The sequence below is a fragment of the Nocardia sp. NPDC052112 genome, assembly GCF_040680135.1.
Lineage (GTDB): Bacteria > Actinomycetota > Actinomycetes > Mycobacteriales > Mycobacteriaceae > Nocardia.
In genome coordinates this window covers 1-115343 of sequence record NZ_JBFAWD010000008.1, presented here as the reverse complement: position 1 = coordinate 115343, position 115343 = coordinate 1, and the positions used below count along the sequence as shown (strand labels likewise).

Annotated in this window: 109 protein-coding genes, 1 tRNA gene, 1 rRNA gene and 4 pseudogenes (1 of these 115 running past the window's edge); 32 read left to right on the top strand and 83 right to left on the bottom strand. The window is 65.0% G+C overall.

From position 1 onward, the window contains the following. Window positions 1-1766: the 5' portion of an acetate--CoA ligase family protein gene (locus AB0L58_RS17815; protein WP_364387825.1), read on the bottom strand. Its footprint begins 379 nt before the window's first position; the window shows 1766 of its 2145 coding nt (coding positions 1-1766); its start codon is at window positions 1764-1766; the stop codon falls past the left edge of the window. Beyond that, on the bottom strand, window positions 1763-2962 hold the full coding sequence (locus AB0L58_RS17810) for an acyl-CoA dehydrogenase family protein (protein ID WP_364387823.1): 1200 nt from the start codon (window positions 2960-2962) through the stop codon (window positions 1763-1765). Before AB0L58_RS17810 ends, AB0L58_RS17815 begins: the two co-directional genes overlap by 4 nt. Before the next feature lie 138 nt (window positions 2963-3100). Between AB0L58_RS17810 and AB0L58_RS17805 the strand changes: the two genes are divergently transcribed. Together AB0L58_RS17805 and AB0L58_RS17800 are read left to right on the top strand one after the other, a co-directional pair. Beyond that, complete coding sequence (locus tag AB0L58_RS17805; protein WP_364387821.1) at window positions 3101-4309, top strand: FAD-dependent oxidoreductase; 1209 nt, start codon at window positions 3101-3103, stop codon at window positions 4307-4309. Window positions 4310-4494: 185 nt separating this feature from the next. Next, the gene (locus tag AB0L58_RS17800) at window positions 4495-5283 is read left to right on the top strand and encodes an IclR family transcriptional regulator (protein ID WP_364387819.1); all 789 of its coding nucleotides are present in this window, start codon (window positions 4495-4497) and stop codon (window positions 5281-5283) included. A gap of 110 nt (window positions 5284-5393) precedes the next feature. Here the strand turns inward: AB0L58_RS17800 and AB0L58_RS17795 are convergent, their stop codons facing one another. After that, window positions 5394-6494, bottom strand: coding sequence for a Gfo/Idh/MocA family oxidoreductase (locus AB0L58_RS17795; protein ID WP_364387817.1), 1101 nt, complete (start codon window positions 6492-6494; stop codon window positions 5394-5396). An 82-nt stretch (window positions 6495-6576) separates the two neighbouring features. Between AB0L58_RS17795 and AB0L58_RS17790 the strand changes: the two genes are divergently transcribed. Continuing rightward, window positions 6577-7179: a TetR/AcrR family transcriptional regulator gene (locus tag AB0L58_RS17790; protein ID WP_364387815.1), complete on the top strand. Its 603-nt coding sequence runs from the start codon at window positions 6577-6579 to the stop codon at window positions 7177-7179. A gap of 43 nt (window positions 7180-7222) precedes the next feature. After that, window positions 7223-7744: pseudogene (locus AB0L58_RS17785) on the top strand (IS5 family transposase); the annotation flags it as partial. 33 nt (window positions 7745-7777) lie between these two features. On the opposite strand, the gene AB0L58_RS17780 reads toward AB0L58_RS17785, so the two are convergent. After that, window positions 7778-8659 carry a TIGR03619 family F420-dependent LLM class oxidoreductase gene (locus AB0L58_RS17780; protein ID WP_364387813.1) on the bottom strand — a complete coding sequence of 294 codons (882 nt, stop codon included), beginning with the start codon at window positions 8657-8659 and terminating at the stop codon, window positions 7778-7780. 256 nt (window positions 8660-8915) lie between these two features. After that, window positions 8916-10544: an MFS transporter gene (locus tag AB0L58_RS17775; RefSeq protein WP_364387811.1), complete on the bottom strand. Its 1629-nt coding sequence runs from the start codon at window positions 10542-10544 to the stop codon at window positions 8916-8918. A gap of 457 nt (window positions 10545-11001) precedes the next feature. On the opposite strand from AB0L58_RS17775, the gene AB0L58_RS17770 reads away from it, so the two are divergent. Beyond that, window positions 11002-11808, top strand: a complete 807-nt coding sequence (locus tag AB0L58_RS17770) for an SDR family oxidoreductase (RefSeq protein ID WP_364387809.1) — start codon at window positions 11002-11004, stop codon at window positions 11806-11808. 68 nt (window positions 11809-11876) lie between these two features. Here the strand turns inward: AB0L58_RS17770 and AB0L58_RS17765 are convergent, their stop codons facing one another. Beyond that, window positions 11877-13445 carry an FAD-binding protein gene (locus tag AB0L58_RS17765; RefSeq protein ID WP_364387807.1) on the bottom strand — a complete coding sequence of 523 codons (1569 nt, stop codon included), beginning with the start codon at window positions 13443-13445 and terminating at the stop codon, window positions 11877-11879. 259 nt (window positions 13446-13704) lie between these two features. On the opposite strand from AB0L58_RS17765, the gene AB0L58_RS17760 reads away from it, so the two are divergent. From AB0L58_RS17760 to AB0L58_RS17745, 4 genes are all read left to right on the top strand, one after another. Further along, the gene (locus AB0L58_RS17760) at window positions 13705-14889 is read left to right on the top strand and encodes an acyl-CoA dehydrogenase family protein (RefSeq protein WP_364387805.1); all 1185 of its coding nucleotides are present in this window, start codon (window positions 13705-13707) and stop codon (window positions 14887-14889) included. A gap of 77 nt (window positions 14890-14966) precedes the next feature. Continuing rightward, window positions 14967-16433 carry an FAD-dependent oxidoreductase gene (locus AB0L58_RS17755; protein WP_364387803.1) on the top strand — a complete coding sequence of 489 codons (1467 nt, stop codon included), beginning with the start codon at window positions 14967-14969 and terminating at the stop codon, window positions 16431-16433. A 99-nt stretch (window positions 16434-16532) separates the two neighbouring features. Then, window positions 16533-17036 (top strand): thioesterase family protein, encoded by a 504-nt coding sequence (locus AB0L58_RS17750; protein WP_364387800.1) that lies wholly within the window; start codon window positions 16533-16535, stop codon window positions 17034-17036. A 57-nt stretch (window positions 17037-17093) separates the two neighbouring features. After that, window positions 17094-17876: a hypothetical protein gene (locus AB0L58_RS17745; RefSeq protein WP_364387798.1), complete on the top strand. Its 783-nt coding sequence runs from the start codon at window positions 17094-17096 to the stop codon at window positions 17874-17876. Window positions 17877-18016: 140 nt separating this feature from the next. On the opposite strand, the gene AB0L58_RS17740 is transcribed toward AB0L58_RS17745, so the two are convergent. Beyond that, entirely contained in the window at window positions 18017-19699 is a 1683-nt protein-coding gene (locus AB0L58_RS17740) for an FAD-binding protein (protein ID WP_364387796.1), read from the bottom strand. Between the two features lie 217 nt (window positions 19700-19916). Here AB0L58_RS17740 and AB0L58_RS17735 point away from each other — a divergent pair, with 217 nt between their 5' ends. The 10 genes from AB0L58_RS17735 (at window position 19917) to AB0L58_RS17690 (ending at window position 29433) form a co-directional block, all read left to right on the top strand. Then, on the top strand, window positions 19917-20696 hold the full coding sequence (locus AB0L58_RS17735; RefSeq protein WP_364387794.1) for a tyrosine-protein phosphatase: 780 nt from the start codon (window positions 19917-19919) through the stop codon (window positions 20694-20696). Window positions 20697-20796: 100 nt separating this feature from the next. Further along, window positions 20797-21918 carry a phosphotransferase family protein gene (locus AB0L58_RS17730; protein ID WP_364387792.1) on the top strand — a complete coding sequence of 374 codons (1122 nt, stop codon included), beginning with the start codon at window positions 20797-20799 and terminating at the stop codon, window positions 21916-21918. A gap of 105 nt (window positions 21919-22023) precedes the next feature. Next, entirely contained in the window at window positions 22024-22881 is an 858-nt protein-coding gene (locus AB0L58_RS17725) for an alpha/beta fold hydrolase (RefSeq protein WP_364387790.1), read from the top strand. A gap of 103 nt (window positions 22882-22984) precedes the next feature. Continuing rightward, the gene (locus tag AB0L58_RS17720) at window positions 22985-24007 is read left to right on the top strand and encodes a ferredoxin--NADP reductase (RefSeq protein WP_364387788.1); all 1023 of its coding nucleotides are present in this window, start codon (window positions 22985-22987) and stop codon (window positions 24005-24007) included. A 13-nt stretch (window positions 24008-24020) separates the two neighbouring features. Beyond that, on the top strand, window positions 24021-24914 hold the full coding sequence (locus AB0L58_RS17715; RefSeq protein ID WP_364387786.1) for a VOC family protein: 894 nt from the start codon (window positions 24021-24023) through the stop codon (window positions 24912-24914). Window positions 24915-24981: 67 nt separating this feature from the next. Continuing rightward, on the top strand, window positions 24982-26199 hold the full coding sequence (locus tag AB0L58_RS17710; RefSeq protein WP_364387784.1) for a DegT/DnrJ/EryC1/StrS family aminotransferase: 1218 nt from the start codon (window positions 24982-24984) through the stop codon (window positions 26197-26199). A gap of 10 nt (window positions 26200-26209) precedes the next feature. Continuing rightward, window positions 26210-26878 carry a hypothetical protein gene (locus tag AB0L58_RS17705; RefSeq protein WP_364387782.1) on the top strand — a complete coding sequence of 223 codons (669 nt, stop codon included), beginning with the start codon at window positions 26210-26212 and terminating at the stop codon, window positions 26876-26878. Window positions 26879-26906: 28 nt separating this feature from the next. Next, window positions 26907-27827 carry an aldo/keto reductase gene (locus AB0L58_RS17700; protein WP_364387779.1) on the top strand — a complete coding sequence of 307 codons (921 nt, stop codon included), beginning with the start codon at window positions 26907-26909 and terminating at the stop codon, window positions 27825-27827. A 368-nt stretch (window positions 27828-28195) separates the two neighbouring features. Next, on the top strand, window positions 28196-28942 hold the full coding sequence (locus AB0L58_RS17695; RefSeq protein ID WP_364388253.1) for a glucose 1-dehydrogenase: 747 nt from the start codon (window positions 28196-28198) through the stop codon (window positions 28940-28942). Window positions 28943-28980: 38 nt separating this feature from the next. After that, window positions 28981-29433 carry a nuclear transport factor 2 family protein gene (locus AB0L58_RS17690; RefSeq protein ID WP_364387777.1) on the top strand — a complete coding sequence of 151 codons (453 nt, stop codon included), beginning with the start codon at window positions 28981-28983 and terminating at the stop codon, window positions 29431-29433. Between the two features lie 100 nt (window positions 29434-29533). Here AB0L58_RS17690 and AB0L58_RS17685 read toward each other — a convergent pair. The 3 genes and pseudogenes from AB0L58_RS17685 to AB0L58_RS17675 form a co-directional block, all read right to left on the bottom strand. Beyond that, window positions 29534-29656 (bottom strand): annotated as a pseudogene (locus AB0L58_RS17685) (nitronate monooxygenase); the annotation flags it as partial. A gap of 210 nt (window positions 29657-29866) precedes the next feature. Beyond that, window positions 29867-31033, bottom strand: coding sequence for a 3-hydroxy-9,10-secoandrosta-1,3,5(10)-triene-9,17-dione monooxygenase oxygenase subunit (gene hsaA, locus AB0L58_RS17680; RefSeq protein ID WP_364388251.1), 1167 nt, complete (start codon window positions 31031-31033; stop codon window positions 29867-29869). 36 nt (window positions 31034-31069) lie between these two features. Beyond that, on the bottom strand, window positions 31070-31585 hold the full coding sequence (locus AB0L58_RS17675) for a flavin reductase family protein (RefSeq protein WP_364387775.1): 516 nt from the start codon (window positions 31583-31585) through the stop codon (window positions 31070-31072). A gap of 200 nt (window positions 31586-31785) precedes the next feature. On the opposite strand from AB0L58_RS17675, the gene AB0L58_RS17670 reads away from it, so the two are divergent. Then, window positions 31786-32931: a Rieske 2Fe-2S domain-containing protein gene (locus AB0L58_RS17670; RefSeq protein ID WP_364387772.1), complete on the top strand. Its 1146-nt coding sequence runs from the start codon at window positions 31786-31788 to the stop codon at window positions 32929-32931. Continuing rightward, complete coding sequence (locus tag AB0L58_RS17665) at window positions 32928-33209, top strand: ferredoxin (RefSeq protein ID WP_364387770.1); 282 nt, start codon at window positions 32928-32930, stop codon at window positions 33207-33209. The genes AB0L58_RS17670 and AB0L58_RS17665 overlap by 4 nt, the downstream gene beginning before the upstream one ends. Before the next feature lie 106 nt (window positions 33210-33315). On the opposite strand, the gene AB0L58_RS17660 is transcribed toward AB0L58_RS17665, so the two are convergent. From AB0L58_RS17660 to AB0L58_RS17615, 10 genes are all read right to left on the bottom strand, one after another. Beyond that, the gene (locus AB0L58_RS17660; protein WP_364387768.1) at window positions 33316-34392 is read right to left on the bottom strand and encodes a hypothetical protein; all 1077 of its coding nucleotides are present in this window, start codon (window positions 34390-34392) and stop codon (window positions 33316-33318) included. A gap of 151 nt (window positions 34393-34543) precedes the next feature. Next, window positions 34544-35566: a phosphotransferase family protein gene (locus AB0L58_RS17655; protein ID WP_364387766.1), complete on the bottom strand. Its 1023-nt coding sequence runs from the start codon at window positions 35564-35566 to the stop codon at window positions 34544-34546. Window positions 35567-35583: 17 nt separating this feature from the next. Beyond that, the gene (locus AB0L58_RS17650; RefSeq protein WP_364387764.1) at window positions 35584-36525 is read right to left on the bottom strand and encodes an alpha/beta hydrolase; all 942 of its coding nucleotides are present in this window, start codon (window positions 36523-36525) and stop codon (window positions 35584-35586) included. Window positions 36526-36566: 41 nt separating this feature from the next. Next, entirely contained in the window at window positions 36567-37436 is an 870-nt protein-coding gene (locus AB0L58_RS17645; RefSeq protein ID WP_364387762.1) for an SDR family NAD(P)-dependent oxidoreductase, read from the bottom strand. 79 nt (window positions 37437-37515) lie between these two features. Beyond that, a complete protein-coding gene (locus AB0L58_RS17640; RefSeq protein ID WP_364387760.1) occupies window positions 37516-37992 on the bottom strand; it encodes a nuclear transport factor 2 family protein in 477 nt (158 codons plus the stop codon). Window positions 37993-38156: 164 nt separating this feature from the next. Continuing rightward, a complete protein-coding gene (locus tag AB0L58_RS17635) occupies window positions 38157-39749 on the bottom strand; it encodes an acyl-CoA synthetase (protein WP_364387758.1) in 1593 nt (530 codons plus the stop codon). A 7-nt stretch (window positions 39750-39756) separates the two neighbouring features. Further along, window positions 39757-40557, bottom strand: coding sequence for an enoyl-CoA hydratase-related protein (locus tag AB0L58_RS17630; RefSeq protein ID WP_364387756.1), 801 nt, complete (start codon window positions 40555-40557; stop codon window positions 39757-39759). Window position 40558: 1 nt separating this feature from the next. Continuing rightward, on the bottom strand, window positions 40559-41728 hold the full coding sequence (locus AB0L58_RS17625) for an acyl-CoA dehydrogenase family protein (protein ID WP_364387754.1): 1170 nt from the start codon (window positions 41726-41728) through the stop codon (window positions 40559-40561). Window positions 41729-41734: 6 nt separating this feature from the next. Continuing rightward, window positions 41735-43702, bottom strand: a complete 1968-nt coding sequence (locus AB0L58_RS17620) for an NAD(P)-binding domain-containing protein (protein ID WP_364387752.1) — start codon at window positions 43700-43702, stop codon at window positions 41735-41737. 49 nt (window positions 43703-43751) lie between these two features. Beyond that, window positions 43752-44597 (bottom strand): IclR family transcriptional regulator, encoded by an 846-nt coding sequence (locus AB0L58_RS17615; protein WP_364388249.1) that lies wholly within the window; start codon window positions 44595-44597, stop codon window positions 43752-43754. 209 nt (window positions 44598-44806) lie between these two features. On the opposite strand from AB0L58_RS17615, the gene AB0L58_RS17610 reads away from it, so the two are divergent. The 5 genes from AB0L58_RS17610 (at window position 44807) to AB0L58_RS17590 (ending at window position 49860) form a co-directional block, all read left to right on the top strand. Next, the gene (locus tag AB0L58_RS17610) at window positions 44807-45448 is read left to right on the top strand and encodes a TetR/AcrR family transcriptional regulator (protein WP_364387750.1); all 642 of its coding nucleotides are present in this window, start codon (window positions 44807-44809) and stop codon (window positions 45446-45448) included. 669 nt (window positions 45449-46117) lie between these two features. Then, on the top strand, window positions 46118-46366 hold the full coding sequence (locus AB0L58_RS17605; RefSeq protein WP_364387748.1) for a hypothetical protein: 249 nt from the start codon (window positions 46118-46120) through the stop codon (window positions 46364-46366). A 225-nt stretch (window positions 46367-46591) separates the two neighbouring features. Beyond that, entirely contained in the window at window positions 46592-47749 is a 1158-nt protein-coding gene (locus AB0L58_RS17600) for a hypothetical protein (protein ID WP_364387746.1), read from the top strand. Next, window positions 47746-48930, top strand: coding sequence for a DUF4041 domain-containing protein (locus tag AB0L58_RS17595; protein WP_364387744.1), 1185 nt, complete (start codon window positions 47746-47748; stop codon window positions 48928-48930). The genes AB0L58_RS17600 and AB0L58_RS17595 overlap by 4 nt, the downstream gene beginning before the upstream one ends. 537 nt (window positions 48931-49467) lie before the next feature. Continuing rightward, window positions 49468-49860: a helix-turn-helix domain-containing protein gene (locus tag AB0L58_RS17590; protein ID WP_364387742.1), complete on the top strand. Its 393-nt coding sequence runs from the start codon at window positions 49468-49470 to the stop codon at window positions 49858-49860. 134 nt (window positions 49861-49994) lie between these two features. Here AB0L58_RS17590 and AB0L58_RS17585 read toward each other — a convergent pair whose 3' ends face one another. From AB0L58_RS17585 to AB0L58_RS17400, 38 genes are all read right to left on the bottom strand, one after another. Next, window positions 49995-50549 (bottom strand): AAA family ATPase, encoded by a 555-nt coding sequence (locus AB0L58_RS17585; RefSeq protein ID WP_364387740.1) that lies wholly within the window; start codon window positions 50547-50549, stop codon window positions 49995-49997. A gap of 733 nt (window positions 50550-51282) precedes the next feature. Beyond that, a complete protein-coding gene (locus AB0L58_RS17580) occupies window positions 51283-51657 on the bottom strand; it encodes a hypothetical protein (RefSeq protein WP_364387738.1) in 375 nt (124 codons plus the stop codon). Between the two features lie 239 nt (window positions 51658-51896). Continuing rightward, the gene (locus tag AB0L58_RS17575) at window positions 51897-52019 is read right to left on the bottom strand and encodes a hypothetical protein (protein WP_364387736.1); all 123 of its coding nucleotides are present in this window, start codon (window positions 52017-52019) and stop codon (window positions 51897-51899) included. A 222-nt stretch (window positions 52020-52241) separates the two neighbouring features. Beyond that, complete coding sequence (locus AB0L58_RS17570) at window positions 52242-52955, bottom strand: GNAT family N-acetyltransferase (RefSeq protein WP_364387734.1); 714 nt, start codon at window positions 52953-52955, stop codon at window positions 52242-52244. 109 nt (window positions 52956-53064) lie between these two features. Further along, entirely contained in the window at window positions 53065-53916 is an 852-nt protein-coding gene (locus tag AB0L58_RS17565; protein ID WP_364387732.1) for an MBL fold metallo-hydrolase, read from the bottom strand. A 229-nt stretch (window positions 53917-54145) separates the two neighbouring features. Then, window positions 54146-54346, bottom strand: a complete 201-nt coding sequence (locus AB0L58_RS17560; RefSeq protein ID WP_364387730.1) for a hypothetical protein — start codon at window positions 54344-54346, stop codon at window positions 54146-54148. Continuing rightward, complete coding sequence (locus AB0L58_RS17555; RefSeq protein ID WP_364387728.1) at window positions 54343-55227, bottom strand: DUF4913 domain-containing protein; 885 nt, start codon at window positions 55225-55227, stop codon at window positions 54343-54345. The genes AB0L58_RS17560 and AB0L58_RS17555 overlap by 4 nt, the downstream gene beginning before the upstream one ends. Then, a complete protein-coding gene (locus tag AB0L58_RS17550; protein ID WP_364387726.1) occupies window positions 55224-57074 on the bottom strand; it encodes a TraM recognition domain-containing protein in 1851 nt (616 codons plus the stop codon). Before AB0L58_RS17550 ends, AB0L58_RS17555 begins: the two co-directional genes overlap by 4 nt. A 64-nt stretch (window positions 57075-57138) precedes the next feature. Further along, on the bottom strand, window positions 57139-58392 hold the full coding sequence (locus AB0L58_RS17545) for a hypothetical protein (RefSeq protein ID WP_364387724.1): 1254 nt from the start codon (window positions 58390-58392) through the stop codon (window positions 57139-57141). Next, the gene (locus AB0L58_RS17540) at window positions 58389-59258 is read right to left on the bottom strand and encodes a hypothetical protein (protein ID WP_364387722.1); all 870 of its coding nucleotides are present in this window, start codon (window positions 59256-59258) and stop codon (window positions 58389-58391) included. The genes AB0L58_RS17545 and AB0L58_RS17540 overlap by 4 nt, the downstream gene beginning before the upstream one ends. 207 nt (window positions 59259-59465) lie before the next feature. Continuing rightward, window positions 59466-60386: a hypothetical protein gene (locus AB0L58_RS17535; RefSeq protein WP_364387720.1), complete on the bottom strand. Its 921-nt coding sequence runs from the start codon at window positions 60384-60386 to the stop codon at window positions 59466-59468. Between the two features lie 48 nt (window positions 60387-60434). Continuing rightward, complete coding sequence (locus AB0L58_RS17530; RefSeq protein ID WP_364387718.1) at window positions 60435-61382, bottom strand: hypothetical protein; 948 nt, start codon at window positions 61380-61382, stop codon at window positions 60435-60437. Window positions 61383-61454: 72 nt separating this feature from the next. Beyond that, complete coding sequence (locus AB0L58_RS17525; protein ID WP_364387716.1) at window positions 61455-62450, bottom strand: hypothetical protein; 996 nt, start codon at window positions 62448-62450, stop codon at window positions 61455-61457. Window positions 62451-62529: 79 nt separating this feature from the next. Continuing rightward, window positions 62530-63546, bottom strand: coding sequence for a hypothetical protein (locus AB0L58_RS17520; protein WP_364387714.1), 1017 nt, complete (start codon window positions 63544-63546; stop codon window positions 62530-62532). After that, window positions 63521-64657 (bottom strand): hypothetical protein, encoded by a 1137-nt coding sequence (locus AB0L58_RS17515; protein WP_364387712.1) that lies wholly within the window; start codon window positions 64655-64657, stop codon window positions 63521-63523. Before AB0L58_RS17515 ends, AB0L58_RS17520 begins: the two co-directional genes overlap by 26 nt. Then, window positions 64654-65196, bottom strand: coding sequence for a hypothetical protein (locus tag AB0L58_RS17510; RefSeq protein ID WP_364387710.1), 543 nt, complete (start codon window positions 65194-65196; stop codon window positions 64654-64656). Before AB0L58_RS17510 ends, AB0L58_RS17515 begins: the two co-directional genes overlap by 4 nt. Next, window positions 65193-65855, bottom strand: a complete 663-nt coding sequence (locus AB0L58_RS17505; RefSeq protein ID WP_364387708.1) for a hypothetical protein — start codon at window positions 65853-65855, stop codon at window positions 65193-65195. The genes AB0L58_RS17510 and AB0L58_RS17505 overlap by 4 nt, the downstream gene beginning before the upstream one ends. A gap of 90 nt (window positions 65856-65945) precedes the next feature. Further along, on the bottom strand, window positions 65946-66866 hold the full coding sequence (locus AB0L58_RS17500; protein WP_364387706.1) for a hypothetical protein: 921 nt from the start codon (window positions 66864-66866) through the stop codon (window positions 65946-65948). Between the two features lie 205 nt (window positions 66867-67071). Then, entirely contained in the window at window positions 67072-67572 is a 501-nt protein-coding gene (locus AB0L58_RS17495; protein ID WP_364387704.1) for a hypothetical protein, read from the bottom strand. A gap of 180 nt (window positions 67573-67752) precedes the next feature. Next, the gene (locus AB0L58_RS17490) at window positions 67753-68898 is read right to left on the bottom strand and encodes a C40 family peptidase (protein ID WP_364387702.1); all 1146 of its coding nucleotides are present in this window, start codon (window positions 68896-68898) and stop codon (window positions 67753-67755) included. Window positions 68899-68904: 6 nt separating this feature from the next. Continuing rightward, window positions 68905-70467 carry a hypothetical protein gene (locus AB0L58_RS17485; RefSeq protein WP_364387700.1) on the bottom strand — a complete coding sequence of 521 codons (1563 nt, stop codon included), beginning with the start codon at window positions 70465-70467 and terminating at the stop codon, window positions 68905-68907. Window positions 70468-70625: 158 nt separating this feature from the next. Next, the gene (locus AB0L58_RS17480) at window positions 70626-72098 is read right to left on the bottom strand and encodes an SCO6880 family protein (RefSeq protein ID WP_364387698.1); all 1473 of its coding nucleotides are present in this window, start codon (window positions 72096-72098) and stop codon (window positions 70626-70628) included. Next, on the bottom strand, window positions 72095-73543 hold the full coding sequence (locus AB0L58_RS17475) for a hypothetical protein (protein ID WP_364387696.1): 1449 nt from the start codon (window positions 73541-73543) through the stop codon (window positions 72095-72097). Before AB0L58_RS17475 ends, AB0L58_RS17480 begins: the two co-directional genes overlap by 4 nt. Continuing rightward, the gene (locus AB0L58_RS17470; RefSeq protein WP_364387694.1) at window positions 73540-74346 is read right to left on the bottom strand and encodes a hypothetical protein; all 807 of its coding nucleotides are present in this window, start codon (window positions 74344-74346) and stop codon (window positions 73540-73542) included. Before AB0L58_RS17470 ends, AB0L58_RS17475 begins: the two co-directional genes overlap by 4 nt. A 15-nt stretch (window positions 74347-74361) precedes the next feature. Next, window positions 74362-75000 (bottom strand): hypothetical protein, encoded by a 639-nt coding sequence (locus tag AB0L58_RS17465; RefSeq protein ID WP_364387692.1) that lies wholly within the window; start codon window positions 74998-75000, stop codon window positions 74362-74364. Between the two features lie 18 nt (window positions 75001-75018). After that, window positions 75019-75252 carry a hypothetical protein gene (locus tag AB0L58_RS17460; RefSeq protein ID WP_364387690.1) on the bottom strand — a complete coding sequence of 78 codons (234 nt, stop codon included), beginning with the start codon at window positions 75250-75252 and terminating at the stop codon, window positions 75019-75021. Next, on the bottom strand, window positions 75249-76157 hold the full coding sequence (locus AB0L58_RS17455; protein ID WP_364387688.1) for an alpha/beta hydrolase: 909 nt from the start codon (window positions 76155-76157) through the stop codon (window positions 75249-75251). The genes AB0L58_RS17460 and AB0L58_RS17455 overlap by 4 nt, the downstream gene beginning before the upstream one ends. 137 nt (window positions 76158-76294) lie before the next feature. Then, on the bottom strand, window positions 76295-76591 hold the full coding sequence (locus tag AB0L58_RS17450; protein WP_364387686.1) for a hypothetical protein: 297 nt from the start codon (window positions 76589-76591) through the stop codon (window positions 76295-76297). After that, on the bottom strand, window positions 76588-77253 hold the full coding sequence (locus tag AB0L58_RS17445) for a hypothetical protein (RefSeq protein ID WP_364387684.1): 666 nt from the start codon (window positions 77251-77253) through the stop codon (window positions 76588-76590). Before AB0L58_RS17445 ends, AB0L58_RS17450 begins: the two co-directional genes overlap by 4 nt. Then, window positions 77253-77984, bottom strand: coding sequence for a hypothetical protein (locus tag AB0L58_RS17440; protein ID WP_364387682.1), 732 nt, complete (start codon window positions 77982-77984; stop codon window positions 77253-77255). Before AB0L58_RS17440 ends, AB0L58_RS17445 begins: the two co-directional genes overlap by 1 nt. A gap of 125 nt (window positions 77985-78109) precedes the next feature. Then, complete coding sequence (locus AB0L58_RS17435; protein ID WP_364387680.1) at window positions 78110-79681, bottom strand: cutinase family protein; 1572 nt, start codon at window positions 79679-79681, stop codon at window positions 78110-78112. 299 nt (window positions 79682-79980) lie between these two features. Continuing rightward, window positions 79981-81132, bottom strand: a complete 1152-nt coding sequence (locus AB0L58_RS17430; RefSeq protein WP_364387678.1) for a lipase family protein — start codon at window positions 81130-81132, stop codon at window positions 79981-79983. Then, complete coding sequence (locus AB0L58_RS17425) at window positions 81132-82370, bottom strand: cutinase family protein (protein ID WP_364387676.1); 1239 nt, start codon at window positions 82368-82370, stop codon at window positions 81132-81134. The genes AB0L58_RS17430 and AB0L58_RS17425 overlap by 1 nt, the downstream gene beginning before the upstream one ends. Beyond that, window positions 82367-82942, bottom strand: coding sequence for a hypothetical protein (locus AB0L58_RS17420; protein WP_364387674.1), 576 nt, complete (start codon window positions 82940-82942; stop codon window positions 82367-82369). The genes AB0L58_RS17425 and AB0L58_RS17420 overlap by 4 nt, the downstream gene beginning before the upstream one ends. Window positions 82943-83395: 453 nt before the next feature. Next, window positions 83396-83668, bottom strand: coding sequence for a hypothetical protein (locus AB0L58_RS17415; protein ID WP_364387672.1), 273 nt, complete (start codon window positions 83666-83668; stop codon window positions 83396-83398). 346 nt (window positions 83669-84014) lie between these two features. Next, entirely contained in the window at window positions 84015-84176 is a 162-nt protein-coding gene (locus tag AB0L58_RS17410) for a hypothetical protein (RefSeq protein ID WP_364387670.1), read from the bottom strand. Between the two features lie 297 nt (window positions 84177-84473). Beyond that, window positions 84474-85838 carry a cytochrome P450 gene (locus AB0L58_RS17405; RefSeq protein ID WP_364387668.1) on the bottom strand — a complete coding sequence of 455 codons (1365 nt, stop codon included), beginning with the start codon at window positions 85836-85838 and terminating at the stop codon, window positions 84474-84476. Between the two features lie 193 nt (window positions 85839-86031). Beyond that, the gene (locus AB0L58_RS17400) at window positions 86032-86796 is read right to left on the bottom strand and encodes a helix-turn-helix domain-containing protein (protein ID WP_364387666.1); all 765 of its coding nucleotides are present in this window, start codon (window positions 86794-86796) and stop codon (window positions 86032-86034) included. A gap of 714 nt (window positions 86797-87510) precedes the next feature. Between AB0L58_RS17400 and AB0L58_RS17395 the strand changes: the two genes are divergently transcribed. Continuing rightward, window positions 87511-88338 (top strand): helix-turn-helix domain-containing protein, encoded by an 828-nt coding sequence (locus AB0L58_RS17395; protein ID WP_364387664.1) that lies wholly within the window; start codon window positions 87511-87513, stop codon window positions 88336-88338. Between the two features lie 357 nt (window positions 88339-88695). On the opposite strand, the pseudogene AB0L58_RS17390 reads toward AB0L58_RS17395, so the two are convergent. Further along, window positions 88696-88950: pseudogene (locus tag AB0L58_RS17390) on the bottom strand (IS3 family transposase); the annotation flags it as partial. A gap of 315 nt (window positions 88951-89265) precedes the next feature. Between AB0L58_RS17390 and AB0L58_RS17385 the strand changes: the two are divergent. Then, the gene (locus AB0L58_RS17385; protein ID WP_357483477.1) at window positions 89266-89520 is read left to right on the top strand and encodes a helix-turn-helix domain-containing protein; all 255 of its coding nucleotides are present in this window, start codon (window positions 89266-89268) and stop codon (window positions 89518-89520) included. 223 nt (window positions 89521-89743) lie between these two features. Continuing rightward, entirely contained in the window at window positions 89744-91102 is a 1359-nt protein-coding gene (locus tag AB0L58_RS17380) for a site-specific integrase (RefSeq protein ID WP_364387661.1), read from the top strand. A 90-nt stretch (window positions 91103-91192) separates the two neighbouring features. Here AB0L58_RS17380 and AB0L58_RS17375 read toward each other — a convergent pair. Continuing rightward, window positions 91193-91269, bottom strand: a tRNA-Pro gene (locus tag AB0L58_RS17375). 92 nt (window positions 91270-91361) lie between these two features. Further along, the gene (locus AB0L58_RS17370; protein ID WP_364387659.1) at window positions 91362-92117 is read right to left on the bottom strand and encodes an acyl-ACP thioesterase domain-containing protein; all 756 of its coding nucleotides are present in this window, start codon (window positions 92115-92117) and stop codon (window positions 91362-91364) included. 112 nt (window positions 92118-92229) lie between these two features. Between AB0L58_RS17370 and AB0L58_RS17365 the strand changes: the two genes are divergently transcribed. Then, complete coding sequence (locus AB0L58_RS17365) at window positions 92230-92733, top strand: hypothetical protein (protein ID WP_364387657.1); 504 nt, start codon at window positions 92230-92232, stop codon at window positions 92731-92733. On the opposite strand, the gene AB0L58_RS17360 is transcribed toward AB0L58_RS17365, so the two are convergent. From AB0L58_RS17360 to AB0L58_RS17330, 7 genes are all read right to left on the bottom strand, one after another. Further along, window positions 92730-93731, bottom strand: a complete 1002-nt coding sequence (locus AB0L58_RS17360) for an LLM class flavin-dependent oxidoreductase (protein WP_364387655.1) — start codon at window positions 93729-93731, stop codon at window positions 92730-92732. The two genes, AB0L58_RS17365 and AB0L58_RS17360, sit on opposite strands and share 4 nt — an antisense overlap. Window positions 93732-93748: 17 nt before the next feature. Next, on the bottom strand, window positions 93749-94048 hold the full coding sequence (locus AB0L58_RS17355; protein WP_364387653.1) for a metalloregulator ArsR/SmtB family transcription factor: 300 nt from the start codon (window positions 94046-94048) through the stop codon (window positions 93749-93751). A gap of 82 nt (window positions 94049-94130) precedes the next feature. Continuing rightward, entirely contained in the window at window positions 94131-94451 is a 321-nt protein-coding gene (locus AB0L58_RS17350; RefSeq protein ID WP_364387651.1) for an Lrp/AsnC ligand binding domain-containing protein, read from the bottom strand. 22 nt (window positions 94452-94473) lie between these two features. Continuing rightward, window positions 94474-94659, bottom strand: a complete 186-nt coding sequence (locus AB0L58_RS17345; protein ID WP_364387649.1) for a hypothetical protein — start codon at window positions 94657-94659, stop codon at window positions 94474-94476. A gap of 54 nt (window positions 94660-94713) precedes the next feature. Then, the gene (gene der / locus AB0L58_RS17340; RefSeq protein WP_364387647.1) at window positions 94714-96129 is read right to left on the bottom strand and encodes a ribosome biogenesis GTPase Der; all 1416 of its coding nucleotides are present in this window, start codon (window positions 96127-96129) and stop codon (window positions 94714-94716) included. Continuing rightward, window positions 96126-96836 carry a (d)CMP kinase gene (gene cmk, locus AB0L58_RS17335; RefSeq protein WP_364387645.1) on the bottom strand — a complete coding sequence of 237 codons (711 nt, stop codon included), beginning with the start codon at window positions 96834-96836 and terminating at the stop codon, window positions 96126-96128. The genes der and cmk overlap by 4 nt, the downstream gene beginning before the upstream one ends. Before the next feature lie 32 nt (window positions 96837-96868). Further along, window positions 96869-97747 carry a pseudouridine synthase gene (locus tag AB0L58_RS17330; protein WP_364387643.1) on the bottom strand — a complete coding sequence of 293 codons (879 nt, stop codon included), beginning with the start codon at window positions 97745-97747 and terminating at the stop codon, window positions 96869-96871. Between the two features lie 120 nt (window positions 97748-97867). Between AB0L58_RS17330 and AB0L58_RS17325 the strand changes: the two genes are divergently transcribed. Next, entirely contained in the window at window positions 97868-98128 is a 261-nt protein-coding gene (locus tag AB0L58_RS17325; protein ID WP_364387641.1) for a hypothetical protein, read from the top strand. A 192-nt stretch (window positions 98129-98320) separates the two neighbouring features. Here the strand turns inward: AB0L58_RS17325 and scpB are convergent, their stop codons facing one another. From scpB to steA, 8 genes are all read right to left on the bottom strand, one after another. Continuing rightward, window positions 98321-98968 (bottom strand): SMC-Scp complex subunit ScpB, encoded by a 648-nt coding sequence (gene scpB, locus AB0L58_RS17320; RefSeq protein WP_364388247.1) that lies wholly within the window; start codon window positions 98966-98968, stop codon window positions 98321-98323. Between the two features lie 686 nt (window positions 98969-99654). After that, window positions 99655-100461 carry a segregation/condensation protein A gene (locus AB0L58_RS17315; protein WP_364388245.1) on the bottom strand — a complete coding sequence of 269 codons (807 nt, stop codon included), beginning with the start codon at window positions 100459-100461 and terminating at the stop codon, window positions 99655-99657. Between the two features lie 188 nt (window positions 100462-100649). Next, entirely contained in the window at window positions 100650-101558 is a 909-nt protein-coding gene (locus AB0L58_RS17310) for a ParA family protein (RefSeq protein WP_364388243.1), read from the bottom strand. Between the two features lie 604 nt (window positions 101559-102162). Continuing rightward, the gene (xerD, locus tag AB0L58_RS17305; RefSeq protein WP_364388241.1) at window positions 102163-103113 is read right to left on the bottom strand and encodes a site-specific tyrosine recombinase XerD; all 951 of its coding nucleotides are present in this window, start codon (window positions 103111-103113) and stop codon (window positions 102163-102165) included. 11 nt (window positions 103114-103124) lie between these two features. Further along, complete coding sequence (locus AB0L58_RS17300; protein ID WP_364387639.1) at window positions 103125-103784, bottom strand: NUDIX hydrolase; 660 nt, start codon at window positions 103782-103784, stop codon at window positions 103125-103127. Beyond that, window positions 103785-105506, bottom strand: coding sequence for a CTP synthase (locus AB0L58_RS17295; protein WP_364387637.1), 1722 nt, complete (start codon window positions 105504-105506; stop codon window positions 103785-103787). It lies immediately after the preceding gene. A 129-nt stretch (window positions 105507-105635) separates the two neighbouring features. Further along, entirely contained in the window at window positions 105636-106583 is a 948-nt protein-coding gene (locus AB0L58_RS17290) for a copper transporter (RefSeq protein WP_364387635.1), read from the bottom strand. Continuing rightward, the gene (steA, locus tag AB0L58_RS17285; protein WP_364387633.1) at window positions 106580-107791 is read right to left on the bottom strand and encodes a putative cytokinetic ring protein SteA; all 1212 of its coding nucleotides are present in this window, start codon (window positions 107789-107791) and stop codon (window positions 106580-106582) included. The genes AB0L58_RS17290 and steA overlap by 4 nt, the downstream gene beginning before the upstream one ends. Before the next feature lie 159 nt (window positions 107792-107950). Here steA and AB0L58_RS17280 point away from each other — a divergent pair, with 159 nt between their 5' ends. Then, window positions 107951-108370: an SRPBCC family protein gene (locus AB0L58_RS17280; protein WP_364387630.1), complete on the top strand. Its 420-nt coding sequence runs from the start codon at window positions 107951-107953 to the stop codon at window positions 108368-108370. Between the two features lie 4 nt (window positions 108371-108374). Here the strand turns inward: AB0L58_RS17280 and recN are convergent, their stop codons facing one another. The 7 genes and pseudogenes from recN to rrf form a co-directional block, all read right to left on the bottom strand. After that, window positions 108375-110144 (bottom strand): DNA repair protein RecN, encoded by a 1770-nt coding sequence (gene recN, locus AB0L58_RS17275; RefSeq protein ID WP_364387628.1) that lies wholly within the window; start codon window positions 110142-110144, stop codon window positions 108375-108377. Beyond that, entirely contained in the window at window positions 110122-111114 is a 993-nt protein-coding gene (locus tag AB0L58_RS17270; RefSeq protein WP_364387626.1) for an NAD kinase, read from the bottom strand. Before AB0L58_RS17270 ends, recN begins: the two co-directional genes overlap by 23 nt. After that, a complete protein-coding gene (locus AB0L58_RS17265; protein ID WP_364387624.1) occupies window positions 111111-111932 on the bottom strand; it encodes a TlyA family RNA methyltransferase in 822 nt (273 codons plus the stop codon). Before AB0L58_RS17265 ends, AB0L58_RS17270 begins: the two co-directional genes overlap by 4 nt. 1 nt (window position 111933) lies before the next feature. Beyond that, window positions 111934-112242, bottom strand: coding sequence for a hypothetical protein (locus AB0L58_RS17260; RefSeq protein WP_364387621.1), 309 nt, complete (start codon window positions 112240-112242; stop codon window positions 111934-111936). 13 nt (window positions 112243-112255) lie between these two features. Continuing rightward, window positions 112256-113152, bottom strand: a complete 897-nt coding sequence (locus tag AB0L58_RS17255; protein ID WP_364387619.1) for an HAD-IIA family hydrolase — start codon at window positions 113150-113152, stop codon at window positions 112256-112258. Between the two features lie 248 nt (window positions 113153-113400). Continuing rightward, window positions 113401-114093: pseudogene (locus tag AB0L58_RS17250) on the bottom strand (hypothetical protein); the annotation flags it as partial. Between the two features lie 1162 nt (window positions 114094-115255). Further along, window positions 115256-115343: ribosomal RNA gene (gene rrf / locus AB0L58_RS17245) — 5S ribosomal RNA — on the bottom strand; the annotation flags it as partial.

The window sequence follows — 115343 nt, the reverse complement described above, 5'->3', positions numbered from 1 at the left end:
CGCGCCATCTGCTGGACAAGCACGCGCGCATCGGATGCCCCGGCCGCCGCGGCGAGAACCTCGTGGGCGGCCGATGCCACGGATTCGGAATTCGGCAACCCTAGCTTCACCGCATCGAGATCGCTCTTGTGCCCGATATCGGCGGAAAGCACCTTCACCGCCACCGGGAACATCAGGCGCTGGGCGATGAGCGCGGCTTCGTCGGGCGTCGCGGCGGCATAGGCGGGCGCCATCGGAATGCCATATGCCGCAAGCACCTTCGTCGCCTCGAGCTCATCGAGCCTGATCCGTCCCGAAGCACGGGCCTTGGCGATCACATCGAGCGCCGCCGCAGTATCCACGTCATCGAATTCCGGTGCCCCTGGGAGGGGTGGGCGTGCACCATATTCGGCCAGCGCCGACAGCGCGGCGACGGCTCGGTGCGGGTCCCGGTAGGTCGGGACGCCAGCATCGGCCAGCGCCCGCGCCGGTCGGCCGCTGCCACCGATCCAGACGACCACCAGCGGCTTGTCCGTCCGGCTCGCAGCGTCGCGGAGTGCGGAAACCACAGCGTCGGAACCACGTTCGACGTTCGTGAGCACCACGACGAGAGCATCGGTTCCGGGATGTTCGACCGCGACGTCCAGTGCCCGGGCAAGCATGTCCGGCTTGCTGATCAGAGAGGCGGTGAGATCGATCGGATTCACCGGTGACCCGAACGGGGGAATCACCTGGGCCATCCGCGCCTGCCAGTGCGCGTCCCATGCCGCGACTGCCAGCCCCGCTGATTCGGCCGCGTCAGTAGTGAGCACGCCCGCGCCGCCGGAAATACTGAGTACCGTCAGATTCGGCCCGGCCATCCGCCGACCGGTGGCCAGCAATTGGGCGGTATCGAGCATCGCCTCCACACCGGGTACCCGCAGAATGCCGAATTGGCGTGCCACCGCGTCGAATACAGCGTCCTCACCCGCCATCGACCCGGTGTGCGAACTCACCGCTCGCGCACCGGCCGCGGAGCTGCCGACCTTGACCGCGACCACCGGTTTGTCTGCCGCGAAAGCCGCTCGGGCCATATCGACGAACCGCCGACCGTCGCGCACTCCTTCCAGATAGCACAGCAGCACGGACACGTCATCGGCGGCGGTGAGCACCGAAAGCAGTTCGGCAGCATCGAGATCGGCTTCGTTGCCGGTGTTCACGTAGTAGCCGACACCGACTCCGCCATCTCGCAGTCGGCTGGTGATCGAAGTGCCGAACGCGCCGCTCTGACTGACAAAACCGATCGGACCAGAGGGCAATGTGTCGCCCTCGTCCAGAGATGAGGAGAACGTGACCGTGACCGCATCGCGGGCAGCGACCAGACCCAAGCAGTTCGGGCCGAGCAGGCGAATTCCGGATTCACGGCAGATCTCGGCGAGCTCGGCTTGCAATGCCGCGCCACGCTCGCCGGTCTCGGCGAAGCCGGACGCGTACGCGATGGCTACCGGCACGCCCTTTGCCACGCATTCGCGCAGGGCATCGGCCGTCCGCTCGGCCGACACACCGAGCAGGGCCAGATCGACCGGCCCTTCAATGGCACCAATGCTCGAATAGGCTGGAATCCCTTGGACCGTTTCACGATTCGGATTGATCGGAAGAATCCGGCCCTGATACCCGAACCGCTTCAGGTATTCGATGGGACGGCCCGTCAGCTTCACCGGATCGTCCGAGGCACCGATCAGCGCGATGCTACGCGGCCGCAGCAGGTGCTCGAGCAGGACCCGTGCATCGGAGGATGACTCGTTCATCCATTCGTCCTGTTCGCCTCGAAGCGTCCCACTGCGCGCCGGGCTATCGCCCACCGGTGCACCTCGGACGGTCCGTCATAGATGCGGAACGGACGCAGTTCCCGGTAGAACCGGGACAGCGGGGTGTCATAGGAGATGCCTAATGCACCGCAGATCTGTATCGAGCGGTCCACCACGCGGCCCAGTGCCTCGGAGACGAAGGTCTTGGTAATGGAAGTCGACCGGGTCGCGGTCGCTCCGCTATCGAGTTCGGCGCAGGTTCGGTAGAGCAGGGCGCGGCTGGCCTCCAGATCGATTTCATTGTCGGCGATCAGCTGTTGGACCATGCCGAGCTCGGAGAGCTTGGCACCGAACACTTCCCGTTCGATCGCCCGCTCGATCGCGATCTCCTGCGATCGCTGCGCGATTCCGAGCCATCGCATACAGTGCGTCATCCGGGCAGGACCGAGCCGCACCTGCGCGTATTTCAACCCGAGGTCGACCTCGCCGAGCACCGCGTCGTCGCTCACCTCCACATCGGTGAACAGCAGCTCACTGTGTCCGCCGAAGTATCCTTCGTCGAGGCTGTCGATCACCCGTACCTCCTCGAGGCCCGGTGTGTTCATGTCGACGAGAAACATCGTGGCCCCGCCACGATCGCCCCACTCGCCGCTGGAGCGGGCCAGCACGATCCCGAATGCGGCACCGTGCGCGCCGCTGATGAACCACTTGCGCCCGTTGATAACCCAGCCACGATCGCTTCGGCGCGCTGTAGTAGTCAGCGCGTTCGGGTCCGAACCCGCACCGTTCGGTTCGGTCATGACAATGCAGGAGCGCACGTCCCCAGCCGCCAGCGGTGCCAGAAAACGCTGTCGCTGTTCGGAATTCGCCACCTTATCCAGCAGATTGATATTGCCCTCGTCCGGCGCCTGAGCCTGGATGGCCAACGGTCCCAACAGCGATCGTCCCGCCTGTTCGAACACCACAGCCAACTGCAGCAGCGACAGCCCGTGCCCGCCGAACTCCTCGGGCACGTGCGGTCCGTACACACCGAACTCCTTGGCGGAGCTCACCAACCGCTGCCGCAACTGCTCATCGCCGTGATGTAGCGATATTCCGCTGCGGGCCTCTTCTGGGATGACCACTTCACCCACGAACTTCGACATCCGCGCGGCCAGTTCCGCCGTCGCCGGATCGAGGTCGAAAGTCATTGACATATTGGAAGCCTCCTTGCTGGTAGCTCCAACCATGTCGGTCTTCGGAGGCCGGGAGGATGGCGCTCAGCCACAAACCCAAGCCTGTTCTTGTCGCATCGCGACAGCAGATCGGGCCCGCCCCGCTGCTTTGCTGCTGGCGTGGACAACGCAGCCCTCATCCCGGACCGAGGTCATCTCGTGGTGGCCGGTGGCGGCCTGGCCGCCGCCCGCACCTGCGAGGAGATGCGCAAGCGCGGATTCACCGGCGCAATCACGATGCTCTCCGATGAGCCGCATCCGCCCTACGATCGCCCGCCACTGTCCAAGGGCGTCCTCACCGGCGATACCGACCCCGCGCTCGCATTCGATGCGGCCGCTCTCGATGTCGATCTGCGGCTCGGAGAACCCGCTCTCGGGCTGGACACCAACCGGCGCACCGTGACGACCACACGCTCGGAGGTCGGCTACGACGCCTTGGTGATCGCAACCGGCGCCACACCGATCCGGCTGCCGGGCAACGGATCTCAGTCGGTGCTTCGAACCCTGACGGATGCCCGGCGCGTACGACAGCATCTCACTCCCGGCAGCAGGGTGGTCCTGATCGGTGCCGGATGGATCGGCGCCGAGGTCGCGACCGCCGCCCTGGCACGCGGCGCACAGGTCACCTGCATCGAGGCCGCGGCGGCGCCCAGCGCACAGGCACTCGGCACCGATGCCGGGACGCGTCTGCTACTGCCGTGGTGGTCCGGAGTCGACCTACGGTTACAGACCACGGTCGAGAAAGTGACCGACCGTGAGGTCCTGCTGTCCGACGGCTCCGCCATACCGGCCGATCTCGTCGTCACCGGCATCGGGGCCCACCCGGAGACGGCGTGGCTGCGCGGCAGCGGCATTCCCGTGGAGGGCGGGATCGTCGTCGACGAACATCTGCGCACCGCGGTGCCGGGTGTTCTGGGCCTCGGTGATGTGGCCGCGCGTTGGTCACCGCGCTGGGGTGCACGCATACGTACGGGTCATTGGGACGAGGCGGCGAACGCGGCAACCGTTGTCGCGCAAGTCCTCTCGAGTACGCCAGATGACCGGCTACCGGTGCATGATCCGGTGCCCTACTTCTGGAGCGATCAGTTCGGGCATCGCTGCCAGTACGTCGGTCACCACGGGCGCGAGGACACACTCATGTGGCGCGAGCAGCGCACCGGTTCGCCGACGGCGGCCTGGCTGGCGCCAGATGGACGGTTGGTAGCGGCCCTCACGATCGACCGGCCCAAGGAACTCGCGACTGTCCGCCGCATGATCACCAACCGCATCGCTGTGGATCCTCGACTACTGGCCGATCCTGACACTGCGGTGTCGGCAGCCCAGCTATGAAAGTAGATGCCAGACGATGAATGGCACTCGACCTGGTAGCAACTCCCGGCTACCAGACTGTGCGTCACTTTTAATTAACAAGTCGTCATTGTTGACGAACGGCTCGCCGGTTTGCATGATTGTCAAGTAGAAGTGCCGAACTGGTGCACTGAAGTTGACACCGCAGCGTGAGCAGAGGAACCAGCATGACCACGTCAATTCCCGAATCGGCCCGCGACGACCGCGCCGCCGTCGACAAGGCCATCAGTCTGCTCGTCGCTTTCGGCGACCAGGCGAGCACCGGCGTAGGCGTCAGTGAACTCGCACGACGCACGCAACTCAGCAAGTCGACTGCTTTTCGCGTGCTAGCGATGCTCGAGCGCAATGGTGTCGTCGAACGCGTCGGCACCGGCTACCGCCTCGGCGCCCGGTTGCACCAGTTGGGTCACACGGTGTACTCACCCGAGCGCGAACGCGTCCGGGATCTCCTGCTGCCCTTCCTCACCGATCTTTACGACACAACGCGGCACACAGTGCATTTGGCCGCACTGCACGGCACCGACGTGGTCTATCTCGCCAAGCTGTACGGCCACCGCACCGTTCCGGCGCCCTCCCGTATCGGTGGTCGGCTCCCGGCCCACTGCACTGCGGTAGGCAAAGTCCTGCTCGCCTATCACTCGCACACCGCCACTCAGGTCCTTACCGCCCCACAGCGCGCGATCACCCCGCACACCATCATCGCCCCGTCCCGGTTGACTGGCGAACTGACCACTATTCGGCACAGCGGCGTGGCCCACGACAACCAGGAAAGCCGACTCGGGTTGTCCTGCATCGCGGCGCCGATCTTCAACGGCCGCGGTCGCGCTGTCGCCGCGCTCTCGGTCGCCGGTCCCCATGGCCACCTCGATGCCCGCCGTCTCGAAACCCCGCTCCGCCAGATCTGCGCCTCCGCATCGAACGCGCTCGGCCGCGCCCAGCTGCCGCGGACCGCGTAATCGCCAGTCGCGCATACCTTTGCCGAATCCCACGATTCTCCGTTACTAAGCCATGTCTCCCAAATCGCGGGTCTCGAGTCATACCGGCCACGGATGAGGCGGTGGTTTCCTCAGGAAGTCGCCACCCGTGTCGCGGTGTCTGCTGAACTGCGGACGTCGTCGAGCAGGCGGTGCAGGTGGACTCCGTCGTCGAAGGTCGGAACCGTCGTGGTGCCGGTTCGAATGTCTTGCGCCAGTGCCGCGTACAGTCTCGCGACGTTGCCGACTTCGGTGCCGAAGGTCATGTCGGTCAGCGGATCCTCGCCCGGCAGCGGCTGCCATTCGCCCCCACCGCGGGAACCCAGTAGGCGCAGTTCACTCAGCGAAATGCCACCCGGCCCGTTGGCGCCGGAGACGATCGCCAGATCGCCTGCGGTGCCGGAGATCTCGATTCGGGTGCGGCCGTTGGTCACCTTGGAGTCGTGGATGTGAGCCGACACCACGACTCCCTCCGCCGTGACGGCGTCGAGTAGTAGATGATTCGGAGTGGTGACATCGATTGCCACGCCGGTTTCCTCGATTACCGCGTGTGGGTGGCGGATGGCGAGCCGGGCCGAAAGATCGGTGAAGTCGCCGATCAGGTGCGCGACCGCGTCGAGCGTATGCCCGCCGACAACCTCCACGATGCCCGCGCCATTGGTCTGGTCGAGGGTGTAGGCCGCCCAGTCCGGGATCTGCGTGCCGGCGCCCAGGTGACGTGCGGAGTACACAGTCGCTGAAACAACGTTGCCCACAAAGCCTTCCGCGAGCAACCGGCGGGCGCGGGCGATCGCCGGTGCGTATCGGGTCTGCAGGCCGACCACGTGGCGCACGCCCGCGTCCTCGGCGAGCTCGGTCAACGATTCGGCCTCGGCGGTAGTCAGTGCGAGCGGCCACTCACAGTAGACATGTTTGCCCGCTGCCAGCGCGAGGCGGATCAGCTCCGCGTGCGCTGGCACCTTCACCGTGATCACAACCAGGTCGACCTCGGGATCCTCCGCGAGTCGGCGCGGATCGGTGAACGCGTGCGTCGCGCCGAACAGTCGCGCCGCACGCTGCGCGCTCTCGGTACGGCTCGTGCCGACGGCGGTGATCCGGAAGTCTTCGAGCGCTCGCAGCGCGGGAACATGTGCGCGCGCAGCCCAGCCGCGGTCGGGACTGGCGCCGATGATGCCCACCCGAATGGAATCCATGATTGCCCCTCTCAGATAAACGGACTTGCTGAGTCCGTTTTACCTAAGCGGACCCGGTGAGTCCACTTGGTACGCTGACGGTGTGATCACCGCCGTGGATCGACTGCTCGCCGACGAGGGCGGTCAAACGCCCCGTGCCGACGCCCGGCGCAACCTCGAGCGCCTGATCACGGCGGCACGGTCGGCACTGGCCGAGGTCGGGGTCGAGGTCACCGCGCAGGAAATCGCCCAGCGCGCCGGAGTCGGCAAGGGCACCTTCTATCGGCGGATCCCCTCGCGGGAGACGCTGCTGCAGGTTGTGCTGGAGGAGGTGCTGGGCGAGGTGATCGCCAGCGCCGATCGCGCGCTCGCCGACCCCGATCCATGGCACGGGTTCACCGACTTCGCCTCGGTGTATGTCCGACTGCGCGCCGAGAGCTGCGGTGCCAACGAGGCGCTGGGCGGTACCGGTATCCCGGGCCTGGATCGATTGCTCGCCGAAATACGCACGCGGATCAGGCATTTGGTCGAAGCCGCGCAGAGCGCGGGCGAAATGCGCCGCGATATCGCCTGGCAGGACGTGGCTTTCCTGCTCGCGGGAGTCTCGACCGACTCACACACCATCGGACTACACAGTGACAGCGGCCAGTGGAACCGCAACCTGCGGATCGTCCTCGACGGACTGCGCGGCCGCAGCTGTTCCTAGCGAGATTCCCGAATATTCGGTCTTGCCCGGCGATGATCCGCTGGTGACGCGGATGGGTGTGATTTCTGATGAGTTCTGGGCGACTGTCGAACCGGTGATGCCCTCATACGAGGGCATCAGGGGCAATAGATTCGGTGATCACCGGTTGATGCTGGAGGGTATCGCCTGGAGGTTCCGCACAGGCAGTCCGTAGCGAGACCTGCCCGCCGATTTCGGGCCGTGGCAGACGGTGTGGAAGCGGCATCATCGTCGGCTCCGGATGGCGCCTACAACGAGAGGTTCATCCGGTTCGCGACGGGTGTTCGGGTTCCATGCCGATATTGCCTGCGATATCGAGAAACTGCTGCCGGTGGACTCGACCAGCGAGCGGGCGCATCAACATGCCGCGGGCGCCCGCTCGGACACGCTCACCACGGCGCTCTGTCGAATTACAAGAAAGGCGCCTATGAGCCCGCCGACCACGCGCTGGGCCGCTCGCGGGGCGGGCTGACCACCAAGATTCATGCCCGTACCGATCAGCGACAGGCACCGGACGCTCCGGCTGACCACCGGCCACGGCGATCATCAGCGAGACCGCCGCACGGGTCAGCCGCCGGCCTTACCGCGGCTGGATTGCCTCGAAACAGCGCAACCGTGACAGTGCGTCCAGTTGTTCTAGATAGTGGGTGAGCGAGCGGTGTCGCAGCCGCGGCTGCACGATGGTGGCTCCCGCTGCGCCGAGTTCGCCGATCACATGTTCTGCCCGCTCCGGTGTGGCGCCCGGATCCAGCTCTTCAACTGTACCCACAACCACATCGAAACCCTTTGCGGCAGGCTTACATTCCATCAAACTGGCCCGCAGCTGCGTAGGGGTGACCGCAGCGGGGATCCATCCGTCTCCGAGTTTCGCGGCGCGCCGCAGCGCGGCATCGCTGACACCGCCCACCCAGATCAGCATCCTTTCCTGAACTGCGCAGGGATCCACCACGAGATCGGTGAATCGGAAGTATTCCCCGGCGAATTCGGGCACCCGACGACCCAGCGCCGCACGCAGAGCAGCGATCGCCTCGTCAGCCCGCCGCCCCCGATCGGCGAACGAAGCACCCAGCAGGTCGAACTCCTCGCGCGCTGTCCCCACACCGACGCCGAGGACCACGCGTCCGCCACTGATGCGGTCGAGCGTTCCGTACCGCTTGGCGATGGCCAGTGGGTGGTGGTAGCCGAGCACGAGCACGCTGGTGCACAGCCGAATCCGCGTCGTCCGGGCGGCCAGATACGACAGCGTGGCCAGCGGGTCCCAATAGCGAGTGCCCCGTGCTCCCTTCAACATCGCAGATTCGGAGTGCTCCGCCACGGCGACGTGCTCACTACAGGTGACATGATCGAATCCCAGGCGGTCGCCCGTCTCGGCAATGCGGGCGATCTCCTCGATCCCCGCATCCTGTTCCCACTCGGCAGAGCGCCCCGGAATGTCCAGCACCACCGGGGTACTGATCCCCATCCTCACCTTCACACGTTCTCCCATCAGACGATCCCAGCGCCCGGCGTACATACGCTAGAGCGGCTTACATGGGCGGACGCCGGATACCCGCTGAAACTCCTCCGAGACGGACGCAATCAACCCACCATCCAACCAGTAGTTCGATCACGATTGTTTCAATCAACGGAACAAAAGGCCCCGCCCGCTCCCGAGTGACGCGATGAAACTCGAAAACGGCACGGGGCCTTCTCATTTCACGGAAAGCGCCGCGAAACGATCAGTGCGCGGCGCCACCTGTGGCCGGGGTCCGGCCGTGCCGCATCGCGAGCGTGAGGATAAGCGCGGCGATGACGGTGACCGTACCGAACCAGAACCCGAGCTCGTACCCGCGGTCACCGAATACCTGCGGGATGGGTCTGGTCTGGGGCGGCTGGCCCGCGACGGTCACTGTGGCGTGCAGGGGGTGGGCGTTGACGAGGGCGGTCACGACGGCAACGCCGATGGCCACTCCCATGCTCTGCGTCACGCCGAGCATGCCGACGCTGATGCCCTGCTGTTCCTGTGGAACCGCTTCGACGATGAGGTTCGGCGCGGCCGCGTAATAGAAGCCGAGGGCCACACCGAAGGCCGCGTTGGTGAGCAGGAAGATATGCCAGGTATGCGGTGCCAGGGCCTGTGCGAGGCCGACGACCGCGAAGACCGCCACAGCAAGCAGCAACGGAAGCCTGGCTCCGACCTTGCGCGCCACGATGCCGCCCACGATGCCGAAGACCATGGTGAGCAAGCCCTGTAAAAGTGCGATGCGGACAGCGAATTCGAGCAGGCTGAAGCCGTTTCCGTAGGAGTAACCGGGATCGAGACTCACCTGCACCGCCTCCGGCGGCAACTGCATTCCCGTCAGCTGCGCCACCTTCGCGAGAGTGCCTGCCAGCACGCCGTTCTCGATGACGTCCTGGCCCGGCGTCTGCACCATATACGCGATGGCGTAGCCCTGCACGCCGATGATGCAGGAGGCCAGCAGCGCGATCAGTATCACCAAGCTCACACGCGGATGCATCAACAGCCGCATATCCATGATCGGCGTGGACGCCCGCCGTTCCACCGCCACGAAGGCAAGGAGCAACAGCAGTCCGCCAATAAGCCAGACCAGGGTGGCGGGCCTCCCCCATCCCCAGTCCTGGCCCTTGTCGACATAGATCAGTACGAGCGCCGCGCCGAGGGAAATCAGTGTCGCGCCGATGAAATCGATCCGTTCGCGAACGCGCAGTTTCGATTCCGGCACGAACACCAGGACCAGCGGCAGCATAACGATGGTGAAGGCGAACAAGAACCAGAACATCGCCCGCCAGCTGTAGCTATCGACGAGCCAGCCCGCCAGCAACGGGGCGAGCGCCGCCGAGAAGCCGAAGCCCGTCGAGGTGACACCGAGCCCGATCGTTACATACTTGCGGGGCATCAGATCCCGAATCAGCCCGTAGGCAACGATCACACTCGCGATCGCGAACGACTGCAGGCAGCGGCCGACAAGAAAGATCGGCCAACTGCTCGTGATCGCCGAGATCAGGCAACCGATCGCGAACAGGACGCCACATGCGACGAACATCCGCTTCTTGCCCCAGACGTCGCTCATTTTGCCGATGAGCGGCGACGCGGACGCGCCGATCAGACCGAACACGATCATCGCCCAGGTAATGTTGGCTCCCGCGGAGGGGAAAGACGGCGCGATCTTCTGCAGCGCCGCCGCGACCATCGTGTACTGAATCGGCGCGATCTCGCTGAATAGCACGATGATTGCCAGCACCGAGAACAGTCGTGCCCGGGAGGCGCCGTCAAGCCTGCCGGTTACATCCGGTAAGTCCGGGATGCCGGACGCCTCGGACGGGTCGACGGTGGGAGTTGTGGACATACCAACCCCTTTCGGGATCTGCGACAAACTAGAAACGCGTGAACCATGTCACAGTGAAAATGAGGGGCTATCGCACGATTTCACTCAGCGAAACACTGCCTACGCGAAATACTTTCGCCGCTGCCGACGGAAAGCGGGCCACGACGCGAAATAGACCGCTCATCGGACCAATACCGCGATCAGCATGACCAACTCGTACTAATACAAATGATTCGCCGAGAAATTGCAGCCTCAGGCGGCTGTGTACAAGTCCGCCCTGGGCCGGGAGCGCACACCATCACCTCAATCGACATCCCGGATCCAAGCGGGCCATCGTGCCCCATCGCCGATTGGGTGACCATGGCGCTCGATTTCCAGGAGGGTTCCGCTCACCGAAACCCCGGTACCGCCACATCGACGACCTCGCCATCCTGACACCACCGACAACAAACCCGCGACCAAGGGAGATAGATCCGACATGATCGCTCTGCAGCGCTACATCGACCGCCGAGTTCTCGTCACCGGGGCCGGATCCGGGATCGGGCAGGCCACCGTGCTGCGCATCCTCGACGAGGGCGGCCGTGTCGTCGCCGCCGACATCAGCGAGACCGGACTGAAGGACACCGTGGACAAGGCCGGGGACAACGCACAGCGACTCACCACGGTCGTCATCGACGTCTCGAACGAGGAGTCGGTGAAAACCGGTGTGGCCGCGGCAGTCAGCACGCTCGGCGGGCTCGATGCGCTGATCAACGCGGCCGGTGTGCTGCGGTCGTCGCATTTCGAAGAGACCACCCTCGCCGATTTCGAACAAGTGATCCGAATCAATTTGGTCGGTACCTTCCTGGTTGTCCGCGAGGCGATCCCGGCGCTTCGGGTGGGCAACGGACCAGCCGTAGTGAACTTCAGCTCCACCTCGGCACAGTTCGCCCATCCGTACATGGCCGCCTACGCGGCCTCCAAGGGCGGTATCCAGGCGATGACACACGCACTCGCCATGGAGTTCAGCAAGGAAAGCATCCGGTTCAACTCGGTCCAACCAGGATCGATCTCCTCCGGAATGACCGACGGCACCGGCGAATCCAAGCAGAGCGTCGGGCCGGGGCTGCCCGAAGACACCGACTTCACGCTGTTCGGCAAGACCGCGCCCATGCTGCCGATCGATGGCGGGGCGATCTTCGCCAAGCCGGACGCGGTCGCCGCGGTGGTCGCCATGCTCGCCTCCGCCGACGCCTATTTCGTGACCGGAACCGAGATCCGCATCGACGGCGGATCCCACATGTGATGCCGAGGCACCTCGAAACGGAAGAGCCCGGGACGACCTCATCGAGGCACCCCGGGCTCTCCCGGTGCTCAGGCTCGATCTGAGGCCATGTCCAGCGCGGCGAGATGAGCGAAAACCATTGCCGCGCCGATCGGATTCCCGCCTCCGGGGTACACAGTTCCACTCACCGCGGCCATGGAGTTGCCCGCGGCGTACAAACCGGGAATGACCGCGCCGTCCTTGCCGAGGACCCGGGCGCTGGCATCGGTCTTCAACCCGCCCTTGGTACCGAGATCGGAAACTCCGAACGCCGCGGCATAGAACGGGGGCTCGACTATCGGCACCAGGGGATTCGGGCTGCCCGGGACCGACGTATCGAACGCCTCACCGCCACGATCGAATTCATCGTCCTTGCCGGTCGCCACGAAACCGTTGAAGCGATCGACGGTCTCGACCAGCGCGTCGGTTGGCACCCCGATGCGGTCCGCGAGCTGCGCGAGCGTGTCCGCGGAGTGCCATAAGCCCGCATCGACGTACTCCTGATGGTCCGCGAGCGGGACACCGGTAAACAGCAGCGGCGGCTGTCCACCCATCCGATTGTCGTACACCAGCCAATACGGCAATGTGATCCGGCCGGACTCCATTTCACGCAGCACAGCTCGGCCAGCGCGGTCATACGGCGCCGATTCGTTGGTGAACCGCCCGCCCTCGTCATTGACGAAAATGCCACCGGTGAACCACAGCGAGAACGTCGAGGTCCCGTCCGGATGCGTCAGACCCGGCGTCCACCACGCCTCCGACATCAGGTCCGTATCGGCACCGACCAAGACCGCGGCTTCCATTGCCAGACCGCAATTTCCGGGCGGCGACATAGAATCGCGCGCCGATCCGGGCACTCCGTGCGCCTTGCGCATCGCGTCGTTGCGTTCGAACCCACCCGCTGCCACCAGGACCCCTCGGCGGGCGCGCACACGCCGCTGACCTTCGCGAGTGGCAACCACGGCACCGACGACACGACCACCCAGCCGGATCAGTTCCAAGCAGGTTGCGTTCACCCGCACCTGGGCGTGCGGAAACTGCGTCAGCGCCAGCAGCAACCGTCCGATCAGCGCCTGCCCGCCGCCGAGCTCATCGGGTGCCTCAGCCCCGGCACGATCGGTGGCCAGCGGTGGACGCAGCAGTCCACTCTGCTCGCCCAACCGTGCCGCGGGCAACGCCGCAGGAATGATGTGCCGCCCGGTGGGCCGGGCATGCGGCGCATTGCCGAAATAGTCCGGCCAGGGCAGGATCTGGAACTCGATCGCGGAGTCGGCCTCGAGGTACTCGACCAGCGGCGCGCCGCCGGTGACGAACGCCTCCTGCAGTTCCGCGGGGGTGCGATCGCCGACCACCGCATGAAAATAGGCCAGAGCATCATCGATCGTGTCGTCATCACCGGCTCGTCGCAACACCGGATTACACGGAAACCACATCCCGCCACCGGAATACGCGGTGGTACCCCCGAGGTATTCGGTGGCCTCCACCACGATAACCCGCAACCCTTCTCGCGCCGCGGTGTAGGCACCGGTCAGCGCCCCTCCTCCGGAACCGACCACGAGGACATCACAATCGAGGTCCCAATCAACGGCGGCATAGAGCGAATCTCTTGCTTCGGACACCGAGCGTGCTCCTTTCTCACCGGCACCGAATCGCCGGAGCGGCCCGATGGTAGACAGGCCGAAAGCTAGCCCGGCTGAAAGGATTCCGGTCAGCGAAACAGCGGAAGGTCATCCTTCGCCTGGCGGTTGAATCTGGCCGCCGCAGCACCGTTCCGATCAGCGGACACCACAAATCGCGCGAACCACGATTCCCGATAGCGTCGGCCACGAGCCCCGCCAGTGGGCGGAATTCTTTCTCACAGCAGTTGGAGGTGCGTTGATGTCGCACGATGTGGTTCGCCGGATCGAGGAGGTCGCCGACCAGCTGGCCGCGACAGCCGAGGAGACCGAGCGGATCGGCAAGCTCTCGGACGAAAGTGCCGAACTCATCCGGCAAGCCGGTGTGATGCGGCTGCTGCAGCCCACCGACTTCGGCGGCTACGCGGCGCATCCGCAGGACTTCGCCGAAGCGGTCATGGCGGTCGCACGGCGCTGCGGCTCGACCGGCTGGGTATGTGGTGTCGGCGGGGTCCACCCCTGGGAAATGGCCCTCATGGACCGCAAGGTGCAGAACGAGGTGTGGGGCGAGAACCCGGACACCTGGATCGCGTCACCTTATGCGCCCCAGGGCATCGCGACGCCCACCGACGGTGGATACATCCTGAAGGGCCACTGGAATTTCTCCTCCGGAACCGACCACTGTGACTGGATCTTCCTGGGCGCGCTGCTCGGCGACACCGACGGCCAACCCACCCAGCCGTCGAAGGTGCTGCACGTTGTGTTGCCACGCGATGACTACACCATCGTCGACGACTCCTGGGACGTGATCGGCCTGTCCGGCACCGGCAGCAAAGACGTCATCGTCGACGGCGCCTTCATCCCGTCCTACCGCACCATCGAGGCGGACGTGGTCGCCACCGGCGAGGTCGCCGCCGAACGTGCCGGTCGCACCGACACGGTCTACCGCCTTCCGTTCTGGACCATGTTCCCGCTCGGCATTACCTCCGCGGTCATCGGCATCGCCGAGGGAGCACTCGATGCCCACCTGCACTACCAGCGGGATCGGGTCAGCGCCATGGGTACGAAGATCAAGGACGACCCCTACGTCCTTTACGCGATCTCCGAGGCAGCGGCCGAGATCGCCGCTTCCCGTACCCAACTGCTCGACGGCGTCGGCCGCCTCTACGATCTCGCCGACGCAGGCAAGTCGATCACCTTCGAAGACCGTTCCCTGGTGCGGCGCAATCAAGTTCGCTGCGCGTGGCGCGCGGTGGCAGCAGTGGACGCGATCTTCGCCCGCTCCGGCGGCAATGCCGTTCGCCGCCAGAATGTCATGCAACGCTTTTGGCGCGACGCCCACGTCGGCCTCCAGCACGCCATCCATACGCCCGGAACCCAATACCACTCAACCGCTCTCAGCATGATGGGTATCGAACCCCAAGGCCCGTTCCGAGCCATGATCTGAGACCACGCCTCGCGCCGCACACCGTGGTTCAGCACTGACCACTGCCGGGCCGAACCACTTTCACGGAGTAGGAAGCCATGTCGAATTCTGCCAGTCCGCGCCCGATGCGGGCTCATACAGTTACCGCGTGGGACCTGGTGGCCGACGTTGTGGTCGTGGGCTACGGAGTGGCCGGGGTTTGTGCCGCCATCGAAGCCGCACAGGGTGGGGCCGATGTTCTCGTCCTCGAACGCGCTGGTGGCTGGGGTGGGGCAGCCGCTCAGTCCGGGGGCTTCATCTATCTCGGCGGTGGCACCGCGTTACAGAAGGCACTTGGCTTCGACGACGATCCGCAGAACATGGAACGGTTCATGCTCGCCGCCCTAGGACCGGGCGCCGACCAGGCCAAGATTCACGAGTACTGTCAGGGCAGCGTCGCGCACTTCGATTGGCTTGTGGCCCAGGGGGTGCCGTTCAAGGAGGAGTTCTGCGGTGAGCCCGGCTGGGAACCTCCGCACGACGAGGGGCTGATGTATTCGGGCGGCGAGAATGCCGCACCCTTCAATACAATCGCCACTCCGGCCCCGCGCGGACATCGTCCCCGCATCCAGCGCACCGCCGACAAAGCCGGTGGGTACATGCTGATGAAGCCGTTGGCCGACAGCACTGAAAAGCTGGGAGTGCGTGCCGAATACGACATTCGGCTCCAGCGCCTGATCGTCGACGATACAGATCGGGTGGTGGGTGTGGTCGCGAAGCGATACGGCCGGAGGGTGACCATCCGCGCCGATCGTGGAGTAGTGCTGGCAACCGGCAGCTTCGCCTACAACCGAACCATGGTTGTCAACGCCGCGCCGCGGTTGCTGGGTCGGCCCGCCGCGGCGATCGAAGAACACGATGGCATCGGTATCCGGGTCGCTCAGTCCATCGGCGCCGATACCGCGCACATGGACGCCGCCGAGGTCGCGTTTCTCGGCGACCCGCAGATATTCGTCCGCGGGATCGTGGTCAATGAGCTGGGCCAGCGTTTCATCGCCGAGGACACCTACCCGGGCCGGATCGGACAGGCCGTGTTGAATCAGCAGGACAACCGGGCATTCGTGATCATCGACGGCGAACAACTGGAGGCGGCTGAAGCGACCGAGACCAGCAGTCCGTTGCTGCGCCGAAGCCCGGATTGGGTCGCGGAGTCCATCGTCGAGCTCGAAAAAGACATGGGGCTGCCGACGCAGTCGTTGCAGTCGACCATCGCTACCTACAACATGCACGCTATGACGGGATCAGACCTGTTGCTGGGCAAGAAGTCCGAGTGGGTCCGACCGATCTCCGCTCCGCTGGCTGCTTTCGACATGTGTGGCCGAACAGCCGGATTCACGCTGGGCGGACTGCGCACAGACTTGGACTCGCGCGTGCTCCATGTAGACGGCAACCCCATTCCGGGCCTATACGCCGCAGGCCGCGTCACCTCCGGAATCTGCGCCGGCGGCTACGCCAGTGGCTGTTCGCTCGGCGATGGCAGTTTCTTCGGTCGCCGCGCCGGCCACGCCGCTGCGATTCAACCATGAGCGACCGTACGGGCAGATCACCCTCGGCGGCTCTATAGCAGTCCACTGAGTGGTCACTACGCCTGATGATCTTCCAATCATCGGTGATCATGAGAAACCATGGCGTCCCTCCTCCCCACATTCGAACAAGTTCTGCTGCTACCTGATTCGATCGAAGGGACCGTTACATCGGATTTCATCGATCTGAACGGACACATGAACGTCGTGCACTACCTCGACCGGAACTCGGACGGCGCGGATGTCCTCGTGCGCCAGATCGGGATCGATGAGGCATATCGATCCGAACGACGACTGGGACTCTTCACCGCCGAACACCACCTCATGTATTACAGCGAGCTCCGTGAAGGCGACAAGTTCACGGTTCACACGCGTGTTCTCGGCCGAACCGACAAAGCCGTTCACATGATGACCTTTCTGCTGGACCGATCCGGGGAGCGCCTGTCGAACACCCTCGAGATAATGCTCGTCCACGTCGATCTCGAGGCACGGCGCGCCGCCGCGATGCCCGAGGACATCACGGCGGGATTCGATCACCACATCGCACGATCAGCCGCATTGAACTGGGCTGCACCTACTTGCGGGGCGATCGGGTTGCGCCGATGACACAGTCGCGCATATCTGCGCCGTCGTGCCGCGCCGACACATGACTGGAGGTTTGCGTTGTTTTCCGAACGCGTGTTCTTTTCATTCATCGAACTCGCCGATTCGGGTCGGCATCGCGAGTACAACGAGTGGCATCAGTTGGACCATCGCCCGGAAAACCTCGCGCTGCCTGGCGTCGCGTGGGGTGATCGCTGGGCCAGGCCGGCGGACTACGCCGCCCTCGGCCAAGCCCCGGCCGCCGATCTGGCAGGCACGGATTACGTCGCCATGTACTGGTTCCGGCCGCCCTATGAGGAGAGCATCGCAGCGTGGACGAAACTCGGCGAGGACTCCTTCCAGTGGGGACGAGGCCCGATACTGCCCGGCGTCCACAGGCCGTTGCTGGCGTTCTGCACGCCTGTCAAGGGCTATGTGGCCCCGCGTATTCGCGTATCGGCGGATGCGATCCCGTTCCGCCCCAATCGCGGACTGCACATCACCGTCAGCCACTACCCACGGTCGCATGACGCCGCAACCCATGAACAGTTCCGCTGGCAGGACGAGGTTCGCATACCCAACCTGCTCACCTGCCCCGGAGTCGCAGGTGCCTGGACGTTCTCGCTACACAGGTTGCAGAACCATCCGACGCTGCCTCTCGGCGGCGGTACTCGCGACTATCCACCGGGCTCACTCCGCATCCGCCTGCTGTACCTCGACGCCGACCCCATCGAGGTCACCGAGCACATCACCGCGACCGAAACGCAGTGGGACGCTGCCGGTTCCGGGGCGCCGTGCCCAGCAGCCGAGGAGTTGCTGCTCAGCGGACCTCTGCGGACCATAATCCCATGGCAGGACTGGTGAGGCTTGACCAACGACAGCGCGCCTGGTTCCGAATTCCGTGCCGGATGGTGGCCGAATCGAAACCAGGTGCGCTGCGCTGTCCGCACTCCGCGGCCTTTTGAAGCCCGCGTCGCAGGGTGTTCCCGTCGGTCGGCGCACTGCTATGCGCGCCCGGCTCGTGCGGGTTCTACCGCAGTGGCGTGCTGCGCGGCGAGATAGGCGAATACGATGGCCGGTCCGATGGTGGCACCGGCACCGGCGTACTCGTTGCCCATGACCGACGCGGACACATTGCCCGCCGCGTAGAGACCGTCGACGACAGTCCCGTCGGCGCGCAGGACGCGCGCGTGCTCGTCAGTCACCAGGCCGCCCTTCGTTCCGAGATCGCCTGCCTCCAAACGGATTGCGTAATAGGGTCCGGCTTCGATCTCGTCCAGGACCGGGTTCGGCAGCGTGGGGTCCCCGTAATAGTGGTCGTAGGCGCTGTCGCCACGGCCGAAGTCCTCATCGCGGCCGTTGCGGGCGAAACGATTGAATCGGTCGATGGTTTCACGCAGGTTGTTGGCAGGCACCGCGATCTTCTCGGCGAGTTCTTCCAGCGTGGCAGCTTTCGTCACGAGCCCGGTGTCGTACCACGACTGCGGAAAGTCCTGTCCGGGAAGCACGCCGGCGAACTGGTAGCGGCTGCGTGCCTTGGTGTCGAAGATCTCGTGGATCGGCACATAGTTGCCGTCCAGTTGCGCGTGTACGAAATTGACGTACGGGGAGGACTCGTTGACAAACCGTTTGCCTTCCTGGTTCACGATCACCATGGGCGGGATGCAACGTTCGGAGACGAGCGGGAAGACGCTCCCGTCAGGCAGGGCCACGCCGGGCATCCACCAGGCGTCATCCATCAGATCCATTGCCGCACCGGCTGTTTCGCCGAGTCGGTGCCCATCTCCGGTGTTGTCCGGAGAGCCCATGCTGTAGTCGGGGCGGCCGGGCGCGGGCAGATAAGCATCGCGCAGGACCTGGTCATGGTCGAATCCTCCGGTCGCGAGGAGCACGCCGCGCCGGGCTCGCACGCGGATCGCGCTGCCGTTGCGCTGGACCACCGCGCCCGCGACTCGGTCGTCCTCGACTACGAGTTCGGTGACGGGCGAACGCAGCCACATCGGGATGTCGAGATCGCGCATGGTCAACCGCAGTCGGGCGATCAATGCCGCGCCGAGAGTCTTCATATGCCTGCGCCGGAAGACGTTTGACACCACTCGCCAACCAGCGACCGGGAACATCCGCCAAGCGCGCCAGGTGCGGCGGAACATCATCAGGGTTCGGGCCTCGTATCCGGTCATCCAGAGACCCATCGGAGCGGGCACATTCATCGCCCGCAGCAATGACTCCTCGTCGCCGAGCAGTCGAGCATCGATCGGCTTCGGCTCGATCGTGCGGCCAAGTGGCCTGCCACCGGGCTCCTCCGGGTGGTAGTCGGAATAGCCGGGGCACCAGGTGAATGCCATGTACCGGCTGATCCGCTCGAGCATCTCGAGCACCTCGGGACCGCGATAGGCGTACGCGTCGAGGTTCGCGGCGGGTACGCGATCACCGATAATGGCCTGCAAATACTTCCGCACCTCGGTGCGGTCGTCGCCGCGGCCGAGCCGGCGCAGGACCGGGTTGTCGGGAATCCAGATGCCGCCGCCCGACAAACCGGTGGAGCCACCGAATTCCGCCGACTTCTCCACCACCAATGCCGACAGGCCCGCATCGTGTGCGGCTATGGCACCGACCATCCCGCCCGCACCGCTTCCAGCGACGAGGATGTCGACTTCGTGGTCCCAGGTCGACGCGGTGGATGTCATGAGAATGCCTCCAGGGGAATGCGTTTCGAATGCCATTTCGTAGATCAGCAGCCGTCGGTGCCTCTCACGACACCGACGGGCACATCCCCCCTGCGTCGGCCACGCTATGCGCTTCCCGGCTACTCCGGTTCGGGTGATTCCACCCAACGGACGGTTGTTTGTTTCGCGGAGTGGTCATCATCCCCGACGCGCGGAAGACCCCCGATACGGTGGGGCTATGGGCCATATCGACCTTCAGGGTGCAATCAATGTTCGCGACCTGGGCGGCTTCGTCACCGCCGACGGCCGGAGCCTCGTGCGGGGAAGGCTGCTGCGGGGCGATGCACTGCACAAACTCACCGACGGAGATCTCGCCGTTCTCGAGGAACTCGGATTGCGCACCGTCATCGACTTCCGCAGCGCGCAGGAAAGCGCCGCCGGACCGGATCGGCTGCCCGAAGGCATCGAGCGCGTCGAACTTCCTGTCGCAGGTGGCAATCTGGAGCAGACGCTGAAGGCGATCCGGGGCGAATTCGCCGAAGGGGAACAAGATCTCGGCGATGGCCGGGCAGCAGAACTAATGCGCGAGATCAATCGGCAGTTCGTCCGCGAGTCGGAGTACCGGGCCGTGTTCGCCCAGGCGCTACATCTCATCGCCGACCGGTCTGGCGGTCCATTGCTGTTCCATTGCAGCGCGGGCAAGGATCGCACCGGCTGGATGACCGCCATCGTGCTCACCGCATTGGGCGTGCCGCGAGCTGCCGTGGTGGACGACTACCTGGCGACCAACGACTATGTCTGGCCGACGTATCAGGCGTGGCTCGACCGCTCGGTCGAATCCGGCGCCATCGCCGACCCCCGGCCGATTCGCGAACTACTGCGCCAGGACGTGACCTACCTCGAAGCCGCATTCGCTGAGACGCGAAGCCGTTACGGCAGTTTCGACGACTTCCTCACCGACGGCCTCGAATTCGGCGCCCGTGACCTCGAACGTCTGCGACGCAGCCTGCTCGAATAGACGGACGCCAGGCACGTTCCACTGGGCGGACATCTCGACTGTGAAGCAGCTCACCGCGGTGCAGCATTGCTGCTCACCTCGACGCCACAGGAGGATGACGATGGCTGTCAACGATCCGCAGCGGACCCAGTGGAAGATCACGGTCAGCGAGTTGGGACTGAATGATCTTTCCACGCGACTGACCGAGTGGATAACACCGCGACTCGGTGCGGACGAGCCGGTGCGGATCACCAAAATCGAGCGCCCGGATGCCGGGATGTCGGGTGCCACCGTGCTTTTCGATGCCGAGTGGACGAAATCCAACGTGGCGTTTTCGGGTTCGTATGTGCTGCGAATGCCGCCCACCAGCATTCCACTGATGCGTACCTACGACCTCGCGAAGCAGTACGCGGTGATGGCGGCAGTCGCGGCCACCGGTGCCGTGCCGGTGCCGGAACTGTGTTGGGAGGAGAAGGACGAAACGGCGCTCGGCGCACCATTCTTCATCATGCGCAAGGTAGAGGGCCGCATTCCCTCGGATAATCCGCCATACGTGTTCCTAGGTTGGATACCGGAGTCCAGCCCGGAGGCACGCACCCAGCTCATGCGCAACACCGTCGGCGTGCTCGCGAGCTTGCATACGATCCCCGATGCACGGCAGCGGTTCCCGATGCTCTGTAGCGAGGGCTCGTCGCTGCGGTGTCATGTGGACGAGACACGCGCCTGGTATCGCTGGGCGTTGGCAGATGACGGCCATGTGGTGCCGTTGATCGAGCAGGGTCTGGATTGGCTGGAAGCGCATTGGCCCGCCGACTCGGCGCCAGACGTCCTCAGCTGGGGCGATGCCCGCCCGGCCAATATCATCTACGACGGTATCGACCCCGCTGCGGTAATCGACTGGGAGATGGCGGCGCTCGGTCCGCGCGAACTCGACGTGGCGTGGATCATCTACATGCACGCCTTCTTCCAGTTCCTCGCAAATATGCACGGCGCTGCCGGCCTCCCCGACTTCCTGCGTCGTGACGACGTGGTTGCCTGCTACCAGGAAATCAGCGGCCACGAACTCCGCGATCTCGATTTCTTCCTGGTCTACTCAGCGGTCCGGCACGCGATCGCCATGGCCCGCGGCAAGGTCCGGATGATCAAGTTCGGCGAGGACGTGGTCCCGCAGGATCCCGATGACTACATCATGCAGCGTCCGCTGCTCGCCGCACTGCTGAACGGAACCAGCAAGTGGGAGTGATCTTTTCGTAGTGTTCGCTGTGCGGAACGACGGCCCCACGCGGCTCGGTCGGTGCCCTAGCGTCTGCGCGGACCCGTTGGTGAACAGAAAGGGCGGACGCACCCGATGTCCGAGCTGACCCACGACAACACTCTGCGCGAGTTGCGTACGGACGACGGCGTACTGCGCTATCACGAGGCCGGTGACGGGCCGCCCCTGCTCCTGCTGCACGGCTCAGGGCCCGGCGTGACCGGCTGGCGCAACTATCGCGGCAATCTTGCCAAGCTTTCGGAACAGTTCCACTGTTTCGTCTTGGAATTCCCCGGTTTCGGGGTCAGCGATCCGACCGATGAGCATCCGATGGCTGCCGCACCGGTGGCGGTGCGGCGATTCCTCCGGGGCCTCGGGCTCGATCGTGTCGACGTCATCGGCAATTCGATGGGCGGCATTGTGGCGGCGAATCTGGCCATCGCACAGCCGGATCTGTTCCGTCGCACCGTCACCATCGGTGGCATCGGCCGCAACCTGCTGACTCCGGGCCCCGGTGAGGGCATCAACTTGCTGATGGATTTCACCGACAATCCGACACGGGAACGACTGGCGGATTGGTTGCATTCGATGGTCTATGACCGATCACTCATCACCGAGGAGCTCATCGAGGAACGCTGGGCGCAGGCCACCGAACCGAAAACCTTAGAGGCTGCTCGTCGCATGTATGGCCGGGCGGCCATGAGCGCGACCATGGCCGCCGCCGCGTCGTCCGATAAGCCGCCGTATTGGGCAATGCTGCACAAGATCACGGCCCCGACCCTGGTCACATGGGGACGCGACGACCGGGTGAGCCCGGTGGACATGGCCCTGATTCCCATGCGGACCCTCCCGCACGGCGAACTGCACGTATTCCCCAACTGTGGCCACTGGGTCATGATCGAACAGCGGTCCGCCTGGGAGAACGCGGTCCTCGCCTTCCTCACTCGTGTCTGAACCGCGCTGATAGATCACCGTCCAGTCAGTGGACACAGCAGCCCCGTTGCCCCTGTCGGCCAACCAAACTGGGCAGCATTCCCCCTCCCGTCAGGAAGCAGGTATGCCGGATCCCGTTGTGCATCGTCTTCGCGTGGCCGCGGTCATCACCGAGACCGCCGAGAGTTGCTCGCTGGTGTTCGAAGCGCCGGACGAATTCCGCTACGCCCCAGGGCAATTCCTTACCCTCAAGGTGGAGCCCCCAACGGGCGGGTTGGCCCGTTGCTACTCGCTGGCATCTTCACCGCATCTGGGCGAGGCACCCACAGTGACCGTCAAGCGGGTTGCGGGCGGCGTGGGATCGAACTGGATCTGCGATCACGTCGCCGCCGGGTCGATCATCGAAACGCTGGCTCCGTCAGGTGTTTTCACACCACGATCGCTCGACTCCGATCTGCTGCTGCTCGCGGGCGGCAGCGGCATCACCCCGGTGATGTCGATCCTGAAGTCCGCACTACACGCCGGAAGCGGACGGATCGCCCTGCTATACGCGAATCAGGATGAACGTTCGGTCATCTTCGCCGAGCAACTCACCGATCTCACACGTGCGCACCCCGAACGGCTTGTCGTCATCCACTGGCTCACCAGCGTTCAGGGACTGCCCGATGTAGCGATGCTGCAGGCACTGGCACAGCCATATTCCGGTTACGACGCCTTCGTGTGCGGACCGGAACCTTTCATGGATGCGGTCACCGAAGCATTGGGCCGGTCGGGATTTCCGCGAGATCACGTACACGTCGAACGATTCACCTCGCTCACCGGCGATCCGTTCGCGGCAAACGCACAGGAACCAGTCATCGAGGACGCCGGCGACGCGGCAACCCTCGAGGTCGACCTGGACGGTGCACAATCCAGCCACATCTGGCCGCGGTCGCGCCGATTGCTCGATGTGCTGCTCGACGCCGGTCTCGAAGCGCCCTATTCCTGCCGGGAGGGCGCATGTAGCGCCTGCGCCTGCCGCGTGCTGGACGGCGAGGTGAAGATGCTGCGCAATGAGGTTCTCGAAGAGCAGGACCTGGCCGAAGGTTATCTGCTCGCCTGCCAGGCAGTTCCGGTCACCGACACCGTGAAAGTCACCTACTCGTGAGAAGGGAAGTCCCTTGAGCGATATCCATTCGCTGGGCTATGTCAGGGTGGAGATCACCGACGCTGACGCCTGGCGGCAATTCGCCTTCGACACAATCGGTTTCGTCACCGGCACCGGAGCTGAGCGCGACGGGATATATCTACGCATGGATGAGCACGAGCACCGGCTCGCGCTGATTCCGGGCACGACCGACCAGGTGCTGGCCGTGGGCTGGCAGGCGCGGGACGCGGCGGCATTAGCGCGGGTGGCCACGGCGGTGGCCGCGAGCGGCATCGCCGTCAAGAACCTGTCCCGGGAGGAAGCCGCTGACCGGGGCGTCGAGGACGCCATCACCTTCGACGATCCGTGTGGGACGCCGATCGAGGTGTTCCACGGCCCGCGACTGGATCACAGCCCGGCAGCCTCGCCGCACGGTAACCGATTCCTCACCGGCGCACTGGGTCTGGGTCACATCGTGATCCCGGTCGGCGACCTCGATGCGGCCAACCGCTTTTACACCGAGGTGCTCGGTTTCAATCCGCGCGGGGCCTTCCGCATGCCGACATCGCCGGGGGCGGACCCCCAGCGCATCCGGTTCCTCAGTACCAATCCCCGCCATCACACGCTGGCGCTGATGCCACTGCCCGCGCCGGGGGCACCGCGGCTGATCCACATCATGGTCGAGGTCGACCGACTCGACGAAGTGGGCCGCGCGGTCGACCGAGTCGTCAAGAGCGGCTACCACCTGTCCTCGACATTGGGCCGCCACACCAACGACAAGATGGTCTCCTTCTACGTCCGCACGCCGGGTGGCTGGGATCTCGAGTTCGGTACCGACGGCATGCTGGTCGACCAGAACCTCTACGTGGCAGAGGAAATCACCGCGGATAGCTATTGGGGCCACGAATGGTCCTGGGCGAAGCGCTGATCGACCGCGTGCTCCCGAGATATTCAGCGCCCCAGCTCTTTTCATCACGATAACGAGGAGTAATCAAATGACCCGGGTCATCTACGCGCGCAGCGTGCACGACGAAGCTGAGATCAACGCCTGTCTCGAGGTGCTGCGCGGCGGCCCCTACGCGCTCAAGATCGGCAAGAACGTCGCCGAAATGGAGCAGCGGGTCGCGGCCCTCTACGGAAAGCGGCTGGGCCTGATGTGCAATTCGGGTTCGTCGGCACTGTACCTGGCGCTCGAATTGCTGGATCTGCCCAAGGGTTCGGAGGTCATCACCTCGCCCCTGACCTTCTCCACCGACGTCTCCCCCGTCGTGCGCGGTGGCTGGATCCCGGTGTTCGTCGATGTCGAACCCGACACCTACAACGTCGATGTCACCAAGATCGAGGAACTGATCACAGAAAAGACCAAGGCAATCCTCGTCCCGAACCTCGCCGGCAATGCTCCGGACTGGGACGCCATCCGTGAGGTCGCAGACAAGCACGGCCTGAAGGTCATCGAGGATTCCTGCGACTGCATCGGCACCACCTTGCGCGGCACGCCGACCGGCAGCCGCTCCGATATCACGGTCACCAGCTTCGCCATGGCCCACATCCTGACGTGCGCGGGCAACGGCGGCATGGTGTGCGTGGACGATGAGAAACTGCGCGACCGCGGGCTGATGCTGCGCCGCTGGGGCCGCCGCTCCGAACCGCACCTGTTCGGCTCGGAGGCCGCGCACACCGGTCGCGTCTTCCGTGAGGACCTCGACGGCGTCCCTTACGACAACGACTTCATCTTCGACGTCCTGCCCTGGAACTTCGAGCCTTCCGAATTGGGGGCCGCCTTCGGCCTGGTGCAGCTGTCCAAGCTGGACAAGAACTATGCGCGCCGCGCCGAGATCTTCGACGCGTTCAACGGCGCGTTCGGCAGCTATCCCAGCCTGTTCCGGCTGCCCAAGCAGCTTCCGGATTTTCATACCGCCTGGCTGTGCTATCCGGTGACCATTCGCGAGGATGCCGGATTCACTCGCCCGGATCTGCAGGGGCATCTGGAGTCCGCGGGCATCGACACGCGAACGGTGTGGAGCGGCAACGTGACCCGCCATCCGATGATGCGCAATGTCGAATACCGCATCCCCGCGGGCGGCCTGCCCAATGCCGACGAGGTGTTCGAGCGCGGCATGTCCCTGGGCATGAGCCACGGCATGAGCGATGAGGAGCTGAATCACGTCGTCAAGAGCATCCACGAATTCGCGGGCCGGTATACCACCGCCTGAGGAGGTCACCATGGGATCGAAGACCAGCCTGGGCCATTTGGCGCTGCACTTCCGGCCGGGCGAGCGTGCGCTTGCGGTCCGGTTCTTCGAACTGCTCGGCGCCCGCGTGCAGGAGTTTCCTAACAAGTTTTCCGACGAGCCGCTGTACATCATCGCCATGGACAGCGCAGATCCGGACCGCGCAGACAACATCATCTATCTGTTCGCGCTCAAACCCGCCCAGCTCGAACTGGAGCGCGCCATCGCCGAGAGCCTGGGTGCGAATACCGCGGAGCCGCATCCGGTTTTGCGGGACTTCCTCGAGCAGCGGGCCCAATGGCCGGAGTCCTACCTGCATTTCGGCCTGCACTTCAGCGACCTCGGACAACTCGAGGCCGCAGTGCTGGGGCTGCGCAAGGAAATGGAGTCCGATCCGGCATTCGCCGCGCGCATCCAGAGCATGCAGGTGCTCAAGGCGCGTGGCGAGGAGGGTGACATCGAGATCGACGATCGAATGGCCGCGTCTCTGGTGTTTTCCGAGGCCGAGGACTACGCCTACGGCCGCCACGGCGTACAGGTGCATGTCCGCACCAACCTGTTCGCCACCGGAATCGACATGTTCGGGTCCGTGGTGGAACTGGACTACGTCTTCACCGGTCCCGGGCGCGAACGCAACGCCTTCAACTCGCTCATTTCCTGAGCGCATCGGCATCCCACGAAGGAGAGACATGGAAACACGCCAGCTCGGCGCAGCCGGTCCAGCGCTGTCGCTGGTCGGCTTGGGCTGCAACAACTTCGGCATGAAGCTCGATCTCGAGGCGAGCGCTGCGGTCATCGACGCCGCCCTCGAGTCCGGGATCACCCACTTCGACACCGCCGAAATGTACGGCGGCGGCAAGTCCGAGGAGTTCATCGGGACCACGCTGGGCGACCGGCGGGACCAGGTCGTCATCGCCACCAAGTTCTTGCGGCGTCCCCAGGATGAGCCGTACACCCCGGGCGCGCTGCGCCGCCACATCATCGCGAGCTGCGAGGGCAGCCTGCGGCGGCTGCGCACCGATCGGATCGACCTGTACTACCAGCATTACCCCGATCCCGATGCACCCGTGGACGAGGCTCTGGAGGCACTCGACCAGCTCATCCAGCAAGGCAAGGTCCTGCACATCGCCTCGTCCAACGTGTCCGGCGAGCAAGTCGAAACCGCCGCGAAAGCCGCCGCAGGAAAGGGTGTTACACCGTTCTGCGGCACCCAGCTCGAGTGGAACCTGCTCTCGCGTGACGTCGAGCGCGAAGTCGTCCCCACAGCGCGGGCGAACAAGGCCGGCATCATCCCCTACTTCCCGCTGGCGTCGGGGCTGCTCACCGGAAAGTACCGGCGTGGCGAGCCCTATCCGAGCGGATCGCGGCTGGACACCATGGCCTACTTCCGCACGATCGACAACGAGTCCAACTTCGCTCGCGTCGAAGCGCTGACCGCCTTCGCCGAGCAGCGCGGCCACACCATCCTCGAGCTGGCAATGGCGTGGCTGGTCGCCCAGGACGGCGTGGCTTCCCTCATCGCGGGCGCGACGACGCCGGAACAGGTGCGCACCAACGTCGCCGCCCTCGGATGGGCCCTAACGGCCGAGGACCTGGCCGCGCTCCCGTAACCGAGCAGCCTAGGATCCGCCGCTCGTGGCGACGACCACCCCGGTCGCTCGCCGCGAGCGGCGGATTTATTGCGGTATTCGGATTCTCGATAACTGACACCTCGAAACCCCTTCCGCCGGGTGGAATTCCCACCCTTCCCGCAAATCCGGCGCCTGACGCGTGTTTCCCATCTCTAAGCCAAAATCGGGGTGCGCGCAGATCCTCGCCATCGCACTCGACCTGCCGACCGATATTGCGGTCACGATATGTGACGCTCGTAGCCGGGAATCCATCCCACCATCGGTTCCGCTGGCCGGAAAACTCCAGACTGATCGACATGCCGGCAATGTACTCTCCCCGGTACGAGATCGAGAGAATCGAGGGTTTCATGGGGCAAATGGAGGGAAAGGTCGCGCTGATCACGGGCGCCGCCCGCGGAATGGGTGAGGAGCACGTCCGACAATTCCTCGACGAAGGTGCACGGGTCGTATTCGGTGATGTTCTGGACGAAAAGGGACAAGCCCTTGCCGCCGAGCTCGGGCCCGATACTTATTTCGTGCATCATGACGTGACAAGCGAAGACGATTGGCGTGGGGTCGTAGATTCCGCCATTTCCCTTTTCGGTAAAGTCGATATCCTTGTCAACAACGCGGGAATCAACAAGTTCGCCACGATCGCAGAGCAGGATCCGAACGAGTTCCGAAGGATTCTCGATGTCAATCTATTCGGATACTGGCTGGGGATCCGAACCGTCGCACCGAAAATGTCCGACGGTGGCGCGATCGTCAACATCTCTTCCATCGAAGGATACGCGGGGGCCGCAGGGCTCGCCGCCTACGCTGCAAGCAAGTTCGGCATCCGCGGTCTGACGAAGGTTGCCGCGCGCGAACTCGGCCCACGCAACATTCGGGTGAACTCGGTTCACCCAGGAGGCATCGTCACGCCGATGAATACCGAGATTGCACCCGACCTCGATCCGGACGTTCCCTTCGTACCAACCCTTCCAATTGCGCGCTGGGGGCGACCGGTTGAAGTGTCTCGTGCCGTAATTTTCCTCGCCTCAGATGACGCCAGCTATTGCTCCGGAACGGAGATGCTGGTCGATGGCGGACTGCTGACCGGGCCAGGATATTAGCCCAGCTCGATTTTGCGAAGCGGAAGGGAACGTATTCGATGACTTCAGGTTCGGAACGGGACGCGATAATCGACGTCGTAAACCACTATGCGTACGCGTTGGATGATCGAAAATGGCACATGCTCGACCAGGTATTCACGCTGGACGCGGTTGCACGATACGGCCGCAGTGATCAGCCTCCACTGATCGGACGCGAGACGATTGTGGCCTCTATTCGAAGTCACCTCGATGGGTGTGGACCGTCTCAGCACCTACTCGGTAACCATGTAGTGAACATCGACGGCGATACCGCGACAGCCACTTGTAAGGCGCGGGTATATCACTACGGGGCAGGCTCCCGATCGAGTCTGGTCCCCTATGAATGCTTCGGTGTCTATCGTGATCGACTGCGAAGGGAGCCGAGCGGCTGGCGAATTTTCGACCGCGTCTTCGAGGTCCAGTTGACAGTGGGCGACGCGCAGATATTACAGCCCAACTGGCAGCCGAGTTGATACACAGAAAAACCCGCATACTCTAGCGGAGACGGCAAGGCAGGTTCAGCCTGGCGACTTAGTCGACTACCAGGCTGAACTTTCCGGTACGGCGAGGTCCGTCCAGGCGGTCATTGCTGCGGTGCACGATCAAGTTCCCAGCGAAGGGTGCGCTCGGCGTCGGGGGATGCGCGCTGTCGTATGCGGTGAGAGCGGCCGTGATTCGGGTGAGCCGATCCCGCAGCTGGTCGGAAGGGAGGGCATTTCGGGGTGTCCCCTCCCAGAGTCCGAAGCGTTGCACCGTAAGGCATTCCATACCGTCGATCAGGCAGGTGCCGAACCACTCGCCGAGGTCGACGACCTCCACGCCATAGACGCGGTGCATGGTGCGCACGGCGTCGTCGAAGTCGTCGACGACGGGGCGATGTGATTCAGCTGCCCGAGGTCGCACATCTCAGTACATACCCTCGTTGATCGGGCTTCCGAACTCACCGCGACCGTACATGGACAGGGCCCGCTCGACGTCGTTGATGACGTGCACACTGCCCGCGTGCACGTCACGCCAATGCCGTTCGATCGGATTGCCGAGCGCGATCGAATGGCCACCCGAGTTGCCGAACAGCATTTCGACCGCGGTGCGCGCACGCTCGGTCGCCAGCACCTGATCGCGCCTGGCGCGCAAGCGGATTCGCTCTGGAATCTCCTCCCCGGCGGCGGTGAAGGCGGTTTGGGTGACGACATTGTGATCGAGGGTCAGCACGGCGGCGTCGATTTCTCCCCCGGCGCGCGCCACCCGGACGTGCGCGAACGGGTCTTCGGCCACCCGCTGTCCGCCGTAGGACAGCCGCACGCGCTGCGCCATGCGCTCAACGTGCGCGTCGTAGGCGCCCTGCGCCGCACCGACGATCGCGTTGGTGATCGCGTAGGAGAACACCATTCCGAACGGCACCTTGTACAACGGCGCGGTGTTCACCTTGTGGCCCGGCCCGCGCAGCAGGTTCTGGTCGATGGCGCTGTAGGCTCGGTGCCACGGCACGAGAGCCTTCTCGATGACGATGTCGTTACTGCCGGTTCCGGACAGACCGACCACGTTCCACACGTCCTCTACCGCATAGTCTTTCCGCGGTACGAGCACCGTCAGATATTCCGGCGCCTTCCCGTCCTCACCGGGGCACAGCGCGCCGACCAATGCCCACCCGCAGTGGTCGCTCCCGGAGGAGAAGCTCCACCGGCCGCTCAGCTGATATCCGCTATCGACCTCGACCAGTTTTCCGGTGGGCGCGTAGGACGACGACACGAGCGCGCCGGGCTCGTCCTTCCACACTTCGTCTTGGGCTTCCTCGCCGAAAAGCGAGATCTGCCACGGGTGTACGCCGAGCACCGCCGCGACCCACCCCGTGGCCGGACACGCGGCGGCGATCGCCCGGACCACCTCGTAGAACTCGGCCAGCCCGGCCTCGTAGCCGCCGTATCGCTTGGGCTGGAGCATCCGGAACACCCCGGCCCCAGCCAGTTCGCGGATCGTGTCATCTGGGATGCGGCGCTGCCGGTCGGCGAGCGCCGCGCGCTCGCGAATTCCGGGAAGCAGGCTCCGTACCCGCACCAGCATCGTGTTGGTCATCATTTCCTCTGCTCTGCACTGTCTTTCGGGTCGGGATCAGAACCAGTCGGCCGGGCTGATGGATACTTGCCGGACGGGCTGCGGGACCTCGAGCGTCGCGAACGACGAGCGGAAGAACAGCAACGGAGCTACCTCGCGCTGCAGGGCCAGGCTGGTGACCTGGGCGATCACGATGGTGTGATCCCCGCCGTCCACCTCGCGTTCGACGGAACATTCGAGCGCCGCGATTCCTCCTTCCAATCGCGGCGCTCCGTTCACACCGGGCTCCCAGTCGATCCCGGCAAACTTGTCGGCCCCGCGCGTGGCGAACCGCATGCATAGCTCTTCCTGATCCTCGGCGAGGATGTTCACGCACAACGTCCCGGCGTCGCGGATGCGCGGCCAGGACGAGGAGGTCCGCGCCGGGCAAAAGCACACGTAGGGCGGGTCCAGCGACAGCGATGAGAACGACTGGCAGCTGAACCCGACCGGTTCACCGTCGGCTATCGCGGTGATGACCGTGACGCCACTGCAGAAGCGGGCGAGCGCGGCCTTGAAATCCGCGACGGCCAAGGCCGGGTCCTGGGATATGGACGTCATGCGGCCGATGGTAGGCAGCTACCGACGACCGCTCGGGCCGATCGTCCAGTCAGTGAAATCCCCTGCCCGACCAGGCATTAGCCGGTGTTAGAACCGAGAAGGTGCGGAATTGCGCCGCGTAGGCGGCCGCAGCAGCCTGCCTCCGCACCCACATCACTCCGAGGACGGTGGACATGACAACGGTGCAAGACGAGGTTCGCCGGATCGAGGCCGATGCGGCGCCCACCCGTTTCGCCCGCGGCTGGCACTGCCTGGGCCTGATCCGGGATTTCGCCGACGGCAAACCGCATTCGATCCTGGCGTTCGGCACCAAACTCGTCGTCTTCCAAGGCGAAGACGGCAGGATCAACGTGCTCGATGGGTACTGCCGCCACATGGGCGGCGACCTGTCCGACGGCGAGGTCAAGGGCAATGAGATCGCGTGCCCGTTCCACGACTGGCGCTGGGGCGGCGACGGCCGCTGCAAGCAGATCCCCTACGCCAAGCGGGTCCCGCCCCTGGCCCGGACCCGGGCATGGACGACGCTGCAACAGGACGGCATGCTGTTCGTCTGGAACGACCCGGAGGGCAAGAAGCCGCCAGCAGATGTCACGATTCCCCGAATCGAGGGCGCGACCAGCGACGAGTGGACCGATTGGCATTGGTACACCACCGTGGTGAACACCAACTGCCGCGAGATCATCGACAACGTGGTCGACATGGCGCACTTCTTCTACATCCACGGATCGCTGCCGACCTACTTCAAGAACGTTTTCGAAGGCACCGTCGCGACCCAGTACTTCAAGAGCGCCGCACGAGCGGATCTCAAAGGTAGCCCGGACAAGCCGAAGTCGCTCGGAACTACCTCCGTCGCTTCCTATTTCGGCCCGTCGTTCATGATCGACGATCTGATCTACCACTACGATCGCGGCGGCGATCAGCAGACCGTGCTGATCAACTGCCACTACCCCATCGACGAGAACTCCTTCGTCCTGCAGTACGGCATCATCGTCAAGAAGTCCGAGCATCTGCCCGCCGACGAGGCGATGAAAACCGCTATCGCCCTCGGTGATTGGGTGAAGGTCGGATTCGAGCAGGACGTCGCGATCTGGCGATCCAAGACACGCATCGACAATCCGCTGTTGTGTGAGGAGGACGGACCGGTCTACCAGCTGCGCCGATGGTACAACCAGTTCTACATCGACATCGCCGATATAGAACCGGAGATGGTCGATCGCTTCGAATTCGAACTCGACACCACCCGCCCGTTCGAAGCTTGGCAGCGACAGGTCGCGGAGAATATCGCCCGCCAAGACGAGGCGTCGAAGGCGTCATCATGACGACTCACACCGACGAGCGACTGCGCGAGGCGCCTATGGTGCCGGTGCGGTGTCGCCAATGTGCCGCGACAGTGCTGGCCCGAAAGAGCAGCTGGTCCCAGACCAGCGTGCAGTGGGACGCGCAATCCAGCGCCGCCTGTGTGGAACGCCATACGGCGAGCACCTTCTCTGCCCATCCGCTCCCCTACTGTTCCCAGCTCCGTGAATCGCTGTGGGCAGCAGCGGAATCCGGTGCGCTACCCGTGCTCGAACCGCCTACATCCGCCGCCGTCGGGTAACCCAACCTGCGCGTCGGCGGCGGCCCGTCCCGGCCGCTCCGACGCAACAGTTCGGCCCCACCCTCATCGCGGAGAGTGGGGCCGATGTTGTTGCCCGGACGGCACGCTATGCGACCAGCATCCAGTCGGGCTTGGCCTCGTCGGGGTAAACCGCCGGAATGCCGAGATCGTAGGCGTTGCTGAGTGTCCGAATGAAGTCCCGATCGTGCAATGGCTCAGTCGGCAGATCGAGGGGGATGCCCCGGTTCTTCAGGTCCTTGGCGAAGGTGTCGAAGACCTGATCGAGGGTCAGGTCCGCGGTCCCGTCCATGTTCTTTTTCAGCTCGTCGAAGTCGGTGAACACCTCGGCGTTCCAGTGCACCAGGAACCGCAGTTCGTCGGTGTGGTGACGGGCGATCGTCGTATCGCCGGTACGCAGCAACCACTGATCGTTGTCCGAGGAATCACCGGCGAACACCGTGTCGAACGCCAGGTTTTTCGGTTGACGCTGATCGAGCGGCCCGTTCGCCTCACCGCGATGCACCATCATCTCGTTCTGTACCACGACGCCCTTGTTGTAGGTCGGCGGCAACAGACGCTGCGGGGCCTTCAGCGGACCTTCCGGCCAGTAGGTGAATCCGGAATTCTCATCGTGGCAGAACCAGGTGATAACCTGCGCCATCTTGATCAGATAGTCCCGGAACAGACCAGACTTGCCCATCACGCTGAGTAGCCAGGTCGGCGTGTTGCCGAAACGCATCCCGCGGAAACTGGGCGAATCCAGGTGTCCTGGGTCCTGATTGCCGCACGGCCCGTTGATATTGAACAGCATCATCTCCGGCTTGGCGTATTCCACCTTCCAGTACCGCTTCGCATGTTCGATAAACGTCGCGTTGTAGAAACAGTCGTGAATCTCCGGGTACAGCACGGCACCGTATTCGGCGAAATAGCCGCGGAAGGTCGGCGTGAGGTACATATCCAGGGTGGGTGTGACACCGTCGGGCATGCTGCCGCTCATAGTGGCGATGAGTTCCTCGCCGGAGGCGAAATGCTGGGCGATGATCAGCTTCCACGGCCCGTTCTCGCGGACCACATCGAGCATGCGCCGACGCTGGTCGTCGGTATAGACGCCGGTCAATTCCTGCGGGCGCGCAGTCGGCCGCAGGACATCTGATAGTTTTGCCTTCTGCTCAGCAGTGAGCATCGCGTTCTCCTTATGTCGCCAGGCAAAGTGACGAAAGTCATTCTTGCCCTGGGTTTTCGAGCGAAATTCGGTTCTTCCACTCAGCGGTACGTCAGTGCTCGCAATATCGTGCGAGCTTCTTCAGCCATCCGTGAATCGATTTCGACGGCGGTCACAGGTGCGCAAGTCCCCGCGACACGAGTGGTTCGACCATGCCCCCGATGCGCTCGAAACCCGTCCCGACCGTCAATCCCCGAAGATGGCGACAGTGAATACCCTCCAGGATTACCGCGAGTTTGAAGCAGGCGAATGCCTGGTACCAGGCGAAGTTCTCGAGGTTCCGGCCGCTGCGCTCCTCGTACAGCGCGGCAAGATCAGGCCAGCTGGGATAGCACGCGTGCGCGGCAGGGGTCCCTGCGATCGGATTGTCGATGCCCAGCCAACCCTCCCAGAAGAGGTAGGCCAGTCCGACATCGGTCAGCGGGTCACCGAGCGTCGACATCTCCCAGTCGAGCAACGCCCGCATCCGCGGCGTGGCGCCCAGGCCGACGATTGTGTTGTCGAACCGGAAGTCGCCGTGCACGATTGCGACCTGCGACGTCTTCGGTATGGCGGCGACGAGCCGCGTGGTCAATTCCATCAGCCCGGGCACATCCCGGGTTCGTGATGCTTCGGATTGCTTGGACCAGCGCGCGATCTGCCGGTGCAGGAATCCGATCGGCCTACCGAAATCGGTAAGCCCGATCCGATTCGGATCGATTCGGTGCAAATCGGCAAGGGTCGTAATGAAAGACTCGCCCACCGCTCGCCGCTGGTGCGGCGCGACACCCATGAAGTCGGCATCCGAGCGCAGGACCCGGCCCGTGATCCGTTCCATGACATAGAAGTTCACCGGTCGGCCGATCACCGAAAGCATGATTCGCGGCACCGGGAACCCGGTCGGTCCCAGCGCCTGCTGCACTCGCACCTCTCGGTTCATGTCATGGGCGGTCGCCAGCACGTGCCCCAGTGGTGGGCGACGCAGAATCCATTCGGTGACGCCGTCGGTGAGCGCATAGGTCAGATTGCTCCGGCCGCCGGCGAGCAGGCTCGACGTCAACGGCCCGGCGAGATCGACGCCTGCTTGCATGACCATCAGATGGGCGAGGTCGTCCAGATCTATTTCGTCTGCCGGGATTTCAACGGATTTCGGCACATTTCCTCCGTCCCGTATCAGAAGGGCAGCGGGTGAGTGAATTTGGCGCGTAGCAGCAAACCGGTCTCGGCGATGGCGAGTCGGGCACGCGCACTTTCGGCACGCATCAGAAACCCGTGCAGTACACCGGGATAGCGGGTGAGAGTGGTCTGCACGCGGGCATCGCGCAGACGCTGCGCGTAACGCTCGCCCCAGTCTCGGATCGGATCACATTCACCGGTGACGACGATGGCCTGCGGCAGCCCGCTCAGATCAGCAGCGTAGGCGGGTAACCGGTAGGGGTCTTGCGGTTCACCCGCATCGGCGTCCGCGGTTTCGTGCATGAAAAAGATGTCGTCGCGCTCCAGCATCGGCGCATCGGGCATCGCAACCATCGACGCCGCGCCCATGTCGCGATCCAGCCCTGGATACAGCAGCACCTGGCACAGTATGTCGGGTCCGCCGCGATCCCGTGCTGCCAGTGCAACGCTCGCGGCCAGCGCGCCACCGGCGCTGTCGCCGACCACTGCCAGACGCGTTGCGTCGATACCCAGTTCGACGGCGTGGTCGGCCACCCACGCGGTCGCCGCATAGGACTCGTCGAACTGCACCGGAGGTGCGTATTCCGGCGCGAGCCGATAATCGACGCCCACGACCGTCGCACCCGTGACCCCGGCCAAATTGCGAGCCAGCGGTTCGAATGAGGCGTTCGAGCCCATCACCAGTCCACCGCCGTGCAGGTGGACCAGAACCGGTGCGTTCTGATCGAATGCGGGCCGGTAGATCCGCAGTGGAATGTCCCCGTGCGGCCCGGGAATCGTGCGTGCGCTGATATCGACCATCTCGGGCAGGCCGCCGGGCAGCGGCATCGATTCCAGTCCCGTACGGACCGCCGACAACCCTCGTTTTCGCATCGGTTCGAGGTGCCCGAGGCTCGCGATTCGCTCTGCGACGTCGGGATCGAGTAGAGGAATCGGCATCGTGCTACTCCTGTCGTAGAAATGTGTTGCGGTGGTGTGCCTTACGTCTCCGCCCGGCTGTAGCGGCTGCCCCTCGGCAATGTGGGTGCACGGCGGCTGCGGAGTGTCTCGGCCCTTTCGTCCATCGCCGCTCCGACCGAATCCGGTTGTGTGAGCAGATAGAACACCCCGGATATCGCCTGTTCGAAAAGAACCTTCGCGGCCTGTTGCGGATCCATCGCGGCGGCTTTCACCGCTAGCATGGCGGTTCGCTGCGCCTCGGCGGCGACCACGTCACCGACATCGACACCGTGGGCGGCATCGAAGATATTCGACACCACCGCGCCCGGAAGCACCGCCTGCACTCGCACGTGGTCTCCGTGCCCGGCCATTTCGACCTCCTGGTGCAGGCATTCCGTCAACGCCAGAATCGCATGCTTGCTCATGATGTACGGCGCCTGCAACGGCCACGGCACCACGCCGCCCACCGATGACAGATTCCACACCCAGGACGGAGCCGGATTGCCCATCAAACGCGGCAGGAACGAGCGGATTCCATGGAAGACGCCATTGATATTGATCGCCACCAGGCGATTCCAATCGCAGACCGAGGTGTCCCACAGATATCCGAACTGTTCGACGCCGGCATTGTTAACCAGCAGTCGCACGGCCCCCATATCCGCGATCACGCGGTCGGCCAAGCGCTGCACCGCATCCGGATCGCGCACGTCGCAAACCATCTCGACCGCCACGGCTCCCGCCGACTCAAGCTCCGCGCGGAGCCGGACGATCGCTTGGGCGTCGATGTCGGCGAGCATCACCCTCATACCGAGCTCGAGGGCGGCATATCGGGCCAAGCCCGCGCCGATGCCCGCACCGGCACCCGTGATCACCGCGACGCCGCCACCGAAGGACTCCTGCGGAGTGCTCACTGCTGATCTTCCTCCATGATCGGGGTGGGCGCTCGTCTCGGCAACAAGCGCCCGGTTTCGAATTCCCCTGGCACTGTGCCTACTTGGCGGCGCGCACGGCCTCGGCTTCGGCCAACGTCACCGAGTTCTGGGTGTCCAGCACTATGTGCTGGGCGGTGAACCACAGGCCCTCAGGGCCGCGCGCCACCGCGCCGGTGACGATGGCGGAGGCGACCGACTGCGGCAGTCCGTTGGTCACCTGAGTGGTCAGCAGGTAGGAAGCAAAAGTGGTCGATTCGCGGTCGATCCCGGTGCGGTGCAGGTTGATTCCCATGTGCCGCAGCGGCGTCGGGCTGCCCAGCCGGTGCGGCTTCAGCCATTCCATGGTCGCCTCGCGGCCCTGGAGATCGGCCCGGATGAATTCCTCGTATTCGGTCTGCCCGGTGTCGCTGCGGACCGTGTACTTCACCTCGGGGGCCAGCATGGCGGCCAGCTCGTCGTAGTTCGCCGCGTCGTAGTGAAGCCACCAGGCGCCGAGCAGTTCCTGCAGTTCTGTCAGCGAGATGTCTTTGCTCACAATGAATCTCCCGTCGTTGGGTGCCGCGGCTGCCTGTTCCTACCGCGGTGTGTCGCTCATCGCGTCCGCGGTGTGCCGATCGCGATACCGCCAGGCTAGGAGCGTGACGACCGGCACCGTCCCGGCTGTTCCAGTGGGTAGACGCCCGATTCTCCAAAGTGCCGTCAGCGCGTTTCGGAACCGGCCAGCATCGAGAACCGTTCGCGTAGTTGCCGCTTGAGCAGCTTGCCACTGGGGTTTTTCGGCAGTTCGTCGACGATGACGACGTACTTGGGTGTCTTGTAGCCCGCCAGCCGCGTGCGGCAATGGCTGATGACGTCGTCGGGATCGAGCCGGGCCCCGTCCTTCGGTACCACGGCGGCGACCACCGCCTCGATCCAGGTGGGGTGGGGAACACCGAAGACCGCGGTCTCGGCGATGCTTTCGTGGGTGTAGAGCGCTTCCTCGACCTCCCGGCTGGCCACGTTCTCGCCGCCGGTCTTGATCATGTCCTTCTTTCGGTCCACCACGTACAGGTAGCCGTCGGCATCGAGATATCCGAGATCGCCCGAATGGAACCAGCCGTTGCGGAATGCCGCTGCGGTGCGGGCCGGATCGTCGTGGTAGCCGGACATGGCATGCGGTCCGCGGTGCACGATCTCACCGACCTCCCCCGGCGGCAACGGCCGGTCCGCGTCGTCGACGACCATGGTCTCGTTGTTGAGTACGGGCCGTCCCGCCGAGCCGGGACGCCGGAGCTGATCGTCCGGCGCCAGAATGGTGGCCGTCGGCGCCATCTCCGTCTGGCCGTAGAAGTTCCACAGCCGGACGCCGGGCAGTCGCCGCTGTAGCTCCAGCAGCACCTCGCGGGGCATCGCCGAGGCGCCGTAGTAACCCTTACGCAGGCTGCTCAGGTCCGTCTTGTCGAAGGCAGGCGAGCGCAGCAGTCCGATCCACACCGTGGGCGGGGCGAAGAGCTTCGTCGCCCGTTCCCGCTCGATGGCCGCGAGCAACTCCTCTGGATCGGGACGAGGCATGATGATGCTGGTCGCGCCCAGATAGATATCCGGCGTCAGGAAGCAGTCCAGCTGGGCGCAGTGGTACAGCGGCAGTGAATGGATCTCGATGTCGTCGCCGTCCATTCCGCCGCCGGCGATCACGCTCACGTATTGCCACATGAGGGAGCGGCTGGACAGCATCGCCCCTTTGGGCCGCGACTCGGTGCCGCTGGTGTACATCAGCCGCACCACATCGTCGTCCTCGATCACCGTGTCCGGCAACGGGGTTCGCTCGTGCGACAGCCATTCGGCGAAATCCGTCCAGCCGGGATACCCCGAGCCGATCACGGCGCGCACGCGCACCGGACCGCCGGCCTGCCGATCCGCCTCTTCGGCGGTCGATACCAACGCGTCCTCGACGACCAACGCGGCCGCGCGGCTGTGCGCGAGGATGTATGCCACTTCGGCGGCGCTCAGCATGAAGTTGATCGGCACCACCACTACGCCGATGCGCGCTGCGGCAAATACCAGCACCGGATACTGCCAGCAATTGTGCGCGAGAATCGCCAGCCGCTGACCACGTTCGAGTCCTGCCGAGAGCAGCGCAGCGGCGATGCGGTCGATCGCCTCGTCGAGTTCGGCGAAGGTCAACCGGACATCACCCTCGACGAGTGCTACTTTGCCAGGTTCTCGACGCGCGGTGCGGCGCGGGATGTCGCCTAGTGCGTGGCCTCGCGCTCTCCGTACCGATTCGACCACGCCGGAGTCATCTTCACGCATGGAATGGTCACTCCCCTACGAACCGCGGGAGACGCTTCTCCCGGAACGCCACCAACGCCTCGCGCATATCGGCGGTCCGGGTGGCAAGCACTTGATTGCGGTTCTCCACCGATAGCGCGGCATCCAGCGAGGACGCATCGACGTTGGTCCGAATCACCTGTTTGGTCAGTGCCATGCCGACCGGACTGTTGCCACGGATCTGCTCGGCGACCTCCAAGGCGCGGTCCAGCAGATCGTCCGGTTCGCATACTTCGGTGACCAGGCCGATCCGCAGCGCCTCTGCGGCGTCGACGAACCGGCCTGTGAGCAGTATCTCGGTGGCCCGGCCGAGCCCCAGCAGCCGCGGCAGTGCCCATGAGGTGCCGAGGTCGCCGCCTGAGAGCCCGATACGCACGAACGCGGCATTGAATTTCGCTGTCGTGGAAGCGATCCGGATATCGGCGGCCAGAGCGAGACTCAGTCCCGCCCCAGCGGCCGCTCCGTTGACCGCGGCGATCACCGGCGTCGTCATGCGCTGGAATCCCGACACCGAGCGAGCCCACGATTCCTGCCCGCTCAGCATCTGCGCCGCCGACATCTCCGGCAGCATCGCCGCCTGATCGAGGTCCAGACCCGCGCAGAATCCCCGGCCGCTACCGGTGATCACGAGCACCCTGGTGTCAGGATCGGCTTCGATCTCGGCCTGGAGTTCGGCGAATTCGTCGAACATACGGAAGGTGATGGCGTTGAGCCGCTCCGGCCGGTTCAGGCGGGCGACCACGATCTGCGGCCGCGGCCGCTCGACGCGCAGTGTCGTGTATTCGGCCACTTCAGGCTCCCTTCGCTGGGCGATCGGACAACGCCAGTTCGCGGCCGATGATTTCGCGCATGATCTCCGACGTGCCGCCGTAGACTCGCGTAATGCGGGCGTCTGCGGCGGCACGGGCGATCGGGTATTCCCGCATATATCCGTAGCCTCCGAACAACTGCTGACAGCTGTCGAGGCAGCGGAATTCCATCTCGGTCGCCCACAATTTGGCCTTAGCAGCGTCCGCGCCGCTCAGGCGGTCGGCGTTGAGCTCGAGGACGCACTTGTCGATGAACGCTTCCGCCACGGAAACTTCGGTTGTCACATCAGCCAGCGCGAACCGCGTGTTCTGGAATGCACCGATCTGCTGACCGAAAGCCGTTCTGGTACGGACGTAGTCGATGGTCGTCCGCAGCGCCGCACGGGCCCGCGCCAGGCTGCCGACCGCGATCTGCATGCGCTCTTGGGCAAGGTTCCGCATGAGGTACTCGAAGCCGTGTCCGACCTCACCGAGCACATTTTCCTTCGGCACCTCGACGGCGGTGAAGCTGAGTTCGGACGTGTCCTGGCAATGCAGCCCCAGCTTGTCGAGATTGCGGCCGCGCTCGAATCCGGCCATGTCGCGCTCGAGCACCATGAGCGTGATACCGCGGTGGCGATCGGGCGAGGTTCGCACGGCGGCGATCACCAGATCAGCGTTGGTGCCGTTGGTGATGAAGGTTTTCGCACCATTGACCAGGAAGTGATCGCCCATGTCGACTGCCGCGGTGCGGATTCCCGCCACGTCGGATCCGGCGACCGGCTCCGTCATGCCGATGGCCGCGATGAGCCTGCCGGAAACGAATCCGGGCAGCCACCGGCCGCGTTGTTCCTCGTTGGTCAGCTCGGCCAGGTAGGGAGTGCAGATGTCATTGTGCACAGCGAAGTTCAGGCCGACGCCGCCGCAGTCGGCGTTCATGAATTCCTCGATGAGAATCTGGTTGAAGCGGAAATCCCTGACTCCGAGGCCGCCGTACTGCTGCGGAGCGGCGAACCCGAGCAGGCCGAGTTCGCCCGCCCGAGTGAAGATCTCGCGCGGAACGATGCCCGCGTCCTCCCATTCCAGGTAGTGCGGGGCGACTTCCTTCTGGGCGAAGCCGCGCGCCATCTCGGCGAAGGCCAGATGATCGGCCTCGTAGTGTCCGCGATCCACTGCGGATCAGGCCTTTCGTTCCGAAGTGAACTGGTAGTCGGCTGGATTCGGCGCGCGCAGCATCGACCAGTAGTCGACGATCCGCCACGGGCTTGCCAGCCAGGCACGGCCATTCTTGTTGCGGTAATACCCGGTGGCGGTCTTCGCGTGCTGCCAGACGGTTTTGTCCAGCTCCTCGTCGACCCTGGTGTTGTACGCGTCGGTGGCCGCCTGCGTCGGTTCCATGGTGGTGAGATCGTTCTCGACGAGGTATTGCAGGCACTCGATGATGTAATGCACTTGCTCCTCACTCAGAACGTTGTGCCCGCCACCATGATTGGGCGCTGAATTGGGCCCAACAGTGGTGAAGAAGTTCGGGAATCCAGGCACTGCGATACCGAGATACGCCCGCGGATCCTCGTCCCCCCACGCTTCGGACAATTTCAGGCCGTTCCGACCCGTCACATCCAGGAAACTCAGGAATTCCAGTTTGAATCCGGTCGCGAACACGATGACGTCTGCCGGGATGAACTCCCCCTCGGAGGTGATCACGCCGTCCGGAGTAACCTCACGCAACGATGCTCGGTGCAGTTCGACATGCTCGCGTTTGAGCGCCGACAAGAAGCCTGGATCCTTGACGATCCGCTTGGCGAACGGCGGAAAGTCCGGTGTCAGTTTGGCTTTCAGATCCGGCCGATCGCCGAGCACATTGTCCATGTGCTGCAGACACGCCTGCATGACCGCGTCGTTGGCCGGCGACGCTGACACGTGCGTCGCGAACCATTCCCTATCGATACGCGGAATCGGATAGAGATTGTCACCGGCCAGCCAGAAAGACTTCAACCGGAACCACTGGTGCAGATACGGAATTTGCTCGAATCCCCACTGCACAGCCTCCGGCACATCGAGCCGCACGGCGCGCTCGGGGCTGATCCAATGTGGTTGCCGCACAACGACATCCAGTGCGCGCACTTGATCGACGAGGTTCACCACCACCTGCACTGCCGTACAGCCGGTCCCCAGCAGCACCACCCGCTTGTCCCGCATGTCGACGTCGTGACGCCATTCGGCAGTGTGCATGATCTCACCGCGGAAGCTCGCCAATCCCGGAATGTCCGGAATCTGGGCAGAGTTCAGTACGCCGGTCGCCGTGACGATGGCGTCGAAACGCTCGGTGCGCTCGACCCCTTCCTCGTCGTGCACGGTCACCGACCACAGCTGATCCCCATCCGACCAGGTACAGGCGACAACCGTGGTGTTGAGCGAAATATGTTCGTACAGACCGTACTTACGTGCTACACCGTGCATGTAGTCCAAGTACTCCGGGCCCACCGGGTAGTACTTCGACCACCTCGGATTGAGTTCGAAAGAGTACGAGTAGAAGTGGCTGGGAGTATCTACCGCCGCACCCGGATAAGTGTTACGCGACCACGTGCCGCCGATGTCGCCGCTCTTCTCGAAAACGTGGTAGCCGAATCCGGCCTCCCCCAGCTTGATCGCCGCATTCAGCCCCACCATCCCCGCACCGATGACGGCGACACGCAACCCGCTCGGAGGTTTGCGGGTGACGGGCACGACCCGCTGGGACGACTCGAACCCTGCCTGCTCACGCAGGTGTGCCACGAATTCCGCTCCGACAGGCTGGTTCACGCAGACCTCGGCCATGCGACGGAAGGTCTCGTCATCGGGCACCGTGACGGTCGGTGTCATCCCCTCGGCGAATATCTTCAGCGCCAGGGCTCGCACCTGCGCGGCGACATCGTCGGGGTACCCGCCCGGATCCAGCTGCTGCCCTTCGGCTTTTACCCGCTCTCCCGCTGCCGCGAGCTTGTCCCGATATTCGTCGAGCAAGGATAGGTCGCCTGTCATATGCACCAGCGCCATCAACAGCGACCCCGGCTCGACCTGGGCAACCGCCCGAGCCAAGGCGCCATGTTCGACATCGGGAACCGGCGCAACGACATAGGTGGGCCGGTCCGGGGTTATCACGGTCATGGATTTCTCACCGATTCTTTCGTTCGGGGGCCGTCGGTGTGCTTCGCGGTCAGCGAGACTGCACGTTCGACCCGGGAATCTGCGTCTCCGCGGCGGACACGGCCGGCCGTACATACATCGGGGCCACCACACGCGGACGTAGGCGCGGCACACCTGCGGCCGCGTGCCAGATGTCGACCGCGGCGCTGCGGACCATCGCAACGACCGCGTCGGTCTTGATGGAGCGGGTCGGCCCGCACAACGACAGGGCGACGCGACCACGGCCCTCCTCCACGTCGATGCCGATCGGTGCCGCGACCACGCTCACCCCGAGCGCACTGCCCTGGGCATCGACGGCCACTCCGCCACGGTCGCGGACCTTCTGCAGCGCGCGCTCGAGCTGCAGCCGGGTTCGGATGCTGTAGCAAGTCGGCGTGGACGCGAAGGGCAGATCCGGCCACAGGTCGGAATCCATCGACGCCAGCAGCGCGTGCCCGGCAGCGCTGAGTTCGACCGGCTGGCGCGCACCTACGGCCCACTCACGACCGGTGTTGGGCCACAGGCCGACTCGCTCCAGATGCAGGATCTCAGCGCCCGCGAGAATACTCAGATGCGCCGTGAGCCCGGTGCGTCGATTCAGCTCGGTCATCACCGGCAGCGCCGCCTCGTGCACAGTGCGCTGGCGCACCACCTGCGAACCGAGCTCGAACATCCGTATCCCCAGGGCGTATTCGTACCCGTGTCGTTCGACCCATCCGAGTTCCACCAACCGCTGCAGGATGCGATGGGTCGATGAGCGAGGCAGATGAACACGCCGTGCGATCTCCGCCAGCTTGAGGGGTCGCTGCCCGACAAATGCTTCCAGCAGCGACGTCACTCGATCGATCATCGCGGTGGGGGCCTCTTCGATCTGCATCGTTGCCACGTCTACCTCCGACCGCTCAGCAATATGTCAGTTTCTGACTATGTGTCATAATCTGACACATGTGAGTCTAAGCACGGCCTCAGCGAAATGTAAAGCAGGTCACACTCCGCCTGGCAGAAGTCCGCTGGACGGGCAGTCGGCCAGAAGCAGCCCGCACCAGCACTACTGTTAGCCGAGACAGAACCGAGGGGAGATTCCCAATGAGCAAGGCGGCCAAGCCCACGCTGACCGAGCGCCGTGCGGAAGAGTTACGGCTCACCATCGCGCTCACCGCACGCGATCTGTTCATCGCCGACGGGAACACCTCGGCAACCGTCGAGCGGATCTGCGAGATCGTCGGGATTGCCCCCCGTACCTTCCATCGCCACTTCCCGGTCAAGGAAGACGTGGTGATGCCCTTGTTCCGGCGTACCGAGGAGATCATTCTCCAAGTGCTCGCGGAGGCCGCCCCCGATGCCGATCCGGTTGACACCCTCGTAGACGCGTTCACCGCCGAGATTCGACGCCGAGAAGTGCCGGACTTCGATCACGACTTCATGGTCCTGATCAACAACGACCCGCAGTATCGGCTCCGCTGGGTGGACTGGGGTGAGCGGCTGTGGGAGCCGGTCACCGAATTCCTCTCCACCCGAATCGATCTCGGCACAGACCCGTTCCTCCGCACGCTGCCGGCGAAACTCATCCTGCACACGGTTCGACAGGCGTACAACCACTGGGTACGCGAGGGCAGCACCGACGATTTCGACCATGTCGAGGAGCTGCAGCGACGCGGAATCAACCTGCTGATCTCCGGCCTGTGTGCGGTCACACCCCCGACCGCGAAGAAGACGAAGAATCACTAGCAGCGAGGACTCGCGCCATGCGGCCTGCCCTCAATCGACTCCTCACCTCGGACATCCAGTGCCACAGGCAGACTCGGCCCCGAGTCTGCGGCGATGGCCCCGACAGCATCGCGCTCAGGCCGCCCAGCACGACTGTCGACCTCCAATCCGCCTAAGACACAAGATGGCGCGCCCCCGCATCGGAAGCTCGGGACGACGCCACCGTCGCCCGCAACGATCGACTCGTGAGCGGTCGACTGGCCGCGCAGTGTCATCGCGACGCTCAGATCGATACATGTCTGCGATGACCCGCGGTTTGCCGATGTGGTGCGTGCCCGCCCGGGGGCACGCACCTACGGGCGAAACGGACCAGAACGGTCGCACCACCGCTATTTGCCGATGACCAGCAGTTTTCGGTGTTGCAGGAGGTTGGCGTACTGGTCGATACCCCCTCCGGACTTGAACCCCCACCTCAGATTTGCCTTCGCCGAAGCCAGATCGGAGTGAGGTGCGGGTATCCACCCGAATCGATCTTCGCCGAATGCGTGACAGCACCGCATCACGTCACCACAAACAGTTCGTTTCTGTCAGCGCTCTTCGAAAACCCGGGGCGCGAGACCGTATCGGAGGACTGCGAAGCCAGCATCGACGCGTTCTCTATCGCGTTCTCCGACTCTGGCGGGGGCCAGCATGTCCACCGACCTGACGGTCCACCTGGACGCGATCATGACCAGACTGGTGTCCGTGGTCTTCGGGCTGGTCATCCAAAACCAAGCAACGGCCACGGTCACCACCATTGTTCGGCCGCTGGTGCAGCACCTGCTACAGCGAAATGCCGCAGACCACAACCGAACTGAGCAGCAGCAGGGCGCGGGCCGGGATGCTGGTCGGCACCCTCTGGGCGGTGTCACTAGTCGTCAGGCCATGCTCAAGCGTTGATAGCCGGAAGGGCGAGCGTGTGGTGTGTGTAACGGCGCTGGCTTTGTCGCGACAGTAACTGCGGCCGCGGTTGTACGGCCGGATCATGTCGAAGTATCGGAAGAGGGGTGGCGCGGGGTGGCGCGGCGCAGGGGTTTCTTCGCTGAATTGCAGTACCAGCAGAGGCTGGCTCAGCAACGGCAGGCACAACAACAACGAGCAGCGATACGGGCGCACAACACGGCTGTGCGGGAGGCACAACGCTCCGCCCGGGAACAGCAACGAGCAGCGGCAACAGCCATGCGCGCCTCGGCCGCCGAACGCGCGGCCGCGGAGAAGGCCGCCAAACTCGCCCACATTGCTGCCCGAGAGGCAGCGGCCGAGGAGAAGAACGCACAGCTCGCTGTCACCTACGACGAGATCGACAACCTCCTCAACGCCACGTTGGAAGTCGATGACTGGGTCGACCTCGAGTCGCTGCGCGAATCGGCCAGACACCTCCCGTTCGATCGTCCCGAATTGCTCACACCATCACCGGCCCCCCGCTACCACGCACTGCCGGATCGCCCGAGCTTCGTGCCACCGGTGCCGCCTTCAGGTCTGAGCAGTGCTCTGGGCGGAAACCGCAGGCACGCAGCCCAACTGGAGGCAGCGCAGCGGGAATACCTGAACGTTGTGCAGCAGTGGCTGCTGACACTCGCCGGTACATGTGCTGCGAACGCGGAGCTTCGCGCCGGTTGGCGACAGCGGGAAGCCTCGCGTGTCGCGGAGCTGGGCGATGCTCGTCGCCGACTCGAGCAAGCAACCACCGACCATCGCAGACAGGTCGAAGAATCGAACGCACGCTTGGACCGGCTGATCGCCGGTTTACGCGACCGCCAGCCCGCCGCGATGGACGAATACGTCGGCATCGTGCTGGCCAACTCGATCTACCCCGAAACCTTCGAGGTGTCCTACGAACACCGCTTCGACGCAAGCGACCGCGAACTACACATCACGGTCCTGGCTCCGCATCCCGACACCTTCCCGACAACGAAAGCGTTCCGCTACAACAAAACTACCGACGAAATCACCCCAACCGCTTTGGCGGCGGCCGAGGTCAAACGCCGCTACGCATCGGCGATCGCGCAGACCGCGCTACGGACAGTACACGAAGTGTTCGAAGCCGATCGGGAAGAAATCATCGACAGCATCGCACTCACCGTCGCCGTCGATGCCGTCGACAGCGCGACCGGCCACGACACCCGCATCGACCTCGTCCAGCTGGCCACCGACCGCGCAGATTTCCTGCCGATCGACCTGTCACGGGCGCAGCCGCCAGCCACATTGACTCACCTCGCCGCCGCGGTATCAAAAAACCCCTACGGGCTGGCGCCCTTGGCAAATCACGGAGTGCGCGGATGAACGACCCCCAAGCCATGATCGTCGGACTGCGCAAGATGCTGGTCGTCAAGGAACGCGAAGCCGCCGACCTGCACGACCGCGTCCAAGAACTCACCGCACAACTGGCAAGCCGCCCGTCCTCAGCCGCCACACCACCACACAACCATCCCGACTTCATCACCGTCGACGACGCACTGGTGCTTCAGGAGGTGGGAATCTACGAATATCACCATCCGCTGGACAACGCCGACAGCTACAAACAAACCCTCGCCGCGCTGCGCACCGACATACGCCAAGCAGTCAAGACCAGCGAGGCCATCGTGGTGGCCAACAAGTTCAGCTTCAACAACTCCCTCGCCGAAGGCCGCCGGTTGACCGCCGACCTGTCCAAGCTCATGCTGCGGGCATACAACGCCGAAGCCGAAAACTGCGTCCGAACCATACGCGCCGGCAACCTCGACACCGCCAAACGACGACTCGACAAAGCCGCCAAAGACATCGAAAAGCTCGGCGCGGCAATGCAAATGCGTGTGGCACCGGCCTATCACAGACTGCGGATCACCGAACTCGAACTCACCGCCGACTACATGATGAAGGTGCAACAAGAACGAGAAACCGCCCGTGAGGAACGCGAACGCCTGCGCGAGGAACGCAAAGTCGAACAAGAACTCGCCGCCGAACGCGAACGACTCGAGAAAGAACAAGCACACTACCGAGCCGTGCTACAACGACTCACCGCCACCGGACACGACACCCGCGACATCGAACAACAACTCACCCGCATCACCAACGCGATCGCACAGAACGACTACCGCGCAGCCAACATCCGCGCAGGCTACGTCTACGTCATCTCCAACATCGGCGCCTTCGGACCCAACGTCGTCAAGATCGGACTAACCCGCCGACTCGAACCACTCGACCGAGTCCGCGAACTCGGCGGCGCATCCGTCCCCTTCCCCTTCGACGTCCACGCCGTCTACTTCTCCGACGACGCAGTCACACTCGAAAACCAGCTCCACAAAGAATTCGGTCCGGCACGACTGAACCACGCCAACACTCGCCGCGAATTCTTCTTCGCCACACCCGAACAAGTACGCCGAGTCCTGGCGAAAAAAGTCGGCAACCTCCTCGACTACAACGACTCCCCCGAAGCCACACAATACTTCCAATCCAAGCGGTACTGGCCCGACCGTGAACAGTGAATTTTCTCTTGGATGTCGCTCAAAGGTCTGGGCCGGACAGAAACCGCACGGTCCAGTCACATGAAGTCCGTCACACTGAGAGCGAAGCGTCCTCCACCGAGATCGTCTCGGATCACGCTGATCGAGCTTCTCCAATGCCTTTACCACAGAAGGTAATCAACCCCAATCGCGCTGACGGGGAGCTACATCGGCGCTCAGCGAATGCTTGCTTCGCACTCCTCGAAATCGGTGCCCGCGCCGAAGCAGTCGCGCAGACCACTCTGGACGTCGCCACTGGTGGGCGGTTCACCGCAGAGAATTCCGCATCGGAGATAGTTCGGCACAGTGCTGCCGTCGGGCCATCGACACGTATCGCCGTCGCAACTGTACCCACGGGAGTTGGGATCAAGCGGGATGGGATCGCGGCTGTAGGACCACACGAATGCGTCGGTCCGCTGTACTTGCGTGCAATACACTATGCGACCGTTCGCAAGTCGCGACACCGCGCCGTGGTCCTGACAGTACGCATTCAACTCGACCACGGGATCCGCCGCGGAAGTGGCCGTCGCGAGGACGACCAGCACCGCCGCCCCACCAAGCCCGCCATCAGCCGAAGTCTCATCCGGCGCCGCACCACTCGACGCACCAATCCCCCTTTTGCGCTCCACCTCTATTCGCGTGAGTGCGAAATTGTACCCACTTCGGGGTACTCCTCGAAACCGAAACAGCTTCACCCGGCGATCGCCACGACAAGATCGCCACTCTTCCTCAGCGCCGATCGGCGACATCAGCGATGACGCTGATGACATCTGGCTCACCACCGAGGACGTGGCCAGGCGACTCCAGATCCCGCAGAAGACGCTCGCCGCATGGGCATCCAATAGCCGCGGTCCTCAATACGTCCGCATGGTCCGATACCGCCGCTACCGGTTGAGCGATCTTCGAGCTTGAGAGCTCCCCTGATCCGGGCCGGGACGCCTCGTAGGCGTGAAACACTGGCGGTCGGGTCGCCTCGCTGACGCCGATAATTCCTTGGGTATGTGATCCCGATTGAGAGCTTGGCGCCAGGGCCCGACCTGGAAGGGTCACGCACTGTTGCGTCGAGCACGCCGGCCAGATTTTCGTTTCCCTGACCGAGGCCCCCGGGGGTGGCCCGCCTTGCGGTTTCGAGCGGGAAGGGTAAGCGGTGAGGCCGATTCCGGAGGCCAGTCGGCAAGTTTCGGGTTGTCGCGCTCAGCGCCGCGGGCGATCATCCGGGATCGGATCTGTTCTGCCGGGCAGCCGAGCCACACCGTGGAAAGCGGTGGCACGGAACTGATGCCAGAACGCGCCAGCATCTGCACAGAGAGCGGCACACAGGCACGGGCTGCTTGGCGGATGACTTCGAGAAACGGCGCGTCGAGCACGACGGGATGTTTGGCTGCAACGGTCAGGGCGGTGCGAAGCAGGGCGTCGTAGATGTGCGGTGCGATCAATCGTCGGTAGGTTTCGCTGTCACGGTCGTGCGGATCACCGGTCAGTTTTCGCATCACGGCTTGCTCGAGCCCCGGCGCCAGAGTGTCCTTGCCCAAACGGTCGCACCCACCAGTGAGGCCAAATAATTGGCTGCCGTGGACTTTCCAGAAGCTGGAAATCCGCACAGGGCCACAGCTCCGTGACCGTCGAGCCGGGCCGCGCACTACTCCATCGCAGTCCGGACATCTTGCGGTAGAACCACTGGCGTCGCCGTGGTTGTCAGGAGTGATGCGCTCGGGCAAGACTCGGAATCGGCTGGCACAGAAACTAGTTCATCACAGCCCACCGTCACCAGGCGCGCCGATCGGGTTCCGATTACGGGTATGCATGCCTCGATCTCCGTTCCCGCTCTTCGCGGCCGACCACCCCTAGCCAACGAAACCCACATAGCCGCACTACATTCGAAGTCACGCAATGATGTGTCCCTATGAATCCTGATGCTCAGCAAGCAGCGAAAGGATTTTCACCGCCACCGCTCGACATCGCTGCTGCAGCGGATGGAAAATCAATGCGCACCTGGGTGTGCTGGGGTGACTCGATCTACGACCTTGTCCAGATCCCCTGGCCCAACCTCAACCTCGGAATATAGACGGCCCTTCCACCCTCGCCCGCTACTTCGGTGATGCCTGGGATGTCCTGCTGCCCCTGCGGACCGACCCGTTTCCTGAACATGCCCACGTCGGGCAATTGCACAGCCATACGCACCGGATGGGCCTGCTCATCCCCGCGCTCCGCAGAATTCGGGGGTTCTGGAGGGCAATGAGGATGGGAATCCCCAGGTCGCAGGGTCTGGAATAGGAGCTGCATGCTGAGCTGCCTAGAGACGCGTTTTTCCGACACTAAACTGCCTCGATGGCTCTACCGTTCGAGCGCGGGCTGGCCCAGACTGTCGAACAGGTGCTCGAGTGTCTCGAGAGCGGTCTCGATATTGAGGCAGTATCGCAACTCCCGCATGATGCGTCCGCGAAACGGGCCCAGCTGTTGTGTTTCGACCGCCCGGACGTGGTCGAGGTTCCATACCTGGCGACCACTTGCTGTGATCTCGGTGCGGGGACCGAAAAGCGACTCCAAGTCTTCCTTGCGGTAGCCCAACAGTCGTAGGTCCACCTCGGAGATCATGCCCGCCTCCGCCAGGTCCCCGTCGTCGCAGACACGTTCGGTGGTACCGCGATATTCCGCCATGATCCGTTCATCTTCGAGATCGGAACCACGGACGTCGAAATTGCTGGACATAACCAAACCCCCATGAGGTTCGGGACGGACCCTTCCCGCCCTCGCCTGACACCGAAATCTACAGTGCGCCAACCAAACACACCAGAAATTGCCGATCACCGTGATGCCGGTTACATCGTTTCGGCTACCCGGAGGCGTGCGAATCGGTCAGGCCCGGATCAGCAGAGATCTACCCACGAGAGCATCGGGTCGGCGCACCGAAAGCTCGCATCCCACAACGCGACTGCTTTCAACATCGGTCAGGCCGCCGACTCGATCGCCGAAACGCACAGGATGTCGGCACTGATATGCTCGCCGCCGAGGCGGATGGTGAGGAAGTCGATGCAGCCCACGCTGACTGCGGTGTCGTCGTACTCATCCACATGCATCCACAGCTATGCACACCAGTCCATGCAGGCGTCGAATTCGCTGGTGTTCGTGCTGCGATAACGCACGCGCGCACCCAGACTCAGCGTCTCGTGTCCGTCGCTATGGGCTTGTTCGGCTATTTCTCGCAACGTCGGCATCGCCACAGCCGACAAGTATTGCCCATCGCCGCGCGGGTGATGTGGCGAGTTGATCCAGTGCCATGCACGGCCAACTGGTCACCGCGCGGGGCGAGAGGATTCGCCCGTCCGATCCGCTGAGGCCGAGGGTAGGTAGAACAAGGCGTGGCCCGCCGGAGGCACGTGCCGCACCGGTGCCGCGAGGTAGTCGCTGAAGGCTAAGGCCGCCCCGGGCTTGATGACTGTCATTCCGCAACGTCGATAGAACTCGTCCAGTCCGGCTGTGGCGGTGTTGAACTGTCCGTAGATGATGGGTACGTGGGCGCGGCGTGCGATCGCGACGGCCTCGCGCATTAGGGCGCGGCCTACCCCGTAGCCGCAGTGTTGGGGTACCACCGCGACGGCGCGAATCATGATGGTGTTCAACGCAACATGAACTACTGCGTGTTGACCGTGCTCAGCTACTTGAAGCGCCAGCGGGATCGATGGTCCGCCGGTCAGGCCGCCGATGATGCGCCTGTCTGCGACCGCGACCAGCGCCATCGTTCGTGCTGCTGCCAGGGCAGCGACACCACCACGCCCGAGAGCGCTATGTTCCGACAGCAGGGGGCCACCGTTCAACGCGGCCGAGAGCATTCCGGCGTCGTCGAGGGCGGCGAGGTGTGCTGCGGCAGCGCGAGCGCCGGTGTTGTCCGCCAGCTCATGCCACTGCTGGAACTTCAGCAGTTCGGCACGGCCTCGGGCGCGCCGGATCTCCACCGGCTGCCGCTCTGACTGGTAGGGGTCTGTGGTTCGTAGGGATGCTGACGGCACAGGAGTCTCCTTGTCGCGTGGTAGGTCTGGTGTGTTTTGCCGTGATCGGATGCGGCACATCGCCCAGCGTTGGGTGGGCCGTGTGGACGGCGGAGGTACGGCAGGGTTTTCACTGCGGTCGCCAGGTGCTCACGCCGTCGACATCGGTGACGCGTCCAAGTTGCACGTCGGCGAAGTGCAGTCCAAACCCCAGGGTGTAGCGCGCGGTGAGTTCGTCGAGGAGCCATTTGGCGGTGCTCACCGATTGGGCGGGGTCGTCATCGGGTGCTGCGGTCAGGTGCGGGTGGCTGACCTGGATCGGGGTTTGCAGTGCGTCACCGAATGCGATGAGGCGGTGTCCGCGTGAGCTGATCACAAACCCGGTGTGGCCGAGGCTGTGTCCAGGTGTGGCGATGGCGCGCACGCCGGGAAAGATGTCCTCGCCATCGGCGATCGGGTTGACATGGTCGGCGAATACCTCGAGCATCTGGGGGCTGATCCCGTCAACGAGAGCGAGGTCGCGGGTGTCCCATTCGGTGTCCCCGACCAGGACCGGTGTATCAGCGAAAGGACTGGTGGGTGTGGTCTGCCACAGCCAGCCGATGTGGTCGAGGTGCAGGTGGGTGAGCGCGATCAGGTCGATGTCGGCGGGTGTTTTGCCCACGGCGGCAAGGCTTTCCAAGAGTTGTCCACCGACCATCCACCCGAACGGTGTCGGGATCTGCGATGGTCCGAATCCGGTATCGATGAGAAGGCTCTGGTCACCGTGCTCGACGAGTAAGCCCCCGATGCTGGCGGTGAGGTCACCTTCGACGTTGAGCAGGGTGGCGTGGTCGCGCCAGAACTGTTCGGTGGATTCGGGTAGCCAGGCGCGGGGGTCGAGGGTCGCGAAACCGTCGGGTAGATAGGTGATGCGATGGTCGCCGAACTCGAAGATGCGCAAGGCGCCAGGACGGGTCAGGCGGTCAGGGCTGATTGTCATCAACAGATCTCCTTCACGATGTGGGTGGGCAGGCCGGCGTCGGGTCCGACCAGGGTGGGGGGCGTGTGGGTTCGGGTGGCGGTCCTCGCGGCTACGGCCCGGCGGTCGGGTCACGGGTGTGTTGACGCGGTCGGCATCTGGGCCACTGCGACGCTGACGCCGATATATGGGTGCATGGGTCCTCACATGGAATATGGATGTCGGCCAACAGGAATCGGTTCCCTCGCCGCTACGGATCAGGTCCGGCGTCCCGCTGTGCTTCAGGCGCGGCGGTCTCACTGCCGAGCGTGTCGATATCGCACTCCCAGCCGTAAGGCGTCATGTCAGGTGGCGCGTCGGTGGTCGCGGCGACCACATCGTCATGCGGTGGCAGACTCGCCGCGGAATAGGTTCTGAGGACCCCTGTCTGTGCGTGAGTCGGCTTGGTCATGGCGGTGAGGCGGGTGCCAGGGCCCGGAAGTCGGGTCCCCATCCGAGGTGGTCGATCGGGGTTGTCGTACCGTCGATGCCGAACCAGGCCGGTGCGATCGCGGTGTTGGGGAGTCCGGCCAGTTCGATGTGTCGGTGTGGGCTGCACAGGTGTAGCGGTCCTTGTGCGGCGTCGAGAATTCGGCGCATATGTCGATCGATGTGGCTGACGAACAGGCTCGACATCGCGGTCTTGTCCTCGGCGCGGCGCGCGGCTTCGAAGACGGAGTGGATCGCAGCGAAGCGGAGTACCACCTCGTGGTGGCGCCACCATTGCCGACACCACGTGTAGTGGCCTTCACGGTTGTTCGCGGTGATGCGGACAGCGGTGACCGGCAGCAGCCAGTCGGTCACGAAGTCGCTGTAATGGGCGAACAGCGGTTGCGGTTTCGCTTCGCTTCCGGGGCCCGCTTCCGGGGTGAGGGGTGGTTTGGTGCCGAACCAGTTCGCGGGCACCGGGTCGCCCGATAGCGAGGGCACGGTGTTGTGTTCGGCACGAGTGCACCGGTATAGAGGTCCGTTCGCGGCGCCGAGGATGAGGTTGAAATGCGTGTCGACGTGGTTGAGGACATAGGTGCTGATCGCGCTGCCGGCCTTGCTGCGCCGCGAGGCTTCGAAGGCGTTGTGCAGGTGGGCGATTCGGACCGCGACGGGGCGGTGGCGCCACCATTGACGGCACCAGGTGTAGGTGCCTTCTCGGTTCGCTTCGGCGAGGCGGACGTTGATCATCGGTAGTAACCATTTGTCGGCGAATTCGGTGAAGTGCCGGTACGCCGGTGGTTGGGGTGGGCGGTTCGGTTTCCCGCTCCCTGCCGCAGGTGGGGTTGGTGCCGGGCTGTTCATGGCGTGCTGCCCGCGGTGGGGTCGGTAGTACCGGTCGTCGGTGGGGTGATGGTCTCGGCAGTGGGGTCCTTGAACCGGTCCAGCGATCGCTGGATCTGGGGCGCGAGGTCTGGGTTGTGGTACCAGGGAACCTTTTTCACCAGCATCGGGCCGTGGTTCGGTAACCGGATGACGGCACGGTCTTTGGGTAGCGCCCCGAGCTGGGCGACATCCAGGATCGGTTCGGACCGCCAGGTCAACGACCGGGTCACCCCGCCGGGACCATAGCTGCGGGAACGCTCAGCCACGTCGTGCGGGCCGGTCATACGTGACCAGTGCTCGAGATAGTCCAGGGCGGCGATACCGCCGCCGTAGACCTCGATGGCTTGGGCGCGCATGATCTTCAGACCGTTCGCGCCCCACAGGGCTTCGCCCTGTTCGAGGACTTGCAGGATCGTCATCAAGATGATGCCGCAGCCCGCGCAGTAGGTGTAGTATTCCGGCAGTTCCGCGATGCGTGCGCAGTTGGCGGCTTCGTCCAGCACCGCCAGCAGCGGAATTGCGAGGCGCCCATCAGCTCTGGCCCGCGCGGTGGTTAGTGCGGCTTCGAGGATCTGTCCGATCAGCGCCGCGGTCAGCGGGGTCGCACTGTCGTGTCCGGCCATCGACAGCGCGTAGAGGGTGTCGTTGCTGGTGACGAATTCGCAGGGCCGGAACTGCGGCAGGTCATGCACTTGCGCACCGTCGCTGATGTCCAGGACAACGTTGTTGTTGGGGCCTTCGTGGGCTTTGACGGTGCGCCGCCGTGGTGGGGTCACCATCCGCGCATAGCCTTCGTGGGTCAGGACATTGAGATACCGGCGCGCCATATCGAACAGACCGTCACGCTGTCGGGCGTAGAGGCTTTGGGCTTCCAGGATCCGTTCGGCGGCGCGCGGGTGCTGGTAGTGGCGCAGGATCAGCGCCGGGGTCTGGTCCTGATCGCGGCCGAGCCATTCCGCGGCGTGTATCAGATCCCCACCCGCGCATGCTGCCGCAAAAACGTACAGCGCCAGCAGCTCTCGCGCGCCGCCGTCGAAATAGGCATCCACGCGGGCATTTTCGGAATTCGAGTCGGCGATGAAGAACCCACCTAGCTTGCGGGCGGCGGGCAATGTGCCCACCTGCGCCAGCAGATCCACCCAGAAACTGCATTGGACCGTCCCGGTGACCGCCTGCAGATCACACAACCAGATCCGGCTGTGCTGTTCTTCGCGCCCACCGACGGTGTGGCGATACACGTCGGGTTTGTTAGAGGTCGCCAGCACCGGCCCCCACCCCGCGAGTACCGCGGGCACCGCCCACACCATCGTTTTGCCGGTGCGCTGGCCAGCGGCGATCACCACGCCCATCTCCGCGGGCACATACAACTCGATCCCGCCCTGCACAGTTCGACCGAGCGGCGGGCCCTTCAGCGCTTGGATTTCCGGTGGCGCGTCACGCAGGAGCCGCATGGCGGCGGCAGCGTTGTCGGCTTGGGTGGCCATGGTGATCTCCCTGGGACGGTGCATGGTGCGCGCGGCGGCATCGATGCGCGGACGCGAACCCACCGACCGCCACACCATCCGAACCAGCACTCCGACCGGCACCGCGAACCCCACCGCCACGACGGTGGATTGCCAAGGCCACCGGTGCTGGCCGATGGCCACTTGCACCAACGCCACCACCGGGTGCCGGGTCACCGGCAGCCCGGCCCACCAACTACCCGCACTCAACGCCGCCCACGCCAGCAGCGCGAGCACCACGACGGCCAAAAACAGCAGTAGCGCGCTGGCTTCCGGTCCCAGGCCACCCACGCTGCGGCGGCGAGACTCTCGTGTGGAAATCATGATCGAAGACACCTCGCCTTCACGTGCGCAAATGATGTCGGATTGTTTTGCAGAACAACCAATTTCACCGATGGACCTCCTCAACGACCTCGGTCCGGAGGCTCGCGGGGACCGGTTCGGTGGGTTCGATGGCGGTATCCCAGGTGCTGTCCGCGCCGTCGGGCATGGCGACGTCGACGGCCGTGCCGATGGCGTCGCCGCTGTCGTCGGCGCCGATGGGATTCACGGTTGCGGGCGTCGAGAGTGTTGGTGCGGCTGCGGTTTCGGTAGCGGTGGGCGCGGCTGCGTGGCGGGCGAGTTGGTTGCGCAGATCCGCCACGATGCCGCGCAGGGTGGCGGTTTCGGCGCGGGCGTCGTCGCGTTCGGTGGTGAGCTGCGCGATGCGCCCCAGATGAGGGTGGGCCGGACGCTCGTTCCAGTACGTGCCGTCCAGGCCCGCCCGGTAAGCGAGGTCGATATCGGAGTGCTCGACCCCACCAGCGAGCGCCTCAGTGCGGGCGCGCCGCACCTGTGCCAGCAACGACTCCATGTGCTCGACGAGAGCGTGTGGGTCCTGAATCGGTTCGCCGAGTCCGTCCGCCACGCGCGAGTGTTCGGCCGTGACGTCCTGCACTTCACGCAACAGCGCTGCCTGGCGTGCCAGCTGTGAGGTGCCGTCGCGATCGCCGAGTTCCTCCTCCCAATCCAGGGCGAGGTCGATACCGTCGATGACGGCCTCGACCTCGTCCATGCTCAACAGCTGCGCGCCCGGCCTGGCTCCCAACGCGCGATCCACCGCGCTCAACACGGGACCGGTCGGTTGCACCGAGGCCGCCTGAGTGTCTGTTGTCGATTGGGCTTGGGGCTCGGTCGTGTTGGTGATGAGACGTAACTGCGGTCCGGGAGCTCGCCAGCTCGCCTGATCTTGGCTGGAGCCGTAGGCGATGCCGTCGGTGTGGCCGGTGATTTCGCGGGCCTGGCGCAGGGTGCGCCAGGCCAGCTCATCGACACTGCGATCCCCGGCTTGCCGGGAGCGTGCGATGCTGTCGAAATATCGTCGCGTCGCCTCGGGATCGGCTTCCCATTCCTTGATCGCGGCGTCGATCTGCCCCCAGAGGGTGCGCCACTGCGGCATGTCGTGGTGGACCCACGGTGCGGCGAGCTCGACGGCAGAGTTCTGGAACCGCGCGACATCGGCGGGTGTTTCGCCATAGGGGGCGATCTCGCGCAGCGCGTAGTGCTTGGCGATGTCGGCCCGTAGACGCTGCTCAGTATCGGAGGCCGCGTCGGCGTAGTACAGCGGGTCCAGGTAGCCACGCGGCTGTTCCAACCACGTCATAGCCCCCGCTCCCACCCAGGCGTCGCCGGGGGATCCTCGCGCAGTGATCCCGTTTCCGGTGCCCATCGCCCACCGCCGAGGTCCGGCGATGTCGCGTCGATGGCCTCACCGATCTCGCCGCCGGAGTCCAGGGCGTGGCGTTCGATGTCGTCGCGAGCTGCAACTCTGCCGTCAGCCGGGTCGGGCATGAGGTCGGGGATAGTGTTGTCCCCCAGCAACCCTCGGAGTTTGACCTGACTGGTACTGACCTGGTATTCGAGTCCGAGGATCTTGGTGTCTTGGCCGGTGATGTGCATGCGAAGCGCCATGGCCTGCTGCCGGTATTCGAATGCTTGTCGAGCGAACCCTTGGGCTTGGGCATCGAGGCGTTCGATCCTGCCCAGCCAGCGGTGTGAGGGGTGCTGCGCCCATGGGATGCCCTCGGTGCCCAGTAGTTCGGCCGCGATGACGTCGTCCTCGCCGACACCGTCGGCCAGCGCGTCGCGACGGGCCTGTCCCAACGCCACGGTCAGGGCATCCAGCTGGGCTGGCACACCGTCACCGTGCTCACCCGGCACTGCGGCGTCGGCGAGCAGAGTTGTTGCCGCGGCGAGGTTTTGCACCTCGCGCAACCGCCGCGTGTAGAGTGCATCGGCCTGATCGTCAGCGGCCGAAGACCGGCCCGGCTCGGTGTAGGTCCGGCCGATTCTCTCGGGGGAATGGAACAGTTCCAGGGCCAGCTTTTCCACCTGCGCGGGGGATGTGTCCAGCGCCGTTGGGGTGGAACCGGTGGGCGGGGATTGACCCGCTGCGGCGCCCGGGTTCGGGAGTGAACTGGCCGTGGTGGTGGGTGTTTCGGGATTGTCCTGGAATGTGTTGTCGGACATCGTCCTCGACCTCGTCGAAGTGGGCCGCGACGCCGAAGCGTCTCGCGCGGCTGATTTCTGATGTCCCCGGCGGATTGTGTGGCTGTCTTCCCTTTGACCGGCACCTACGGTCAGCGCGGAAGACCCGGATGTTTCGCCTGCTGTCGCTGGATGCGCCGCGACCGGCACCTACGGTCGAGGGCGCGAAAGCTGTTGTGGTGTCGATGGTTACGGTTCGGGACCGGCCGCCCTATGGGCGTGTGGTGGCACTTCGGTCGTGGGGGTTGTTTCGCTGTTCCACTGCCCGACCTGACCGGGTGGCAGTGCCTGCTCGATCGCGGCGGTCATCGCAGTGTCGGGAGCGAGGGCGTCCTCGACGAACTGTGTGCGGATCGCGGCGTAGGCATCGGCGATCATCTGCTCCGGGTCCGGTGGCACACTGTCGGCTTGCGGGATCGGTTGACCGTCGTCGTCGACGGAGACATACGGCGGCACCGGCAATCCCGGGTCCGCGGTCATGTAGCCGCGTAGTTCGTTGTGGAGCCCGGCTTCGTCCTGGGCGCTGACATAAGAGTTGTGAAGTTTCAGCCATCCCGCTCGCCCGATTCCCCACAACTGCTCACCCTCTGCCGCGCTCACCTGCGCCATGTGTGCGAACGCGGTCGCCCGCTGGTGATGCACACGCATATTGCGCTCGAAATGCCGTGCCTGGGTGGGCGATATCTCGAACGTTGCCCGGCCGGTGACGACGCGGTCCTGATAGGCGGCGGCCAGATACGCCATCCGCTCCAGACTCCACAGATCCGGGGCCATCATGTCGAACCAGAACCCTCGAACCTCACTCGATACGCTCGGCAACTCCACCTGCTGCGGCGACTTCGCGGTCCGGGATCCGAGCTCGCGCACATCGGCGATCCAGTCGGGGCTGACCCCGGCTTGCAGCGCTTGCTGTTCGAGGGCTTCCCGTTCGGCGCTCAGCGCTTGCAGGTGGGTGGTCCATTCCAGGTGCGGGTCGGGCCCGTCGTAGCCGTCGAACCCCAGCCGCGAGATCCGGGTGTGCTCACCTTCCAGATGCTGGATTCGTCGCAACAACTCGGTCTGCCACCGGGCGAGTTCCCGCTGGTGTGCTGTCAGGTCAGGATCGGTCACGATCGAAACCCCCTGCCCCCAAGACCAATTCGATGCCCACCGGTGCCATCACAGGTCCCGGTCCAGATCGTGTGTCGAACCCGAGATGGTGGTGCCCGGTTCGCCGAGCGGTTCAGCTCCCCAGCTGCGGGTCAATTCGTCCAGCCGTGCTGCCGCGATCGCCTTCTCGCTGACCTGTCCTTCGGTGTGGGTGTCATCGCCGGAGGTGATAGCGAGTGCCTGTTGGGCGTGGTCGATCATGAGCTGTGGTGCCGGTGGTAGCTCACCGGGGATGACGGCACGGCCCGCTCCGCTGTCGAGGGGGTGCATGTGGGTTCGGGCGTCGTACTCGATACCCGGCCACGCTCGGGTGCGCCAGTGTTGTTCCAACTCGGTGTCGCTGTAGCGATTGACCGTTGCCTCCACCAGAGTTCGCCAGGCCTGTGCGTCGCGGCCCCACAGCTGGGCGCATTCGGTATCGGTGAGGTCCGCAGCGACGGCGGTGTCGGCGGCACGCACCCACAACGCGGACATGTTGGCGTGCATCTGGCTCGCCGCGACCGGCTCGGATTCGGAAACAATCCCAGCCGTGATGCGGCGTTGCCGGTGCGCGGCAAGGATCGCGGCGGTGTGTTCGAGGGCCCAGACATCGTCCGCGACACTGTCGAGCATCGCCTCGCGCGCCACGTCGGTTCCGCGCGCAGGTACCGGCGGTGGTGGTTGGCGGGCGTTCCAGCGGATTCCGCGATCACCGAGGGCGCGGGCCTGCTCGATCATCGGTTCGGGAATTGCGTTGGCGCGGGCGCGGATGACGGCTTGGTCGCGTTCGGCGTCCAGTTCCCGCAGGTGGGCCTGCCAAACATGGACTCGTGTGTCGTCGCTGCCGGGGGTGAGGTTGTAGTCGGGGTAGCCGTGATGCAGGACCCGCTGATGGTGGTACGACAGATCTTGTACCTGCTCGAGCAGTCGAGTTTTCAATGGCGGCAGCGACTCCCACGGTCGTGACGGTCCTGTCACAGCCGTCTCCCTGATCGTCGAGTCAGGATGTGCTGCACTGTATTTCCCGTGTTCATATGTGGCTCCTATCGGTTAGGGTTCGATGCCGCGCTCGGTGTTCACCTGCGACGGGGGCTGGTGCGGGGGAATTGGAAGACCGGCTTGGGGCCGTTCGCCCAAGGCACCTACATCCACGTCGGTGGCGTCGCTGGTCGCGTCGGTGTCGGTGTCGATTCCTGTCGCGCCGATGGCCTGACCGATCGCGACGCCGGCGCTGCGGTTCGAGTCCGGATCGGTGAGGGTGCTGACGTCGGTCGTGGCGATGTTGCGCGCGGGTGCGGCTACGGCGATCAGGTGGTGTGGTGACGGTGGCATGTGCCCGGCCGCGTGCGCGTGGGATAGGGATATCCCTGAGCTGGTCAGCGCTTCCAACCGCAGTTCAGCGGATAGCAGCTGCGGCAGTGAGGCGTATTCGAGCCATCGTGCGGTCAAGGTGTCGTTGTCATAGCCGTGCATCCGCGTCTGCAGGGTTTGGCGCAGACTCGTGTCATCGGTCGACCACAGCTGCTCGCGTTCGCTGGTAGTGACCTCGAGGGCGTGGGCTACCGCGCCGATGTGGTTGCGTAGCACGATCATTCGCGCGTCGAAAAACGACTGCTGGTCCGGGTCGGCGGCACCGAATCGGTGGTTATGGGCGGCGCGGACGGCGACCATATCTTCCAGCTGCTGCACCTGCGTCCCCAACCGAGCCAGCAGTCCCGCGCGGTCTGCAGCGACGGCGTCGGGGATCATCTGGTCGCCGCGCCATCGCAGCCCGTTGGTGCCGCGGGCTTGGACGTGATCGATCGCGTGTTGGGCGATCCCGATCGCCGTGGCCTGTTCGCGCATCAGCTGCCGGGACCGGTTGAGATGCCACAACTGCCGCCGCCACGCCGCGGTGAGGTCCGCATCCTCTTGATTCGCGCGACGGGCGCGGTTCTCGGCGTTGCCGATCTCCACGGTGAAGTTCTGGATCGCGCGCAGCATCTGCACCCGAACCGCCGGAATGGCGAGGCCCGCATCTGAATTCGACCACAGTGGATCAGTCACTACGACCACCTACTCGGGCAGTGGCTGCGGGGTAGGTCGAGCAGGTTTGCACGATCGCTGTTCATGAATGCGATGGCGTTCATGGGTCGATGCCATGGTTGGTGGTCAGCGGCAGTGGGTGCGATGGCGGATCGGTCGCCTCGTCCAGCGGTGTGGTGTGGGTGTCGCTGTTCAGGCCCGCCTGCTCGATCGCCGTGTGGATCAGCGCCCCATCTCCTGCCCGCACACTGCCCGTATCGGGGGTGGGCTCGGTATCAGCGGTACTGGTGGTCGTGGCGTCGACTACGGTCTCAGCGAGCGCGATCAGCTGTTGTGGGGCTGGTGGCAGTTGCCCGGCCGCTGCGGTGTCGGTACTGGTGATGCCCGCTCCTTGCAGGACATCGATCGGCAGGGATTCGGCGATCAGATTCGACAGGCTCGCCCGGCTGCGCCATTGCTCGGTCAACGCCTCGTCATCGAGGGCGTGCGCTCGCGTGGTGGCTGCTGCGATGCTGGCGGCGTCGGGCCACAATTGTTTCCGTTCGGCCGCGGAGAGGTCCAGGGCGTGGGCGAGCGCGCCGATGTGCTCGCGCAGCGCTTTCATGCTCAGCTGAAACCATGTCTGTGGTTCACCGGGAACGTCGCTGTAGCGGCGGGTGTAGGCGGCGTGGACCGCGGCCATCTCCTGCAGGCGGCCGACCTGGGTGGCTAATCCGGCCAGCAGCTGTGCGCGGTCGACGGCCTCGGTGGTGGGCATCGTCTGATCGGGGTGCCACCGGATGCCGTTGGTGCCGCGCTGGCGGACGTGCTCGATCAGGCGCGGGGGCACTCCGACGGCGATGGCCTCACCGGTGATGATCTCGCGGGCCTCGTTGAGATGTTGCAGTTGGTGCTGCCATCCCTGGACGATGTCCAGATCCAGGCGGTCCCAACCGAATCGGCCCCGATCAGCGGCGTTGCGGATATCGACGCTCATGTTCTGAATCGCGGTCAGCAACGCCTGCTGGACTGGCGGTAGCGCCGATGCCGATTCGACCATCATGACCACCAACCGCCGTCGACGCAGCGCCCAGCCCTCGTCCTCGCGGAGCTCATCGTTGGATCCCCACGTCCACACCGAGCACCTGGCCAGTCGGCGCCGGTCCGAGGTCGGCCTCGATTCCGATACCGACCTCGCCGGTCAGTCCGGCGTCCTCGATCGCGGTGCCGATGCCGTCCCCGGTATCGGCAACGACGCCCGGGCCGGGGTCGACCACATCGTCGAGGAGGTGTTCGGCGTGCACACCGAGGGTCAGTTCCTCGGTCAGCCCGGCGACCGCGTCCAACAATGGTTCCGGATTCCGGGTGCGGGTCTGGACCTCGATCTCGTCGACCTCGACTGTCTCGACGTCGATGTAGGGCAGGTCATCATCCGGGCTGGTGCCGTAGGGGACCATCGACACTCCCGGAGCCGCGGGGTTCGGGTCCACGTCGACGGCGTCGACATCCATGTAGGCGTGGGAATCCAGGCCGGTGTCGTCGGTGAACCGCTCGCCGTAGGCGGCGGCATGCGCGCTGTGCTCCTCGGACAGACCCGAGGTGTGATGGGTGGCGGCAAACCCAGCCGCCGCGTGCATCGCTGCCGCCGTGTCTGCGTTGTCGGCGGACAATGTTTCGCTGAAGCCAGCGGCGCGGCGGCGGATGTCGATCAGCAGCTTCTTGTACTCGACGTCCAGGTTGTACAAGTCTTTCGCGTATTTCGACCGGTCCCGGTACCCGTCTTTCTGCAGCTGGTGGATCTCGTTTTTGCGCTGCTGCTCGGCCGCACTCTCGTCGTCGCGACGTTTCAGATCCGCGTTGCCCCGTCGGATCTGCTCACTTTTGACCTCGATTTCGGCGTTGTTCAGGGCTTCACCCCACCGGGCGCGGTCGTTGTATCCGTCCAGTTGACGTTGGTGCACAACCTCTTTGCGGGTCGCCTCGTCGAGCTTGGCTTGTTCGTCGAGTTCGAACAGCCGCTGTCCCTGTGTGTGGCGATCGGCGTAGCCCTGTATCTTCGCCCAGTGCAGTTGCCGGTCGCGCAACTCACGAGCTCCGGCATCCTCCATCCGTTGCAGATGCTCTGCCACAGAGCGGGACTCGCCGCCGCGGCGTTGCAAGAAGTTGCCGACCATCGCTCCGGTCTGGAACGCCTGGATGAACCCCTGCCGAACCGCTTGACCGCCCTCTTCAACCGGATCCCCACTCATCCGCTCACCTCCAACGCCGAGACCAGCCACGGACTCGACAGGCCCGACCGGGTGGCGTGCGCATAGACCGCGAACCCCATCGCGGGGCTGGCGTCACCCGGATGCAGATCGACCGCGAGGACACGACTCATCGAGGTCGCGGTATCGGGCGGATGGTCATCGCCGGTGATTCGCGCGGTGGCCGTCATGCCCACGTGCTGTGTGCGCCATTGCTGCCAGCGCGCCGCGGTGATCGGCGTGAGCACCGTCGCCGCCGATTCACCCGCGGCGGCGAACTCCGGTTCCAGTAACGGTTTCGCGAGCTGGAACGCGACGCGTTGATCGGCCTGGGTCTCGGGCCGATAAGTGAAGACCGCCGCGATGGCGGCTCTGAGCACGGCCTCGCCCGAACACGGATCCACCGTGGTGTATGGCGCGGCGAATGCGGTTGCGGTACAAGCTGTCTCGTTGCCGATGGCCGGTTCGTGGGCGCATCCGGCACCCAGGACGGTGCTCGTTGCCGCTGTCACGACCAGCGCGCGGGGTCGGATGCCGCTCATGTCGGGATCCGGTGCCGGATCAGGGTGCCCAGATCGATGTGACGCCAGTCCACAGGGCTGGTGCCGGTGCACTGTTCATGGGCGGGGTTGTGGTCGGGGTCGGTGATCAGGTCCAGCACGAGTCCGGCGATGAACGCCGCCTGACGCAGGCTCTCGAGCAGATCACTACGGCTGGAGGACAAGATCAGGTGCAGTCTCGCGACCGGGGCGCCCCAGTCGTGGCGGGCTTGCCCGGCCAGCCAGATCGCCTGGCGTGCAGCTGCTTTCACGGCGTCGGCTTCGGATTCGATCACCGTGGGCGGGGTGAGTTCGTCGAAGCGATGCCGCCAGATCACTCGCCCGTCAGCGCGACACAGCGTGAACTGCTCGGTCGTGGCGGCCGACCACAACAATAAGAGTGGTCCGCGTGTCCCGCGTTCGGCGAGCCTGGCGTGGGCTTGCTCGCGTGCCAGTTCGTTCTCGCGCAGCCACGTGTAGTCGATCCCCGCTTCGGTTCGCAGCGCGGCGGTGAATTCAGCGAAAAGTTCCGGGCTGTTCAATCGGTGTTCGGTAGCGACATGGTCCAGCTGCCGGTAGCTGGTGCAGCCGCGCAGCTCACGCGCCAAGACCCGCACCACCAACTGCGAAAGGGTGAGTGCGTGTGCGTCAGCGGGGGTCACAGTGGGTGTGACTGTCATTGGTGACTGTCTTTCTTGTTGGTTCGTTGATATTGGGTTCGATTGCGGTGCAGTGGTTTTCACCCCGAGCGGTCATAAGTCGGGGTCCGCAGTGGACGACGCCTGCTCCGCTGCGTCGTGTGTGGTGTCGGTGCCGAGGTCCTCGCCCTGCCAGGAGCGGTTCGTACTGCCTCCGAGCGCAGTGTCAACGGCGTCGCTGATCGCGGTGTCGCCATCTGTTCCCTGATCGGAGGCGATGCCCGTGGCGCTGGTCCCGCCGCTACTGCGCCACGCTGTTTCGGCGGCTGTGATCAGCTCACCGGGGCGCGGTGGAAGTTGGTGTGTGGCGGCGTCGCTGACGCTGATCCCCGCCATATTCAGGGCTTCTACTCGCACGCGGGCGTCGCTCACCGCGGTCGTCTTCGTGTGGGTTCTCCACCGTTTGAGCAGTTGCGATACGGCCTGTTCGCGGGTTGAAGCCAGCACCGATCCCCAAGCGTCGCTGCTGGTGAACCACCAGCCCGCGACCTCGGTCTCGGTCACGTCGAGGGCGATGGCGACCATCGCGACCCTGGCCCACTGCAACCGCAGGTGCGCGCGGAATCGGTCGGCGAGATCACCAGGCACAGCGCCGAAGCGGTCCACGCATACCGTGTGGGTGGCGGTCATGTCGTAGAGCAGCGCGACCTGCTCGCGCAGGTGCGCCAGTAACTGCTCGCGATCCACCGCGGCTGCGGGAGGCAGCGACTCACCGCCAGTCCAGCGTGTTCCCGTATTCCCGGCGTTCTTGGCGACAGCGATCCAGGTATCGGGCACCCCGAGCGCACGAGCTTGGTCCTCGACCAGCTGTGATGCGACCGACAGCCCGCGTAAGTTGTTGCGCCACATTTTGAGCTCACCACCGCTGGGCCCGTCGGCGAGCTGAGCCAGATCGGCGGTGACGTTCTGGATCACCTTCAGCATTCCCAGCTGCACCGCGTCAGCCGCGCCGCCATCCGATACCGGGCCAGTCATAGTCGCGGACCCGAATCAGCTGGCAGACACCCTGTGTCGAGTGCACTGTCGATGTGTTGCGCTCTCGGGTGTGAATGCGCATCGACTGCCCGTGGGCGCCCTCCGATCGATCTCCGGGCGGCTGTAGCTTTCGCGTCCCGGCGCGCCGAGCCGTCGGCGAGTTCGCCGTATCCGGTGGGTTGTCGGGTCCGATCCGCGGCCGGGGTCACCGATCCGCTCCTGTATCGGGTGCCTCGATGGACGGTTGCGCGGATTCTGTTGAGGCAGTGCCGATGTCAGCTTCTGGTTCCACGTCCGGATCGGTGATCAGCGCGGCGTCGACGATGCCTGCGATCGATGTTGCGGTACGGGTTTCAGTCTCGCTCGCCGCTGCGAGCACGTCGTTCACCGTCTCGCGGACCTCCGAGGCCAGCGGCGCAATGTGGCCCGCAACGTCTTCTTCCATGGTTACCGCGACCGGGCCGTACCAGCCGCTCGGGTGGTCATAGCCCAACCGCGCGGGCACCTGGTCGGCTAACGGGTTCGGATGCAGGGCCGCGCTGGTGAAGTCGTCGGCGAACCAGGCCCGCACCCGTCCCATGCCCTGGGTGGCCAGGTCGGGCACATGCGCGCGGATCGCCGCCTGCAACCCCTGATCGCGCTCACGCGAGCCGTAGATGGCCGCGCCGTCCGGCTGCAGCACCACGAAATCGGCAGGCCAGCTCATCGACACACCTTCTCTACGCTGAAGGGATTGCTCTTCGAGACCCGCGGCGCTCTCACCAGCGGGCGGCTGTGGCGTGGTCATCGGACTACTCCCGTCTCTTCCTTCGTTGTCATGCAGCCCCATCGCGACCGCGAATCGCTGCGCAGAGCCGCTGTGCGGCATGGAGGCTGGTCTTCCTCGTCATCCATGGCGTTGTCCCGCGTCGTCGTTCACCGAGACCGCGTCGGCGTGGTGGGTGGGTTCGTAGCGGCGCACGTCCATGCGTTCGCCCTGCCATGCGCTCAGCGGGGTGAGGGTGACGTTTTGCCCGGTCTGCGGGCTGTGCAGCAGCAGGTCTTGACCTTGTTCGTTGCGGGCGGCATAGATGCCGACATGGTGGGAATCGGCAGGGCCGGGTTCGGTGAAGAAGATCAGGTCCCCAGGTTGTTTCCTGTCGAAGGGCACCATCTGCGCCAATGGGTGGTCTTGCTGGGCTTGGGTGTAGTGCGGCAGTCGCAGCTGTCCACCCGAGGCCTGGTAGATCGCGTACAGGGTCAAACCGCTGCAGTCGAATCCGCCGCCGGTCGGGCCATTGGTGTCCCCGCCGCCCCACACGTACGGGGTGCCGATCCAGCGTTGGGCGGCGTCGATGACGGCTTGCCCGAACGGACCCGTTGGGGTCAGTGGTGCACCGGAACTGTTGCCGCCGCAGCCCATCGGTTGTTGCCCTGCCCGCGGGGCGGGAATGGAGGCGGGGTCGATGTCGGCGAACATCGCATACAACTTCTTGGCGAGGTCGAGTTGCCCGGTGTAGGAGGCGGGGGCGGATTGTTCGATGGCTTGCGCGAGCTGGGCTGGCGGCATCTGTTGGGCGCCAGCGGTTTTGGTGGCTTGGTCGTAGAACCAGTTGATTTGATAGGTCGGGTCCATCAATCGGGCGATGCCGACTGTCCCCCAGACGCTGACCCGCATCTGGTGCGGGCCGACTGAGTCGTGGTCGTGGCCGACGCCGTCGTTGTTGTAGGACAGTGATTCCGGCACCGAGGAATTCGCGAGGTTCCGGAATGTCGACTCGGTAGCCTGCGCGGCCAGCTCGGCCACGATCACCGATTCGGGCATCTGCCGCTGTTCGCCGATCGCGACACCGTTGCGAGCCAGTTTCAGCTGGGCTTCGTTGAGCCCAGCCACGCTGGCCTTTCCCATTCCGCTTTCCCCACCTGCGGAGCTGGGTGCCAATGTCGTCGCACACGAGGTCGCCGGGTCGGCTCCCACGAAGATCAGCAGCATCAAGATCAGGGCGATCGGCAGCGACAATGCCGCTGCTGCAATGGTTTTCGGAGAATCCATTACCGTTCACCTGCCCGCCTCCTGGGTGGTTCCGATGTCCTGGAATCGACGGTTGGTGTTGTGGATGTCGGATTCACGTTCGGTTCGTGTGAAGGTGAGCCGGAACGGGATTCCGGGTTCGCCGGATTCTCCGGTTTTGAGTAGGAAGCATCCGGTGCCTGGTGGGGTTTCGCGGGTGTCGGTGTTGTCGTCGCTGGGTGGGCGTGGCGCTGCCCAGGAGGTGACCAGTAGTTTCTCGGTTTCGGTGATCCCGATCGCGGCGCGGATGCGGTTGATCTCCTCCGGCCCGACGGGGCCGATGATTTTCGCGCGGGCTCGTTCGAAGAAGCCGAGTGCTTTGGATACTGCGGCAACCGAATCGAAGGCGGCGAGGTCTTTGATGGTGTGGCTGCACATGATCAGCCCGGTGCCCAAGACACGGTTGAGTCGGGTGAGGGCGTCGACGCGGTCGACCATGAACTCACCGACGCCGAGAACGCGCCAGATTTCGTCCATCACGACTTCGTAGGTGCGTTTGCGGGCCAGTCCGGCATCGGCGAGGGCGTGTGCGGCGGCGACGGCACCGAAACCTTGGGACCAGCACACCATCAGCACCGCCGCGAGGAGTTTGGTGTCGCCTTCGGGGATACGGGAGACATCGACACAGATCGCGGGACTGTCCAGGTTCAGGGGTGTGCTGGTGTGGCCATCGAAGATGGCCCCGAACGGGCCTTCGACCAGTGCCCGCAGAGAGCGGCGCAGTGTTTTGGTGCTGGCCCGATAACTCTTGTCGTCGTCTTCTTCGGCGAACTGGCGCAGTTGTTCCCCGCCACCGGAGATGACTGCCAGCAGGTCCGACAACACCGGCGGCGCGTTCGGGGTGAATCCGCCTGCGGGACTGTAGAGTTCGCGGAGCGCTGCTGCGATGAGGGTTTCTTCGTAGTCCGCGACGCGGCTGCCGCGTACGAGTTCGATCAGCCCGGCGACGATATTGACCTGTCCGGCTTCGACCCGGGCGGCGACCTGGCGGCGCTGGTCCGGATCGGGCAGGCGGTCGATGATCTCTCCGAGGGCGCCGATATCGAGGGGGTTGAGGTGGCCGTGCCCGTAGCCGACGTCGATGACCTGCCCACCCAGGTGTTCGACGAGGTCGCGGTAGTCCGGCTTGGTATCGCCCATGCACAGCACGGTCTCCCCGGCTGCGACCGCGCCGGTCACCATCCGCCGGATCAAACTGGATTTGCCGAAACCATTGAGCGCCAACACAAAAGCGATCGGCGCGGTGATATATCCCCGCAGGAACCACGACATCACATCGAAATGCACAGGGGCACCGGTGATGTAGTGGCTGCCGACCGGCGTGCCGACGATGGGGGCGCTGGCGCCGATCGCGAACGGCCACAATCCGGCGACCTGCACGGTGGTCGACCGCCACTCCGGCATCGACGGGACCACCGCGGCACGCCCACCCCCGAGGCCGGCATAGCCGCGGTCGCTCAGCCGGGCCAGCGATCGTTGGAAACCACCGTCGCGGTCGAGATCCTCGACGCGGCGAGCCGCGTTCACCCGGCGGTGATCATCTGCCGACATCGCCAACCTGGCACGACGCCCACGCGACCCGGGCAACGCCGCATCCGCTTCCACCTGCGCGCGTGATGCCGGTGTAAGAACCCGGATTCCCGCGACACTGACAGTCGTGCGGCGCCGATCAGAGGTCTGGTTGTTCTTGTTGGTCGTGCCGCTGGTGCTCATGCCGAGACCCGCTTGGAGATGGATGTGTGCTCAGGCAGGATCAACCCGATCCCCAAGCTCGCCGCGAAGGTGCTCGCCTGCGAGCCATAGCAGCGGCGCACTCCCAGCCGCGACGCATCCGACATGCCCTGTACCGATGCTTCGATACCGGGTAGGTCCGCGTCGAGATGGTCACTGACCGTGATCAACACACCGAATCTGGTCAATCCCGCGCCACGGGCTTGTTCCTGGCGGGCGGCGTTGGTATTGCCGACCCGCAACGACGCCGATGCCGAAGCCATTCCGCGTTCGGTTTGCTCCGCAGCGAGCGCGTCACGGAAATCCGAGTCGACCAGTTTGGTGGCCTCCGCAGCCGAGTGAAGCCGGTACACGATCGCGACGCGTTTGCGCGGCACATCCGCGCGGGGGCGTAGCAACTCTTCCAACCCGGATTCCAGGACCGCACCGCGCGGTGCGGCGTCCATCTCCCAGGTGATCGACCGGCCACCGTCATGCAGGTAGTGATCCCACTGATCCGCGTGCGCGAGCGGGCCTGCGGTGTCCCACGATTGGGTGGTCGTGATTGTCGAGCCCGCGGATTCGACGTCACGTTGCGCTGCCAGGTCATAGCGGGTGCGGACCAGCCCGATCACTTCCCACGCCTGCAGCGGGGTCGCGGGCAACCCGGCCCGCGCTAGATGCGACAGGACTCCTTGCAGGCGCTGCCCGATCTCGCGGGCCTGTTCGGCGTCATCGCGGCGGATCCGGCCTTTTCCGATCGCCCGGTAGGTCACCGCGATACGGGCCTCGATGCGCACACCGACCCCGCCGATATCGGCAGCGGCCTCGCGCATCACCGCTTTCGCGAACTCCGGTGCGTCCGAACGCACTAGCCGAGCGACCTCGCGGCGCTGCCGCAGCCGGGTCTCTACCACGTTCTCCAAGACCGCGGTCACCGCGACGACTTCCCCGCCACGGCTTTGGGTGGCCAGGAACCGCCCGTAGCCCTCGACCCAGGCATCGATCTGGGATTGGTCGACCAGTTCTTTGCCGCGCGGGATCACCCGCAGCACGACTGTGTAGTGGTCGGTGCGGCGGATGTGGATCATCGCGAACCGCTTCCCGCCCGCGGTCTCGTACTCTGACAGTCGCGAATCAGCCAGCAGCCCAGGCAATCTCGCCGTCCCCGGGATCCGAGAGAAACGCCCGGCCCGATACACCAGCTCACCGCGGGCTCGTGCCAGCGTGAACTGGGCCCGCAGCACGATCAGTTCCCACCCGGTGCGGCCGTCGCGGCTCACGACCAGCGGGATGAACACCAGCGCCCCGCCGCCGACCAGTACCCCGGCCGCTGTCAGGGAGCGGGTGAGCATGAATCCCACCATCACGGTGATGGCCAATCCGAGCCCGAACATCGACGCACCCCAGGTAAGCCCGAAAAACCCTGCTGACCGTGGCTTCTCCCACCTGCCGTACATGCGCGTCGTCATCGCCGAACCTCCCCCGACACCGGCGCGTCCAGATCGAAACCACCATCAGCGGCATCAGTGGCGGTGGCATCAACCGCCGAAACACCCTGGCGCGCAACACCAGCCCCGGCCTTTGCGACCATGACGGCAGCGCCCGCAACACCGGCGCCCGCCGCACCACCGCTGCTCGCAGCTTCTGAGCCGCCACCGGGTGCTTTCGCGCCGGATGTCTCCGCGGGCGCGCTGGCACCACCTGATCCCGCAGCGCCGCCGCCACCTCCATCACCGGCCCGAGCGCCGCCACCAGCCACGCCCCCGCCACCGCCGTCCGGCATGGGACGTCCACCGCCACCGCCCTCATCGGGTGCTGACGGGGATCCGCCGCCACCGGGCGAGGATTCGCGCTCGCTGACCGGGCGAGCTTCGCCGCGACTTCGTCCAGCCGAGGACATCGCCGCCCCCAGCCCGGCACCAGCCAACGCCGCAGCAGCACCTCCCCCACCACCGAGCGTCGCCACAGCCGGCGCGATCAGTCGCATCAGCGCGGGCAGCACGATCGGCACCATCAGCAACAGAAGCAAACCGAGCAAAACCAGTTGCGAATCCTGCTGTTGCCCACCATCTTTCGTTCCAGCTGCGGTGAAGGCGATCGCATACACCAACGCGCCCACGGGTTTCCACAGCACGAATGCCAACGCCCAGGTCAACATCTTCTTGTAGGCCTGCGAGCCCGGACCGGTGCCCGCCGCAGCGGCGGCGATCGGGATCGCCGCGACCACGAGGATCAGCAGCGCCTGCCGAACAACCAGCATTACCAGTTGTACGAGCATGCTGATGGTGCCGAGGATGGCGAGGATGAGCAGTGCACCTGACCCCAGACCGGAGTTGTGCTTCAGGTCGAAGTCCGCGAACCTGGACACCGCGCTCGTCAGGTCACCGCGAGTCGCATCGAAGATCACCCACTTGGAGAACTGATCACCTGCACGTGTGCCTGCGGTGATGACGGCGGCGAACATCATGCTCGCGAAGACCGCTTTGCCGAAAACCAGGAACGACTCCTGGGCTTCACCCGCGACGCCGCCGCGTTTTGCCAGCGCCAGCCGGGCCGCGGCAAACATGATGCCGCCCGTCATCAGCAGCACTTGAAGACCGCTGGTGTAGTCGCGGATGGACCCGAGTACCGGTCCCGGCTCGCCGGTATTGGCCGCCAGCTGCGGGGACGGCAGGTTGAGCCACCACGTCATCACGACCCGCAAGAACTTCGCCACACCGTCGATGAGCGTGTCGATCACATCGTCGAAAGCCGACTTCGCGGCGTCCCCGGCGGCCTGCGAACCTGCCTTGCCCAACTGGCAGACCGCTCCCGGGCCGCTAGGGATATCGCAGAGACTCGGCAGCTGCAGTTGGGCCTGCCATGGATCACTCAGAGCTGGTCGCGCTTCCATGCCGTTCGATCCGGTGGTCATGACACGGCCTTCCATGGTGCGAAGTCAGCAAGTGAGGTTGTAGGAGTGGCTGGTGCCCAGAGGGTTTCGACGTCGTCGGGGACGCGGACGTGCCAGTCGTCGCCGGTCCAGGTCATCGGCCATGTCGAGTACGCGACTCCGCCGATGGCTTTGGAGGCGATCTGGACGACAGCGAAATCCGGTCGGTATCCGGGCAGGATGCGGAATCCCTCCGGGACGACTACGTAATGGGCTGCGTCGGGGGTGTTCTTGCGGGAGCGCGCGAATCTGTCGATCAGAGCCTGCCCGCCACCGAGGTATCGGTCGGCGACGATCTGCTGCCATACCCCCTCGGGGGCGGCCAATGCTCGGGCGAGTGCGTCGTAGGCGGCCAGTGCGGCACCTTGTGGTGTGTCGGCGAATCCGGAGGCCACGCCAGCGATCACCTCGGCGGGGCCGTCGCTGCCGGAGAACGGTAGGGCTGCACCGCCCCATCCGCGTTGCCATTGCATGCGTGCTGGTGGCGCGCTCAGGTAGTCGAGACGACCGGGATCGGGTCGTGTTGCCGGGTCTTGTTCCAGTGCAACGCCTTCGTCGCGGTCGGTGACCTCGAGTCGGTTGCCGAACATGTCGATCGTCGGTGGACTCGACACCCCGGAAGGCCCCGGTGTGGCTTGCTGGGGTGCGGTGGGCCCGATCGGGTTGTCGCTGGGTCGTTGTGGGTTGGGTGTGTTGTCGGTGCCTGTGACGGCCAGCACGAACGCTGCGACTACGACGGCGGTGATGCCGACGAGCAAGATGATCAGTAGGCGAGCAGATGCCATGGCGCGCTTCCGTTCTCAGTGCCCTGGTAGGGCGACCATGTCCGCTGGTGTCGTATCCACCGCGGCGACCGTGGGCACAGTTGGTTGGGCTAGTAGGAGCAGGCGCCAGTCCCCGGACTGCCACAGCACGGTCACGGTGTTGCGGGTCAGCGAGGCATCGGCCTGGCGTGTGTAGATCGCGATATCGGCGGCTTGCGTGCTGTAGCGGCTGATCAGGTAACCCAGCACTGTTGGTGCACCCGTGCTGATCGCGCTGGTGATCGAGATCTGCGCGCGGGCCAGGGCCCATGCGTCGCGGCCGGGTCCGGGTGCGAGCATCTGCTGTGCGACCAGCGCCCACTGGATGTCGGTGGCCACCGATATGCGCACGCTCGCGTGGATCGCGGCAAGCCCGGCACCGACTGGGGTGTGGTCGAAACCGCGTGCGACCGCGCCGTTCACCGATTTCGGTCCTTGGTCAGCGACCGGCAGTTGCATGCCTTGGAACGACGTCCATCCCAGCCTGGTCGGGGATCCATGTACCTCGACCGGCGGCTGCTGGACCAGCGTGGAGGTGTCGGTGCTGTCGTCACCGCAACCTGTCACCGCTGCTATGCCGAACACCGCGGTCGAAGCCACCATTGCGGTGGCGATTGCTCGGTTCGGGGTCGTCATGTTGTCCTCCACATCGGGTCAGGTGGTTGGCACGATCGCGACGGCGAGACCGCTGGCGGATCCGAGCAGGGCTGCGCCCAGCAGGGTTCCGACGAGGCCCTCTGTGGACTCCTCGCGGTAGATCCGGATAGCGAGGAGCCCGGCGAGCCAGATGGCACGCGCGATGCACAGCAGCAGCACGATCCAGGCGAGATACCCCAGCAGTTGCGTGAGCGGAGTCGTCACCTCTGCCGGGAGTTGTTTGCCGCTCATAGCTGCGCACCTCGCGCCGAATCCGCGGGGTTCTCGTCTCGGTAGGCGACTTCCAGTGCCTGCAAGATCGCCGTGCCCGCGGTCTGCGGGTCGGTGTGGGGCAGGGAATGTCCTGCGCCGGGAACGATTTCGTAGTCTGCCCAGATCGCATCGGCAAGCCGCATCGACTGTGTGGGCGGTACCACCCGGTCACGCTCGGCGGACAGGACGAACGAGGGGATCGAACGCATCGCGACCGCCGTCGCTGGCTCGAGAAAGTGCTCACCGTAGCTGTGCAGCAAGTCGGCTAACACCCTCGGATCACCGTGGCGCTGACCGGCGATCAGTAGCGCCTTGGACCCCAGCCCCTTGCTCAGACTTCGGAACCGGCGTTCCAGCAGCACATACCCGGCGGCGGCGATGCGGTCGAACCGTCCATGGCGCAGTCGCCGCAGTCGTGCCGGAATTTTCAGGAAATGCCGTGGCAGAGAGGGAAATTCGGGAAACTCGCAGGCGCCGTTGAACAACACCAGCCCCGACAGAGCGGCGGCGCGTTCGGGATGGTGTTTCACGTAGGCGTGGGCGACCAGGCTTCCTGCGGAGTGCGCTGCCAGGATCACCGCACCGGTGGCATGAGCCAAGACGATATCCAGGTCATCGGCCAGGTGCCGCAGCGTCGTTCCTGTGGATCGAGTCGGCCATCCGGAGCCGCCGTGGCCGCGCTGGTCGTAGGTGATCTGGCCGATCGCACCGCCGAGTTGGTGGTGCAGATGCTGCGTCAAGGGCGTCCAGTAGCTGGCGTCGGTCAGCAGACCATGGACATAGACGATCGTGGCCGGGGTGTCGGAGCGGCCGAGCCTGCTGGCTGACAGTTCTATGCCGTCGGTGGTGGTGATGGTCAGCGGGCACGGTTGGGGAAAGGTCATCAGGTGAAGTCCTTGCAGTTTGCGGAGCGGAATCCGGTCCGTGTTCGAGCGCTAGGGGCATGAGGCCCACCGCAGGCGCAGGGGTTGTGGCAGTGCTGTGGAAGCCTTTGGAAGAAAAGGAATTTGACGCATTGCGCTCACCCTGTGCCGGTGACGACGGCTTGCATGATTCCGCCGGCGCTGGTGGCGATGATGCCGCCGACGAGCGCGCCGAGCACGATCTTGGGGGATTCCAGCGCTCCGCCGTGGAATCGTTCCCACCCGAACTTGCCGCCCGCGTAGATCAGTGCGGCGATCCCGGCGACCATGACGAGCCAGGACAGGTAGTTGACGATGTTGATCAGCTTTTCTGAGCCGGGCGGTGCTTTGGGTGTGACGGGGATTTGGTCGGCGAGCACGGTGATCGCTTCACTGATCAGGTAGGCGGTGGTCATGACTCGCTGTCCGAATCAGGTCGTGCCCCAGTGGTTTTCCGTTGCTCGGCGAGGCGTGTGAGGATCTCGGTTCCTGCGCGGTGGACATCGGTGGGCACCGCCGCCGCGATGTGGGCTCGTCGTCGCGGTGGTGGGTTGAAGGGCAGGTACTGGGCCAGCTCTGACAGCTCGCAGCTGATGAGTTCGTCGTGCCAGCCGATCGAATAGACGTGCTCGACCAGCTCGGCGACGACGCCGCGGTAGCGACGTACCGAGGCGGGCACCCGGCCGGGACGCGCTGGGGTTAGCACGAGTCCGATGACGGTGACGCCGTCGGGGGCGAGGTCTGCGTGCCATTCGCGTAGTCGGTCGGCGGCCGCGGTCAATCCGGGCATGCACAGTCGAGCCGCGATCACCACCCGTTGCGTTGTGCGGTTCGAGGCCGGCCAGGCCAGTCCGGTGTCGGCGGCCGGTGCCCACCACCGTGCCAGAGTGGAGGTGCCGGCTCCGCCGTGTGCACCGAGCACCGCGAACAACGGCGGGTGTGGACCGGTGACCGGCAGCGGGGCAGAGCGAATAGGAGCACACCGGTGCGATGGTGGCGGGTCGATCGTACCCGGATCTAATCGGCTGCGCGGATCGCGGTTGGCGCCGACATGGGAATGGAGGGCTGTAGTGGTCATCACGTGCCCTGCTTCTGGATGTTGACGATGGCCGCCACGGCATCGGTGATGCGGACGTTGATCACCTGGAGGTAGTCGATGCGCTGGTTGTCCGGGTGTAGTTCCACCAGGTGCACCGTCGCGGTGGTGTCCGCGATCGGGGTGATCGCGACGCAGTGGCGGGTGTCTTTCGGGATGGAGGCGATACCGGCCGCCAACGCCTCGGGCAGGATCCGTGCGTCCGGTGCGAGGAACCGCAGTGCGGCCTCAGGGTTGCCCTGGTAGTAGGCGTATTCGAATCCAGCGATCGCCCGTGTCATGGGGTCGGGACCTTCAGGGGTGGCTGTCACCACGGGCGCGGTCAGGCCCTGGCATGCGGGGCGAGGCGACGGTGTGGAGGTTGGTGGCGCGACGGTCATGGTGGGTGCCGCGGTCTGTGGGTGTCGTTCTCTGGCCGCGAAGCTCCCAGCGATGACCAGGCTCACGGCGGCGAGCGCCGCCATGCCCAGGGCAGTCCATGCCTTTGACGGGAGTCCGCGCGATCGGCCGGGTTCGGTTTCAGCGTCGGGCTCGAGGATGCCGGCGTGCGCGGGCGGCTGGTCGTTCAGCCGGTCCCATTCGTCGTTGCCGTGGTGATCGGATGGTGTTGCGCGCGAACCGATGACGGGTAGTTCGACCGCGGTGTTGTCGTCGAGCCATCCCCACCCGTGCATGTCGTCGGTGCGGATGTCGGTGCCGGACTCGGTTGCCATGTGGGGTTTCACCTCCTTGGTGCTCATGTCGGAGTGCTTGGGGCCCTTCGGGGGAAGTCGCCGGGGATTGATTCACGGATCAGCTCTGATTAGGTGCGAGCTGATCGCGTCTTCCCCCGAAGGGGTCATGGGGCGGGCGTTGTGCCTGCCGGGCTTGTGGTCACCGTCGAAGTGGTCGCTGCCGCAGTCGCTGTCGGCCAGGCTGGTGTCGTTGTGGGGGCGGTCGTGGTTGTCACAGCGGTGGTTGTGGTTGGTGCTGGTGTCGCGGGCGGGGTGATTGCGGCGATGTCATGGGCGGCGGCGGCGAACCAGGCCGCCGTGGCCATCGCGGGCGATTGCCCGGTCGGGGTGGCAGCGGTGCCTGTGTAGGAACCGTGGCGCCCGGATGTGTCGCTGTATTGGGCCGAGCTGGCGATGTTGTAGAGCTGGGTGTTGTCGGTGACGTTGGTGGTGATCGCCTCGAAGGCTTGGTTGATCAGCCGGATCCCGGTCTGTGGTGGGACGAGTTCGACCACGGCGGCGGCGAGTTTGGTGCCGAGGGTGGCGATCGCGGCCAACGGGTCGGTCATGCCGACCGTGGCGAGTTCGGTGATCGTCTCCGGGGTGAACACCGTCTGTGCCACTGCGGTGACCGCGTTCAGCGCGATGGTGCCGATCCGCATCAGTGCGGCGATGGCCTGGTCGGGTCCGGGCAGTGGCGTTGCGGGGTTCGAGGCTTCGGCCAGGCGCTGGCTGATCGACTTGCTCGGCTCGTAGGACAACTGATCGAGGCTGTTGCCGTGGACGTCTTCGTGGACCACGCCGACAGCGGTCTTGTACACCGTCGCGGCGAAGGCTTGGGCGATCGTGGAGATCGCCGCGACGGGGTCACGTAGATCCGATTGCGCGGCGATGTTGGCGACCGTCGTCGCCAGCGGCCCTTCGGACGGGGCCGCGCAGGTGATGTCACCGGCGACACAGAAATCAGCGACGCGTCCGGTGAGAGAGCCGAAACTCGCTGATGTATCGGCGGTTCGAGCGATACCGGAACCGGCGGGAACGGTGTCGGTGAAGGCGATCTTCGATACCTGGGTTCCCGTGGTGGCGGGCGCGGCTGTGGGTGTGGTGGCACCGGGGCGTCCCGGCAGCACCGCGGTGTCGCCAGCGCGAGCGGGGTTGGCCAGCAGTGCGATGCCCGCGACCTGGTCCGCGCCTATCTTGGCGGTGCCGGTGCCGACCCGTTTGGCGAACGCCGCGACTGCCGCAGCGCCTTGCGCGTAACCAGCGACAGCGATCTTGGTGGTGGGGCAGCGGCGCACGATCTCGGCGGCGGTGTCCTCGACTCTCCCCGACGCGGTCGCTACAGACTGGTCGTAGGGTTGCTCGGTCCCGTCCTCACCGGTGCCGTACGGGATGTACGCGCGTTGCGCCAAACCCTGTGCCGCGCTGAGCATCGGCGCGAACAGCCCTCCGAGCGCGCCGGTGTCGGTGGTCGAGGCGGCATCCGGTGAGCTCTCCTCAGGTCCCTGCACGCCCAGCGCATATAGCGCGGGACAGGTCGTATCCAGCGGGGCATCAGGACTCGGCGACTGCGCTGACGCAGACCCGCTCGCGACGATGCTCGCGACAATCGTCGATGCCGCGACGATCCCCGTCAATGTGTGGTTCGGCGCCGACGTTCGTCTCGCATGGGTGTCCCGAATTGTGCTGGTATGCATGGTTTCTTCTCCTTTCAGTCCTGAGTTGCATTGCGATGAGCCGTGTTTGATGCAGGCGGGTCGGGCGCGGTGGCGCAGCGGGGTTCCGACCGCTCCTGCGAACCGGATGCTCCGGTGCCGCTGTCGGGATCGTCGCGGCGTGCGGTTCGTGCGGTCGCGCGGGCCTGTTTGACGAGGTGGGGATGTTCGTGATGGTCGTTGTGGCGCATACTGTTGGCCTCGCTTGGTTGTCTTCCGGGGCCTGCCCGCGCCGTCGGCGAGGGGGCAACCGGCGCGGGTAGGGTTTCCCGGAGGGGGTTTCAGGAGTCCGGGGGCGTCGTTGTCGGCGATGTCGGTGGCATCGACCGGATCGGCCTCGATGGGATGCGCTCTAGGTAGCCCGCCAGGCGGGCGATGGCCTCACCGGCTCCGTCGATGGCGGCTTGCAGGTGATCGACCGGGTATTCACGCCAATTCAGATCCACACCCAACCCGCGATAGTCGCTGAACAGTCGGCGCGCCGATTCGACAGGGATGAGGGTGTCTTGTGTGCCGTGATAGAGGTGCACTGGGATGCGGGTTGGTTGCTGTGCGCAGCGTTCACGAGCCAGCACATATCGCCACATCGGGTCCACCCACGGGTCCGCCCGCTCGCACCAGCGCCCCAACGGTTGCCTGTTTCGCTCGAGAATCGTTGTCGCGTCGAGATTTTCGATATTTGCGGCGGCGAGGTGGCCTTCGGTGGTGAGGATGTGCAGCATCGGCAAGTGCGCATAAGCGCGGGCTAACCCGACCAGTCCGGCCAGCCCGAGGCCCGCGTATGGTCCGTCGTCGATCTCGGCGACGAGTTCCCCCGGATCGGCGACCACAGCGCCGGCTGCGACACCGCGCAGGTCGAGATCGGGTGCGTATTCGTGCTGGATTTCCGCGGCCCATAAGGCGTTTCGGCCGCCGTCGGCGTATCCCCACAAGGCGATCGGCGTGGTGTCGTCGTTCAAGCCGGGTAGTCGCTGTGTGGCACGGGTGAGGTCGAGGATGGTTTGCCCGGCGCAGCGACCGGCCAGGAATGTGTGGGGTCCCAGTCCCGTGATGCCGAGTCCCCGACCGTCGGCAACCGCGACACTCCAGCCGCGATCCAACGCCATCGCGAGGTAGTCGGCTTCGGGTTCGATCTCGTCGGCCAGCAACTGCGAGGGTGCGCACCGGCCGCCGAGCCCACGGAACACCGGACAGTATCCGAGGATGGGTCCTACACCCTCTTGGGTGGCGATGTCGGGGACAATGACGATACCCGAAGCCGGGATCAGCTCGCCGTAGGAATCGCTCGAGACGTAGACGATCTGCCACGCGTGCGCGACCGAACGCAGTTGTGGGACAGCGACTTCCCGCGTACGCAGGACCTGCCCGCGTGAGCTGGAGGCCTCGATCGGTGTCGCGGTGTAGAACTCGTCGTCGGTGAGGGGTTCGGTCATCATCGGCTCCCGATGTCTTGGGCCAGGGCAATCAGCCACGCGCTACCCGAGGTCAACTGGCCGGTCGCGGCGTAGCCGTTGTGGCGGGCGACGGTGTCGGCGAAATGCAGCCAGACACCGGGGTCGGCCAGGGCGGCGTTGTCGGCGAGCAACTGTCCCCATGCGGCACCGAGTTGCCCGACCACCTTGGGCAACAACCCCACCGGGTTGGCGACGATGGTGGCGGTGATCTCGTTCCAGCGCGCCGCCGCCGCACCGGCATCTTCCGGTTTCGGCGCCGGAATGCGCGGGTCGGCCGCGTCGATCAGCCGGGCTGACAGGGGTTGTTGTGGGGCGTAGTCGACGTTGCCGCCGCCGACCTGGATGTCGTTGTTGATGACGGTGGTCCAGGCGTCACCGAGGGCCGCCGACAGCAGTGTGTTGATAGATGCGACAGCCGAGATCGGGTCTGCCAGGTTCGCTTGCGCGGCGATCTCCGCACCGAGGCGCAGCAGCGCCGCCTGATCCGGTGCCGAGCACGCCAGATCACCATCGACACAGACATCGGCGACGCGTCCTTCGAGCGCCCCGTACCCCGCGCCGGTGCTTGCGATTCCGCTACCAGCGGCCGCGGCGCTGATTATCTGGACACTCGACACCGCCGCGCCGCTGGTCCCCGGCGCCGGGTCGGGAACGGTTTGCCCTACTCGACCGGGAAAGGTTGGGCTGGCTTCGACGCGGACCGGATTGGAATACAGTGCGATCGCGGCGATCTTGTCCGCGGGCACCGAACCAACCCCTGCCCCTACTTCCTGGGCGAACTGCGCAAGGGCTTGTGCGCCTTGGGAATAAGCGACACCGGCGATCAGCGTGCCAGGGCACTGCTCGATCACTTGCGCTGCCGCAGTGGCGAGTTGGTTGTGCGCGTCGGCCACCGATGCCGCGTATGGGTCCGCTCCGCCACCGGGCACGATGCCGCCGAATCCGGCACCGTAGGCGACGTAGCTATGTTGCACCAGCCCCGGCACAGTGGCAGTGACCGGCGCCAACATCGTGCCGAGCACACCGGTGTCGGCCACCGGGTCCGCTGCCGGTGAGGACTGACCGGTCCCCTGGACACCCAGGACATACAAGGCAGGGCAACCCGGTCCGATCGGCACCGCCGGGGCGCTACCCGCGGCGGCGGTCAGCGCTGATGCGGCTGATACTGCCAGCGCGATCATGGTGGCGCGGACGCGTCGAGTCGTGGACGTTGTCACGGCTGCCCCACTCCCACGCCCGCACCGAACCCAGCACCGATGGTGCCGGCAACCGCTGCTCCCACCGCAGCGACCGGGACTCCGGCGATGGCCGCGCCTACCGCAGCGCCGATCGCGGCACCGATCGCTGTTCCCGCGATACCGGAGGTGACGGTCCCGATCACCGGGACCTCGATCACCGTTCCCACTGCGGCCCCGGCGATCCCGCCGATGGTGCCACCGACAAGACCGCCCACGACCGCCCCTACGGCAGCGGTCGGAGCTCCCGCGATCGCGGCACCGGCCGCGCCGCCCAGCAGTGCACCCGCAGTGGTCGCGCCACTGACCCGGTCCGAGCGGCCCGGTGGGAGCCCGATCGAATCCAACGCTTGCGCCACTTGGGCTTCGGCACCGGCGGCAGTGTCGTTGATGCAGTCTCGAACCTCCGGCGGCAACCAATCCGGTGACGGAGTCTCGAATTGCCCGATCCGGATCGTGTCAGGAGGTGGCTCGATCGGCGCGACCGGCGGCACCGGTTCGGGCAGATGCAACTCCCCCAGATCAACCGGCCCGACCGGCGCCGGTGAGGGCACCGGCCGGCTAGGTGCCGCGTTGCGCACTTCTGGGCGTTGCTCGTAATACGCCTGGTCCTGCGCAGGAGCATTGGGAGGCGGCGGTGCGGGAGTGGTGGTGCCAGGCTGTTCAGGGCTGGTTACCCCCGGCTGGTCCGTAATCGGATCGGCCGAAGTCGCCGCCGATGCAACACCGCTGCAAACAAAAACCACCACCACCGGAATCGCGCTCGCCAGCGCGATCCTGGCGCCACGCCCCACTCGACCAGGGTTGCCGTTAACGGAATGCATGTGATTCGGACCGGAATTCCTGCGCAATGCTGCGCGATGTGTTGTATTTCGGTATTTCGGCACGCCAAATAGCCCTTCTACACGAAGGCGGAATAGGAAAGTCGAAGAATGCGCTCAGCGCGGCCCCACAGGGCCTCCCACCATGGTTTCCCCAGTAAGGAGGCCCTCGTCAGGGGAGAAATATCAGAGGAACGGCACGATCAGAGACAGCGCTTGAGCCACGAGCGACAAACCGTTCGACAATACCGACAAGCCGATGTTCACCCACGATAGAACAACAAACGGATCCACGGATTTTCCCTTTCGATGCGGTTGAGGTTGCCTCTCCATCCAAACCGCGAAACCCGTTGCGAATCCAGACTTTTTACCAACAAGATCATCATATACAACCGCATTGCTCAATTCGCCGATCGATCTACCAGCGCAAACCTCACTATTTAACAATGCTGTTGTCAAAGAGATATTTCTCCCCACCACGACCGAACACGACCATTTCTTGATCCCCTCGCAGCACTCCCAGCCGCTCGGGAGACAACGTCTCGCTATCGTGCGGCGAAGACGACATTGCCACTACCAGCCGGAAGTGATGGAAACGGATCGCACACCATCTCGGCAACTCACGATCGCGTCGGGGCGAGTCCGCGTCTACGGGGTCGTATAGCCACGAGCGCGAGCACCGCATCCGTGATGGCGTTGTCATCCTCCGATCGTGATGCGACATATCGAGTCGTGGAGGACAGCGGCGGTTCAACTCCGTGCAACTCTCACCGCCCGCAGCGGTCCGCGCTCATTCGTCAGCCGATCAGCTTGCAGGCAAACAGGTTTCGTCGTAGGTGGCGATGATGGGCAGATGATATGAGCACACCAACTGATCCACTGCGGCAGCACCGGCTCTGCCGAATAGCGCCAGATCCTGTGGACTTTCGATGACCCGGTATTCGGTCAGCGCAGTGGAGGTTTCCATCGCGTCCGGCCGTCGCTTCGATCAGCCCTTGAACCAGTGACCGACCGTTGGGGACCAGGCTGCGCCGGCCGCGGCCGCCGCGTCGCCAAGCGTTTCAGCGACGGCGAAGACCTCGCTGGCCCGACGGTCGGCGGCCAGCAGCGGTTGTCTTCCTCGTCGTAGGTCCAAGTGCATTGGTGCACCGAGTCACGGTCCGGCGGCGGCCGGTTCTCGTATGGATCTAGATCGTAGGGTTTCCATCGCCGAGCCCCGTCGTCGTTGGTGTAGAACAGCTTTTCGGCGAACAGATGTTGTTGATCACTCGACGAGCGCGGGGACTTGTCGTGTGGTCACTCGCATCTGCACGCCATCGGGTACCGGTACCTGCGTCATCGACATCGAGATCGGCCGCTGCGTCGGCGACGACAGTCGCCACCGACCCGTGATTGTCGCCAATGCGAGCGCGGCCTCGATCAACCCGAACTGCTCGCCGATACATCGGCGCGCACCGAGACCGAAAGGGATGAACGTCTTGCGGTTTTGGTGCGGGTTGGTGTCTATCCAGCGGTCGGGGCGGAACTCGCTCGGATCCTCGTATGTCTGGTCGCTGCGATGAATGACATAAGGGCTCACCGCGATCTTCGTCCCGGCCGGAAGCATTATGTCGCCCAATTTGGCGTCCGCCGTGACCTGTCGAGTCAGCACCCAGGTCGGCGGGTACAGACGAAGGGTTTCGGTGATGATTCTGTTCGTGAGTGGGAGCGAGGAAAGGTCTGCGCGCGTCGCTGTGCGGCCACCCAGGACCGAGTCGACCTCCTCCTGTAACTGCTGCTGAACCTCGGGGTGCCGGTCGAGCAGGTACAACGCCCAGGTGAGGCAGCCAGCGGTGGTCTCGGCACCGCCCAAGAAAAATGTGAAGACTTGGTCGATCAGCTCGGAGTCGGTGAACTGTGCTCCGTCTTGTGCATCGCGGGCTTCCAGCAATGCCGACAAGAGATCGCCTCGGTCTTTTTGCTCGGCGCGTCGTTCCGCGATGACGGACGCGGCGAGTTGCCGTACGCGGCGGGCGGTGGCGTCGTAGCGCCGATTGCCGGGAGTGGGTATGCGATTGATTATGGCGGGCAATGCTGTCCGCCGGAACAACCCGTGCGCGATCGTGCTCAGATCTGTGGCAAATTGGCGAATTTGGTTGTCGGACAGCGACGTTGAGAATATGGCCTCTGTCGCAACTCGGAAGGTCATGGCCGATAGATCGACGCCCAGGTCGATTACCTGGCCGTCGTGCCATCCATGCACCGTGGTCTCGATCGAGCGGGTCATGCTCTCGACATACGACGGGAGCCGATCAGAGCGGAACGCGGGTTGGCAAAGGCGACGCTGCCGACGGTGCTTGTCGTGCGGACAGCTGCCGAGTCCGTCGCCGGCGATCTCTCGGGACCGGTCATAGAAGGGCCCTCCCTTGTCGTAGAGCTTGTCGTCGACGAACACCTGCGACGTCAGATCCGGATCGGAGACGAACACGACAGTGTCTGCCGCAAGCCGGATTCGGCACATCGGACCGTGCTCCGGCAGTGACGAAAGCAGTTCGAGGGGGTTTCGCATCAGCTTCAGACCATGTCCGATCAACGGCAGAGCACCCGAAACGAGAGGGATGCGGTCGAGGTCTGACTTTTCCACGTTCATAGGGGGTCCCCCTTCATCGGCTGGCTACTCCCCAGGTGAGCCGCAACAGTGCATTCGCCGGCAAGCAGAACAATCACTCGGGATGCTATCAACATTCGGATGTTCATAACATCCCAAATGGTGTCGGGTGCTGGGAAGGGGAACGTCGTGGTTGTGTCCGTGCCCGTGTCGCTGCCAGCTCGCCGGGTACTGATCAGGAGAGCGGTGGACCAGCGTATGGTCGTCGGATCGCCTGTTGGAAACGGATATCGCGGGTGTCGGGTAGTTCACCGACCTGAATGGACACCGAGAATGGCTCTCTGGTTACTGGATCTACCATGTGACACAGATCGTCAGGCTCACGGCCGTAGGCGACCTGGATTCCACCCTGCCAGCGATCGTTGAACTCGTTACTGGCGCGGAGTCGCTCGAGCAAGTCGATGGACTGGGGAGAGTCGCGGTAGCGACCGAGTCCCGCACGGACCAAAGCCATGAGCCCGGTTGCCTCGTAATCCCACTGCAGCGAAACATCTTTGGCAGGCGATCTAGCCACACCGGGTCGGAAATGCCACAGTGCGACGTTGTGGCCTGCGGCCACTATGTCGGGTTCTGCCCGGTAGAAGCTTTCGTTCCCGACAAGGACATTCCACAAGGGGTCGGTGAATACGCAAATGATGCCGACCTGGTCGAAGAACTTCAGTGCGGCAAGGCGATCCGGAGTGCTCACACGTTCGCGCAACTCCTCGATCGGTGCCAGCTCGATGGGCGGCTCGGCTAGCTCCCGAGTGAAGCGGGCTTGCATCTCGTCGAGCCGGTAGCCGACGATGAGCTGGTCCAGCACACCCCGAAGTGGGATGAGCCCTTCATTCTCGATCTGTTTGATGTAGGAATCGCTGATGCCGGTACGTGTCTCGGCGGACCTACGAGTGTGCTTCCGATGCTCACGCACCCTACGTAACCAGTCACCGAGGTTGGGCATCTCGGCCTTGTCAGATGTTTGGGCGCGACCACGCCGCTGAGGCATGGCTCGTCTTGCAGGAGTCGAGCTCACGTTGTCGTCCTCCCCGTCTTGTCATCGCTGCCAGAGATATTTCCTCGCCATAACGGGATGGCAGAAAGGTCACCGCAGACTCCCCCAAGCCACATCTGTCCTAGCAGACCTAGATCAATCCGGCAAACGCGGAATACCTTCATACGATTGCGAAAAAGTTGCTTCAGCGGTCGACACTTCGACTCTCCGAGCGGGTCTGCGATCGAGCAGAGCCTCACCGCCACGCAGCCTGCGGCCACCACGCTCGGGCGATCCATTGTTGCGCTATGACGTGACCTTGTTCTCCTGAACCCATGGTGCCGATACGCTGGAATGGTCACCACGGGTGGGCGTCGGCCGAAAGGCGCCAAGCAGCAGCGGCCGAGGATTTCCGGATGGACAAGGCTATTGCCAAATACCTGGATCCGTACTGGTCAGGATGGTCAGGCGTATGGGCAAAGAATTTGACTGGCAAAAACGTTGTCCCTTGAAAGGGTAGCGCCGCAACCATTTTCGAGGTTTTGATGGCGTAAGTGCGACTGTCGTGCTCGGCGCGTACCACGTCGCGTGCGGCGCAATCCGCGAGGGTTCGTCTCGGGGGTAACTCTCAATATTCGATCGCAGTCTTGCAGTGGAAGACACCAAAAGGGAGGGGACGTCCGCATGGACAGTCACAACCAAGGACGTGGTCCGGACCGCCGCCTACGCCGACGGCGCAGGCCTCGGTCGCAGCTGGCACAGATGCCGGACTTCTTCGAATGGATATGGGAGCTGCGCACACGCCAACATCTGAGCCGGGACAAAGCCGCTCCGCTCATCGGCATCAGCGCCTCCTACCTCACACAGATCGAAACCAAGCGCTACCCACCCGAACGTGAGGTCGTCGACGGACTCATCATCGGCTACGAACTCAACGACATGCAGGCCCGGCACCTGCGCGAACTATGGGAACCCGCAATAGATCTCGCACCACTGGACGAACTGCGAACCCGACTCATCACCTCCGGACAACTCGAGCTACTCAACTACCACGAACGCAACGGCCTGCTCGCCGTATACATCGACTACACCTGGCATGTCCTGGCCGCCAACCCGTCGGCAGTGCGCGCCTTTCCCGGACTCAACGCAGTCGGCGGCAGCATCCTGAGCTGGTTCTTCACCCCAACCGCGCAAGAAATCATCGTCGGTTGGGAACACGAGGCACCTCACATCGTCGCCACCGCCAAGGCCGTACTCGGCCGACACCGCACCGCCCCCAGAGCACAACACCTAATCGAACAACTCCGAAAAAGCAACGAGGTCAACCGGCTCTGGCGCGACAACATCGACGTCGCCTACGGCCGCCCCCCAACCGAGCTATTCCACTGGCGAGACCCCACCACCGGTGAACCCTTCTCCCTCAGCGTCCAGACAAGCGATCACTTCGGCACCCAAGACATCTTCCTATCGTGCGGCTTCCGACGGCCCTACTCCGGACCACCAGTCCAGTAGCCCCTGAAACCATTGGGCACAACCACTTTCAACCTCCACACGAAGCTTCTTCAACCAGACGAACCAACCAACCAAGGTCGGTGCAGACGGCCAAACGGCCGGTTGCACCGACCTGCGCCACTGACCAACCCCGCCTATCAGACTGTGCCTCCAAGCCGTACGGCATGTCATACACGAACACGCCGATGCACACCTCCAACACCGCACAACCGGCACTCGCAGACCCGAACCCTGCCACCGCCCCCTTCGCTCGGTCGCTCGTATCCGGCTGTCGACACCGGCGATCGCCCCGCCTACAAGCCGCAAGCTCAGATCAACACTGCGGCAACAGAATCGGAACATCGAATCGCTTGAGGATTCGATCGTCTGCTCCCGCTCGGCGATCTTGCGTTTCTGCTCACGGATCACCCGCGCCGACTCGGTCGAGACGCCCTCGGCCTCACCCGCGTCGACCGCGCCCTGACGGATCTACTTGCGCAGGGCCTCCGCGGTCGTGCCCAGCCGGGCCGAGACCGCCTTGATCGCGGCCCACTCACTGTCGTAGTCGTCGCGATGATCGACAACCAGCCGTACAGCCTTGGCCTTGATCGCTTCGTCGCACTTCGATGGCATGGTCTGCCCATCCTCCTCAACAAAGGAGATGAGCACCAAACCCGGCGGGATTCACATATCGGAATTGAGGCTGGTGAATTCTTGTCCGGGGCCGACTTATCACGTCGACAATGCGTCGCCGGGAAGACGATCGGATCGGGCCATGCCCCCACGTCGACGACGGCCAAACCTCGGCTCGGGACCGACACTCCAATAGCTGCTGGCGCAAATCAACAGGGCAGCAATAAGGCTGAAACGTCAACCAATTGCGACAGACTGGCGCATCCGACTCGAATCCTGTTCTATTGCAACAAGGGATGACTCACGGATCGGCCTGTGATTCGAGGCCGTAAGTTGAATCGGAAGAATTTTCTCGCTGCTGAGGACATACTGCAGCGTCTGCTGAACGAGCCGACCGTATCGGTCCCCGATGCAGCCCGGCTTCTCGGTATCGGCAAGTCCACCGTCTACGCTGCGGTCAAATCAGGCGGGGTGCCAGCTATTCGAGTCGGCAACCGAGTGCGAATCCCGTCGCGATGGGTGCGCCAGGTGCTCCAATTGCAGGCTGATCACGGCGACGACACCTCGTAGGATGCCCCGCCCGACCTCCGGATCCCCAGCATTCTCGCCGCCCACGGATGGCCTGTCACCTCCAAGCACCCGCACCAATCATCGCCGCCGACACCGTCTCTGAAGCGTTGGGCATGCATCCGACGCATCACCGGCATGTGCGCTGAACGACCACTGCCTGGGCAAGTTTCTCACTCGCCCCCGCCAGAAAGTAGAACCGGAATCGACCACCAGGAGTCATGAGATGACGAATAAGCCTGCCAGACGTGCCGAACCGATCAACAAGCGCACAGCCAAGAACGGCAAGGTGACCTACTGGTTCCAGGCCGACGTGGGCACCAAGCCAGATGGCAGCCGGGACCGGCAGCGGTTCACTTACGACACCCAGAGTCAGGCACGACGCGAATACCGCCGGATTACCACCGAAGTCGCTGCCGGAACCTACGTCAAACTGTTGGACATCACCGTGGACGAAGCGTGCGACCAATGGCTGCACAACCGACGCGGCATCCGCAGGATAACGCTGCAGGGATACCGCAACGATCTCAAGCCCGTCCGGCGCCGCATGGGCGGCAAGAAGCTGCGCCAGCTCACCAAGGCCGACGGGGACGCACTCGTGGAATGGATGCTGACCGAAGGCCGTGTCGACCCCCGGCACTACCGACCAGGCAGCCTGATGTCACAGGTAGCCGAACTCATCAGTCAGCACCCAGAGGGCATCACGGCGGCCAAAATCAAGGCCGCATTCCCGGACAAGGACATCCACACCTGCTTGTCCGGGCTGATCCGATCGGGACGTGTGACCCGACCCCGACGAGCGGTATACATCCTGGCCCACACAACGGAGAACGACGGGTCTCCGAGCGGCGTCAAACCGGTCACGGTGCGGGCTACCTTGACCACCTTCGGCATGGTCATGCAGTCCTACGTCGATCAGGGAGCCTTGCCGCGCAACGTGATCGCGCTCGTGGAACGCCCCACCGACGACTTCCGCGACGAGGACGACGAACAGTCCAAGTCATGGACCGTGGCGGAGGTCGGGACCTTCCGCGAATCGGTACGCCGCGAACGGCTGTACGCCTGCTGGCTCTTGTCCTGCTATGGCGCACGGCGCTCCGAAGTCCTCGGCATGCGATGGACACGCTTCGACGAATCCGCGCTGCGAGTGCGCAGGGGCCGTGTCGCCATCGGCAAGGAAACCGAAGAAAACCTGCCGAAGTCCCGGCGCAGCCGACGCGACCTTCCACCACCCCCTGATCTAGCGGAAGCACTCAACACACTGAAGGAGCTCCAGAAAGCCGAATGTGCAGCACTGGGCATCCCATGGTCCGATGACCGGCTGATCGCAGTGGACGAAGCAGGAGAGCCGATCCGACCGGAGCGCTACTCCGACACGTTTCAGCGACTCAGAGAACGCGCCGGGCTCCGGCGCATACCGCTCAAGGGGCTGCGCAATACCAGCGTAAGTCTGATGTTGGCGCTGCGCATTCCAGTGCACATCGTCGCGGCCTGGCACGGCCACGACCCTGCGGTCTCACTGGGCATCTACAGCGACGCCCAGCCAGAGGACCTGCGCGCCGCGGGCGCTGCGCTCTTCGGGTGACCTGAAAGCCCGCTCCCCGCATGTTGGCACGTTCTTGGCACGCTCGCGTATCCGAGAACGTGCCAAGCTGGGCGGAAACCGCCTCTGACCTGGTCGGGCTGACAGGATTTGAACCTGCGACCACCTGACCCCCAGTCAGGTGCGCTACCAAGCTGCGCCACAGCCCGTTGCGCCCGGTTTCGGGCGCTCGGAAAGATTACCTCAGGGGTGGGCCAGACACCGAATCGCCTGGTTATCGGTGTGGCGGGTGGGGCGGGAGTCAGCGTGGGGCGACGCGGGCGGCGGCGCGGAGGTCGTCGGCTACGGCGAACCAGGCGTCGAGGGTGCTGCCGGTGCGGCGGCCTATTACGCGGACCTGTTCGCCTGCTGTCAGCGGTTTGGTGTATTCGATGACGGTGCGGTGGGGGCCCGCGGTGAGGTCGGTGTGGGTGGCGAGGAGTTCCTCCAGGGCGCTGAGGTAGACGGCGTTGTTGACGTGGTCGAGCCAGTCGAAATCGGCGATGCGCAAGGGGAAGGTCAATTCCTGAACATCATCGGGGCCGACGGGGAGGGGATCGGTGAGTGCGGCTTTCCAGCGCAGGCGGTGTTCGGTGGTGCTGGCGAGCATCGGCGCCATGAAACGGTCGCTCATGCGGGCGGGGACGCCGGATTCGGTGCCGAAATGGATGAGGAAACCTTCGGTTTCGACCAGGCCACCTTTGCTGCCACAGATCTGTACGCGCATATTGCACCAGCGGTTGGAAAGGGCCGAGCACCAGCGACGCAGCGTGACATGTTCGCCGAATTCCACGGGTTTGAGAACGTCGATGACGGTGCGGCGGACCACCCAACCGCGGTGGGTATTGCCGTCCTCGACGGCCTCGAGGTGTTCGAAGCCGATGTCCTGTAGATAGCGGGCGATAGCGTCGAGACGCAAACGCTGATCCCGGTCGGTGTCGGCGAGCCGGACCGGCCATCCGGTCTCGAACGGGGCCCCGGCGGTAGGGCGTTCCGGTAGCACGCTGGGAATGACCATGAACGGATAATGCCAGGTCCCGACGCCTCGGCCGCACTCCGACCCGCGCGCATCGAAGCGCTCCCCGCCAGTGGTGATAGGTATCCGCACTCGTTTAAATAACGTTGAAGCTATGAGTTCCCCGGCCACGCCGTGGTCGAACCAGCCCAAGGGCCTCCCGAGCAGGGAGTCCAGCGGCGGCGCCGAGCTGGTCATCGACCCGGTGATACTCACCGCCATCACACTTCCGTCGAAGCGACGGCACTATCCGGACCTCGGCATGCTCATCGGAACCAGCTTCGCGGTCCTGCTTTCGTTGGTGGTCTATCTGTTCTTCGCGCCCTCGGGTTCGACACCGGCCCGAGAGTCGGCGGCCACCGCCCCAGCGAACGCAGTCCAGGTCAATCACGGGCTGACCATCGGCAAGGTCGCTGCCAATGACGGCAAGACGCTGGCGGTGGCGGGGATTCTGGGCGCCACCACGAACGTTCATGTCACGCCCAAAACCCAGGTACTGGTCATCACAGGCAGCAGCGTGTCGGATGTGGCGGTCGGTGCCGCGGTCGTGATCTACGGCACCAAGGAAGCCGACGGTGCCATCACCGCGAGTCTCATAGTCGGCGGTTCGCTGGATTAGGGAGCTACCGGCTCGGTAACGAGGCCGCCGGTGAGTTCGACGGACCGGAGTCGGTCATCGATTTCTGTGGCGTGGTGGGCGACGATGAGTTCGTCTGCATCGATGGAAGCCGCGAAATCCGCCAGGTACGAACGGACTTCGGCGGGTGTGCCGACGGCCGTGTACCGGGTCATCGCGCTGAGCTGGCTGCCGTTCGGCGAGGCGAGGAACGCATCGATCTCCGCGTCGGTGAAGTCGGCGCCAGCCGCGCCGCGCCGAATCATGGCTCGCGCGCGAGCACGGTAGGAGATCGTCTTCTGCGCCACCGCCGCATCGTGATCCTCGGCCGCGAACACATTGACGCCGGCCATCACATACGGCTCGGCCAGTTGCTCCGACGGCCGGAAGCTGTCGCGATAGACGTCGACCGCTTGGTGCAGCGCATCCGGCGCGAAGTGGGACGCGAAGGCGTACGGCAGGCCCAGCTGCGCGGCGAGCTGCGCACCGAACAGTGACGAACCCAGAATGTAAAGCGGCACAATGCCTTCCGCACGCGGCACGGCCTGCACACCGGGCACCCGTGAGTTGCCCGACAGATAGCCCTGCAACTCCAGCACATCCTGCGGAAACGAGTCCGCCGAGGCCGGATTGCGGCGCAGTGCGAACATGGTCTTCTGATCACTGCCCGGCGCGCGGCCGAGTCCGAGGTCGATCCGTCCGGGGAACAGCGTCTCCAGGGTGCCGAACTGCTCGGCGATCACCAGCGGCGAATGGTTGGGCAGCATGATGCCGCCCGCGCCGAGTCGAATGGTCTCGGTCTGCGCCGCGACGTGACCGATGAGAACGCTGGTGGCGCTCGACGCGATCGAACGCATGTTGTGGTGTTCGGCGTACCAGACACGTCGGTAACCGCTGCGTTCGGCAGTCCTGGCCAGCGCGACGCTGTTTTCGAAGCTGTCACGTGCGGTGCGGCCGGGCGCGATGGATGCCAGGTCGAGGATCGACAGTGCGGTGGGCATAGGAGTTCCTTCGTAGCTCAGAGAACGCGCTGGAGTTCTTCGGTGAAGGCCCGGATGCGGGCTTCGTCGCGGCGGTAATAGGTCCACTGGCCGCGTCGGGTGGCGCTGAGAAACCCGGCGCGCTGCAGGATCGCGAGGTGCGCCGATATGGTCGAGGCCGAGGTCCCCGCCTTCTGCTGGATGAGCCCGACGCACACCCCTAGCTCAGCGGTGTCATTGCCCCGCTCCGGGAAGTTCGTGTCCGGATCCTTGAGCCAGGCCAGGATGCGCAGGCGGGTTTCATTCGCCAATGCTTTGCACTCGTCGAGCACATCCACTTCCCTTCGGCATTTCGCTAATTAACGAATTTACGCCGGATGCGGCGGATCGGCATCGTGACGCAGCACACGCCCCCGAACGCTAGAGGAGCAGGGAGCCCGCGCGCTTGACGGTACGAATGATCGGAGCGGTTTCGAGCGTGGTGATGCCGGGCAGTTCGGCGATACGTTCGGTGAGGTAGCGACCGAGGTCCCGCGGATCGCGGCAGTTGACGGCCGCGACCAGATTGGTAGCGCCGGTGGTCACAGCGGCGAAGGAGACCTCGCGATGGCGGGCCAGCGCCGCACCGATGGCGACGGTGGCGGCAGGTCGGGTGGCGATCCAGAGCCTGGCCTCGGTGCCGAATCCCAGTGCAGCGGACGGGATATCGAGCTGAAAGTGCAGGATTTGGGCCGAACTCACCCGCGACCAGGCCAGACAACGCCTACTCGACGACGCCACCTTCCCCGACTCCTTCGTCGACATCCTCCTCGACGGCTACACCGAGATGCTGGCCGCACCCCGCCCGGAAACCACCTCGACCGTCGCCGATGTCACCGGCCGCCCGGCCCGTTCGCTGGCCGAGTGGGTAGCCGACCACCTCGCCGACTTTCGCTGACAGCGCGGCCATGCAACGGTGCCGGATGCGGAGGCCGTTGCCGCGCAACGACGTCCGTTGCAGGAGCTACTTCTTACGCTCCCGCTTTTCGCGCACGCGAACCGAGATACGAACCGGAGAACCGTCGAAGCCGAACTCCTCACGCAGGCGACGCTCCAGGAACCGACGGTAGCCCGCCTCCAGGAACCCCGTCGTGAAGAGCACGAAGGTCGGCGGCCGGGTGGTGGCCTGGGTGGCGAACAGGACGCGGGGCAACCGGCCACCGCGCATCGGCGGCGGTGTGGCCGCGATGACTTCCTTGAGCCAGGTGTTCAGCCGACCGGTGGAGATGCGCTTATCCCAGGATTCCAATGCGGTTTCCATTGCGGGAACGAGCTTTTGGACGGCGCGACCGGTATGCGCGGAGATATTGACGCGCTGCGCCCACGGCACCCGGACCATATCCCGGTCGACTTCCCTGTCGAGCTGCAGGCGACGATCCTCGTCGACCAGATCCCACTTGTTGAAGGCCAGCACGAGCGCGCGACCGGAGTCGGCGACCATGCTGATCACCCGCAGGTCCTGTTCAGTGATCGGCTCGGAGGCATCGATCAGCATGATCGCGACCTCGGAGGCCTCCAGCGCCGCCTTGGTGCGCAGCGACGCGTAGAACTCCATGCCACTGGCATGGGAGACCTTGCGACGCAGACCAGCGGTATCGACGAACTTCCAGATCTTGCCGCCCAATTCGACCAGCGAATCGACCGGGTCGACGGTCGTGCCCGCGACATCGTGCACAACCGAACGCTCATCACCGGAGAGCTTGTTGAGCAGGCTGGACTTGCCGACATTGGGCTTGCCAACCAGTGCGACCCGGCGCGGGCCGGTACCGCCGGTACCCTCCCGCGGGGTTTCCGGGAGGACTTCCAGCACATCGTCGAGCAGGTCACCGGTGCCGCGACCGTGCGCGGCGCTGACCATGCGCGGTTCGCCGAGACCGAGCGACCACAGCGCGGCGGCCTCGGACTCGACGCGTTCGTCGTCGACCTTGTTGGCGACCAGCAGCACCGGAATCTTGGCGCGGCGCAGCTTCTTCACCGCGGCCTCGTCGGTGGCCGTCGCACCGACCACGGCGTCGACCACGAGCAGGATCGCATCGGCGGTCTCCATGGCCAGTTCGGCCTGGCGGGCAACCGATTGCTGCAGGCCCTTGGCGTCGGGCTCCCAGCCGCCGGTGTCCTGGACGAGGAACCGGCGCCCCGCCCAATTCGCCTCGTAGGAGATGCGGTCGCGGGTCACGCCGGGAATGTCCTCGACAACGGCCTCACGACGACCGAGGATCCGGTTCACCAGGGTCGATTTGCCGACATTCGGGCGGCCGACGACTGCCACCGTCGGCATCGCGAGGTGTTCGTCCTCGCCGAACTCACCGTCGAGATCGGCTATCTCCCAATCGGATTCGTCACTCCAGACGCCATCCCCCGCAAGCACGTCTTCAGTCACTGTGTCCCACCTGTCCGGCCGATCGAAACCTGCCGCACCACAACGCGATACAGCTCGTCGATGACCTCATCCATATTCAGTTCGCTGGTGTCGACCTGCACCGCGTCGTCGGCCGGACGCAGTGGGGACACCGTGCGAGTGGAGTCGAGGGTGTCGCGACGCTGCACATCGGCGAGTACGCCCTCGTAGTCGTCGCCGCGGCCTTCGGCGATGTTCTGCTGGTTGCGCCGCTGCGCGCGCGCCTCGGCGGAGGCGGTGAGGTAGATCTTGGCGTCGGCATCCGGCAGCACAACGGTGCCGATATCGCGCCCCTCGACCACGATTCGCTGTGCGGCGGAAGCGATTTCACGCTGCGTGGCGACGAGCAGCTCACGCACCTCGGCCACGGCGGACACCGCGGACACCGCCTTGGTGACGGCATTGCCGCGGATCTCCGAGGAGACGTCCTCACCGTCGAGCAGGATCAGCTCCCGGCTGGGATCGGTGCCGATGGTCAGCGGCAGTTCCTTCACCGCGGCAGAGATCGCTGCCGAATCGGTCAGCTCGACACCCGCCCGCAGCACTCGCAGCGTCGCGACGCGGTACATCGCTCCGGTGTCCAGGTAGCTGGCGTCGAGCCGGTTGGCCAGTCGCCGCGACACACTCGACTTGCCGGTACCCGAAGGCCCGTCCATGGCAACGACGAGCGGTGTGCTGCCTTCGACCATCGCAGGGACCTCCACGGGAATCTCTACACCGTTCACAACGACACCGCCTCGTAAAGTTTGCCGACTTCATCGCGGCCGATCACGCGAAGCGTGCCGGGCCGCTGGTCGCCCAGTGCGACCGGACCGATATTGGTGCGCACCAGCCGGGTCACCGGATGGCCGACCGCGTCCAGCAGTCGGCGCACGATGTGCTTGCGTCCCTCGTGCAACACGATCTTGACCAGCGAACGTCCCTCGCCCAGTTCGAGCACCTGGAACTTGTCGACCTTGGCCGGACCGTCGTCGAGTTCGACACCGTCACGCAGGCGCTTGCCGACCGACTTGTGGACCTCACCGTTCACCGTTGCCAGATAGGTCTTGGGCACCTGGAACGACGGGTGCATGAGCCGGTGCGCAAGGTCGCCGTCATTGGTGAGCAGCAGCAGACCCTCGGTGTCGGCGTCCAGCCTGCCGACGTGGAACAGCCGCTGACCAGCCGCGATACGTTCGGCGACGATATCGCCGACGCATGGGCGGCCCAGATCGTCGGACATGGTGGACTGCCAGCCCTTTGGCTTGTTCAGCGCGATATGGACCAGTTCCTCGCGCACCATCACGCGGGTGCCGTCGACGCGGACCACGGCATGCTGCGGATCGATCCGCAGGCCCTGCTCGGTCACAATCGCGCCGTCGACCTCGACCCGGCCCTGGGCGATCATCTCCTCGGCGGCGCGCCGCGAGGCTACCCCGGCCTTGGCGAGGACCTTCTGCAACCGCTCACCCTCGCCCCACGGCAACTTCTCGTGGCCACCTTCGGCGGGCTGGTCGGTGTGCTGTTTCCTGGCGGGTTTGGCGTTGCTCAGCAGCGGTGCGGAGACGACCTTCTTCTGCGGCTTCGGATTCTTGGCCTTCTTGCCGACGGGCGTGGACATCGCAGCCGAACCGGGGCGGCGCGACGGATTGCCTTGCTGCGCAGTGCCTCCCGCTGCGTAGCCGCGCGAGCCCGCGCTGCGTGGTGCCGAACCGCCCCGAGCGTCGCCACGCGAACCGCGATGATCGGCGCCGCCCTGCGACGAGCCGCGATAACCCGAGCCACCGCGATTGCCGCTGTCACCGTGCGCCGAACCGCGATAACCGCCACCCTGCGACGTGCCACGTCGATCGGAGCCGCGCTCGGCGGAGCTGCGGTAGTCGCTGTCGCCCTGCGGCGAACGACGGTATCCGCCGCCGCCCTGCGAGGAACCGCGGTGGTCGCCGCTACGCGAGGAGCCACGCTGATCACCCTGCGACGAGCCGCGGTAACCGCCCTCTGAGCTCCCCCGATAACCCCCTTGCGAGGAGCCGCGCTCGGGGCCGCCCCATCCGGCCCCGCGCTGCGCACCTCCCCGTTGCGCCGAACGCATATCGCGTGCGTTCCGGCCTGCGCCGCCCCTGGTGGGCTGGTCGCTTCTGGTCCTACGATCCGGTGTGCCATCTCGGCGAGCGGGCGTATTCATGTTGTCCTGTCAGTCTTCTTCGGTACCGAGATCCAAATCGGTCTCGGCGGATTTCTTCAACCTGGTGTAACGGGGGTCCGTGTCCAGGCTCTCGTTGATCTCGTCGATCAGGTCGACGCCCGGCAGTAGGGGCGCCAGTGGCGGCAGATCGGACAGCGATGCGAGTCCGATCCGCTCCAGGAACAGTTCGGTCGTGCAGTACTGCGTGCCGTTCGTCTCCGGGTCGACCCCGGCCTCGGCGATCAATCCGCGAGCCAGCAGGGTTCGCATCACGCCGTCGACGTTCACGCCGCGCACCGCGCTGACCCTGGTCCGGGTCACCGGTTGGCGGTATGCCACCACCGCCAATGTTTCCAAAGCCGCCCTGGTCAATTTCGACCGGGCGCCGTCGAGCAGCATCCGTTCCACATACGGTGCGTACTCGCTGCGAGTATAGAAGCGCCACCCGTCACCCACGAAACGCAGATCGATGCCACTGGTCCGCGCGGACAACTCCGCCGCCATTTCGTGCAACACCCGCTCCACCCGCGCCGGTTTGTCCCGCAACGCGTCGGCCAGCAGCTCTACCGGGGCCGGAGCATCCACAATGAGCAGCAGCGCCTCCAACGCCGACCGGAATTCATCGTCATCCAGCGGTTCGGGCGTGAACTCCGCCACTTCATCGTCGGAACCGGCGTCTCCCTTCCTCTTCGTCACTTTTGCGGAGGCCGCGGCACCCTCGCCCCTACCGCTCGCCAGCGGCGTCTCGCTGACCCCGGGCCCTCCGACAGCTTCGATCCCACCGTCGCCTGTGCTCAGCGCTGCCTCCGCACTGATGCTCGACTCGGCCGCAGTCGGGGCATCCGCTTGGACGTTTCGACCACTCGAGCCCTCCCCTGCACCCGCGCCGCTCGGTGACGCTGTGTCCCCGACATTGTCTCCGCCCCCCTGCGAATCCGACGAAGCACCGCCGCCCATCCCCGCAGGCGCGGCGTCGTCGCGGCGCTCCCCGTGGCCACCCGACGACTTCGCCGCATCAGCACTCGAACTCGCCGCACTCACGAACACCCCGCCGCCAGCCCCTTCACCCGACGCGAGATGTACGCCTTCGACACCCTCACCATGTCTGCTCGGCGAGATCGTCTCGTCAACGTTTAATATCGCGGCACTCGTCGACGCCGTGTCCCCACTTCCAACCCCCGACGCGAGGTGCGTGTCTTCAATGCGCTCGCCGCGGCCGCTCGGCGACGCCATCTTCATCGGCACGGCGTCGCCGGTTCCGCCCGCGCGGGTCGCATCAATCTGCTCGCTCATGACCGCGCTCGCGCGCTCCTCGACGGGTGTCGCATCGTCGGTGCGCTCACTCACCCGTAGTCCTCCTCGATGGTCACGATGTCGGCGGTCTGGTCCTTGGGGTCGCCGGTCCAACTGATGGAGAGCGGGCCGAGCGGGTCCGGCTGGTCGAACTCGATCGTCTTGCCCCGGTAGAGCTCGAGCAGTGCCAGGAAGCGGGCGACGATCTGGATCGGCACTTCGCAGTCGGCAACCAGTTCGCCGAAGGTCGTCCAGCCACCCGGTCCGCGTAGTTTGAGCTGTTCGAGCACGAGCGCGGCCTGTTCGGCGACCGAGAAGGCGTGCTGGTGCAGGTGGTCGAGTCCAACCCGCGGCGCCGGACGGGGCCGGAAGGCCGCTGCGGCGATCGCGGCGAACTCGTGTGCGTCAACTCCCAGCGTAACCTCGGGTAACAGGTCGGCGTAGCGCTCCTCCAGCCCGACCGCGCGGGGGTAGCGCCGCAACGCCACCGCCTCCAACTCCCCGAGCAGTTCGGCGACCTGTTTGAACGCGCGGTACTGCAGCAACCGGGCGAAGAGCAGATCGCGCGCCTCGAGCAGTTCGAGATCCTCGGCGTCGGTCACCTCACCGGACGGCAGCAGTCGCGCCGCCTTGAGATCGAGCAAGGTCGCCGCGACGACCAGGAATTCGGTGGTCTGATCCAGGATCTTGTCCGCGCGCAACGTACCCTGCTGCCCGATACTGGCGGTCAAAGCCTTTGTGTAGGCGATGAATTCGTCGGTCACCTGATGCAACGCGACCTCGGTCACATCGAGTTTGCGCGAGCTGATCAGATTCAACAGCAGATCGAACGGCCCCTGAAAGTTGCTCAGGCGCAGCTGGAACCCGGACGTCTGAGCGGTCGACTCGCCACTCGGTCTATTACCGGTGGGATCATCCTGCGCCGCGGCGGAGTCGTGCGCAGCCGACGCCGCACGCCCGGCGTCGGAGTCCCGATCGACGAACTCATCAGACCCCGAGCCGAGCGTATCCGTGTTTGTCGATGGCGCCGGTTCCGTACCGCCGATCACCGGCCGGACCGGTGGATGACTTCCCGCGCCATCGCCCGATATGCTTCGGCCCCACTGGATTTCGGCGCCCATGTGGTGATGGGTTCACCCGCGACACTGGCGTCGGGAAAACGCACGGTACGTGCGATCGCCGTGTCGTACACCAGGTCGCCGAATACCTCGACGACGCGCGCCATGACCTGACGCGAATGTAGTAGCCGCGCATCGAACATGGTGACCACGATGCCGTACAGGCTCAGGCGCTGGTTCAGCCGGTCCCGCACCTTCTCCACGGTGTCGTTGAGCAGCGCGAGTCCACGCAGCGAAAAGTACTCGCACTCCATCGGAATGATCACACCATCGGAACAGGCCAGTGCATTCACCGTGAGCAGGCCCAGCGACGGCTGGCAGTCGATGAGGATGTAGTCATAGCGATCGCGCACCGCTTCCAGCGCACGGCCCAGCGTCTGTTCCCGGCCGACCTCGTTGACCAACTGGATTTCCGCCGCCGACAGATCGATATTGCTCGGCAGCAGATCCAGATTCTCGACGCGGGTCTCCATCAGAACCTCGTCGATCGAGACCTTCGATCCGATGAGCAGGTTGTGCACGGTCAGATCGAGATCGTGGTGGGCCACACCCAATCCCGCCGACAGCGCTCCCTGTGGATCCAGGTCGACCAGCAGCACCCGCCGACCGTACTCCGCCAGGGCGGCGCCCAGGTTGATGGTCGAGGTGGTCTTGCCGACTCCACCCTTCTGATTACACATCGCGACGATCAGCGCATCACCGTGGTGCTCGACCGCGGGCGGGTCGGGCACGACACGCAGCGGGCGCCCGGTCGGGCCGAGCGACGCGTCCTCGGGGACGGGTTCGGCACCGTTGCCCCACAGCGTTTCCGCTGCGGCTTCCGAGTACGGACCCATCCGGGGACCCGTAAGCGGCTGCGCCCCAGCACTCATCGGCGGTTCTGCCGCACCGGCTGTCGTCACGATCCGCTGCTCCTTATACGTTCCTGCCCGTTGCCTTCGCCCGACTCCGGCTTCTCCTGCCCGAGCGTAGCGAGGCCGATCAGGCCCGACCTCACTTTCGTATGGTCCAGCTCTCGATAGACGCTACCGCTTGACACCGCAAGACCCACGCTCGGACACGCGACACCCGCGTTTACCTGCGCAGGCGTCCACGCCCCTAACGCCAATCCGGTCCGCCGTCGAAATAGACGTCGACCCGATCGTGGAGCTCATCCATGCTGTCCCAATCCGCCTCACCCCGAGCGATACCACCGAGCTGCCGGCAGTACTCGAATCGGACGATACCCGGAGTGAGTACCGCGAGAACTCGGCCGGACCGTCCGCGGACGCCCCGAAGGCGTGCACGGAACTCGGCGGAACCACCACCAGACCGCCCTCCCATCCTTTTCTTCCCCACCTCGTCTGTGCCGAATCCGCCGCGCGCCGATACCGCCCGACGCGCTTTCGGCACGCCACACACGAATTCATCGGGCACAGCGCGCGGCACACCACAGCGGAATCAGCGGGCGCGGGGGTGAGCGGTAGCCCAAACCTCGCGGAGGGTGTTCACCGTGACCAAGGTATAGATCTGGGTGGTCGTGACCGAGGCATGGCCCAGAAGTTCTTGGACGACACGCACATCCGCACCTCCGTCGAGCAAATGCGTTGCGAAGGAATGCCGCAGCGTATGCGGCGAAACCGTAGCCCCGATACCCGCCCGCTCGGCCGCGGTCTGCAAAACCAGCCAGGCACTCTGCCGTGACAACCGCCCACCGCGTGCATTCAGAAACAGTGCACCCGCGGCGCCTTTCCCGTTCGCGGCGAGCACCGGCCGACCCCGCACCAGATACGCGTCGACCGCCGCCAGAGCTGGCCTGCCGATCGGAACCATGCGCTGCTTGCCGCCCTTGCCGTGCAACACGACAGCCCGTTCCTCGGCATCGAGATCGTCCACATCGAGCCCGACCATCTCCGAAATCCGGGCCCCGGTCGAATACAGCAGCTCCAGCAGCGCCCGATCACGCAATCCGCGTGGCCCGCCATCGGACCCGGCCCCATTCGCATCGTCGAGCGGCGCACCGCCAGCCGCCTCGAGCAACCGCAGTACCTGGTCGTACGGCAGCGCTTTCGGCAACCGCCGCCCCGGCGTCGGCGGCTTCACCGCATGCGCGACATCGGTACTCGTCATACCCTCCGCCGCGGCGAAACGATGCAGCCCGCGCACCGCGATCAAGGCACGAGCGACCGAACTGGCGGCCAGGGGTGGGTGCACATCCCCGCCCACGCGCAGCACCATCGTGAACTCCGCGACATCGAATTCGCCGACCTGCTCGAGCGCCGCAATCCCGCGCCCGGTCAGGAAATCCCGATACCGGGCGAGATCGCGACGGTACGCGCCGAGGGTGTTGCGGGCGGCGCCGCGCTCGACCGCAAGATGATCGAGGTAGGCGTCCACCTCCCGTGCGAGCACCACCCGACCCGTCAGTCCTCGGACTGCCGCGACGCCTTGCGGCGCAGGAATGCGGTGGGCTGCCCCGGCCACGGCGCGTCGGCAGGCCGCAACTGTGCCCCGCCCGCCCTGGCGGCCGCGAGCGCGAGCACACCGGCGACGGCCGTGGCATTGACGATCTCACCGGCCAGTGCGGCCCGCACGGCCTCGTCCACCGGCATGCGGACCAATTCCAGGTCCGCCTCCTCCAATTCCGGCTCGGGCCGATCGGTTTCGTACAGACCTCGCGCGGCATATACCCGCAGCGCCTCATCGGTGAATCCGGGCGAGAGCGCGACATCCACCAGCACCGACCATTCCCTGGCGGCCAGTCCGGCCTCCTCGGCCAATTCGCGTTTGGCCGCTGCCAGCGGATCTTCGCCGGGCACATCGAGCAGTCCGGCGGGCAACTCCAGCAGCCGCCGCCCGATCGGATGCCGGTACTGCCTGATCAACACCACATTGTCGGCATCATCGATGGCCGCGACCGCAACCGCCGCATGATGTTCGATCACCTCGCGCTCGACGACGCGACCGCCCGGCATCGCCACCTGATCGAGCCGCAAGGCGAGGATGGCACCGCTGTACACGGTCTTGCTCGCCACTGTCTCGAAATCGTGGCTGCCCGGCCGGGCTCCCCCGTTCTCACTCATTTACGACGCCTGATCTGCGTTCGCGAACTCTTCATCCGGGATATCGACCGGAAGCCGCTCGGCCAGTTTATATTTCAGCGCCGCCGCGATGAGCGCCGCGAACAGCGGATGCGGCCGGGTCGGGCGACTCTTGAGTTCCGGATGCGCCTGGGTGGCCACGAAGAACGGGTGCTTATCCGCAGGCAACTCGACGAATTCGACCAGATGCCCGTCGGGCGAGGTACCGCTGAATTTCAAACCGCTGCTGGCGATCTTGTCGCGGTAGGCGTTGTTCACCTCGTAGCGATGCCGGTGCCGCTCGGAGACATGGTCGGTGCCGTAGGCCTGCGCGACCACGGACCCCTTCTGCAGCGTCGCCGGGTAGGCGCCCAGGCGCATGGTGCCACCGAGATCGGCCGCACCGGCCACGATCTCCTTCTGATCAGCCATGGTGGAGATCACCGGATGCGGTGTGTCCGGCTCGAATTCGGCCGAATTGGCCTCGGCCAGACCGACCGAACGCGCGGCCTCGATGACCACACACTGCAGACCCAGACACAAGCCGAGCAGCGGAAGCCCCCTGGTCCGCGCATATTTGATGGCACCGACCTTGCCCTCGATGCCACGGATACCGAACCCGCCCGGGATCAGGACCGCATCCACATCGCGCAGCGCGGCCTGCGCACCCGCCGGGGTCTCGCAATCATCGGACTGCACCCAGCGGATGTTCACCTTGGCCCGCGAGGCGAATCCGCCCGCACGCAACGCCTCGGTCACCGACAGATACGCATCGGGCAGATCGACGTACTTGCCGACCAGCGCGACCTCGACCGTCTCCCGCGGCTGGTGCACCCGATCCAGCAGATCGCCCCACACCGTCCAGTCCACATCCCGGAACGGCAGCCCGAGCCTGCGCACCACATAGGCGTCCAGGCCCTCACGATGCAGCACCTTGGGAATGTCGTAGATCGACGGCGCGTCCGGCGTGGAGATGCACGCATCCACATCGACGTCGCACATCAGCGCGATCTTGCTCTTGAGCGCCTGCGGGACTTCGCGATCGCAACGCAGGATCAGTGCGTCGGGCTGGATACCGATATTGCGCAGCGCGGCCACCGAATGCTGGGTCGGCTTGGTCTTGAGCTCACCCGATGGCGCGAGGTAGGGCACCAGCGATACGTGTAGGAAGAACACATTGTCCCGGCCCACATCATGGCGGATCTGGCGGGCGGCCTCGAGGAAAGGCTGCGATTCGATATCGCCGACGGTACCGCCGATTTCGGTGATCACCACATCGGGCACCTGCCCCTGCAGATCCGGATCCTGCATCGCCAGGATGCGGCTCTTGATCTCGTCGGTGATATGCGGGATGACCTGCACCGTGTCACCGAGGTATTCGCCGCGACGCTCCTTGGCGATCACCGACGAATAGATTTGCCCGGTAGTCACATTCGCATCCCGGGACAGGTCCCGATCGAGGAACCGCTCGTAGTGGCCGACATCGAGATCGGTTTCGGCGCCGTCCTCGGTGACGAACACTTCCCCGTGCTGGAACGGATTCATGGTGCCCGGATCGACGTTCAAGTACGGGTCGAGTTTCTGCATGGTCACCCGCAGACCGCGCGCGGTCAGCAGCTGACCGAGGCTGGAGGCGGTAAGACCCTTACCCAATGAGGAGGCGACACCACCGCTGACGAAGATGTGCTTCGTGGCCGTTCGCGCCTGATTCCGTGTATGACCCACGGGTCTTCACGGTAACACGAATTGCTGGTCTGATCACCCGCCACGCACGTTAGCCACCCAGTCGCTGCCATCGATCGGATCCGACCCTCGTGCCATGTGCGCAGCACGGGGCATCTCCGGTCGGGCGAATCAGCTTGCGGGCAGCGCGACGAGTGTGAGGGAGGTCGCCTTGCTGCCGGTTCCGTATCGGCCCGCACCGCCGTTGAGCTGCTCACTCAGGCCGAGCACAGTGGTGACGCGGCCGATATCGCGATCGAGATTGTCGACGGTGGTGACGGCCGTGGCCAGCGCGGCGTCGGAACGAATGATTGCGATCGGGCCCGGATTGTCGGCGGCGCCGGATCGGCCCGCGAGCACCGTACCCGCCCCGCGACCGCGCAGGGCTCCGGCGAATCGAGCGATATTGCTACCCTGGCTGTTCTCGTTGGACTTCGCGCCATCGCCGGTAACGACAACGGCGAGATTCGCGGCCTGCGCCGGGGTGTCGCCGTAGGCGAGGAAACCGCCGCCGCGCAACGTCTCCAGCACCAGGCTCAACTCCTGCGGGGTGCTGCGCGGTTGCGCGCTCGCCGGATCGAGCAGCAGCACCAGCCCCAGCAGATCGCCCGCCATACTGCCCTGATCCACCTGACCGGTGCGCAGCTGCGCGCCCGCGGGGATGACATTGGTGACCGCGGTGCGCATCCGATCGCCCTCGGCGGCGTCGAGGAAGGCGTCGGTGAGTGCGATCCGGCCGGTCACGATGGCGCCGGAGATCTCCAGATCCTTCGCGACGGCCTCGACATCGGCGGGTTCGGCGTCAGGGGTCGTGAAGACCACTACGCCGCGGTCGGTGAGTGTGCCGCCGAGGATCCGCCCCGCCGATCCGGCGATGAACCGGTCCGCGGCATTCATTTCGTCGCCGAACCGCCGGTTCTGATCGGTGGCCACATCGAGCTGTTTGCGCAGATCCGTTTTATCCGCGCGCAATCCGGTCAGCAGGTCCGCCGCCACGGTCTGGGACCCGAGCACCACGCCGAGGGCGAGGGCCAGGAAGATCGCGACGATCGAAACCGCGTGCTGCCGAATCGAAATCATCGGTTCCCTCCGGCAGCTAGGCCCTGGGCCCACAGCTCGAATCGGTGCCAGGTATCGCTGGCCCAATCCAGCGCCTCGGTCCCCATATTCGAGGCGAGCATGGCCACGATCACCGCGACGAGGGCGGCGAGCACGACCATCGCGATAGCGGTGCCGGACACCCGGTTTCGGTAGAGCGTGGCGACGGCCTTGGCATCCATGAGTTTGGTGCCGATTTTCAGTCGAGTGAGGAAGGTCGCCGGATTGCTCTCGCGGCGGCCACGGTCGAAGAAATCGTCCAGCGAGGCGGCGGCACCTGCGGTCACGATGAGCGCTGCGCCGTGGTGGTGGGCCAGCAACAGAGCCAGATCGGAAGGTGCGCCGGACGACGGAAAGGTCGTCGCGCCGATGCCGATATCCTGGATGCGCTCCAACCCCTTGGCATGGCCGTCGGTATCGGCGGGCAGGATCATCTCGGCGCCGGATTTCAAGGCGGCGGTGGTGATCTCATCCGGGTCGCCGACGATCAGATCGGGGCGGTAGCCCTGCTTCATCAAAGTATCCGCGCCACGGCCGACGCCGACCATGATCGGGGCGTACTCCTTGATGAACGGCTTCAGTCGCTTGAGATCGTCCGCATGGTCCGGGCCATCGGCGACCACGACCACATGCCGATTCTTCATGTCCAGGTCGAGGTCCGGCACCCCGATACCGTCGATGAGCAGCGCGCTCTCGGTGCGGATGAACTCGATCGTGTTGCCCGCGAAGGCCTCCAGATGATCGGCGAGGCCGTTGCGCGCCTCGATCATCCGCTCGGCGATATCGGATTCGGTCAACTCGATGCCCGTGACCAGGACCTCGGGCTCCTTCTTGACCAGCTTGTCGGCATAGACGACGCCCTCATCGATGCGGACCTTGGTGCCGTCCTTGATTCGGAAAGCATCCGAACTCACGGTGTCCAGCAGCAGAACTCCGTTGGCGACCAATACTTCCGGCCCCAGATTGGGGTAGCGGCCCGAAATCGATGGCGAGGTATTCACCACCGCGGCCACACCGGCCTCGACCAACCGATCGGCGGTGAGCCGATCCAGATCCATCTCATCGAGTATCACGACATCACCGGGCCCGACCCGCTTCAGCAGACGCCTGGTGTTGCGGTCGACCCGAGCTACCCCGGTCCGTCCAGGTCGCGCTTCGGTGTTCTTCGACAACAACGCCAACATCTTCATGGCCAGATACTGGCCGCTAACCCTCAACCATTGGTGGAGGCGCGCCGTATCACCAATCACATTCGTCACTGTGATACCACGAACACCACGTCGCGCTGAAAGCACGTCAACCAGTACCCGTATGCTGCGGGTCACAGATATCTCGAAAGAGGAGTCACCATGGTCAGCAGCACCGTCGACACCGTGATCGCGGCACCGCGCGATGTCGTCTATAAGTTCTTCACCGAGCGGGACGGCATCAACCCGTACATCCCGGTCGACTTCACCCTGAAGACCCCCGGCTCGCCCACCCCGAACGGCGTCGGTGCGCAGTATTTCATCGGCAAAGCCGGTGTCGGCATCGTCGAGGAGACCACCAAGCTGGTTCCCGGCGAGCTGATGGAATACAAGATCATCAAGGGTGCCCCGGTGAAGCGGCACGTCGGCACCATCACCTTCACCGACGCCGATAACGGCACCCGGGTCTCCTACACGATGGAATCCGAGCCCAGCCTTCCCGTCCCGGCCAAGGTCGTGGAACTCGGCCTCAAGAACCTCATCAACCAGTTCCTCAAGGGCGCCCAAAAAGCCCTGCGCTGAACCGTCAGGCGAGAGTGCGTTCGGCGCGGGCGGTTTCGAGAAGTTCCTCGGCGTGAGCTCGGCCGGTTTCGGTGTCATCGAGACCGGCCAGCATGCGAGCCAATTCGATGACGCGCTCGTCCTTGGTCAATGCCCGAACGCCGCTGTTGACCTTGCCCTTGCCGTCATCGGACTTGTCCACCACCAGATGGGTGTCGGCGAAGGCCGCGACCTGCGGCAGGTGGGTCACCACGATCACCTGATGGGTGCGAGCGAGCCGGGCGAGCCGACGGCCGATCTCGACCGCGGCCCGGCCACCGACACCGGCATCGACTTCGTCGAACACCATGGTCGCACCGTGATCCGAACTGGCGAGCACCACTTCCAGGGCCAGCATTACCCGCGACAGCTCACCACCGGAAGCGCTCTTGCTCAACGGCAACGACTGCGCGCCGGAATGCGCGGACAGCCGGAATTCCACCTCGTCGACGCCGGTCGAACCCGCATGCAATTCCTGCCCGTCCACGGTCAGCGGCGCGGCATCCTGCGGGCTCGCGGGCATCGGCCGCACCACGACCTCGAGCTTCGCCTTACCCATCGCGAGCCCACCGAGTTCGACGCTCACCGCCGAGGCCAGCTTGCCCGCCGACTTCGTGCGCGCCGCAGTCAATTTGCGTGCCGCCTCACGAACGCGTTCCGCGGCGATATCCACCTCCGCCGCCAGCGCGGCCAACGCCTCTTCGGAAACATCGAGCGAGCCGAGACGCGTGCGCGCCTCATCGGCCCACGCGATCACCCCATCGATATCCGGTGCGTATTTACGGGTCAGCGATTTCAATTCGGCCTGCCGGTTGAGCAGCGAATCCAAAGCACCTGGATCCGAAGGCAAATCCGAGAGATAGCCGCTGAGTTCGGTGGTGAGATCGACGACCACCGCGATGGCCTCACCGAGCCGAGGCCCGAGCGCGGTCAGTGCCGGATCGTGGGCCGATTCGACGCGAGCCCGCGCAGCGCCGAGCAATTCCAGTGCACCCGAACCGTCTTCGGGCGAATCGGCGGGACCGGCCAGGGCATCGTGCGCGATCGCCGCAGCCTCGCGCAGCGAATCCAGATCGCTGAGCCTGCGCACCTCGTCGACGATGCGCAGATCCTCGCCGGGTTCCGGTGCGATGGCAACGATTTCGGACAGCGAATGCTTCAGCCGGTCGGCCTCGAGCGCGAGTTCCCTACTGTGTGCGGTACGTTCTAGCAGCTCAGTGCGGGCATCGAGCCAGGATCGCCGCTGCGCCTGGTACTTGCGCAACAGCGGCCCGACCGCATCGGCGGCGAACTGATCGAGCGCGGACAACTGCTGCTCCGGACGCTGCAGCCGCAACTGGTCGTTCTGACCGTGCACAGTCAGCAATGGCGCGGTGAAATCGGCGAGGACAGAGGCCGGTACGCCGCGCCCACCGAGGTGCGCGCGCGAGCGTCCGTCACTGCCGACGGTACGGATCGCGATGATGCTGCCGTCGTCATCGCGTTCGGCCGCAGCCGATTCCAGGACTTCCTGCACCTGCTTCTGCGCGGTCGTATTCACCTCATCGACAGTGAACCGGCCCTCGACCACGGCACGTGCCGCACCCAACCGGACGCGGCCCGCATCGGCGCGCGCCCCGCTGAGCAGGTGCAAGCTGGTCACCACCATGGTCTTACCGGCGCCGGTCTCACCGGTCAGAACCGTCAGACCCTCGTGGAACTGCGCAGTGGCGGTAGATATGACGCCAAGTCCGTCAATCCTGATCTCTGTCAGCACGTGTGCTCTCCGTTCGCCGTCGGCCACGCCAGCCTGTCACGGGCAATTGGAATTTGCGCACCATCCGGTCGGCGAACGGTGCGGAATCCAACCGCACCCACCGCACCGGCTCGGCGCCGCGAACCGCCTCGAGCCGACCGCCCTTCGGCAACGCCAGGGTGCGCCTGCCATCCAGGAAAACTATCGCATCGTGACCCGCCGCAACGGATTCGACCGCGATCCTGGACTCCGGACTGGTCACCAGCGGCCGCGCGAACAGGGCGTGCGCATTGCTCGGAATCACCAGCAGCGCTTCGAGTTCCGGCCATACCACCGGTCCGCCCGCGGAGAAAGCGTAGGCGGTCGATCCGGTCGGGGTGGAGATAAGGATGCCGTCACAGCCGAATTGCGAAACCGGACGCCCGTCGACCTCCAGGACCACCTCAAGCACACCCATGCGCGAGGCGTTCTCGATGCTGGCTTCATTGAGCGCCCAACCGGTTTCGACGATCTCGTCGTCCACCCGGACGGTCACATCGATGGTCATCCGATGCTCGAGGCGGTAGTCGCCGCGGACCACGCTGGCCAATGCCTCATCGAGATGTTCGGCCTCGGCCTCGGTGAGAAATCCGATCCGGCCCAGGTTGATTCCGAGCACCGGCACACCCGCGGGCCTGGCCAATTCGGCCGCGCGCAGGAAGGTGCCGTCACCGCCGAGCGAGAGCACCATCTCGCAGCCGACCGCGGCGTCCGGGCAATGCTCGACCACACGCGCCGGATATCCGCCCGGTTCCGCGACGGCCGTCCCGCCCCGGGTATCCGGCTCACAATCGAATCGGGTGCTGTCCGCCTCATCCGCGAGCACGCGCAGCCCGATGCCCGCGTCCGCGAAAATCTTCGCGACACGATGGGCGGTTTCGATGATCTCCGCCCGGCCCGGATGCGAAACCAACAGAATCTCTCTGGATTCGGCCGGCGTCAGCGCGTTCACTGTGGACCCTCCTCAACCGCACGTTCGACGAGCGCCGCGACCTGCTCGCCGTCGTACTCGAACTGCCCGTCCTTACGCAGCCACACAAAGTATTCGACATTGCCCGACGGGCCGGGTAGCGGGCTGGCCACCACCCCGATGGTGCGCAAGCCCAATTCGGCGGCGGCCGCCGCGACATCGCGCACTACTTCCGCGCGCAATACGGGATCCCGCACCACACCGCCGGAGCCTACCCGCTCCTTGCCCACCTCGAACTGGGGCTTGACCATAGGCAACAGGTCGGCGCCCGGTGCGGCACACGCCACGAGTGCCGGCAGCACCAGATGCAGCGAAATGAACGACAGGTCACCGACGACGAGTTCGACGGTGCCGCCGATGGATTCCGGGGTGATCGCACGGACATTGGTGCGATCCAGAACCCGCACCCTGTCGTCGTTCTGCAGCCGCCAGATCAGCTGGCCGTAGCCGACATCGACGGCGACGACCTCACGCGCCTGCTTTGCGAGCAGCACATCGGTGAAGCCGCCGGTCGACGCACCGGCATCCAGGCACCGCTTCCCCGCGACCGTCAAGCCCTGGGGTTCGAATGCCTCGAGCGCGCCGAGCAGCTTGTGCGCGCCGCGCGAGGCCCACGACACCTCGTCGGGCTCCTCGCGCACGACCAGCGGCGTGCCCGCCTCGACGGCCGTCGCCGGCTTCACGGCGACCGTTCCAGCAATCAGGACGCGGCCCGCGCCGATCAGCTCGACCGCGTGTTCACGCGATCGCGCCAATCCGCGGCGAACCAGTTCGGCGTCCACCCGCGCGCGCCTGGCCACCTCAGATCTTGTCCACCGTGGCCAGTGCCTGCACGAGCACCTCATGTGCCTGCTCCAGGATGCGGGCGCGCCGGGTGATATCGGTGCCGGAATCGGAGTCCGTCGGCGGGGGCGCCGCCAGGCCGGTCCAGGCGGGACGCGCGTCGAGTTCGGCGAGCAGGCCGTCGATCTCGGCGCGGATCCGTGCGGGATCGGCAGGCTCCGGGCGTCCCTGTGCGCCCGGCAGATGCTGTCCGGGCAGCGGTGGCGCAGGGCGCGGTCCGTTCGAGCCGGGGCCGGGTCCGTTCGGGCGTGACATCGGAGTAGTCATCGTGGGGTCAACGCTATCGGATTTCCGAACCGGACGCCCGCACCCTTATGGCTCGCCCTGGGCTACGCCGTAAGCGTTCCGCCAAGTCGTCAGCGAGGTCGGTTGCCTCGTCCTCGACCGGCGGATGATTCAGTGCGCCCAATGACTCCGACAGATAGGTCGGGATCAGCTCCGCCGGGGCGCCGCATAGTTCGTCGAGCGTGCTGACGCCGGTCAGCACCAGCAGCGATTCGAGACCGACGCGGTTGGCGCCCTCGATATCGGTGTCCAGCCGATCGCCGACCACCAGCGCACTGCGCGTTCCGGCGCGCACCAAGGCATCCTCCAATAGCGGCGCATAGGGTTTGCCCGCCACTAGCGGCTCTCGGCCGGAGGCGGCGCGCAGTGCGGCGACCATGGCGCCGTTGCCGGGCGCGAGGCCGCGTTCGTTCGGCAGCGTCTTATCGGTATTGGCGGCCACCCACAGCGCGTCGGCGCTCAGTGCGTAGGCCGCCTCGGCCAGATCCGGCCAGGCGGTTTCGGGTGAATGTCCTTGTACGACGGCATCGGGCGCGGCGCCGTTGAAACGCCGGATCGCACGCAACCCAACCGCTTCGACCTCTTTGGCCAGGTCATCGGTGCCGACGATCAACACTGTCGCCCCGGAATCCAGCCGCTCCGCCAGCAAACGTGCCGCCGCCTGTGCACTGGTCACGACATCGTCGGTTTCCGCCGCGAAGCCGAGCTCGGCCAAATGCCGCGCAACCACATCCGGACCACGACTCGCATTGTTCGTGACATACACAAGCCGCTGCGCCACAACGGAATCCGCCAACGCATCCGGCGCGCCCTCGATCACCTCAGGCCCGCGATACAGCGTGCCGTCCAGATCAAGCAGCAGGGCTTCATACCGCTCTCGTAGCCGCTTCACACCACTCACTCCATGTCACCGACCGACACCTTGCCGTTCCCGAACCCTACGCCAGCCCGCCGACAGGAGAATGACGGCGTCGACCGACCGTATGCCGCCAGTCCACTCCGAATACGTGGCCCGCAAAACCTCCTCGTGCACCGGCAGCGGTGACAGCCCATCGTGTCGGCCGACACGCTAACCGTCATCGTGGCCGCACAGTTCCGTCGACGAACTCGTCGTCGAGGATCCCCGGCAGCGACTCTGCCCTACAGGTCGGTGTCGCCGGTGAGTTCTTCGGCGCGTTCCTCGGCGTCGGTTTCACCATCCAAGTCGGCGGAGGCGGCGTTGAGGAACCAGGTGAGGCCCTCGGCGGTGCGTCCCGCGGCGACCAGGGCGTCGGCGTATGCGTAGAAGAGGCGGGCGGCGGCGGAGCCGGTCCGGGAGGGGTCGAGTTCCGAGGTTTGCAGGGTGACTACGGCCTGGTCGTATTGGCCGAGGTCCATGCGGGCGCCGGCGACCACGATGCGGAGTTCGGTCGCCTCGTCACCGCGCAGGGCACGGGCCTCGTCGCTACGGCCCAGTTCGATGGCGCGTTCGGGTCGGCCGAGGCCGCGTTCGCAGTCGGCCATGACGGCGAGCAAGCCGGATCCGCCGGACATCCGGCGGGCCGTGCGCAATTCGGAAAGCGCTTCGGCCCATTCGCCCGCGTGATAGGCGGTGACGCCAGCGGTTTCGCGGACAACGGCGATGCGGCCGGCGCGTTGGCGGGCCGCCCGAGCATGGGCCAGGGCGAGACGCGGATCATCGTCGATGAGTCGAGCCGCCATCACAAGATGCCGGGCTACGGTTTCGGCATTGCCCTTGTCCAGACTCAGCAGATCACGGCGCACTTCGGTTTCGAGATCGGCGGCCTGGACGTCATCGGGCAGATCTGGTTCTTCCGGACGCGGTGCACGTCTATCAGCCGAGCCGCCCCCGGCCCGTGCGCCTTCGCCACCACGACGACGATCCTGCGCGTCATCGCGGCTCCAGCCGCCGCGCTGACCCGAATCCCCACGACCACCGGAGTCACCACCACGGCTGAAACCGCCGCGCTGTCCGGCATCTTCGCGTCGCTTGAACCCGCTGGCTTCGTTCGCGTCGCCCCGAGGACTCGAGTCACCACCGCGCTTGAAACCACCGCGCTCACCGCTGCCACCACGACTGAACCCACCGCGCTCACCCGAATCACCACGGTTGAAACCGCCACGCTCACCCGAACCGCCGCGGCTGTAACCGCGGTCGCCGGAACCACGACCGGAACCGCCACGATCCCCGGAACCGCCGCGGCCGAAGCCACTTCGATCGCCGGAATCACCGCGCTGTCCGGAATCGCCACCGCGTTTGAAGCCGCGGCGTTCAGGCGAATCAGCGGCGCGGTTGAAGCCGCTACGCTCACCGGAATCGCCTCGATCGAAGCGGCCCCGCTCGCCGGAGCCAGCTCGGCTGAAACCGCCCCGCTCGCCCGAATCACCGCGTCGGCCCGAATCGCCACTGCGGCTGAAACCGCGGCGTTCGCCGGCGCCGCCGCGGTCGGAACCACCTCGGTCGGCCGAATCATCCGAGCGCTTGAAACCACCGCGATCGCCCGAGCGCCTGAAGCCGCCACGATCACCGGAATCACCGCGCTGATCAGAGTCGCCGCGCTCGGAACCGCCACGTCCACCGCCGCGGTTGAAGCCACCGCGATCGTCGGCACCGCGACTGTAGCTGCCGCGATTTCCGGAGTCACGGTCGCCCGACCCGGTGCGCTTGAAACCACCGCGGTCGCCGGAGCTGCGATCGTTCGAACCACTCCGCGGCGAGTCGCCGCTGCGTTTGAAACCGCGCCGTTCGCCGGAATCACCTCGGTCGGAGAAGCCACGGGAAGCACTGTCCCGATCGCGGTCGGGACCGCCCTGCCGGAAGGACTTCCGGCCGTCGTTCTGTTCCGACACGGTGGCCCCTTTCTAGGTTCCGCCAGAGGTTGTCGAACCTCTGAATTCAATCACGTGTCGGTGGTCGAGCCCGAACACGGCATAGATATAGGTGCAAAAACGACGATAGGGGACCCAAACTTTGGGTCCCCTATCGTGAAGGATGTTCCGGCGGTGTCCTACTCTCCCACACCCTGTCGAGTGCAGTACCATCGGCGCTGGTGGCCTTAGCTTCCGGGTTCGGAATGGGACCG

What these genes read in the sequence shown, in the direction of transcription:
- AB0L58_RS17735 (WP_364387794.1), top strand. Translation starts at nt 19,917, where the DNA reads ATGGGCCATATCGACCTTCAGGGTGCAATCAATGTTCGCGACCTGGGC.
- AB0L58_RS17325 (WP_364387641.1), top strand. Translation starts at nt 97,868, where the DNA reads ATGATCGGCGCCGCCCTGCGACGAGCCGCGATAACCCGAGCCACCGCG.
- AB0L58_RS17515 (WP_364387712.1), bottom strand. Translation starts at nt 64,657, where the DNA reads ATGAGTGGGGATCCGGTTGAAGAGGGCGGTCAAGCGGTTCGGCAGGGG.
- AB0L58_RS17730 (WP_364387792.1), top strand. Translation starts at nt 20,797, where the DNA reads ATGGCTGTCAACGATCCGCAGCGGACCCAGTGGAAGATCACGGTCAGC.
- hsaA (WP_364388251.1), bottom strand. Translation starts at nt 31,033, where the DNA reads ATGACCAACACGATGCTGGTGCGGGTACGGAGCCTGCTTCCCGGAATT.
- AB0L58_RS17540 (WP_364387722.1), bottom strand. Translation starts at nt 59,258, where the DNA reads ATGTCCGACAACACATTCCAGGACAATCCCGAAACACCCACCACCACG.
- AB0L58_RS17725 (WP_364387790.1), top strand. Translation starts at nt 22,024, where the DNA reads ATGTCCGAGCTGACCCACGACAACACTCTGCGCGAGTTGCGTACGGAC.
- AB0L58_RS17345 (WP_364387649.1), bottom strand. Translation starts at nt 94,659, where the DNA reads ATGGCCGCGCTGTCAGCGAAAGTCGGCGAGGTGGTCGGCTACCCACTC.
- AB0L58_RS17595 (WP_364387744.1), top strand. Translation starts at nt 47,746, where the DNA reads ATGAACGACCCCCAAGCCATGATCGTCGGACTGCGCAAGATGCTGGTC.
- AB0L58_RS17485 (WP_364387700.1), bottom strand. Translation starts at nt 70,467, where the DNA reads ATGTCGGCAGATGATCACCGCCGGGTGAACGCGGCTCGCCGCGTCGAG.
- AB0L58_RS17280 (WP_364387630.1), top strand. Translation starts at nt 107,951, where the DNA reads ATGGTCAGCAGCACCGTCGACACCGTGATCGCGGCACCGCGCGATGTC.
- AB0L58_RS17660 (WP_364387768.1), bottom strand. Translation starts at nt 34,392, where the DNA reads ATGCTCACTGCTGAGCAGAAGGCAAAACTATCAGATGTCCTGCGGCCG.
- AB0L58_RS17430 (WP_364387678.1), bottom strand. Translation starts at nt 81,132, where the DNA reads ATGACCGAACCCCTCACCGACGACGAGTTCTACACCGCGACACCGATC.
- AB0L58_RS17770 (WP_364387809.1), top strand. Translation starts at nt 11,002, where the DNA reads ATGATCGCTCTGCAGCGCTACATCGACCGCCGAGTTCTCGTCACCGGG.
- AB0L58_RS17480 (WP_364387698.1), bottom strand. Translation starts at nt 72,098, where the DNA reads ATGACGACGCGCATGTACGGCAGGTGGGAGAAGCCACGGTCAGCAGGG.
- AB0L58_RS17460 (WP_364387690.1), bottom strand. Translation starts at nt 75,252, where the DNA reads ATGAGCGGCAAACAACTCCCGGCAGAGGTGACGACTCCGCTCACGCAA.
- AB0L58_RS17500 (WP_364387706.1), bottom strand. Translation starts at nt 66,866, where the DNA reads ATGACTGGCCCGGTATCGGATGGCGGCGCGGCTGACGCGGTGCAGCTG.
- AB0L58_RS17495 (WP_364387704.1), bottom strand. Translation starts at nt 67,572, where the DNA reads ATGAGCTGGCCTGCCGATTTCGTGGTGCTGCAGCCGGACGGCGCGGCC.
- AB0L58_RS17290 (WP_364387635.1), bottom strand. Translation starts at nt 106,583, where the DNA reads ATGATTTCGATTCGGCAGCACGCGGTTTCGATCGTCGCGATCTTCCTG.
- AB0L58_RS17705 (WP_364387782.1), top strand. Translation starts at nt 26,210, where the DNA reads ATGGGATCGAAGACCAGCCTGGGCCATTTGGCGCTGCACTTCCGGCCG.
- AB0L58_RS17440 (WP_364387682.1), bottom strand. Translation starts at nt 77,984, where the DNA reads ATGGCAACCGAGTCCGGCACCGACATCCGCACCGACGACATGCACGGG.
- AB0L58_RS17610 (WP_364387750.1), top strand. Translation starts at nt 44,807, where the DNA reads ATGAGCAAGGCGGCCAAGCCCACGCTGACCGAGCGCCGTGCGGAAGAG.
- AB0L58_RS17795 (WP_364387817.1), bottom strand. Translation starts at nt 6,494, where the DNA reads ATGGATTCCATTCGGGTGGGCATCATCGGCGCCAGTCCCGACCGCGGC.
- AB0L58_RS17470 (WP_364387694.1), bottom strand. Translation starts at nt 74,346, where the DNA reads ATGGCATCTGCTCGCCTACTGATCATCTTGCTCGTCGGCATCACCGCC.
- cmk (WP_364387645.1), bottom strand. Translation starts at nt 96,836, where the DNA reads ATGGTCGAAGGCAGCACACCGCTCGTCGTTGCCATGGACGGGCCTTCG.
- AB0L58_RS17310 (WP_364388243.1), bottom strand. Translation starts at nt 101,558, where the DNA reads ATGGGTCCGTACTCGGAAGCCGCAGCGGAAACGCTGTGGGGCAACGGT.
- AB0L58_RS17490 (WP_364387702.1), bottom strand. Translation starts at nt 68,898, where the DNA reads ATGGATTCTCCGAAAACCATTGCAGCAGCGGCATTGTCGCTGCCGATC.
- AB0L58_RS17360 (WP_364387655.1), bottom strand. Translation starts at nt 93,731, where the DNA reads ATGCCCACCGCACTGTCGATCCTCGACCTGGCATCCATCGCGCCCGGC.
- AB0L58_RS17550 (WP_364387726.1), bottom strand. Translation starts at nt 57,074, where the DNA reads ATGATTTCCACACGAGAGTCTCGCCGCCGCAGCGTGGGTGGCCTGGGA.
- AB0L58_RS17690 (WP_364387777.1), top strand. Translation starts at nt 28,981, where the DNA reads ATGACTTCAGGTTCGGAACGGGACGCGATAATCGACGTCGTAAACCAC.
- AB0L58_RS17365 (WP_364387657.1), top strand. Translation starts at nt 92,230, where the DNA reads ATGAGTTCCCCGGCCACGCCGTGGTCGAACCAGCCCAAGGGCCTCCCG.
- AB0L58_RS17650 (WP_364387764.1), bottom strand. Translation starts at nt 36,525, where the DNA reads ATGCCGATTCCTCTACTCGATCCCGACGTCGCAGAGCGAATCGCGAGC.
- AB0L58_RS17435 (WP_364387680.1), bottom strand. Translation starts at nt 79,681, where the DNA reads ATGCATACCAGCACAATTCGGGACACCCATGCGAGACGAACGTCGGCG.
- AB0L58_RS17755 (WP_364387803.1), top strand. Translation starts at nt 14,967, where the DNA reads ATGTCGAATTCTGCCAGTCCGCGCCCGATGCGGGCTCATACAGTTACC.
- AB0L58_RS17465 (WP_364387692.1), bottom strand. Translation starts at nt 75,000, where the DNA reads ATGACGACCCCGAACCGAGCAATCGCCACCGCAATGGTGGCTTCGACC.
- AB0L58_RS17545 (WP_364387724.1), bottom strand. Translation starts at nt 58,392, where the DNA reads ATGACGTGGTTGGAACAGCCGCGTGGCTACCTGGACCCGCTGTACTAC.
- AB0L58_RS17450 (WP_364387686.1), bottom strand. Translation starts at nt 76,591, where the DNA reads ATGACCACCGCCTACCTGATCAGTGAAGCGATCACCGTGCTCGCCGAC.
- AB0L58_RS17260 (WP_364387621.1), bottom strand. Translation starts at nt 112,242, where the DNA reads ATGACTACTCCGATGTCACGCCCGAACGGACCCGGCCCCGGCTCGAAC.
- AB0L58_RS17380 (WP_364387661.1), top strand. Translation starts at nt 89,744, where the DNA reads ATGACGAATAAGCCTGCCAGACGTGCCGAACCGATCAACAAGCGCACA.
- AB0L58_RS17560 (WP_364387730.1), bottom strand. Translation starts at nt 54,346, where the DNA reads ATGACCAAGCCGACTCACGCACAGACAGGGGTCCTCAGAACCTATTCC.
- AB0L58_RS17740 (WP_364387796.1), bottom strand. Translation starts at nt 19,699, where the DNA reads ATGACATCCACCGCGTCGACCTGGGACCACGAAGTCGACATCCTCGTC.
- AB0L58_RS17475 (WP_364387696.1), bottom strand. Translation starts at nt 73,543, where the DNA reads ATGACCACCGGATCGAACGGCATGGAAGCGCGACCAGCTCTGAGTGAT.
- AB0L58_RS17615 (WP_364388249.1), bottom strand. Translation starts at nt 44,597, where the DNA reads ATGCAGATCGAAGAGGCCCCCACCGCGATGATCGATCGAGTGACGTCG.
- AB0L58_RS17565 (WP_364387732.1), bottom strand. Translation starts at nt 53,916, where the DNA reads ATGACAATCAGCCCTGACCGCCTGACCCGTCCTGGCGCCTTGCGCATC.
- AB0L58_RS17760 (WP_364387805.1), top strand. Translation starts at nt 13,705, where the DNA reads ATGTCGCACGATGTGGTTCGCCGGATCGAGGAGGTCGCCGACCAGCTG.
- AB0L58_RS17370 (WP_364387659.1), bottom strand. Translation starts at nt 92,117, where the DNA reads ATGGTCATTCCCAGCGTGCTACCGGAACGCCCTACCGCCGGGGCCCCG.
- AB0L58_RS17800 (WP_364387819.1), top strand. Translation starts at nt 4,495, where the DNA reads ATGACCACGTCAATTCCCGAATCGGCCCGCGACGACCGCGCCGCCGTC.
- AB0L58_RS17670 (WP_364387772.1), top strand. Translation starts at nt 31,786, where the DNA reads ATGACAACGGTGCAAGACGAGGTTCGCCGGATCGAGGCCGATGCGGCG.
- AB0L58_RS17775 (WP_364387811.1), bottom strand. Translation starts at nt 10,544, where the DNA reads ATGTCCACAACTCCCACCGTCGACCCGTCCGAGGCGTCCGGCATCCCG.
- AB0L58_RS17580 (WP_364387738.1), bottom strand. Translation starts at nt 51,657, where the DNA reads ATGTCCAGCAATTTCGACGTCCGTGGTTCCGATCTCGAAGATGAACGG.
- AB0L58_RS17395 (WP_364387664.1), top strand. Translation starts at nt 87,511, where the DNA reads ATGGACAGTCACAACCAAGGACGTGGTCCGGACCGCCGCCTACGCCGA.
- AB0L58_RS17635 (WP_364387758.1), bottom strand. Translation starts at nt 39,749, where the DNA reads ATGCGTGAAGATGACTCCGGCGTGGTCGAATCGGTACGGAGAGCGCGA.
- AB0L58_RS17620 (WP_364387752.1), bottom strand. Translation starts at nt 43,702, where the DNA reads ATGACCGTGATAACCCCGGACCGGCCCACCTATGTCGTTGCGCCGGTT.
- steA (WP_364387633.1), bottom strand. Translation starts at nt 107,791, where the DNA reads ATGAAGATGTTGGCGTTGTTGTCGAAGAACACCGAAGCGCGACCTGGA.
- AB0L58_RS17780 (WP_364387813.1), bottom strand. Translation starts at nt 8,659, where the DNA reads ATGGGGATCAGTACCCCGGTGGTGCTGGACATTCCGGGGCGCTCTGCC.
- AB0L58_RS17695 (WP_364388253.1), top strand. Translation starts at nt 28,196, where the DNA reads ATGGGGCAAATGGAGGGAAAGGTCGCGCTGATCACGGGCGCCGCCCGC.
- AB0L58_RS17555 (WP_364387728.1), bottom strand. Translation starts at nt 55,227, where the DNA reads ATGAACAGCCCGGCACCAACCCCACCTGCGGCAGGGAGCGGGAAACCG.
- AB0L58_RS17410 (WP_364387670.1), bottom strand. Translation starts at nt 84,176, where the DNA reads ATGGAAACCTCCACTGCGCTGACCGAATACCGGGTCATCGAAAGTCCA.
- AB0L58_RS17700 (WP_364387779.1), top strand. Translation starts at nt 26,907, where the DNA reads ATGGAAACACGCCAGCTCGGCGCAGCCGGTCCAGCGCTGTCGCTGGTC.
- AB0L58_RS17445 (WP_364387684.1), bottom strand. Translation starts at nt 77,253, where the DNA reads ATGACCACTACAGCCCTCCATTCCCATGTCGGCGCCAACCGCGATCCG.
- AB0L58_RS17710 (WP_364387784.1), top strand. Translation starts at nt 24,982, where the DNA reads ATGACCCGGGTCATCTACGCGCGCAGCGTGCACGACGAAGCTGAGATC.
- AB0L58_RS17405 (WP_364387668.1), bottom strand. Translation starts at nt 85,838, where the DNA reads ATGAACGTGGAAAAGTCAGACCTCGACCGCATCCCTCTCGTTTCGGGT.
- AB0L58_RS17750 (WP_364387800.1), top strand. Translation starts at nt 16,533, where the DNA reads ATGGCGTCCCTCCTCCCCACATTCGAACAAGTTCTGCTGCTACCTGAT.
- AB0L58_RS17455 (WP_364387688.1), bottom strand. Translation starts at nt 76,157, where the DNA reads ATGACCTTTCCCCAACCGTGCCCGCTGACCATCACCACCACCGACGGC.
- AB0L58_RS17720 (WP_364387788.1), top strand. Translation starts at nt 22,985, where the DNA reads ATGCCGGATCCCGTTGTGCATCGTCTTCGCGTGGCCGCGGTCATCACC.
- AB0L58_RS17665 (WP_364387770.1), top strand. Translation starts at nt 32,928, where the DNA reads ATGACGACTCACACCGACGAGCGACTGCGCGAGGCGCCTATGGTGCCG.
- AB0L58_RS17810 (WP_364387823.1), bottom strand. Translation starts at nt 2,962, where the DNA reads ATGTCAATGACTTTCGACCTCGATCCGGCGACGGCGGAACTGGCCGCG.
- AB0L58_RS17510 (WP_364387710.1), bottom strand. Translation starts at nt 65,196, where the DNA reads ATGAGCGGCATCCGACCCCGCGCGCTGGTCGTGACAGCGGCAACGAGC.
- AB0L58_RS17605 (WP_364387748.1), top strand. Translation starts at nt 46,118, where the DNA reads ATGTCCACCGACCTGACGGTCCACCTGGACGCGATCATGACCAGACTG.
- AB0L58_RS17330 (WP_364387643.1), bottom strand. Translation starts at nt 97,747, where the DNA reads ATGTCCACGCCCGTCGGCAAGAAGGCCAAGAATCCGAAGCCGCAGAAG.
- AB0L58_RS17400 (WP_364387666.1), bottom strand. Translation starts at nt 86,796, where the DNA reads ATGCCCAACCTCGGTGACTGGTTACGTAGGGTGCGTGAGCATCGGAAG.
- AB0L58_RS17300 (WP_364387639.1), bottom strand. Translation starts at nt 103,784, where the DNA reads ATGAGTGAGAACGGGGGAGCCCGGCCGGGCAGCCACGATTTCGAGACA.